This is a genomic window from Streptomyces sp. NPDC006691, assembly GCF_042869955.1.
GTDB lineage: Bacteria > Actinomycetota > Actinomycetes > Streptomycetales > Streptomycetaceae > Streptomyces.
On record NZ_JBIAGW010000017.1, the window covers coordinates 1 to 115,343 of the forward strand.

Below are 115,343 nucleotides of genomic sequence, written 5' to 3' on the forward strand. Positions count from 1 at the left end.
CGCGGACTTCTCGGTCAGCAGGCCCGGCTGGCCCGGCTGGAGGTATCCGCTGGGCAAGGGCGCGTCGAAGCCGTGTCCCGGCAGGTCGACGGCCGTGCTCGCGGCGCCGAGTCCGGCCAGTGCGCGCTGCGTCGCCGCCCACTGACCGGAGCTGTGCCAGGCCCCGTGCACGAAGACGAAGACGGTGCCTGGGGAGGAGGAATCAGTCATGACCGCATTCCACCGCGGCCCCACCCCGGTCATCCAGTGAAAGATCTGACACACTGGCTGACGATACCTGGGCGATATGGGCGGGAGGCTGACGTGGAGGCGCGGCACCTGAGGTACGCAGTGGCTCTCGCCGAGCACGGACACTTCGGCCGGGCGGCTGGTGCACTGGGCATCGCGCAGCCTCCGCTGTCGAAGCAGATCGCCGACCTCGAACGCGAGGTGGGGGCCCGCTTGTTCGATCGCACCCGCCAGGGAGTGTTTCCCACGGCTGCGGGCGCGGCCTTCCTCTCCCGGGCACGCACGGCACTCGACGAAATCGCGGCGGCCTCGATCGACGCGGCCCGGGCGGCACGCGGCGAGACGGGCCGACTGCGCCTGGGTTTCATCGCCTCGGCGCTGCTCGAACCCCTGCCGGACGTCCTCGGCCGGTTCGGCCGCGAACGGCCCGACGTGCGGCTGGAACTGCACGAGATGGCGACCAGCCCCAGCACGGCCGCGCTCCTCGCCGGCGAACTGGACGTGACGATCGGCCTGGGCCGGCCACGAGGCGTCGGGGCCGAACGGCTGGTATCGGTGCCGATCGGGCACGACCACCTGATCGCGGTCGTGAGCAGCACGCACCCGTATGCGGGCCGGTCGTCGGTGGACGTGGACCAGCTGCGGCACCAGCCCCTGATCGTCGCGTCCGCCGACGACGAGCCCGACATCGTCACCGGGCTGCGCACCCTCCTGGGCAAAGACTGCCCGGCCCTCACCGGCGCGACCGTCGCCAGGGACATCCACACCATCATCGGCCTCGCCGCCTGCGGGGTGGGCGTCGGCCTGGGCCCCTCCCGCATGCTGGCGGCCCCACGACAGGGCACATGGTTCTGTGAAGTGACCCCGCGCACGCCTCTGCCCGACCTGGTCCTGTCCTTCCATGCCCGCGACCGCTCCCCGGCACTGAACGCCTTCCTCGACGTCATCCGCACGAACTGCCCCGATGTCGGCGCCGCCCTCGACCACCGGCTCGGCCCACACGAACCACCAGCTCCTGTCTCCCCGATCACGGGGTCCCGCAGTGAATAGCAGGACGACATCAGGCAGTTCCTGCTGTTCCGCCGGACAAGATGCGGCCATGGTCGAAGGCGGGCGCCAACGCCCGGAGGTTGCCGGCGTCACCCCGCTCGCCCCTCTCAGAGCAGGTCAGACTGCAACCGTTGCATCCACAACGAGCTGATGTACTGGCCGTTCTTCACGGCGTACTCGCAAAAGGTCCCCACGTCAGAGAAGCCGAACCGGCGATGCAGAGCCACCGAGGCGTCGTTCGGCAGGGCGATGCCTGCGAGCACGGCATGTATCGGTTCGTCGGCCAGGAGGCCGAAGAGCGCTCGGTACAGCGAGGTTCCCAGTCCCTGTCCTCTGCTGCCCGTAGCCAGCCCGATGCTCACCTCGACCGTTTCTCGGAAAGCTTCCTGATCGCGGTAAATCTGGCTGCACGCATAACCGAGAACCTGGCTACCTCGGCGGGCGACAAGCATCCGGTACAGGCCCGACTCCGAGAACTGCGCGAACCACTCGCGCCGCTCCTCCATACCCAACGGCCTGGTGGCGAATCGGGCGTGTGAGGTCGCGGCTGTGTGATTCTGGATGGCGACGATCCCGGGCAGATCATGCGCGGTTGCCGGGGCGAGATCGACAGCCGTCTGGTGGAACTCGTACACGGAGAGGCTCCTCAGACCAAGTGGGGACGTCATACCCGCACGCTATGGACGCCACCGGCCCCAAGGAACCCCATGATTCAAAGCGGCTAGCGATAGGCTGCGCCTATGGCTCTGGAACTCGCAGACCTGCGTGTCTTCGTGACCGCGGCCTCCGCCGGCTCGCTTTCCGCCGCAGCACGCGAGCTGCGCGTCGCGCAGCCGTCCGTCAGCGAACGTCTGCGCCGGCTGGAACGGCTCATCGGCCGGCCGCTGCTCGACCGGTCGAGCCGAGGGGTGTCGCTGACCCCCGCAGGAGAACGGCTGCTGCCCCACGCACAGCGGTGCCTGAACATGGCGGACCGGGCCCTGGACATCGCCCGGGAGGACGACACCCAGGGCACCCTGCACCTGACCACCCACGCCACCTACGCGCCTCTGGCCGTTCCCTTCGTCGTCGGCGCCCTCCAACCACTCAAGTACGCCGTCGTCGTCGATGACCAGCACAGCCCCAGCGCCCTGCGACGAGTGGCCGCAGGCACGACGGACATCGCCATCACGCTGCCGCTGCCGCACGCTCCCGAGGTACGGCTGCACAAGTTCCGCAGTGAGCCGGTCATCGCGGTCTGCCACCCGGACCACCCGCTCGCGGCACGCCGCTGCGACACCGCCCGGCTGAGCGGTCACCCCCTCGCCGTGAACCTCTGGGGCAGCGGTGCGGACCTCTTCCACGAACAGCTTCTCGACGCGCCCACCCGCGCGCATCAGCTCTACCGCATCAGCTCCGCCGAAACCGCAGCAGATCTCGCGCGCTCCGGGCAGGCCATCGCCGTCCTCACTCGCGCCACCGTCGTACGCGACCTGGCCACCCGCAACCTGGTCGAACTCGACGTGAGCGACATGCCCGAGTGGCACGTTGACCTCATGGCAGCCCACCACCGCGAACGCGCCGACGAGCCGGCCATCGCCGCCGTGATCAACGCCCTGCGCCACCTCCAACTCTGACCCACCTCGCCCATGGACACCCGGGCGAGGAAAACGGGCCGTCCAGGCGCATCACCAGCCTCGTTCCCGCCACCTTCTCCTTTATGTGGTCATCGGGTACGTGGTCATCGGGCGCGGGGAGTCTGCATGGGGAGATGGCTGCCCCTCCTCCACGCTCCGCCATGTGTCTCACCAGCGGATACGCTGACCGGAACAGCCCGGGTGCACCAGGTAGCGCAACAGCTGGTGCAGCAAAGACCGCAACAGACGCGCAGCAGACGTTAGGACACAGACCGTGGCCAGGCTTCAGGCAGCCGCCGTAATCCGGCCCCGCCTCATCCGTTCCGACACCCGGGTGACGCGCCCGTATCCCTTGCACACGACCATCGTTCCCCAGGCATGAAGAAGATCATCTCTGTGGCTGCGCTCGCCGTCGCGGGCCTCGCCCTCGCCTCCCCCGCCCAGGCCGACAACGGTGACAACTTCGGTGGCGGTGTCAACGCCGCCAACAACTGGAACTTCACCGCCGACGCGGTGTGTCACCAGGAGCTCGCCGTCGTTCCCGTCGGCGGAGCCTGGAACGGCAACACCACCGGCCACTGCACCCACGGCAACGTCCTCAACCCCCAGCACTAGCCGACACAGGGCATCAGTCCGAACGTGGAGCCCACCCAGGAAAAGGGACCCGTCCTCGGCTTCGAGCCGGGGACGGGCTGTGCTGTCGGGGTACGGCGCATCTATGCCGTAGCAAGCCGCCAGCTCAGCTACGGAAAGCAGACGATCTGCCCTGCACGGACCCGGCCATCTGCAACGGCTGCCGCCACCTACCGGCCGCCGCTGCCCAGGGCCCGCCGCGGTATCGAGCCCGGTCGTGCAGACACCGACACAGGCCACATCACCCGCACTGATCAACGCCGGGTACACAGGCCCGGCTTCGGCGCTTCGACGCGTTGTGCGGTGGATGGGTCAGCCCGAGACCACTGAGCGCACCTGGAGGCGTTCCGATCCCCCGCTGACGCGCGGGCGGCGAATTGCCACACGGTCACGGCCTCAGGATCGATTCCCCCTCACCCAACTCGCAGGACAGCCGGCGTGCGGCCTCCGGCCTGCCCGAGGGCGTGCCCGTGCTTCCGATCACCGTGCTGGCCCTGGGGCCTTGGGCCACTCCCCCGGCGAACTGTGAACCTGGGCCGGGGCGCCGAGGGTTTCCGTCGGTGCCCCGCGAGCCTCAATCCGCGATACCGGCACGGCGCAGCATGAAAGTCGCTGATCAGCAGGTCTGTCGGAAGTTCGGGAGTCTGTCGGGAGTTGGCGCTGCGATCCCCACGATGTGGGTGATGGTTTCCCGCCGAGTAGCTACCTGTCTGGGCACCTTCACTGGCGCCAGCGTTCGAAGAGAAACCACTTGGCCTGTCCTGGGAGTTGGTGGCGCCAGAGCCACCAGGGCAGATCGCGGCGTGGGACGAAGTCCCACAGATCGTCGTCGGCTTCGTTGCCGCGTGGCTGGGTGCGCAGCAGGGCAAGGCATTCCCGGTCGACGGTGCGGTGCAGTCGCGCGACGTGCGCAAGCGCCACAGTGCCTTGATGTTGCCGCGTGGGGTCGGTGGCGCGGAGCGCCTGAGCGACGCGGGGCAGGATGGTCCCGGGATCGGGGTGGTGGAGGCCGAGCCCGATGACGGCGATGCCGACGTGTCGTTCACCGCGTTCGAAGGCCGCGTCGACGATGGCCGGTTCATGAGCGCCGATCAGGCCGGTCCCATGCTCCCCGTCGAGGACCAGGGGCTGGGTCCCGCGCCACCGCCGCGGGATCGGCGGTGCGGCAGCGCAGGATGGATTTCTCCACGAGGACGACGTACCGGTGGCCGCCCCCATAGAGCCATCTCTGAACCTCAAGCCTCCCCCTACTGATAGGCCTGGCCCAGTGCCCAGATCGCCCAGACGATCACGGCCAGCGGAATCACGATGGCCGTGGTGCCGAGCGCGACACCCGCCCGGGCCCGGAAACGATCGGTTCCCTCCCGGTCCCGCATCCTGCGCAGAGCGGCGATGCCTGAGACGACCGCCGCAATCCCCGCAGGAACGATGAAGTACACGGGAGGAAAGCGGACCCATGGCGGGAGTGAGGAAGGAAGCCAAGGACAGGCCATCAACGCGACGGCGACTGTACCTAGTACGAGCGACGTCGTACCCCGCTGCACCGGCTGCCGCGCCTCCGTCTCGTCATTCGATCCGGCCATTCGCTCAACGAAACTCATGCTCAGGATGCTAGGCAGCAAATGCCGCACTTGGCCTGGGCGTGCATACCTAGATCGTCCTGAGTAGTGCTGAAGGCATCCTGGCACTTCCACAGGTCGTCCGCGGGTACAGCCGCATCTGGATGCACCTCGCCACGCAGGTGGCGACCGATTTGCTGCGGTGGCCTTCGGTGGCGTTCAAGGCCATGCGGGACGACACCGCGCGTCACCAGGTCAGAAGCCGTGCCATAACCGGTGATGTGCGACCTTCCGCAACTGGTGGGCTGTAGTGCGGTCTTAGATGCTAGAAACGAAAGTTCACCCGTAATCTGGGAAGGGGGGCGGTGGTGAGAATCGGGTCCGCAAAGCTGCCTGAACTTGTTGCTGTCATCGGAGTGGGCGTCCTCGGGGCGAGCGTGGGCTGGAACCTCTCCCGGCACGGCGTCAAGGTGGCCTTCATTGACGCTGGACAGCCGGGTGAGGGCGTTACCAACTGGTCATTCTCATGGGCCAACGCCAGCAACAAGACCGCACGCAAGTCCTACTTCGACCTGAACGTCGCGGGCATGGCAACCTATCGTGAGCTCGCCCGAACCATCGGGCCAGGCTCATGGTGGCATCCCAGCGGCCATCTGCGCTGGGCAGACAATCCAGCGGATGAAGCGAAGCTACTGAAGACGGCCGACCTGCTGGCCAGCTGGGACTACCAGGCCGAGGTGTACACGGGGGCCGAGGTACGCCGCCTCCTCGAACCTGCTCTCACGGTGCCCGGCGACGTTCCAGTCGTCTTCTACCCCGACGAAGCCTGGGTGCACGGACGTCATCTCGTCCGCCACCTGGTCGGCCAGGCTGTCGCATCCGGCGCCGAGCTCCGGTGCGGCACCCCGGTCTGTGACATCGGAGCCGGTGCCGATGGGAGCATCCAGACACTTGTGCTGTCCGATGGGAGCCGACTCGACGTCAACGCCGTCGTGAACGCGGCAGGCCCCAGCGCCTCCCACGTCGCCGGGCTCGTTGCCAGGCACTTGCCGATGCGCCAAGAACCCGGCGTCCTCACCCGGCTCGGCTGCGCTCAGGTCCCGGTGCATCGGGCCATGCACGCCCCTCACATCGAGATCCGCCCTGACGGAGACGCGTCGGTGGTCCTCCACAGCCGCGAGGTCGACGCCCTTATCGATACCGGAGAAGATCCGGCGGAACTGGCACGGCGTCTGCACGAACTGGCGCGGCACGTCGTCCCCGAGCTCGGCACCTCCCACATCGCAGAGACACGAGTAGCCAACCGGCCCATCCCAGTCGACGGATTCCCCTCGGTGGGAGCGGTGCCATCTGTGCCGGGCTACTACGAAGCCGTTTCCCACAGCGGCATCACGCTCGGGCCGGTAATCGGCCGACTGCTCGCTTCGGAGATCCTCAGCGGTAAGAGAGATGAGATGCTCGCGGACTTCCGCCCGGAGCGGTTCCTCCTGTGACAGCCCAAGTGCCATTGCGATGGACATTCCTGTCCGCGATCAGCGCAAGGCAGCGAGGGCGAGTCGGATCGTCGGTGGCTGCATCCGGATGCGGATGGGTGTGGGTAGCGCAGGGCGTCGACGATCTCGCGCCGCGGATGGGTCTCCGGGCGGCCGCCACGCGGGGTTTGGCAGGCCGGCACCGGCAACAGCGGCTCGATGAGCCGCCATTCGAGATCGGTGGTGTCCGAGGGATACCGGCGCTGGTGCATGAGGTCCGCCTCCCTCGGTTCAGGCGATCAGGTCGAGGGTGGACTCGACGGAGTTGAGCTGGGCGACGATGCGGCGTATCCGCTTGTCGCCCGGATCCAAGGCGGCATGCGGGGCGATGGTCCCCGTGATAAGGCGACGGACTTCGGTGAGCAGCACATGCACCCGGGCCGTCTCGTAGGTCTCCAGTTCGTTGGGGTCGGCGGTGAATTGGTAGCCGTCCGCGCGGGAGTAGATCACCGGTGGCCACCCGTTTTCAGGGCGATGTCGCGCATCATCGCCAACCCGGACGCGGCCTGGCTGCGGGCGAGTTCGGTGGCCCGCATAAGGATCTGGTGTCCCTCCGCCACGGAAGGACTGCGTCTCGACTCGGCCTCACTCCATCGACGCGTTGCCCTCGATGGCTTCGACGACCTTCTTCGCGGTGGCCTTGGCCGATCGTGGATTCTGGCCGGTGACGAGGTTGCCATCGGTCACAACGTAGGGGACGAACGGCAGTGTCGCCTTCACGTAGAGCGCGCCGCGCTCTTTGGCCTTCTCCTCAGCGTTGTACGGGACGAGCTTGTCGACGCGGGCGAGAACCTCCTCGGTCCAGGCGAATCCCGTCATCCTGCGGCCGGCGATGAGATAGGAGTCGTCGGAGAGCCGGGTGTTGAGCAGGCCGCAGTAGCCATGGCAGACCGAGGAGACGACGCCACCGCGCTCGCAGATCTCGCGGGTGATGCGCTGCAGGCCCTCGCTGTCGGGGAAGTCGTACATCACCGCGTGTCCGCCGGTGAAATAGATGGCGTCGTACGCGGATGCGTCGATCTGGAGCGGGCTCGCCGTGTTCTACAGCAGCGCCATATTCTCGGGGTCGGCGCGCCATGCCTTGGCGGTCCTGTCATAGTTCGGGAACTTCAGGGCGCGCGGCTCCAGGGGCACCGCGCCGCCGGCCGGACTGACGAGAGTCTGCTCGTAGCCGTGCTCCTCGAAGACGCGCCAGGCATGCGTGAGCTCGGAGAGCCACAGGCCAGTGGTGTGGGAGGGGTCGTCGTAGTGGCCGACGTTGGTGACGACGTTGAGCACGCGCTTGGTCATGGCTGATCTTCCTTCATGCGGACCGGGATCACGATGTGACGGGACGTCGTAGCCGGTGGACTGTCAACGGATGCCCAGGGCACGCAGCGTCTTGAACGCGGGGGTCAGGATCCGCGCCCACTGCTCGCGCTCGACGCCGCCGGGCGGGGTGAAGTCCTGGGGGCGCTGGTGGACGTCGGTCTGGTGTACTTGAGCAGCCCATCGGCGCCGTGAGGGCGACCACGACCCGAGTCACCCATGGGGACGTCGATGCTTCGGGAGTCGTTCTTCAGCCCGGCGACCAGGTCGAGCAGGCCCAGCCCACCGTGCCGGGCCGGCTTCACGGCGATGCCGACCGCGGCGCCTCGGTGTAGAAGTCACTGCCGCACACCTCGCACCGCAAGGCCGTCACGGAGACGATCCCGAGGTCCGGGAATGCCCAGCCGGCCCAGTTCCCGGGGCAGGTGGGCCCGGATCTTGGGTCGCGCGGGCCTCGCGAGCCGGGTCGTGGAGATGCGGAAGCACAAGTTCGGCGTCAGCATGGGCCCGATCCGGCAGTCCACGCGGTTCTTCAGAATCCGGTGAAGAAGCCGAGGCTGCTGACCCGCAGGTCTCGCTCGACCTCGTCGAGGTCGGTGTCCTTGCGGAACCGGCCAAGAGGCCGCCTTCAGGGACGCTGCCGAGACGCCCTCCGAGATCGACCTCTACGGTCCGGTCGCGGTCGGTCGGCTTGGTGGTCGCTGCCAGGGACTGCCTCCTCCTATGTTACCGGCGCTCACATCGAGCATCGCACGGGATGTGAGCACCGTCAACAATGAAGGACGCGAGGTGCACAACGGGCGGGTGGCACACCTCAGGAGCCGACCGATGTGATGGCAAGGAAGGCGCCGCGCACCCGGTCGGCGACCTCTTCGGCCGACGCGGCCTGCAGCTTGCCGTCGAGGTGCAGGCAGGCCAGCCCGTGGGCCAGCCCCCAGCCGGCCGTGGCCAGGGCCGAGGAGTCCGCAGCAGGGAAGAGTCGATGGAGCGCGTCGGCCAGCAACTGGTGCAGGGCGTCGGCGGCCTTGATCCGCTCGTCGTCGGCGTCATCGCACGGCTTACCGAACATCACGCGGAACAGAGCCGGGCGCCGCAGCGCGAAAGCGACGTAGGAGACGGCGAACTCGGCCAGGTCCGGGAGTGAGGCCGGCAGGTCGCGCCCGCCGCCCAGGTCGGCCAGCAGGTCCCGGAAACCCTCGACGGCCAGCGCGGACTCCAGGGCGTCGCGATCCTTGAAGTGGCGATACGGCGCGGCCTGCGAGACGCCGGCCTGGCGCGCGACGGCGCGCAGCGAGAAGGGCTCACCACCCTCCAGCATCTCCATCGCGGTCGACAGCAGCGCCGCCCGCAGGTCGCCGTGGTGGTAACCGGCCTTCCCCGATGTTGACATTGCTTACTTCACCCTCCTATGCTTTGTTAGCACTGTAAACATAGTGTACGTCGGACGGACCAGAGCCCCTCGGGAATGGGCCCGCAGGGCGCTCAACGGCCGACCGGCGGATGCGATTCGACCAGCCGATCACGCACCGGCCCTCACCATCAGCCTGGGCGACGACATGCTGTCGTAGCCGGTCGGGGCAGTCGACGACCTCGCTCATCGCCTCTTGCCGTCCACCTCGGTGACACGCTGGCACCACACCGGCGACCAGGTGCCCGAGGGCCCGGCCAACGACCACATCGGCTGGTCCGTGCCCCGGCCGGGGCGGTCGACCGCATCCGTGATGGCACGACGCCGCCCATGGCCGGCCTGTCGTAGAAACCCGCACCATCCCATCTCAAGGAGGCCCCATGCAGACCGTTCTCGGCGCCGGCGGACCGATCGCCGACGAGCTCGTGAACGAGCTCCACCGCAACCACACCAAGGACATCCGGCTCGTCAGCCGCAAGCCGTCACGGGTGAACGACACCGACGAGCTCGTGGCCGCAGACCTCACCGACGCCAACGCCACCAGCCGTGCCGTCGCGGGCAGCGACATCGCCTACCTCACCGTCGGCCTGCCCCTGGACTCGGAGCTGTGGGAGCGACGGTTCCCCGTCATGATGCGCAACGTCATCGACGCCTGCGCCGAACACGGCACGAAGCTCGCCTTCTTCGACAACACCTACATGTATCCCGGAACATCGACGCCCCAGACCGAGACCACAGCATTCGCACCGGGCGGACGCAAGGGACGCGTCCGCGCACAGATCGCCACCACGCTGATCGAGGCCGTGCGGACCGGACGGGTCGAAGCCCTGATCGGACGGGCGCCCGAGTTCTACGGTCCCGGCCGGACGAAGAGCTACACGAACTCGTTGGTGTTCGACCGGATCAAGGCGGGCAAGCGGCCGTTCGTCCCGGTCGACGCCCATGCCAAGCGGTCCCTGATCTGGACCCCCGACGCCGGCCGCGCTCTCGCCCTGCTCGGCAACACGCCGGATGCCTACGGCCAGACGTGGCACCTGCCGGTCGACCCGGAGCGGCAGTCCTACGCCCAGCTCATCGAGATCGCCGGCGAGGTCACCGGCCGCAAGGTCGGCTACACGGTGCTGCCGATGCTCGCCTTTGCCCTCGGGCGCCGCTTCGTCAAGACCCTCGACGAGATGTACGAACTGCTCGTCCGCTACGGCGACGACAACATCTTCGACAGCTCGAAGTTCGCGGCCCGCTTTCCCGAATTCCAGGTCACGAGCTATCGCGAGGGAGTGGAGCGGATCCTCGCCGGTTGAACCGCCGACAGCTCCACCCGTCGGCCGGCTCGCGCCGCGATGCCGAACCGTCTCTGGAGGGTGGCGGATGGATGGCCTCGCTCTGCACTGGGTGCTCGACGCAGTGAGGCTCACGGAGGCAGGCGTGCAGCTGCGCCTGCACCCCCGGGGCACGGCCCACTCCGCGGAAGTCGCCGTCCTGTCACCGCGCTGGAGTCGGGACGGGAACTCCTGGTAGAGGGAGCAGCGTCGGCCGGTCGGCGAGGACGAAGCGTGCCGTGTGCAGCACGACGTGTGGTGGCGAACGGGCTGTGCTGCGTGCGCGGGGGCCGGCGGGTCCTGCCCGTTCGCCCCGGTCGCGCCGGACCCGGAGGCGGGCCGGCTCCGGTTCCGACGGCACGCCAGGAGACCGTCCCACGTCCCGGACGCTCCGCCACACCCCCGTCGTACGCGCCGTGGTCGAGGCCGCCGCAGGCCCGGTCCGCTGCGACGACCTGAACCGGGCAGTCGAAGCCCGGCTTCCCGGCGCACCCGACGGTGCCGTGGCCGGCCTCGTCGCCCAGTTGATCGTGGCGGAGGAACTGCTCACGGAGCTCCGTCCACCGCTCCCGTCCGCTGGCTCACGTGACGGCGCTGCTCCCGCCCGGCACACCTGCCACCGAATGGGTCGCCGGACTGCGTTGGTCCCGGGACGGCTACCGCCGCACCCCGCTCGGCGGGGGGAAGTTCCGCCTGGCGCAGGGCATTTGAGCGTGCGGCCTCGGACCCAGAGTCCGGGCCTGCCCCGGACGCCCGGGCCGCGGGCCGCGGGGCCCTACCGGCGGACGCCGTTCAGGTGGACCTGCGCCGGGAGGGCACCGCCGTGCTCTCGCAGGCGGTGGCCGAGGAACTGGAACGAGCGGGCGCTGCCCCGTGGCGCCTCTCACCCCCGGGGCCGGGCCGGTTGCCGGCATACCACCAGGACTTCGTGGAGCGATACGGGCTCGGCCGCCTCGTGCCCGTCAAGGAGGTCCTCGACCCCGACATCGGCCTCGGCCCGCGCCGGCCGGCTACCGGCTGCCGCCGAGTCACCGCCCGGACGCGGGCCCCACGCCCCTGAAGCCCGAGCGGCAGCGGTTGTTGCTGGGGCTCGCGCCCGAGGCCCAGGCCCGCGGGGCGCGCGAGGTCGTCCTGGACGAAGAGCGGCTGCGTCGATTCGAGTTGGCCGACCGGGACAGGACACCCCGCACCGTGCGGCCGCCGTCACCGGAACTCGTCGTGATGGTGGCCGCGGAGTCGGCCGGTTCGATGGTCCGGGGCGACTTCACCCTGGTGCTCGTCTACGCGGCCACCGCGTCCGGCGGCCAGATGGGACGGTTCGCCCATCTCTTCCCGCCCGCACAGGCCGAGGCGATCCGAGAGACGGTGCGTGCCGCGCGCGAGTCCACCGAGCGGCTGCCCGTGCAGGTCCTCCACAAGGCGTCGTACCACCGGCACGTCGACGTCGCCCAGGTTCCGACCTGGCTGGATACACGGCTCGTCGGCGGGACCCCCGGTCCCGCCCGCCCCCGGGGCCCCGACCTGGCGCTCGGCTCGATCGCCGTCAGCGCCGACTCCGAGGGGTTCCGGATCGTGTCCACGCAGCTGGGGCGGGAGCTGACTCCCTCGACGCTCCACGTGCTCAACCGGGAGCTGACCGCACCCAACGCGGTGCGGTTCCCCATCGAAGCCGCCGCGTTCGGCCGCGAGCAGTAGCGGATGTGGGAGTGGGGGCTGCGGGAGTGGGGGCCCGGAGGACCTGCCGTTGTACTACAGCGATGTCCTCCAGGACGTGGTCCGTCCGCCCGCTGTCCGACCTCTGCACTTCAGCCGCGCCGGGCCGTGCAACGGTCCGGGGCGGCCCTGATCCACGTCACGGGTCAGGACGGAGTACCCGGAAGAGAGAAAAAGGCATGTCCTCCTCTCTGTCCCGGCGGAATGCCTTGTTATCTCAGTTCGACGGAGTAGTTGCCGCCGTCGAATTCCCATCCGTCGGTGCCCTCGCCGATGTCCTCGACGATGACGTCGTCGATGAAGTGGTCTTCCAATGCGTCGTCGCTGAGCTCGTCGGCCATCCAGAGGTTTTCGATCGCTGTCCAGTGGCCGCGGCTCCCATCGATCCGCAGGGGAGCCGCGTCCGGTGTTCCGCGGTTGCGCCGGTCGGTGCCGGTGGTGACGTAGCCGCTGATCTCGTACTGGCCGTCCTTGACCTGCTGAGGGATTGGGTCGGCCGGGACGATGGCGACGTTCTTATAGGCGGTGTGGATGAGGTCGCGGTAGCCGCGGCGGACGTTGTACTCGGGATCGGACAGCCAGTTGATCAGGGTCTTGGCCGTCACCTCCAGTCCGGCTTCTTCCAGGGCCTGGTAGCCGCGGTGGGTTCCGGTGAGCTGGCTCAGCTGGGCGTGCCAGTGCTGGGCGTTGTAGGAGGAGAGGCGGTGGCGGGGGGGGGTGACGCGAGTGCGCAGGAGGTCGTTGAGGGCCGCGCCCAGGGAGGCGCCGCGGCCGGTGGGGCCGGCCATCAGTCGTCACCTTCGGGGATCATCTGGCCGGGCTGGATGAACTTGGCCTTGACCTCGCCGAAGCCGGTCCCGATCCGGTAGGTGTCAGGGGCGGTGCCGGGGGGTGTCCAGAAGACGGCCGCATCGACATTGCGCAGGGCGATGAGCCGGTGGCCTTCCTGGACCGCCTTGAAGGCGACGGTCCAGTGGCGTACGGAGGCTTCGGCGACCATGCTCATGCGCCAGTCCGGCCGCCAGAACGGGGACTTCTGCTCCTGACGTTTGGGCCACAGCAGACGCAGCGCGATCGACAGGCGGGTCTTGTAGGACTTGTAGGGCTCACCGCCCACCTGGATGAGATCGGCGCGGGCTGTGCGGGCCGCTTCGTAGAAGGGCTTGAACAGGGACTCATTCGCGTTGCCGGTCCAGGAGTCGTAGATGGCCGGCATCGCGGGAAGATGGCCGTCGCGCACCAGCCTGGCCAGTTGCTTGATGTGCGGGGTGGTCACCCACACGCGGCCCTCATCGTCGGGCCGGTCGATGATCCGTCCGAGCGGGTGGGGCATGTCCGTGCGGGTCCACTGCGGGATGTCAATCAGGTAGATGCCGGCCCCGCCCCTGTCAAACGCTTCGAGGGGGCCGGTGTGCAGCAGCTTGTTCGGGGCCAGCGGCACGGCCGAACAGGCCGAGGGGTAGCTGCCGTTGCGGTCGATCAGACACAGCACACCGTCGCCGAACATGTCCGGGACATCAAGCCGGTCACGTCGCACTCGCTTGCCGTTCGGCCGGTCGTAGGGGACGCGCGTGCTGGTGACGTCGGGGTGAACCCAGCGCGGTTCACCGTCCATGTGCTCACTGATCAGCGGCCACGGCCCGCTCTCCCGCTCCTCGCTGCGGATCACCTTGATCGGGTGCATCTTCGAGCGGCCAACCGCGTCCTTGAGAAGCTTCAACGCGGGGAACGGGGCGTCTTCCGGCTCGTCCCGCTCATCTCCCGGCTGAAGCTCCACCTCAGCCTCGACTTCAAGTTCAGGCTCTGCTTGCGTGTTGTCGGATGCTGCAGGCCGGCCGGCCTCGGCGGGCTGGGCTGCTGCGGGCCGGCCGGTGGACGTGGCGTAGGCATGCAGGGCGGCGGCGAGGCGGTGTCCCTCGGCGGTGTCCGGCAGTTTTGGCGGTGCGGCGGCCGCCTCGGTCAGGGACGCGGCGAGCTCGTCGAGGGCCGCCTGGTTGCCGGTGGCCAGCGTGCTGCGCAGCGCAAGCCAGTTCATGGGTGAGGAGAGACGGAAGTCCGTGCTGGGCGCCGGAGGTGTAGGGCGCCGTCCGGGCCGCCGTTGCCACCCAAATCCCGCTGCTGATACCGCTGTTGGCACATGAAGCCGTAAACGTCCGTCAGCTCACCGCCTGGACGCTCGGCCACACCCGCAATACCGAGGCCGCCCCGGTCGCCCTGAGAAGCCGGTGGACGGCCGAGGCCGATCCCGGGGTCCGGGCCGAACTTCTCATCGCCCTCGGCCGGGTCGACCTCTCCGGAGCCGCCGTCGAGACCCGCGCGCTGCTCGGTGCAGCCACGCCCGCGCCGCTGCGTCTGGCCGCGCTCCTCGTCGCTCTGGCCGCCGGGGAGCCTTGGACCGACACCCACCACGGTGCCGCGCTCGGCCTGCTGCCCGCCCGCGAAATCACCGTCGACCGGTACAGCATGCACTACCGGGAGCCGCTGCTCGCGATCGTCGACAGCCTGCTTCGCCGCGACACCAAGGCAGACCGCGAGGCTGCCTTCGCCCTGCTGGACGCCGCCCTGCGCGACGGCCGCCCCGAAGTGCGGGCCGAGGCGCTCTCCGCAGCCGACCACGCATGCCACCTCTCCCGCAGCGCTCCCCAACGACTCGTCCCGGCCATCGCCCCACTCGCCGCCGACTACCCGGCGTCAACCCTGCTCGGCAAGCTCGGCCCGGCCGCCGCCGAGGCCGCGCCCGCCCTCGCCGAACTCGCCGCCCAACCCGACGACGAGACGGCTGACCAGGCATTGGCCGTGCTTGTCCAGGTCGCGCCCCGACAGGCCGTCCCGCTACTGGCCCGGGACCTCGAACGACGCCCCCGCGCGCTCGACGCCGCAGGCGGCTTCCAGGCCCCCGCCTTCCCCTTCGATCCGGCCCTGCTCGCCGCCGTCCGCGCACGCCTGGCCGCAGACGGGCTCGGCAACAACGAGACCACCAACCTGGTTCACCTGCTGCGCCAGTGGGGCCCGCAGGCCGCTGCCGCCTTGCCCGAGTTGCACGCCGCGCTCCCCCGCTTCCAGTACGCGGCCAACGCCATCAGCGCCGTGGCAGCCGCCGGCCCGCCATCTGATCCCGAGGCCGGGGCGGAGAGGTAAGCAACCACCGCCCCACCCCACCCCGAATAGCGTGCTGCCGGACGGATCCTGCCGCTGACTTTGCCGCCATCCCCGGTCGCGAGCCGAGCTGACCCACATGCGACCTTCCACGGGGAGCCCTGGTACGGGTGTTACGGGCTCGAACGTCCGGCGTGATCCGCGCAAGGGTGATCCAACGGCTCTTGCGGGCGTCGTCCTCAGCCCGTGCAGCGAGGTACTCAGCCGAGTCGCGTCTGGCGTAGGCGTCCCAGCGGATCACGGTGTGGCCGTGCATGCCGGTCTGGTCGGCGGGGATCGGAGCCGCGAGCACTCAAAGGTGTCGTGGAGGGGCGTTACGGATCGCGGAACGACGGGCCCAAGCCGCGCAGGCCAGGACTACGATGCCGGACGTGGCGAACGCCCAGCTGTCCTGGACGCCCCGGATCCACCCCGCGGCGCCGGCCAGCGCCCACAGGGCCGCCAAGACACACAACGCGGTCCACGACTGCACCCACATGTGTTGACGTGCCGCAAGTCGCTGCGACGTCCCGCGCTCCATCGGTCCCAGGTCCTCGCCCGTGGTCGTGCTCTCGTGATCGGTCATGCAACTCCGTGTACCCCAAAACAGCACTCAACTTCCCCTGTCCGTCTCACCTTTGATGAGTTTTGGACCCTGCCTGTGTACGGCGTTGACCGCTCACGAGAGCTCCCACGGTCCCATGCAGACGAGGTCTGCGGCTTGGCAGCGGCCGGCCGGCCCCCGGTCGTGCAGCAACCCCCCGCAACATCGCGCACGTACGCTCCCCGCCCTCGCTGATCACCGCGTCGTCAGCGACAGCCCGGCCGCTTCACAAGAAAGGAGCCACCATCATGGCCGAGGTTCTCGACCCCGGCAGGTTCGAACATTTGGTGCAGATGGCCGCCGCGCAATCGCGCTCCAGCAAAGATGCACAGATCGCAGCAACCCGGATCGCCATCCTGCTGGCCAGCAAAGGCGGGCTCATCCAGGACATCACTGTCGGGGACTGCGTTGAGTTGTTCGACACCCAACGCCGGGTCCACGTCCGCGGTGGACAGCACAAGGTCGACTTCTAGCTGCGGCGGGGACATGGGCACCTTCCCCGACGACGCCCTGACAACGATCAGGGCGTGCGGACAGGCCCTCGGCCAGCTGAGCATCGAGGACCTCGTGGAGAGCTACCCGATCCGGTGCCACCCAAGCCGGGATCTGCTCGTGGACTACCCCTCCGCGAACGGCACCCCTCGCTGGTCTTCGCCAGTTTGGACGCGATCTCAAGGACGTTGGCAGGATTGTTCTGGACCCGGATCGAAGCGCCGTCACCGGGCATCGATTCGCTTCTGCTGCCGCCGGCGCTGGCCCGCGCATCGAAGGAAGACCTGAGCACGAGCTCGCGGCTCATTTTGTTAGCCATCGCCCAATGGATCATCGCTCGGGATCGTTGAGGCAGAGTCTCATAATCCCGCGCCAGGCGCCGATGCTGCATCAGCCACCCGAAGGCCCGCTCGATTACCCCCCTTTTCGGCAGCGGCTGGAAGCCTTTGGAGCTTGGCCGTTTGACGACCTCGACGTCGATGCCCAGGCCGGCACCATGCTGGAACACGGCCGTCTGGTAGCCGCCGTCGGCCCAGACCTTCGTCACGCCGGGATGCGTGACCGACAGTTCGCCGAGCAGTCGCTTCCCGCCGGTGGAGTCGTGGACCGAGGCGGCCGTGACGATGACGGCAAGGACCAGACCGAGGGTGTCAGTGATCAGGTGGCGCTTACGCCCTTTGATCTTCTTGCCCGCGTCGATGCCCTGGCTGGTCTCGGCCACGTTTGCCGAGGTCTTCGCGCTCTGGGCATCCACCACGGCAGCCGAGGGTTCCGCGGCGTGGCCATGGGCGCGGCGCGTCTTGTCCCGCAGCAAGCCATGGACCCGCCCGGTGGTGCCGTCCGCCTCCCACTTTGCGTAGTAGTCATAGACGGTCTTGCGTGGTGGGAAGTCGTGCGGCAGGTACTCCCACGGAATACCGGTGCGGTTGACATAGAGGATCGCGTTCACGATCTCCCGCAGGTCATGCACCCTCGCCGCCACACCGGGCCCCGCCCGACCGGACCGCCACGCCGTGAACACCGGCTCGATCAAAGCCCACCGGGCATCGGACACATCACTGCGATACGGACGACGAGTGCTCACCACTAGGCAACGACCCACCACCGCCAGCAGTCACAAGAACATCCCAAATCACCAACTACCTAGATCAAATACTCTCTAGCAGAGGGAGGATTCCTCTGATTCGGGGAGTTGCGGCCGCTGCACGGCCTCCGGATACTCCAACGGATCCGCGTCCTCCCCCGAATTGATCGTCACCGTCATCCAGTTCCCCACCGCCAGGTGGTCGACCGTCGCGGCGCGGAGGTGGGTGGTGGAGTCCCACTCCACCGCCTCGCCTTGCAGGTCGCGGTTGGCCGCGCTGTCACCAGGCAGGTGCCTGACCGGGACGGCGAGCCGGCGGGACGTCAGTGCCCCGCGGTGCCAGTCGAAAAGTCGACGCGTAGTGGCGCAGCAGGTCGGCTTGGAAAGCCTCGGCATGTTTTTCGACGAACGCGTCGATACTCAGTCTCCCCCAGCCCGACCTTGGTCTCCTTCTTCACCGCACGGATCTGCCTTCGGTGCCAGCTTCCCGTCCTGCCGGTGCTGACCGACACCGCCGGGGCCTCGCACAGATCCTTCGCGCCGAGGCCGCCGGACACCTGATCTGGGCCGAGGAGACCTCGCCTTGGCGACGGCGGAACCTCACCTACGAGGAGCTGAAACCATCTGTGCCTTCGCCACGATCGAGATCCTGCGCCCGACCGGAATCCGCAACGAGAAACTCGCGGAGCTGACCCACTACAGCATCACCGAATACCGGCTCCCCCGCACCGGCGAAGTCGTGCCCCTGCTGCAGGTCGCCCCCTCCAAGACCGACAGCGAACGGCTCCTGTTGGCCAGACCGAAACTGGCGGACATCCTTTCCGCCATCATGCGCCGCCTGCGAGAAAGCAGCCGCGCGATCCCGCTGGTGACCTCCTACGACGTCCACGAGCGGATCTGGAACCCACCGATGCCGCTGCTGTTCCAACGCGATCTCGGTATCGAACACCGCGCTTTCACTCGGACCGCGCTCCGCAAGCTTCTGATCAACACGTCGGCCACCACGGGCCTGACCGATGCCGACGGCGAACCGCTCGTCTTCTCCCCGCGCGACTTCCACAGAATCTTCGTGAACGAAGTCATCATGAACGGCCTGCCACCGCACATCGCACGAGTGCTCTGCGGGCATCGGAGTCTTGACACTACGACGGGTTACAAGGCGATCTACCCGGCCGAGACCATCGAAGGCTCACCGCGCCTTCTTCGCCCGTCGCAGAGCTGCCCAGCCCAGCGCAGATATCGGACCCCCACCGAGGAGGAACGGGACGCTTTCCTCGCGCACTTCGAGAAACGCATGGTCTCCACCGGCACCTGCGGCCGCGCCTTTTCAAGCCCTTGTGTTCATGAACACGCTTGCGTTCACTACTCGCTTCCCCGGCCGGACCCGGCCCTGCGCGGCCGGTCAGAGGAGATCCGCGCGAACCTCATCGTGCGCATCTCCGAGGCCGAGCGCGAAGACTGGCTCAGGGAGGTCGAAGGACTCCGGGTCAGGCCGGCTGGCGTTGAAGACAAGCTTGCTTTGCTGGACCGACGGGCTTCGGCAGCACAGCGATCAACCGTGGCATGCCGCGCAGGCCACCAGCTCGACCCATCCGGAAGGAGGGGAACGGCTTCGCTGAGAGAATCACATGATGACCAGCAACGAGATCCGGTTCGACTGCCGGCACCGGGGTAGCGGCGGCCCGCTTGAGATCGTCCCCCGCATCGACGGAGCACCGCTCACCGAGCTGATCGACGGGTTCGAGATCGCGGCCGGGATGCAGCCCGCAGGCAACGCCTACGGCGGTCTGATCCCGGAGTTCTTCCGGTTCGGTCCGATGGAAGAACATTTCCACGGACGATCCACCGGAGCCATGGGGCCGAAGACGCCCGTGCTCGGCTGCGAATGCGGCGAGTGGGGATGCTGGCCGCTGCTGGCCGGCATCATCGTGACTCCTGACTACGTGACCTGGAACTCCTTCGAGCAACCCCACCGCCAGACACGCGACTATTCAGGATTCGGCCCATTCTATTTCGACCGGTATCAATACGATGACGCCGTGAGTGCCCTGAGCGCTGCAGTCAGCTCCGAGATGATGTAAGTACAACCCATTATTGGCTCAGCACGGGAGGAAGCAGTCGTGTTTGACCACGTCATCGGTCCGAGCCCCGAGCAGGCCGCACGGTGAACCGCCTTGGTCGAGGAGCCCCGACCAGTCCTGCGGAGCGACGGAAGGGAAGTCGTTCAAACCCCCCTTGCCGAGCGCTGTACAAGCATCATCCAGGCGATCGCAATCACCCGGGCACTAGTGGGAAAATGCGGAAACACCACTCCGAGTCGCCAGGCAGATGTTGACGGCGAGTGGCTTGCCGAAGCCGGCGCCGCCGTGGATGCACATCATGGCCCGCGCGGCGACCGTTTCGCAGATGTTCCCCCCGGGCGATGAGCAGGGCGCGGGGGGGTGACCACGGACGCATCGACGGGCAGGTGGAGGTACTGGTAGGCGGCCACGGTGACGAGGCTCCTCCGACTTCGTCGGTGGTGGAAGGTGCGGCCCCCCCCACCCGGGCCGTCCGGGGCACAAGCGCCATAACGGCCGGACGAGTACGGGAGGGTGAGTGCGGGCCAGGCGTGGTCAGCGCGGCCGATCAGGGAGGCAGAGGTGCGCCAGTCGGCCGGGGGCGCGGCGGGCGGGGGGCCAGCATTGCGAGCTGCGCGAGGTCGGTGTCGGCCTGCACACCGGTCAGCGCGCCGAGCCGCTGAGGGGAGCCGGGCTGGTTCACGTCGGCGTAGCGCTCGCGCTGGGCGGCCTCCGGGTCCTTCTTCACATGGCGGGAGCGAGCGGCCCGCGCCCGCCGTCTGGCATCTGGCACTGGTCTGTTCGCCGGTGGCCTGATCGGCCAGGTCCGCAGGCCACGGGTAACGGCCCGTGGCCGCGTGGTGGACCTCGATCCGGTGCTCGTGGTTCGGCATGAAACGGACCGCTGGCCTCGGACTGAAACGGGCGGCGGCGGAAATCCGCCTGCGATGAAAGGCAGGCGGATCTGTTGTTCGGTTTCGTGGTTACAGTTTTATCTCCCATGGGCCAGGCGTTTCGATTTGGAGATATCCAGGTCCCGGTATCTTAAAAGTCCCGCGGATCACAGCTGGGTCAATTAATTCGGTGACTCTCCTCCCATCTTCGGAGAAGTGCAAGATATTGATGTCCTGGGTTGCTATTTTCGTAGAAAATTCACAGCGGGCGGAGCGGGCCGCAGCGGTGCAGCGAACGACGTCTGTCGCCACTCCGATTTCCGCAGAGGACAGGATGCGGGCGGAGCTGGCCGGCATGGCGCGAAGGCACCACCGCGCGATCCCTCCGCTACTTTTCGAGTCCGAAACCCGTTTTACGAATGCATGAGTAAATCTCGGCTCAAGCAGAAATCGGTAGGGCTTGCGGCCCCACGTGCTGATGGAGGCGGGTTCGTGCTCCTCGCGTCCAGCAGATTTCGCGATGCCACCGACAAGAAACGCGCTGAACCAGGCATTTCTTGCTTGAAACTCGACCAGGGTAGGCATGCCCGGATCGGGGCAGAGCTCGACCTCGCGGTTACGCCGACCCCGGTAGGAAACTTCCTTCAACGTGTGGCTCCTCACAGCATTCTATTTCCTAGCGGAAGCCCACAGTCTAGAGGAAGGTGAGACTCATAGAGGCTCGCTGTCAAGCGAAGAACCGGGCCAACTCTCCAGCACTGCGCGACGAGGTGGAGTCCGGCAGCTCGTCGAGGTCGGAGCCCCGGCGGTGCCGAGTCCCATACTGTTCGACCGCGACACTGCCGCCGGAAAGTCAAGCGAATCCGCGTCCTCACCGTTGCCACCGTCATTCAATTCGTTTCCGGCTATTTCCGTTTCATCCGGGGCACCCAGGCAACCTGTCGTGATGATAAAGTAGCTCCATTTGGCGCCGAACTGGAGACTGCCGAGTGACGACTATTTCCCTTTCCGTACTTCTTTCCCCGAGTAGCTGGTGGATTTTTCTGGGAGGTGTCCCCTGGATCTTCTGTGCGGTGGGGCTTGCCGTGGCGGACTGCTGCGCCTATCGCAGAAGAGTCACTACGTCCGCCCGGTGCATCCATGTCGAGATCGAGGCGGACGGAATGGCCCGGCACACTCTGGAAAGGGTCCCAGTCGGCAGCGAGAGGAAACTGGTCACGTTGCGCACAAAAAGGGAGGTCGTCCATCCGCAGGGGGTGCTGAAAATCTCGTACGACCCCAAGAATGCGCATGAGGTTTTCGTAGCGAGTGAACATCCTCGCATATACCGGCTGCGCGGCGAGATATTCATCGCAGGGATAGGGTTCGCGCAGATTCTTTACGTTGTCATCGGACGGGGAATCTCCTGACGGCTTTCTCATCAGCACCCCGCCTCGTCCGCCACGACCAGCTCCGCCATGACCATCGAGGAACTCCTCCGCCATGTGTCCGTCGAGGCGCGACAACGCGGCGTGTGCTCACCATGCCCGGGGCGATCCAGCGGGTACCGCCCGTCCTGTCGGCCGAGCGTGTCTCGGTGCTGCGCCGGCCGGTGTTCCGGATACGCCACAGCAGCTCATTCTGGGCGCGCGGCGCAGATGCCGCCAAGGCCTTGTCGTCACCGCCGCCCTTCTTGATCGCTTGACGACGGCTACGGGCCCCGCACGCTCGCGGCTTTGCGAACCCCCCTATAGCGCTCGGCGGCCGCGTACGAGTCGCAACCCCTGGATCAGGCTGATCGATCGGAGGCGTACCGGGCGAGCATGGTCTCCACCGCCTGCTCGACGGCGTAGCGGGTGTCAGACGCCGAGGGATCCCAGTCGGTCAGCAGCATGCGGGGCCACAGGACGTAGTTGGCGATCATCCCGAGGAACTGGTTGGCGGCGCTCTCGGTGTCCGGGACATCGGCGTTGCCGGCCTCGTGCTCCGACTCCAAGTAGTGCTGGACCGAGGTGAAGTAGGGCAGCTTGCCGAGTTGGAACTGCATCTGCCCCAGTTCGGGGAAGCGGGGCAGCTCAGCAATGACGATGCGGAACAGAGCCGTCATACCGGGCCGGCCGATCAGGTCGGCGTAGCGGTGGCCGATGGAGGTCAGGCCGGAACGGAGGTCTCCGGCCTGAGGTCGCGGGACGGCACCTGCGGCGTCACGCTGCCAGGACTCGGTGACGATGGCCTCGAAGAGGGCTGCCTTGGTGGGGAACTGCTTGAACAGGGTGGACTTCGAGACGGCCGCCCCTTCGGCAATGCGGGCAAGGGAAGTGCCGTCGTAGCCGCGGTTCAGGAAGAGGTCGGTGGCCGCGGAGATGATCGCCTCCCGCTTCTGCTGGGCGAGACGGCGGTGGTGCGCGGAGAGCTCTGCTGCCATGGATGCAGTATGCCCCAGATCCGAGGCGAGTCACTTGACTCGCCTCTTTTGCCGTGCCTACGCTGCGATGGACATGCGAGTCAACCGACTCGCCTCAGCTGGCGGTGCCCGATGTCTCTCTGGTGCCGTGCGATGAGGGAGTAACTGATGACAGTCGACAGGATCGCTTTGGTGACGGGTGCGAACCGCGGCCTGGGCCGGAGCACGGCTCTCGCGCTGGCGGCGCGCGGGGTGCGGGTCGTGGTCACTCATCGCGGTGATGGGGCCGGGGTCGAGGAGACTGCACGGCAAGTGCACGCCGCGGGTGGGACAGCCGCTGTGATGCGTCTCGATATCAGCGATATCTCCTCCTTCGGAGCCTTCACTTCCGAGCTGAGCGGGCTGCTTGAGTGCTGGGGGGCTTCGCGGCTCGACATCGTGGTCAACAACGCGGGAGTTGGTGTCTTCGGTCCGTTGGAAGCTGTCACGGCCGACGACTTCGACACGGTGTTCGGCACGAACGTGCGGGGCACGTTCTTCCTCATCCAGTCACTTGTGCCGCTCCTGGCGCAGGGTGCCCGGGTCATCAACGTCTCGTCGTCGTTGACTCGCCACACCAGTCCCGCGACGTCCGTCTACTCCGCTTCGAAGGCCGCCGTCGAGGCGCTGAGCCGCACTTTGGCCGCAGAGCTTGGCCCCCGGGGTATCCGGGTCAACTCCATTGCCCCGGGGCCGACCGCCACTGACTTCAACGGTGGCGCCATGCGGGATGACGTCGGTATGCGCCAGGGTCTGGCCGGGCAGACCGCGCTCGGCCGGGTCGGCGAACCCGAGGAGATCGGCGACGCCATCGCCGCGCTGGCGTCGGAGGACTTGCGCTGGATGACGGCCCAGCGCATCGAAGTCTCCGGCGGCATCCTCCTCTGATCGTCCGTGCGGGCCTGTCCCGGGCCCCGACCAACCCGGTGATCCGGCCCCGGGCCCCGAGCAACCCGGCGGGCCTCGCAGGGCGGCGCCGGATTCATTCTGCGCCGGTCTCGCCCGCGTCCAGCTCTCGGGGATCCGAGTCGCGCAACAGGCAGAGGGCGCCGCCGGCGGCTGGGGTCGCGGCGGTGGAGCAACTGCCGCCGAGCAGGTTCAGGTTGCGGTGCTTGAGCGGAGGGAGCCGGACGATGTCCTCGTCCCGGATCTCGTGGCCGTCATCCCAGATCTCTTGGCCCTCGGCGCGAAGCCGGGCGACGGCGGCGTCAATGGAGCGGGTCTGTCCCGAGCGCGACTCCGGCGTCTTCAGCACCGCCACCAGGTCCCCGAGCAGCGCCGGGTCCGCGCGGCGGGCCCGCGACCGCGGCGTGCCGCCGCTTCCCCGCGACTTGCCGCGCCTCCGACACCTGCCGAGCCTGCACGGCACCACAGGCAGCAGGACCGGCGATGGCGCATCTGCCCGCTGAGCAAGGATGCCCAAACCTCGGCGCCACCCTGCCGTGCGCAGCAGCTTCGCATCGATATCGAGGCAGCCGGACTTCCGTACCTCCGCCGGTTCCTGGAACCGGCCCCAGCCATCCACTGGCTGCCAAAGCTGCCACGCGTGGCTTCGAGTTGGAGGCGGCGGTAGGAGGCAGGGCACCGGGGCAGGCTGAACGAGTCCGGCCGCGATGAGGACCACCTGCATCAGATCCGCTATCGCCCTAACCAGTAACTCGACCAGTAAGGGGCCTTGCCATGCCTGCCGAGCCATTCGAGGTCAGCATCACCGAAGCCGAGATCGCGGACCTGCGTGAACGGTTGCGCCGGACACGGTGGCCCGAGCGCGAGCCGGTGGACGACTGGTCACAGGGTTTGCCGCTGGCGTACGCGCAGGAGCTCTGCCGCAGCTGGGCCGAGGAGTACGACTTCGGGTTCGCCGAGCGGCTGAACGCGTTCCCGCAGTACCGCGACACGATCGACGGACTGGGCATCCACTTCCTGCACGTCCGCTCGCCGGAGCCGGACGCGTTCCCGCTCGTGCTCACGCACGGGTGGCCGGGCTCGGTGCTGGAGTTCCTGGAGGTCCTCGGCCCGCTCACCGACCCGCGCGCGCACGGCGGCGACCCGGCGGACGCGTTCCACGTGGTCGCGCCGTCGCTGCCCGGGTACGGCTGGAGCGACAAGCCCTCGACGACCGGGTGGGGCGTCACTCGCACCGCGCGCGCCTGGGACACGCTGATGGTCTCGCTGGGCTACGAACGGTATGGCGCGCAGGGCGGCGACTGGGGCTCGGCGGTGTCCGGGGCGCTGGGCGAGGTGGCGCCCGAACGTGTCGCCGGCGTCCACCTCAACCTGGGATCCGTGGCGGCAGGCACGTTCGACGACCCGACCCCCGCGGAACTGGCGAATCTCGCGGCCGAGAAGGAGATGCGGCGCACGGGCCGGGGCTACTCGGCGATCCAGGCGACCCGGCCGCAGACACTCGGGTACGCCCTCACCGACTCCCCGGCGGGCCAGGCCGCCTGGATCGCCGAGAAGTACTGGGCGTGGACGGACAACGACGGCCATCCCGAGGACGCGCTGTCGCGGCAAACCATCCTCGACGAGATCTCCGTCTACTGGTTCACCGCGTCGGCCACCTCGTCGGCGCGCCTGTACTGGGAGAGCTTCGCCAACTTCCGGAACACGGTGACCGCACCATCGGGGCTGTCCATCTACCCGCGTGACATAACCCGCCCGTCGAGGCGGGAGGCCGAACTGCGCTTCACCGACCTGCGCTGGTTCGAGGAGCTGCCGCACGGCGGCCACTTCGCCGCCCTGGAGCAGCCGGACTCACTGGTCGAGCAAGTCCGCGGCTTCTTCCGCCTGTTCCGCTGACTGTCCGTGCCGCCCCCCGGGAAGCCCGCGCCCAGGGGGTGGCCCAGTCTGCACCCGGCGATCGGCGCATCCGTACCTCTCCCCCGCTGACGGCGTTCCGGCAGCCCCTAGGCCGTCGGTCACGAAGCCGCCTCCCGGCAACATGACTGCGGCCCCGGGGATCAATCGAACCGTGGTTGGCGCTGAAATTGATCATGCTCCCGTCGTAGCCGGGAGGGCGTTGACACGGTTCGCGTACTCTCGGCGGGCCTTGCGCTGTGCCGGGACCACGGTGGTCCCCGGGGCGCCGTCGAGGGGTTGGCAGATGTCGAGGAGTCGGCGGTGGACCGCGGGCACGGCGGTGACGCGCAGGGTGTAGCCCTGACCGCGCCGTACGATGACGCCCCGGTCGAGCGCGGCCCGCTCGACGTCGTCCAGCTCGGCCGCACGAAGGAAGTCGGCGACCTTGCCCGGCACATCGAGGACGACCGGCAATTCCAGGGCCGGAGCGCCCGGGTCGGCGGCCGTGTGCTCGGGCAGAAGGTCCGCCACGGCCGTGCGGATGGCGCCGCGGCTGACGCCGTGGTCGCGGGCGAGGGCGGCGATGGAGCGGCCCTCCAGGTACGCGTTGCGCACGGCGTCCGTCTTGTCGGCCGGGACGGCGGGGCGGCGACCGCCCTTGTTCCCCTTGGCCTCGGCGGCGCGCAATCCGTCGTAGGTAGCTCGCGCTGGAGGTCGCGTTGGAGTTCGCCGGCGGCGGCGAGGTCTGCACCATGAACTTCACGGTGGACAGCAGCTCGCCGGTGCGCGGGTGACGGGCGGTGAGATCCATCGCGGAGAACGCGCCGTCGTGGATGCGCAGGGCGAGACGGTCGCGGTGCAGGACGTCGAGCACGTCGAGGATGTGCCCGGTGCCGCGCACAAGGCGGAACATCTCGGAGATGTGCACCGTGTCGCCCGGCCGCGCGTACACGAGCAGTTCGCCGAACTTCGGTCGCTCAAGCGGGTGGAGGCGGCTGGAGGTGCCGGCGTCCTCCTCGAAGACAACCGGGTCCTCGATCCCGGCCTCGGCGAGGACGAGGTTCTGACGGTCGGTCGACTGCTGGTCGGTCGACACCCGTTTACAGACCAGGTTGGCCATGCCACTCCCCGTTGTGGTGGTCGCATTCGACCCTAGCTGTCAGCAAACCCTGTCATCAGCCGCCATCGGATCTGATTGGATCGGCGCCGCCTTCGAGCCCCGGAAAGTCTGGGTTCATTGGACGCATACGACGCCTGTCGTCCTTCGTTCGTTTGCCGACAGGGAGGCCCGTGATCACGAGCCTCCGACGGGATCGCTGCACTCCGCGCCCCAGTTATTAGCAACTCGGGTTGACTATCTTCGTTAGTCAACTACAGTTGCTTGCATGTCCGTCGGCGAGAATTCCCTTCCCCCTGAGCCCGCTGACGCCCTGGCGGCTGTCGTGGCGTTGCGGCGCCTTGCCGATCAACTGGAGGACGCCGCTGTCGAGCAGGCCATGCGGGCGGGCTGGAGCTGGCCGCAGGTCTCCGAGGCACTCGGTGTCACCCGCCAAGCCGTCCACAAGAAGCACGCCAAGCGGCTCATCGCCGCCGGAGTCAAGCTGAGGAGGCGCGGCGATGAGCGCGTTTGACAAGTACCTGCATGCGGTCATCGTGCGGGCGATGGACGAAGCTCAGAATGATGGGTCGGCGACGATCGACGCGCACCATCTTCTGTTGTCGCTCGCCGCCGATCAGGGGTCTACCGCTCAGCAGGCCCTGGCCTCGGTCGGGCTCGATCGCGCTGCTGTCCGCGAGGCACTGGATCGAGAATTCGAGCACAGCCTCAGCATGGTGGGAGTGTCTCCGGCCGTCTATGACCTTCCCGGGCCGAGCCGCGCTTCCCAGCAGCCCAAGATGGGTGCGTCCGCCAGACTCGCACTGGATCGGAGCTTCTCCTCCGCTCACAAGAAGGACCTGCGGTCAGCGCATCTGCTGCTCGGGATCTTGCAGGCTCAAATCGGCACCGTGCCACGTGCTCTCGCCTTGGCCGGTATCGATCAGGCCGGGCTGGCGGACCGAGTACGGCAGACGCTCAACAGCCAGGATCAGTGACCACCGGAATCAGTTCACACGGTCAGTTCACCCGCAGCCGTGCCCCTTGCCGTGATGTGCAGTGGGTCCGGTAGGCGTGCGCGATGCGTCGCGCGCTGCGCTGGGCGCTAGCCCCCTGCTTAGAGCCGGTGGGCCGGTGATTCAGGTCGTGGAGAGGGACCGGGCGGTCATCCATGGGTCACGCACGACAAGGAGGACAACATGCACCAGCACACCGCTCATACAGACAACGGCCGGCCGGGCGCCGAACCGGCCAAAGCAGGGGGCGCGCCATCTGAGTCCGCGTCGGCCTCAGGGGCCGAGGGCTACGAGGCGGTCCAGCACTTACTTCAGCAAGCCGTGACTCAAGGAGGCCTCCCCGGCATTCTCGCTGAGGTTTGCGACGGCGACCGGCAGTGGTTCGGGACCGCAGGAGTGGCCGACACCCGAACCGGCCGTAAGCGTTCACAGCAGGACCGGTTCCGCATCGGCAGCATCAGCAAGACGTTCGTGGCCACCGTCGTGCTGCAACTGGCTGCGGAAGGCAGGCTGAGCCTGGACGACACCGCGGAACAGTGGCTGCCCGGCGCGGTCCATGGCCATCACCACGACGGTGCCAGAGCGAACATCAGGATGCTGCTCAACCACACCAGCGGGATCTTCAACTACACCGATGACCAGGAAGCACTGAACCGTCACGAGACACACCCGCCCGAGTCACTGGTGCAGATCGCCATGTCCCATTCGCCCACCTTCACACCGGGCTCGGGCTGGGCCTATTCCAACACCAACTACGTCCTCGCAGGCATGATCATCGAACGCGCCACCGGCCGCGCGCTTGCCGAAGAGATCACCGAGCGGATCTCCCGCCCATTCGGCCTGACTGGTACGTACCTGCCGCACGGCAGCGACCCGACGATCCACGGGCCACACTCCCGGCACTACACGAAGCTGTTCCAGACCGACCTCGGCGCGCCGGTCCACGACGCGACCGAGCTCGATTCATCCATGTTCTGGGCAGCCGACGGCATGATCTCCACCGCCGGGGACCTCAACCGGTTCTTCGGCGCCCTGCTTGGGGGCGGGATACTGCCACCGGACCAACAACGCGACATGTTCACCACCGTGCCCACCCGCGACTGGATTCCCAACGCCGCCTACGGCCTCGGCGTTTCCTCAGTGAGACTGCCCTGCGGGGAAACGGTCTGGGGCATGGGGGGTGCGCTCTTCGGATCGTGGTCTTACGCCTACGGCTCTCGCGATGGCGAACAGATGGTTACCACCAACGTCAACGGCGACTGGAGCAACGGCGGTTGGGACGACCCCATCGGTATCTTCACCGATCTACTTCAGGCGAAGTTCTGCTGCCAGAGCGATACCTGAACACCGGTCACGGGTCGGGCCTGCTCCGCCCTTGACACTTAATCCTGCCCACCGTCGTCATCCTCGTCCAGCTCCGGCGCACCCGGGTCGCGCAGCGGGCGCAAGCCACCGTCGACCGGGGTGGAGGAGCGGAAGCTGTAGCGACCGAGCACGTTGAGGTGCGCGTGCTTGAGCGGGGAGACGCGGGCGACGTCCTCGTCCAGGACGTCGTGCTCACGCTCCTCGGCCGACAGCGCCCGCAACTCCTCGACGGCAGCGTCCAGATAGCGAGTGCCGGCGAGGACACCGGGATGTGCGGCTCCGCGATGGGCTGGCCGGTGGCGGTCATGTGCAGTCGGAGCCGCTCGGTGAACCTGTCGTAGGGGTTGACCGCCGTCAGCGGCTGCGGTCCGACAGCGGATGTCCGGCACATGTACCGGGCCACCGTCAACGGCCTCACACAGCGACCGCTGTCGCCGCCCTCGCGCTCAACGGCTGCGACAGCAAACCGCTCCCCAGTGTCCCGGCAGTGGGCCGGCACCGCGTCCGCCCCAGTCCGCAGACCGGCGGCGATCTCGTCCCGCCCGGCGCCCAACCTTGCCTCTTGACGGGATCGAGCGCGCCCTTCAGTCCGATCACCGGCACCCGGTCGCCATCCACTTTCCCGCAGGAAACCCACCGGAGAATCGGTACACCTGAGACGAGGCGCTCAAGCAGACCCAAGACCGCCCCGGCCAAGGCACCCGCCATCCGCCCCAAGACCAAATCGGCCACTCGGTCGCGGCGCTGATCCGTCACGCACCAGACCACCCGGCTCGGGCCGCGAGACGGCGCGCCGCTCGCGTCCCGGCGCCGGTCGGCGGTCCGAACGGGGTGGGGGCAACCCGGTGGTCGGGCTCTACTACACCGCGACTGCGGGCGGGACGGCTCAGTGCAGCTCGGCGGCGAAGAGTTCTTCCACGAGCCGCCAGGAATCCTCGGCGGCCTCCTTGTCGTACGAAGCGGGGCCGGGGAAGAAGAACGCGTGCTGAGCACCGGGATAGACGGACATCTCATGCCGCACACCGGCCGACACCAGTGCTTCCGCGATCTGCTCTCGCTGGTGTGCGTCGATGATGTGGTCCTCTTCCGCGAAGAACAGCCGCACCCTGGTGCCGTGTTCGGCGATGTCGGTGGTCGACGCGAGCAGCGGCTCGGGCCGGCTCAGTGCGGTACCGGCCTCGGTCAGCCAGCCCGGGAAGTAGATCGCGGCGGCGGCCAGGCCGAGACGGGTGGCCGCGAAATAGGTGACGTGGCCGCCGAGGCTGAAACCCAGCATTCCCGTCTTTGCGGCATTACCCGCGTGGGTGCGGGCGTAGGAGACGGCCGCGCGGAGATCCGACTCGACCTCGTCCCGGGTGAGGCGTTCGATGAACGCGAAGCCTCGTTGCCGGTTGACGTCGTTCTGCGGCATGCCGGTAGCGGTCGCGGGCCCGGCCCGGTGGTAGAGGTTGGGGGCGATGGCCACGTAACCGAGTTCGGCCACCCGCCGGGCGATGGCCCGAACGTCGTCGGTCACGCCCCAGAGTTCGGAACCGATGAGAACCACCGGATAGTCGCCCGCCACGGCCGGACGGGCGACAAAGGCACCCATGGACGAAGCCTCGCCCTCCCCGCTGCCGCCCCGGTCTGCGGACACCTCGATGTCGACCTGCTCGGCGATAATCACCTGTGCCATTCCGTACCCCCGCTGTCTCGCGTACACCTGTTGCTCGTGCTCAGCCGAAACCATGTCACGATCGTTCCGAAGCCGTGGCATTTTTCCGAACAGCAGTCTGGGGTTGAGCCGACGGAGGAATGCTGCTGGGGCGGTGCTGAAGGGCGTGTCGGTGATCGGCGGGCGACGAATCACCTCCGCTCGCCCCGGCCGCCGCCACTGCGCGTACGCCATGGTCCAGCGCGCGTACACCTCACTCTCGATCCTCGTACGGGATCGGCAAAACGGTATATGCGTGTATTGGCGGCCGGTCGCCGCTTTCCCGAAGGCCCGACGCACTGTCCGCCAGCAGAGCTCGAAGTCGGTCCGGTCGCCAGCAGATAGCGCACCCGCACCACATGGGCGAACGGGCACCCCGCCCGATCAGCGCGGCTTCGATATTGTGCCCAGGTACTGTCCGGCCGGCTTTGCCACCTCGTCCTGGATCGCCACGCCTGCCCACACCACTCGGTCAGCAGGGCCAGAGGTGTCGGCGGGCGAGAGCCATCCATTTCTCATCCCCCCGGGCCCGGCACTCGACGCACTCGCCGTCACCTCGCGGCGCAGCCGTCGTTGGCGCATCCGCGGATCAGGTGGCGCCCTCCCTGTCACTGACCTGGAAGGTGATGACGTCGACTTCGTCGGTCCCGGACAGATCTGGGTAGTGGCCCTTGAGGGTTTCCCGGAGTTCGGCCGCGGTCGTGAGTCCCTCAGCTTGGGCGTCCTGGTCGGTGAGGTCACTGGCCAGGCAGTGCCTGATGCCAGTCACCTCTGCCGACAGGACGACTTCAGGGTCGCTCTCGAACACCAGTCGTGCCCGGCCGAGCTGCGCCGGGTCCCGGAAACGGGTGGTCTTGGTCTTCGCGCCGGAGCGGACGGCTTCGAGATAGCGGGGGTGGAACCGAACGATGGGAGGACCGGCCGTCTCGGGGTCTAGGTGGAGTGATGGGTCGAATCTGTTCATACCCGCCTCCGGGGTCCATCGCTGTGCCAGCGGCATCAGGTCGACGGCGAGCACGGACCTGAGCCCCGCCGGGGTGGGGACGATGACGCGCATCGCCGGGTAGTAGTCCACGAAGATCTGCCGATCGCGCCCGCACGGACCGATGACCCCGCGCCTGTGGTTTCCCACGGCCACGATGCAGCGCATCTGGCGGGCGCCCTGGGCCCGTGCAGCTGCCAGGGCCACGAGTTCGGCGCAGGGTCCGCCGGTGAAGTGGTAGAGGTTCACACCGGCGAACATCCGGTAATCGGCGGCCATGACCGCGGCGCCCACCGTGTGGGTCCCGTCTTCATCGGGCCCGGCGTCGGTATGCGCTTCTATGGTGCGGCGTGCCAGCTCCACGAGTTCACGCTCTCCGTCATGGAGAGCTCGTGCCGATGACGGGACGTACACCTCTCTACCCTTCCTTCAGCAGACGCCCAGAAGCATTCCACGCCACGCGGGCGGGCTCCACAGGGTTTCGGCCCCAGGGTGTCCGCATGGTCGCGTCCGTGCGACGCAGGTGCTTGACGCGCTGGGGACGGCGGAGACGCCTATGCGGTCGACGGAGCTGTCGGTGCTGATCTTGGCCATCAGCTCCCGCCGGGCCAGGATCGCGTTCAAGGCGACCTTGCCGCCCCAGGAGGCGGCGACGCGCACGCCCTCCCAGGGACACCCGGGGGTCTCCACGCGCGGCAGTCAGTCGAATCGATGTCCGAGAGGGGGACCCTTCCCTCGTCGCAGCAACGCGTTCGCTCAGTTTGCGCGCATGGCGTCGCAGAAGATGACGCATTCGTTCACGTCCGAGCCATCGACTCGGACGGCATCAAAAACATGTTCCGTAGTCGTCGGGTTGGAGATGCAGCTTTGGGCCGTCATCCACCGCCTGCGCGGGAGATGATGGCCGGATGCTGGTCAAAGTGGAGGCGGTGCAGCCCGACCCGTCGAAGCCCAGGTCCGTCCGAATTCGCTCGGCAGTGGGCACTGCTGTGGCGCTCTGGCAGGGGGCTCCCGAGGCAGTCGGGCAAGAACACCATGTCGAGTGGACTGTGGACGAGGGCATCGAGTGGATGGGAAATTCATGGCCAAGTCCCGTTTCCTCCTCTGAGCTGCGAGAAGAGGGTGACCGCATCATCTTTCGTGGGCGACTGAGCCTCACCGGAGATGGCGGGCCTGTCCTACAAGTGGATGGCGCTCTGATCTTGTTCGACATTCCCCAACCACCGCTGCCTCAGGATGTCGACGGGTCATGGGTCGAGGTCCAGGTAGCAAAGGAGCACGTCACTGTCTGGCCGTACGAGCTCTGACTGCTGGCGGAGGGTCAGGTGTCACGCCATTGCGGAGTGGACTGGGTGAGTCTGCTCGTGAGGTCGCCCGTTGCAAGCTCGATCGTGGCTCGGAGCGGTGTGGGTGGAATCCGCAGTCGCGGGCGAGGCATCGATGACGCACGAGCCGGCCGTAGGCCCACTCGACAAACCGGCACCGCTGAACCACCTCGATCTGCGCGCAGCGCCGGGTCGGTTTCCTCGGCAACCGCCAGAACGGTCAAAGCCTTGCACAAGGTCCCCACCATCAGGAGCCACAGCCCTGGAGACCGACCCGCACCGATCGCTTGATGGTGGGACCTGCTCGCCTCACTTGGTGGTGGTACCTGCTCACCGCTGGGCAGGCATACGTCCGTTCCTGACGGTCGGCCACTGGCCACTGATGGATGACCCATCCGGGGTGCTGTGGCGGGAAAGGTAGCGCTGCCCTTCGTAGGTTCCGCGGACCGGGTGCCAGTTGATCCGTGTACCGGGCGAGTGTGTCCGAGCAGGCCTGGAGCTTGTCGCGTGTGGCGAGGAAGAACTCCATCGCGTCTTCCAGCAGTGCGTACGAAGGCTCGACGGCGTCCTCCGGGGCGTGGCGTGCGGGAGCGCTGAGCGCGGGCGGATGGGGGGGGTGAACGTCATGACCGGCATACGGGAACGCGGCCGGCAGAGCAGCGGTCCCCTCGTGGAGACGCCGGCAGAGCAGCGGTCCCCTCGTGGAGACGCCGGCCGACCAGCTCGGAGTCGGTGGCAATCATGGCGGAGGGAGACTTCCGCGCCGATCGTCGGTAGCGAGGACTCAGGTGAGCAGATAGCGGGTGTCGGTGAGCTGCAATAGGCGGCCGACGCTGCGGCTCGCCGCAGTGATCCGCAGCCGGCGGCCTGCGCGCAGGGCCGCGAGGCGGGCGGCCAGCAGTACTTCGAGCCCTGAGGCGTCGCAAGCAGTGACCCGTTCCAGGTTGAGCAGGAGGGTACTGCGGTGGGAGGTGAGGGCGGTCAGCAGGGTCTCGCGCAGGAAACCGGCGCTCTCAGAAACGATCTCCCCGCTCACACAGACCTCGACCGTCGCCGGTTGTGGACCGGGGCCTACGCCCACCGACAGTGAGCCGGCGGCAGCCGGATCAGGTCCCTCGGCACAGAAGAGCGCGGCCATCGGCTGCCTCCCTCTTGTCCGTGCTTGTGCGGATATGCGCCCGCGTTCACCAACATCGTCGGCAGATTCTTGTCATACGTCAAGAAATACGCGCACCATTAGGTATCGCCCGCGCTCTCCGGAGAACGCCCAGGTGCGCAGGGCGTCACCACCCGTGCTCAGGCCGTTGCCGCGGCCCGGGTCCGGCCCGGCGACGAACCGTCGAGCGAGATCGAGATGTCAGCGAAGATTCGAGTCATAGAAGATTCGCGTCATAACAGGGCCGCCCTGATCCCCCGCCCGAACTCACTCCTCTCCCGAGAAACACGTCAGGTACTCGACCCTCGACCCACCGGTGGCCCAGGGAGCTGGGCCCCTTGGCCCACCGGTGGCGACTTGGCGACCCAGGCGCGTCCGGCCTGGCTGTCAGTGCCTCGCGGGCACGGGCTGAGGAGCGGCAGGACTGGCCGGCGCGGTCAGCCGGTCCGCGCCGGCCGGTACCGGGACGGCGGCGAACACCTCGTCCTGCTGCGCCTGGAGTTCCTTCTTCCGCGCGGGTCCGGTCGACGGCAGACGCTGCTCCTCGTACAGCAAGTGGGTCACCTCCTGGGCGTGCTTGCTCGTGGGGGTGTGGAACTGAACCTCGAAGAGCTGGCTCGAACCCGACGCGCGCCAGCCCGTGTTGAGACCGTTGTAACCTGCCGTGCGCCCCCAGGTGTTGGACCACTTCGTGGTGTCGTTGCCCCACGCGGCCAGAAGGGCCGAAGCGGTCGTCACTCCGTGGGTATACGTCTCGTCCGGCCATTGCAGGGTGTAGCGGACAGCGTCGCTCAGGCGGGCGAGGACAGTGTCGATGTCCTGCTGGGGCTGCTCCTTGAGCGAGGTGGCGACCTTGCGCTTGAGGGAGTCGGGGGATTTCAGGCGGTGGTCAAAGCCGATGAGCTCCGCCCCCGTGGCCAGCGCGGCGGTGCGCACGTCCACACTGATCGACCGCTCGGCCTCCCGTGCCCCGTTCAGGTAGTTGTCGACCCTGGCGTTGTCCGCCGCGTCCAGGGTCAGGCCACCCTCCCCCTTCCAGCCTCCGTCATCCGGCGCGGCCGCGGCCGCGGGCTGCGCCCCGACCGTGAGCGCCGTGACGGCCGCCGTGGTCAGCAGCCCGCGGATCAGGGTGGATGCGGTCATCGTGTTCGTCCTCATGCACGTCGCCTTCGTCAGGGGATGGATTGGACCTGTGGAAGTCACAACGGAAGGAAGGCACCACGGTCACGAGCGACTGAGGGAAATGGGGGGCTACAAGCGCGGGTTCCGCCCTGGCCGTTCATGCGAACCGCCTCTTGCCCGACGGCCTCGATTGCGTGTCAGCCGCCAGCCTCGCGGCGTCTTCATTGCAGGCCGCCCCAGTCGGCCGGCTCCGAGCGCGAGGCCTTCACAACGGCCTGCGCCACTACGGGCGACCCGCCACGGCCTTCCGGCCATTTTCGGCGGGAGCCGGTGCACGCAGTCCGGGCCATTGCCGGACAGACCAGGCAATAAAGCAGCGGCGATGCGGACAAACAGCACTTCGGGCGAAGGCTTGATCTTGTGAGGTCATGGCTGAAGCCACCATCGAACTCCCCCCGCCCTTCCAAGTGCCCGAGGTCTTCCGGGACATCGACTTCACCGTCTCGGCGGAGGAGAACACCAACAAGCTCCTGGACGAGCTGACGGCGATCGACCCGCGACCCAGCGACGAGGAGATCGCCCACGCCGTCCTCGCCCAGCAGACGATTTACGAAATGCTGGCCGCCGCCGGTGCCGTGACGCGGGCATCCTGCTCGCCGGGCCCGGCAAGGGCAAAGCCGGCGCCAAGCTCACCTCGCTGATGCTCGCGGTCACCGCACGGCCCAGCGAGCTGTCCAACGATCAGACAGTGCACCGCCTCGCCCGGACCATGGGTGCCATCTATCCGGAGGCCGAGGTCGGAGTCGTCCGGATGCACACCGGGCCCGCCGTCCTTCTCACCGAGGAGACCAAGGTGCCCCGGCCGGTCAATCTCCTCGACAACGACGACAGCCCCAGCGTCGTGCGCCAGAGGCACGTCTTCGTCCCCATCCCCGGCCGTCTCGCCATGGCCGACTTCTCCATCGCCACCGAGAACACCGCCGAGTGGGACGACTACGTCGCCATCCTGGGCCAGGTCTGCAAGACGATCCGGTTCGCCGACTGAACTCCGCCGAAGGGAATCGACACCATGATGCAGAGCCCCTACTCCGAGTCCAAGGGCAGCGGCAAGAACCCGATGCCGCACCTCGGTTGCGACCCCGGCACTCACCTTGATCCTTAAGTTCGCGCCCGGTCGCGTTCGTAGAGGGCGCTGGGTCGTTTGATGGTTTTGCCCACTCCCTGGTGGGTGGCGGGGTGGCGGTTCTTGGAGCCGGGTGGGCGTCCGGGGCCGGGCCGGCTGGGTTTGGGCACCCGGGCCGGGCAGGGCAGGGCAAGTGGGCTCGCAGGTGCCGGAACCCGCGTCTCACCCGGGTCGGCGTGAGGACCGTGCCGGGGCGGGTGATCTTGTCCCAAGGCTTACGCATTGTCGGTGATCAGGGGTGCGGCGAGGCGGAGTTGGTTGGGTGGGCGCGATGACGATCAGCCAGGTCCAGCGGTCCGCCGCCTGCGGGTCACGCATCCGAGGCCGGGCCCAGCCCAGTGACTGCTTGAACAGGCGGAAGGTGTGCTCCACGTCGAATCTGCGCATATAGCTCGACCACATGAAGTCGACGTCGTCCGGTGTGGCGCCGGTGGCGGAGGACCACAGCCAGACTGGGGGTGCCGCACGCTTGCGCGGCAGGTGATCAACCTCCAGGCGGATCAATGTTCCGTCGATGACAGGGAGTTCACCGTCGTGATCGATCCAGGCTGATCGCTGTTGGCGCCGGGGATGGAGGCGGTCCCACGCCTGCGCTTCGGCCTTCCCGTAGCGCGGGGTTTCGTTCTCTGTAACGACCTCGGGCTCGGGCCAGGTCTATGGGTCCGCGAGGCGGAACTCCCTGCCGTGCCTCGGTGGCCGCCCGCCCCTGGGGTCGTGGACACGCGGCGGCTTCGGCAGCCGCAGGCTGCGGTCGGAGCGCATGCGGCCGACCAGCTCGACGGGCAAGTCACGCAGCAGCCAGGCCAGCCGTATCACGTCGTAACCCGCCTCCATCACGATCAGCACATTGCGGTCGCCCGGCTGCCACTGGCCGGCCGAGATGAGGCGCTCGGTCACCTTGCGGAGCTGGGCGGCCGTAACGGCTGCGGCGTCGTCCGCGGGGCCGAGCCGGACCATGTCCAGGACCTGGGTCCAGGAGGTGCGGTCCGGGGTGAGCGTGGCGACGAAGGAGTACGGCCAGCCAGGGATGATCTGCGGGGCTGCTTTGGAACGGCCGTGGACGTGGCAGAAGAGCCGTTCCGGCGCGCAGGCTGCGTCAGAGCGCAGCCACGGGGAGACGTCCACGGTGAGCACGAGACGCCCGTCGAAACGCGGCAGCGGCAGCGAAGCCAGCAGATCCCGCAGCCGGTCGGTGTCCAGGCGGCCGTGGTTGAGCGCGCCGTACAGCGAGCCGTATCCGTGGCGGTGTTCAGCCGTCAGCGACAGCTCCACCGGTGTCCGCACGGGCCCGTCCGCGCACAACAACGCGTAGGTGAGCTCGAAGAACGCATCCGCCCGCGCGGACAGACACCCGTAGAAAGCGGTCCGGAAGCGCGACAGTTCGGCGAACCCCATCCGCTCGCGGATCGGCCCCGTCATGCTCATCCCACGGCCCCCTCGGATTCCTGAACTCTGTGAGCTATCAGCACAGTTCAGGGACGCGAGAGGGACCGTCTCCACGCCCGGGGGTCACCCCATTGAGTGACCGTCCCGACGAGCTATAAGGATCAAGCTAAGTGCTTGTGCTCGGACTTCGATGTGCCTTCTCCCTTGTGCACCTTGCCCAAGCACGCAGGCGGAGGCAATCAGCGGGTCAGAAGGTGTTGAAGATGACGGAGCGGAACTTCACGTCGGGGGGGCTTGTGAGCCCCTTCTTGATGACTGTGGCGGTGCCGAGGCACTCAAGGTCGGTGTAGACGGTGGCGACGTTGTCGGTGGCGTTCCTTCCGCTCCAGGCGCCGCTGTGGTCCTCGGGCTTGTCCACACCGAGGAGGTCGATGCACTTGTGGCTTGCCGGGTTGTTCTCGGTGTCGGTCACCGTCTTCCCCTGTTCGTCGGTGAACGTGTAACTGAACTTGCCGGTGGCGGCGTCGGCCGAGGTGGGCAGGGTGACGATGAGGGCCAGAGCACCGAGGGCGGCACCGACCGTGTAACGAAGACGCATGTGTACTCCTACAGGTACTGAAGGCAATGGGGAACGTGAGCGCCGGGGTCTGGGGCCTCCCCCTCAGACTCACCTGACCAGCACCAAAAACCTCTCACCGCCTGGCAGAAGTCACCCATAGGACGGGCGAAGAACCGATACCCCTAACCGCCATGCGAGGGACACCCAAACCATCCGCCCCACCGCCGGCCCGGGAGCAGCACTGCCCCTCCCTCACGCAGCGACGGCAGTGGGGGCAGGAGGCGACACTGTTAAGGAGCAAGCTCACGACCTGGTCGTGGCGGAGGTGCACGACACCCTGCACCGCTTCCTCACCGACGAGTCGAAGGCGATCAACCTGTGGGGCTGGGACTCCAAGTCCTCCAAGGACCAGGACCGTTACCGCGCCGAGCAACTACTGCGGTCCTTCCTCTACCAGGAGGACCGCATCCTCGCCGCCCTGCGCAGGCTGGACGAGGAGGCCAAGGCGATCGACACGGCCGACCGCGGCGCGACCCCCGCGCCGGAGGAACCGGATGACGAATACGCCGCGTACCACACGGAAGGGCCCTGGTTCGCCGATGCCGGCCGCCTGAAAAAGCTTGCGCAAACCCTCAACACCCGCGCCGCGACACGCACCGTGCAGCAGGTTGTCGCACAACTACCCAAACCGCTTCCGGACGCCGCCATCTTCGACGCCGCCGGACGCGCCACCCTCGTCGACCAAACCCTGGAGGCGTGGGAGGGCGGCCCTCGCAGCGCCGCCGCCACCCCTGCCGAAAGCAGTCGGGACCCCGAGAGCATGGACCTCTTTCTCGGACCGCGGAAGACGGGGCGGCCGGGCGGTTCGGCGTCCCGGTCGGGCCTGAACATCGTCGAGAACCTGGTGCACGACTACGTCCGTGAGCACGACGCCCAGTTGGACGAGGCCGCCCGGCGGGCCTTCCAGAGCTTCATGATGAACCGCAGGAGCAACTACATCGTCACCAGCGACGGCACATCGGACCGCGGTGTGATCCCCTGGGCCCTGATCGACTTCCTCGACCCGGACGTCGCCCGCAACATCGGCAAAGGTCAGGACGCGCTGCCGGGCAGCGATCTGTACGCCTGGGCGCCGATCTGGCGGTTCACGGACAGCTCGTACGGCGCCGATGTCGTTCCCGATCCCGAACTGCGGGAACTGATCGACCTGTTGCTCGCGGTGCAGGCCGAGTATCAGCTCCAGTGCTTCCTCATCAACCGTGAACTGACCCGGATCGTTGACGCCAGCGGCCAGGAATACGAGTTCCTCCAGGCGGCCGCCGCCGCCAAGGCCGCCCAGGAGGCGAAGAGCACGCTCTGGGGCATCCTGGGCGACGTCTTCGGCGTCATCTCGGCCGTGGCGGGTGTGCTGGCCCTGATTCCCGTACTCACCCCGCTCGCCGGACCGATCGCGGTGGTCACCGCCACCGCTTCGCTCGGCTTCCACGTCGCCGATGCGGCGATCAGGGGCGACTGGGACGCGGAAACCATCGCGGGTCTGGCCGCCGACGCCCTCGGAGCGCTGCCGGTCGTCGGCGCGCTCGGCAAGGCCGCGAAGGCCGGGAAGCTCGCGATGCGGTCCGTCGGGAAGGTGGGAGTGGCCGCCCGTGCGAGCGGACGGGCCTTCCTCGCCGCGACGGGAGGGGCCAAGGCCGCAAAGGCAGGCCGCCTCTCCACCTATGTCGGCACCCGCGGTGCCGAGGCCATCGGCGCCACCGCCAAACAGGGGAAGATCGCCGCGAAGGTGATCCAGGGCTCGGTCGAGCTCGCCACGCAGGTCCCGACCGTGCTCGAACTGACCGGCGCGGACACCGGAGCGGCCGCACCCACCGCCACCGCCGTCGAGCTCGGCCAAGGCACGATCAAGCACACCGGCGACTGGGTCGAGATGGGTTCGGCCCTCACCAGGAAGGGCGGCCAGGTGTCGCTCGCCCAATTCGCCAGGACCTGGGCCTGAACCGAAGCGCCAGCGGCCGGCGCCCTACTCCCCCGTGGCCCGCCGAGCGGAATGCTCACCTGGAGGAGCTGGGCTCCACAGACGTCCTGCCCGCCCTTGTGAGGGCGGGCAGGACACACTGGTCGGCTTCGATCGAAGCGTACACATCGGCACGATGTGCCCCTCGCGCGATGGCGCGTTCCATGGCTGAACTTTGGCAGGGACCGTGTCTGCCGAGACAGGTCACTGCACAGGCGGAGCAGTAGGAGCGGCGGTCCGGGAGAGCCACGTCCCCCACTGCGCAGCCCCTGAGCCCCTCCGTACACCTCAGGAACCCCGCATCGAGCAGTCCACGTCGCGCCCTCACCCCGGCCGGGACAGGCGCAGGAAACCTGCACACCGGCTGCAAGTTGGTCCTGGTCGGCGGCCGCCCCGGTTTCCATCCCCTGGGTAACAACGGCTTGAGCGGGGCCCACTGTCTGTCCGTCATATCACCACGTGCCATTCGGTGATCACTCCAGACCGTGATCTACTTCTGGGCTTAGTACCGATCAACGAGAAGCCGAGGTCATGACCAGCCACTGCTGCCAAGCGATGAACAGCCGCGTGAACGTGCGCTGCGACCAACACGCCGACCCCTTCGCCTGCCCGGACGCGTTGATCACCTTCAGCCCCAAGTTCCAGGAGTACGGGCTGATCATCCATGACGGCGGCACATCGAAGATCACGATCGGCTTCTGTCCCTGGTGCGGACAGCGCCTCCCCGAGTCACAGCGGGACCGATGGTTCGACGAACTGGAACGCCGCGGGATCGATCCGTGGGAGGACGAGGTCCCTGCCGCATTTCAGGACGACCGCTGGCTCGCTGAACCGTCGCGAGACTGACGAACCAGCAGCCTCTGAGGCCACTTCGGATACGCGCCCCAAGTCTCTCGCCCGCGCCTCCCAGTCCCTCTACCGTGAAGGCACCCGGGGTCGAGCGACCGTGGGCAGGTCCCGGAGCCGAGGAGGGAGGCGCGGTCATGGGCATCAGTCCGAGTCGCGCCGACTCTGTGGCCACGACCTCACTCAACGCCTTTCCTCCGCTCCCTGCCTGCTGCTTGCCCGCGACTTCCGAACAGATCGGTGTGGTGTTCCCTACGCGGGACGAGCCGACCGCGAGGATGTCACCGCACAGGGAGCCGAGCACGAGCCTCACGGTATGACGGCGCCTCAATCGACGCGCGAAGCATGGTCCGCCTCGGCCAGGCGCGGGGCGAACTGCGCCTGGTGCGCTTCGAGTTCGTGGATCTGGACCCGTAAGAGCAGGTCACCCACATCCGCACGACTGGCCTCGGCCTCCCGCCGCAGATCCGCACAGCTCCGGCAGTCCTGATCACTGAGCACTGGATCTCCTTCACCGCTCGCCCGACCCCCGCACCGCACCCGTTACCCCGCGCACGGCCAGTGACGCACGCCTCGGGCTCGTTCCCCCTAACGAGACTCCCCCAGCACGCACGGCCGGGGCAGACCCGTCGGACGGGGTGTGCGTACAGGCCGACGCGCGGACAGGAGGGAGGCGCCGGACCTAGCAGGAGCAGACCGGGAACGTCTCCCTGACGCACCCGGTCCCGACAAAGTGCGGAAAATCCCCTGGCGGCCGCCTCACCCCCGCGCATACAGCAGATTGCGCGGCACTCAGCCGACCAGCTCGGCAGCCGGTCCGCGCGGGGAGGCGGGGCCGACATCCGTGCGGCACGGGGCCCGAGGAGGGCGGTACGGGTGGCACGGGGGCCTGCCGTACTCGGCCGCGGCAGCAGGCCCTTCCGGGGGTTTCAGCTGTAGGAGACGCCGTCAAGGACGGCCTTGATCGTCTTGCCGCTTGCGTCGACCTCGACGGCGACCGTGCGTGCGAGGTTCTCCACCATCAGCCAGCCGAAGCCGCCGGGCACTGCGGGGTCACGTGGCAGCCGCCTGGGCCGAGCACGGCTGCGGTCGCTGACATGGATGACCAACACGTCGTCGTGCACGCAGGCGCTGAAACGGGTAATGCCACCGCCGTGACGCAGGGCGTTGGCGACCAACTCGCTGGCCACCAACAGCGCATCCTCGTACAGGCGTCGAGCCTGGTGGTCCGGGAGGCCCTCGCACAGTGGCATCACCGCCACCCCCGCCTCCGCCCGGGCCTGAGCGCAGGTGAAAGACAAAGATGAGGAGGCCACATCGTCCGGCAGCGAACTCTCATCGACGGACATGACGCGGCTCCCTTCCCTGCATACGTGTCTCATCCATCTCGGAACTCGTCTGCCCGAGGCTACCGGCCCCATTCCCCAGGCATACACAGCAGCACGCGGGCGGCGATGCAAACGGCCGTCCGCCCTCCGGTCTGAGGCACCAAAGATCCTACGAATGTGGACAGGCGAGGTGTCGAGACGCGGTCACGGTGGGGCGCTTGGCTTCAGACCCTTTGACCGACCTCTGAGGAGATGGAGGAAAATGGGCGCATGACCTACCACCATCTACCGGAAGAGCAACCCGATGTGATCGGACGCAACAGTGTGGACGGACGCCTATGGGTGATCGCTCTCCAGGGTGACGTCGATCCGGAGACCATCGCCGGGGTCGAGGAAGCGGTCGATCTCGCGATGACAGCCTCTGGGGCGGCACTGCTCACCTTCGATCTCAGTGGCCTGCACTACTGCGACTCCAGTCTGCTGAACCTTCTTCTCCGGGCTGCCCGTTCGCAGGAGGTGGTGCTGGTCGGCGAGAACACGTTCATGCGACGCGTGCTGGAAGTGACCGGTACGGGAAACCAGTTCGCCCGTGTCACAACGCTTGAGGAAGCTCACAACTTGGTCGGACGATAGTGCGCGCGTGCACTCCCCCTGTGCCCGGCTTCCTGTCCGTGGGCAGATCTCCCGGGGCGTTCGCGCCACGCGTCGACCCGATCACGGGAACACCCGTTCCGCAACGCCAGCGCGAGCCACCGCCGGGTTGCCGGGACGGTCACCAGTGCGCAATAGTTGCCTCTCGACAACATTCTCGACCGAGTTGATGAGGTGAGGGATTCGTGCAGCGGGTCCTCGACGGTTGGCTTCCACCCAGCACACACAGGCGTGGGGTCGGCAAGGGACTTCCCCTGGGGCAGTGCCCCTCCGGTCCTGGTAGCTGACTCCCGCGGCGCGCTCGTGCAGCGCAACCGCGTCGCCGCCGCACTTCTGCCCCAGGCATTGCCGGGATCCCTCCTCCGAGACACGGTTCCAGGCTGGCTCGCAACCGCCCACCGCACACAGTCACTCCCCGCTCGACGCCGGGGAGTGAGCGACCAAGAGGCGCAGCCTCCCACGGGCATGATCGAAGGCCGTCGGTTCGAAGCACACCCCAGTGTTCATACCGATGGCACAGTAGCCTGGTGGCTGGTCGACGACACCGACCACCAGTTGACACGCGAGGCCCTGCACATGGAGCAGGAGCGCACCGCGTTTCTCACGAAGGCGTCCAACACGCTCCTCTCCTCTCTGAATCTGGGGAGGTGCATGGATGTGACGGCACAGCTGGCCGCCGAAAGCCTCGCCGACGCCGCCCTGGTCATCGCGCCTGCACGCGGCCGGCACCTGCCGGTGGTGCGCTGCGTACGCGGCAGCTCCCCCGCAGCAGGCCAGGAGAGCGTGGACCCGAGCGCCGTGCCAGGACTCGGGGAAGCCCTGCGGGGATTCCCCCCGGTGCCCTCCCGGTGGATCGATCCAGCCGCGGCTCCGGACTGGATGGTGCCTGACGGCTTCGGCCCGGTGACTTCGATAGTGATCACCCCGCTGCCCGGACATGGTGTCCCGGCGGGCGCGTTGGTCCTGCTCCGCAAGGCCGAGACCGCTGCCTTCAGTCAAGAAGAGGAGGTCTTCGCTCGGCTCTTCGCGGCCCGCGCCGGTGCCGCGATGTCGGCGGCCCGTCTGTACGCAGAGCAGTCCGCGATCACGGAAGTGCTCATGCGGGAGCTGCTGCCTCCGACTCTGCATCAGATTTCCGGAGTCGACTTCGCCGGCCGGTACCGGCCTTCAGCGGACGATGAGCGGATCGGCGGCGACTTCTACGACGTCCACCCCGCCTCCGTCGAGGGTGAGGCCTCCCTGGTGACGCTGGGGGACGTGTGCGGCAAGGGTCTGGAGGCCGCCGTGCTCACGGGCAAGATCCGCAATACCCTGCACGCGTTGCTGCCCCTTGCCAACGACCACCAGCGGGTACTGGACCTGCTGAACACCGCCATGCTGAGTTCGCATCACACGCGGTACGCGACGCTGGTCCTGGCCTCGGCGGTACGACAGGGAAACACGGTGGCCCTGAAGGTCACCAGCGCGGGGCACCCTCCCCCGCTGATCGTCCGCGCGGACGGCACGGTGGAGGTCACGGACACCCGCGGCACCCTGGTGGGGGCTGTCCCCCGCATCAGTTCCTGCACGGCCGCGGTCACCCTGGCTGTAGGCGAGGCCTGCGTTCTCTATACGGACGGGATCACCGAGGCCAAGGGCGGACCTCTCGGTGACACCCTGTTCGGTGAGGAACGTCTGAAGCGGGCTCTTTCGAAGTGTGCGGGCATGCCCGCAGAGGGCATCGCCGAGCACATTCAGATGCTCGCCTCCCAGTGGCTGGGCAGCCGCCGTCACGACGACATGGCAGTCGTGGTGATCTCCGCACCACGCACGCGTCATCTGAGCGCGTTGCCCGGGCACACGCGAGGCGGGTTCACCAGATGACCACGAACCACTCAGCGTCGCCGTTCCGGCGCCGTGGCCGCGTATCCGGGCCAACTCGGCGGGCGGCTGCGGAACACCATCCCGGCCGGCGATGGATACGTTGCCGTCCATGTCGCCCTGCGCGCCTTGGACCAGGGTGCCCGCGCCATACCGGTCCTCCGGGCACGGCAAGTGCCAACCCGGGCACTGGCTCTGGCCCGCATGGCCCCGGTTCTCGAATCGAAGGAGTGCCCGCGGGTCATCCGTATCCTCCACCACGGCACCCATGCCCCCCACCAACACGCACCATTGATCGCACCGCTGCCCGGGACCCCGCATGACGACCAAGCCAATGTCCTCCGACCACCTGAGCCTTACCACCGTCGACACCAAGGACAGGGTTCGCATAGAGGTCCACGGCGACCTCGACCGCGACACCGCCGACCTGCTCCTTGAGGAAGTCACCCTCCGGCTCAGACCGCAGCCGGGCATCCAGCACCTCCACCTGCACTGCGCCGAACTCGGCACCATCGACTCGATCGGGATGTCCACCCTGCTGATGGTGCAGCGTCTGACCACCGCCGCGGGGGTGCGTCTCCACCTGGACGAGCGGCCCGCAAACCTCAACCGCATGCTCCGTATCACCGGCACACTCGACCACTTCTGCGTGTCGCAGCCTGCCGAAGGCTTCCCCGAAGGCCTGCCCCACGACGATCACGCTGACGTCCGCTCCACTGAGGCGGACGGCACCTGACGCCCGTTCCGGCCCTACTACGCAGTTCCAGTGATGGGCGCAAGCTCAGAAGATGTTCAAGATCATTGCGATCGCTACGGGGGCGCTGATTCGATCTTTCCGCGCCCCCGATACGGAGCAGACCTTCCTTGGCATGGCGGGGGCTGCCAACTGCCCGCCACCGGCGGGCCCCGCAAGTGGGGGAAACACCTTGACGTTCAACAGAATCACCATGCTGACCGCTGCCATCGCCACCACGGCCATATTCAGCGCAGGCCTCGGCGGGATCGCGTCCGCCTCCGACCACACTCGGTCCACCACCGCCTCAACTGCCGCCGCCGTAACGGACGCTGTCTCCACCGGCGCCCCGGCAGAGGAACAGGGGCTCATCGACGCGCTGAGCGTTGTCGAGGCGATGCCGGACGCTGTCGTGGCCGAGGGCGATCACGCCGTCCAGACATACCTGGCTCAGCATCTGCCCAAGCCCGGGAGCGTGCGGGCGTTTGGATGGTGGCAGACGACCAAATGCGTCGCCGCGATCACTGTGGCAGTGGCCGGCGCCGCCGTCCCGGCCTCGAAGATCCTCAAGCTCAAGGCGTTCATCAAGAAGGCGGGCAGTGTGAAGGAGGCCGCCTACCTGCTCATCCGCGTGGCCAAGGGTGAGGAGAAGATCAGCGAGTTGGGCGCCACGCTCGGCGGACTCGCGGGAGCCATCCTGGGCATCGACAGCATCAAGAAGCAGTGCAGGTAAGGCCGAAGGAAACTCCCGATGAACCCCAGCAAGCAGGAGATCACCGCACTCATCACTCCCGTGCCCGCGGAGGTCCGGGACGAAGCCCTGGCCCTCGCCTCCGAAGGCCGTGAGCCGAAGGCACTGTCCCGGTTGCGCAAAGCGTCCGGGCTCGGACTCCTTGAGGCGCGGGCGGCTCTCGCCCTGCTCCACTCGGGCCGCTCACTGCCGGAGGACTACGCGCAGGCGGCAGAAAACCTGCGCTCACTCGCCCCCGACCTGGCCGCCGAGATGACCGCGCTGCTAGCAGCGGACGACCAGACGGCCGCCATCAAACTGCTGCGGGAGCGGACCGACATCGACCTCGTCGGCGGATACCGCCTGGCCCAGGAACTAGCCGCAGGCCAGGCGTAGCCGAAGGCTGCAGCCCCGCCCCGCCCGGCGAATGCGGGACGGGGCTGCCAGCCGCCCAGTTCGGGCAGGACCTACCGCGCCCAGGGCCTGAGCAGGCCGCGGAGCTGATGGCCCCGACGTTCCCGCCGCTCGCCCTCCCTCGGCCGAGCTGCGCACCCAGCCGGTGAGCTGCTGCTCGACGCTGCGCCGGCCTGACCTTCGTACGCTGGTCGTCACACACCAAGGAATAGCCCGAGCATCCGACCTCTCAAAAGAACGTCGCAAACCGCGACCGTCGCCAAGCCGCAGTTGCTGTTCATGCGCACCGTCGGTCAACAGGCCACCCAGGAGTGCAACATGAGCCGGGCCATGAAGCCGATCGGGAAGAACGTTGTCCCCCGGAGTCGTCCTGTGAGTCCCCCAGCGCAACGAGAGACGTCCCTGACTGTAGGCCGACGGCGTCTCCCTGCGTTCCAGAGCTCGTTCCAGAGCGCACGCAGGCGCTCTACGACGTCTCCTGGGGGGCCTCGGCCAGTGCGGTTTCGATCGCCTTGACGGTGTGGACCTTCAGTTCTCCCGGCAGATGGCCCTCCACCGCCCCGCGCACGTCCGCTGCATGGATCGTCTTCTTGGAATCCTTCTGAGCGACTTCGTCCGCCCGGCCTGTCAGGTCCGCCGTGATCTCGGCGGCGATCGTCGCCAGCGTGTCCATAGCGGCGGTGGCCAGAGCGCAGTCCTTCTCACGAGCGATTCGTTTGATGCTTGAGCGGAACTGGTGCGACGTGACGTCGACGCTCCGCTTGCGGGTGCCCGCCGCCTTCACGGCTGATGGCTGCGCCTCGCTTCCCGGCTTGCGGACTTCGGCGGGGTTGCGCAGCAGCCAGTGGGCGCTCAGCGCCCGCAGTTCGGGGTCCGTCGAAACGGCCCGTTGGACGTGCTTGGGGAGGGCCTTCTTCTTCAGGTCGATCTCGGCAGCCGACTTGGTGCCGTCAACGATCTCACGCAGCAGGTAGGTCAGTGCGCCCTGAACTGCGACCACGGCCCGCTTGGATACCCTCAGCCTCGTCTGGGACTTCATCGCCCGGCCCACGAGCACGGCCTTCACCGGCGCCCCCGCCACCACTTCCTCCGTTGCCGTCTTTTGCGTATCCGCCACAGCCGGCTCCTCGCCTCGTTGGCCTCTGCCGGACGCAGATGACCTTGGTGCAAGCAGGGTTCTCCGTCGGTCGGCCCGCTATTCCCCCTCCTGTTTGACCTGGCTGATACTCGCCCACGGCGGGCTGCCGTTCCGGTGAAGCACCGATCGTCGAACGACCGCAGACAGACCGTCACATGCCGCTCCGTCAGGTAGGTGAGCGGAGTGTGACGTGCGTGGGGTGCGGCTCACTGGTTCGGCTGGTCTGCGAGCTGGCTCCAGATGCGGCAGCATTCGGAGGGCAGTACTCCGATCGGCTGTGCCCGGGAGCCGGTTTCGTGTGGACGGCGCACCGTGCGGGGCGCGCAGTATGAGCGAGAGGTCTGACGGCACGCCAGGGACGGACGGGGCGGCGGACGGCACAGCGGACGCGGGCGAGCGGTTGCGTCAGTACGCGGACGAGCTGATGGCCGCCTTCGGCCCCCGGAGCCGGACTCGGAGAACGGCGACCGCTGCAAGGTTCTGGAGGCCGCGCTCGACAAGCATTGCGGCGAATCCCGGCCCAGCCCGCAATACCCTCGTATGCGCTCTCACCTGCCGGCGCCGCCTGTCACAACAGACCCGCACCCACGCTCTCCTACAGAAGCCACGGCATTCCCTGGACTGATCGGCCAGCCGTTTCGGGCGGCGCTTCCGTGCGGGAGCCGTGGCTTCTGGCATCGGGTTCGGACTACTGGTCAGCGGTCGAGGAGAGCGATGCGGACGGCTCGTTCGACGTGGGCGGCCGTGTTGGCGTGGCCCTGGGCGTTGGGGTGGACCAGGGTGACGCGCTTGTGGATGAGAGCGCAGTTCAGCAGGGTGCCTTGGAGCTTGGCGGGCCAGTAGTCCGCGGCGTCGCCGCAGATACCCTCGATCCACTTCGTGCCCGCGGGCTGGCAGGCGTCGTGGCCCACGCTGGAGGAGTAGACGTCGACATAGCGGTCGCCGAAGAATGACGTCACCTGTTGGATGGTGCTGTTCAGCGGCTTGAGGACGTTGTCGCGGAGCCAATCGATGTCGGCGTGCTTGATCCCGCCGAGCTCCGTGAGGGAAAGGCGGTTACAGGCGCTGCCCTCTTGAGGCAGAACGGCCGGATAGCCGACGGTGATCACCTTGGCGTCAGGTGCGGCCTGGTGCACCTTGGCCAGCATCTCGATGTACTCGTCCTGGACCCGGGCGAGCTTGTCCTTGATGCCCTCCTCCCCCTCGGGAGGATTGGTGTAATGCTCGTGACAGGACTTGCCCAGCGTCGCGCCCAGTTCGAGGCACTTGAGGAGCATGCCGCCGAAGGGCAGGCTGTTGCCGCCGACCCCGATGGTGACCACGTCGGTCTTGTCGTTGAGCTTGGCTCGCTGGATCTGCGTGTCCACTGCGGGCCAGCCTGCGGAGGGGGTCTGGACCGGGCTGATCGGCGTCTGCCTGGTGTCGGCGATGTTGGCGATGGTGGCGTTGCCGCAACTGACGTTGGTCAGGTGGACGGGCTTGCCAGGGGGGAACTCGGCGAGCTCCCGGTCGACAACGTCGGGGTAGGCGTTGGTGGTTCGGTCACAGCCGTCCCGCGATGCATCACCCAACGCGGGCTGCGGATCCCCGACGAACCCTCCGGCGGTGTACGAGTCGCCCAGCGCGGCCCACTCGTACTGGTCGGCCGCAGCGGCGGAGCCCGACGGAAGAAGCGCGGCCGCGGACAGCACGAGCCCCACGGCCAGTGCGCGCATGCGCGGACGGTTGGGGGTGTGACGCAGGGATCTTCCAGGACAGGCCGGCTGAAGGGCCGTCGAGGCGCGGGCCGCCAACCTGCCCATGGGCATCGGACGCATATCAATTCCCCTTTCACTCAACGTAGTTGTGCGACTACGCATGGAAAGGTACGGCAGGGCGTACGGACAACCTGCGGGCACGCCAGGTAAACCACCCGCGTGTATTGCGCTGAGGCTCTGGCCGCTTCGAGTGCGCCGGGTGGCCAACCCCGACAGCACAGAGACGTGATGCAACAGCTGACGGCACCGACCGGCACGCTGCCGGGCCTGACACATCGATCAGCTGTGTAGATCAGGCTCTGCGGTCGGCTTGTGCAGCCAACCACCTATCGGCTCAGCTTGTTCGTGCCCGACCCGGCGTACGACACCTCCCGGGGCCACCCCGATCATTGAACTCGTGCTGGGACGAAGGGAGTTGTGAGCGGCAGCGTGGGAGCGGATAGCTCCGCTGTTGCCCCGTATTGATGCCCGCGGGCGGCCATGGCGGGACCAACCGCAGGTGGTCAACGGCGTGCTGTAGCGGTGGCGGACCGGCGCACCCTGGCGTGACCTGCCCGATCGGTATGGCCCGTGGTGGACCGGTCCGATAACTGCTGGGGCTCCGGCAGGCACCGCGGCCAGGCCGGCGCCGAGCAGGTTCGGCCCCCGCCTCTTGGCCGAGGGCGTACGGCCTGTATCCGCTCCCATCCGGATACTGCTCTCGTTGAACGACCGCGTAGCGACGACACCGGGGTCCTGGCCCGACGAGCCGGTGGTTTCGCCACGATGGCCGAATGCAGGCCTACCGCTTCCATAGCCCCCGGCGGCGGATCGGCCGGTCTATCGGGGAGCGCAGATCGATATCTGTAGAGCGACACGACGTCAACACCACATGGAGGTAACCGTGGAGCAGTCCGCAAAGGCGATCAGTGGTCTGCTGAACGCAGCGTTCGACGTTCCGAAGGAAACCGTCATCAAGCTGTTGGGCGACCCACAGAGGGTGAAGCTTGGGGAGGCGGTCCAACTCACCCATCAGATGCGGTTGCCTGACGAAGGACCCACCGAGTACAGGGGCAGGATCGAAGGGAAAGACGAAGGGAGCGGTGCAGCCGGGAGCTGACGAGGCGCAACAGCACCGCCGGTCACGGCAGGCGCCGATGAGTGGCTGTGACCTCCCTGGAAACAGGAGCCTGGGCGCCTTCCTCGGCCAGCGACTTGATGCCGCGAAGGGTGGCTTCCATCCCGGCACGCAGTTCCTTCAGCCGGAAGGCAATGATCTCCTCCTCCCGATCAGGCCAGCGTTCGATGGCCAGGGTGACGCCACTGCGGCCGGGCCCGATGAGGGCCGACTGCCGCAACCGGGTTCCCCCGCCCTCGGCCTGAAGCTCGTAGCGCCAGGACGCCATGGATCTGGCCGGATCCAGCGTCGGTTCCCCGTACCGGCCATCCGCATCCGTGACGGCCCAGGCGAAAGCCTGTTGCTCATCCAGCTCGACTACATGCGAGACGGTCCGCCACTCGCCGAGTTGCTGGTGATGGTTGTAGCCCTCGAAGCACGCACCCACTACGGGCTCGTCCGCCCCGTCCAGCCATTCGACACGCTGCAACTCCGGGCTGAGACGGGCAGGAAGACGGATATCGGTCACCAGCTCCCAGACCCGCTGCACGACTGCCTCGACATGCACATCACAGTGAACGCTCGGACCATCGGCAAATCGCACCTCGTCCCCCTTGGGCGTCGGATCCCCTGATCATCCAGGGCCTTGATCCACTTCCGCAACAGGGCTTGGCTTGATCTTTAACCTGTGCCGCGGGGGCGTCGGGTATGTGATGTCTTTGGTTGTTCCCGGGGCCGGCGTCAGTCGGCTGCGGGTGGCCGGGCGAGGCGGAGGGAGCAATACCAGGTTGGTGCGTCCTAACCACCGTCCGCCGCGAGGAGGACGTCCGGGTCACCTGTGGACCACGGGGCGTCGGCGACCAAGCGCAGCCGCGGATCGCACATCTGCTTCGCGGTGAAGATGGCAGCGTCGTCCCCCGAGCAGACAGGGTGCCCAAGGCAGCGGTCCGGGAGTGCGGCCCGGCTCGCGAGCGCAGACGACCGAGTAGGGCCAGCAAGGGACGGAGACGGGCCGGTCTTTGCCTCGGCCGTAGGTGTGACACAGGATCCGTTCAGGCGAGGGTGTGCGTCGGACCGCAGCCGGCGGGTGATGGCTGCGGCCAGGACCAGTTGTCCGTCCGCGGTGCGTGGCAGTGGTCCTGCTGCCGGCGGCCTCAACAGCCGGCCGATATCGCTGCGCCCACGGCTCAGCGCGGCATGCAACCCGCCGTGGCCTCGACGATGTGCACCCAGCATGGACAGCGCGGCGGGCGACTTCACCAGCCGTCACCCCGCGGAAGGGCATCGATCAGCTCGAACGATGCGCCCGAACGCGCGGTGAGGAGGAGTAGAACTCGCTCCCGGAGCATGAGACATCAGCCAACGGCTCTCGCCGGTAACGGGCGATGGGCACCGCAGAGGGGCACCGGCTCCACCTGACGGACTGGTTCAGCACGTGCCCGCCCGAGCCTCATCAGCGCATCTCCGACGACCTGGTTACCGACCCGCGCGATGTTCGCGTGTTCACCCCCCTCGTCCCCCATCGACCGGCGAGTTCGGCGCGAAGATGGGCGGGCCCCGGTTGCCGGGCCGGCTCGGCAAACCGCCGACAGGTTCGCGCTGCACATGACCGACCGCACCTTCGAGCCCGCGGTACAACAGCTGCGCGAACGTCTGCACCTTCCGCCGCTGACAGCGACGGCCATGCGCCGACGCCAGACCCAGGCCAACTGGCCCATCCTGCACGGCTTCAGCACCGCGCTACTGCCGCGTCATCGCACGGGCCGCTCCACCCATACCGCCCCCTATATCCTCCAGAGTCAGCCCGAAACCGCACCGCGCCGCCGTGGGGCGCTGGAGGCGACGGCCTCGCGAGCCACTCGTCACAGGGTGCGCACTCAGCCGGCCTCGGGCGCTCCAAGAATCGTCTCCTGGGTGATGAAGTCGGTCAGAGCGGTCATGTCCGCGCCTCGTGTCAAGGCTTGACGTTGCTGGTCGGCTCCGGTGCCTTCGCGCAGAAGACGGCTGATGAGGGGTTCGACGTGGCGCGTGTCACCGTGCTCCTCCAGCGCGGGAGCGATGTGTTCGACGAGTTGACACAGCACGTCACCCGCCGACCCGGGGCGGCCATGGGCATCCAGGAGTGTGGAGGAGAGGCCGTGGCGTGCTGCGTGCCACATGGCCGCCTGCAGGAGTTCGGGACGAACCTTCGGCACGCAGACGTCGTTCTTGTGGTCACGCAGCGCTGTAGCGGCCAGAGCGCGGACAATTCCCGCCAGCATGGCCGCGTCGTCGACCCGGAGCTGGACGTCCATGCAGCGGACCTCCACGGTGGGATAGCGCTCGGACAGTCGGGCGTGCCAGTACAACTGGCCTGTGTCGCTGATGACAGAGGAGGCGATCAGTGCGTCGATGCTCTCCTCGTAGTCCGTGAGGCCGTCGAAGTGCGGGGGAACACCGCCGACCGGCCAGCGGCTGAAGACAAGGGTGCGCCAGCTCGCGAAGGAAGTGTCGCGGCCCTCCCAGAACGGAGAGTTCGCCGACATCGCAAGCAGCGTGGGCAACCACACCCGGATCCGGTTGAGGACAGCCACCCCCGTTTCCCGGTCCGGCATGCCGACATGCACATGCATCCCGTTGACCAGTAGTTCTTCTGCCATCCGGCCGCCCTTGTCGTACAGCCGCCCGTAGCGGCGCCCGCTGGTGACCGGCACTTGGCCCTCCCCCACCAGCGGGGCCGACGCGGTCGCGGCCAGACGACACCCGGAGCGCTCCGCTGCCGAGCTCAGCGCATGGCGCAGGCGCAGCAGGTGCCCGGCAACCTCTGTCAGTTCCTGGCACACGGGAGTGGCGACCTCCACCTGGGCCTGCAAAAGCTCCGGCTGGACTTCACTCTCCTCCGCGACGTCGTCGAGACCCGCAGCCCTGCGCACCTCCTCCGACCTGGCGGCCGGCTGCCCGGTCGCGGGGTCGAGCAGCAGGTACTCCTCTTCAACTCCAACGGTGATCACGAATCCGTGGTACCCCGTCTGCACCTTTCCTACCGGCATCCATCCAGCTGAAGCTCGATGTTTCGACGTCCGGCCGTTCGCTCCCCTCCCCGAGGGTTCGGCGGCAGGGGGCTGCTTCCGCCGAGCCGTCAGAGGACGGGAGTGACTGCGTCCTTCCCTTGGGCCGCTCCGCGCAGTCTCGGTGGGAGTGGTGGCAGAAGAAGGGATTCAATCCGGCTGTCGGCGTTCTGCGCGACGGCCCCTCACTGACCAGACGCGCTCAGAGCCGCTTGTGCACCGCCTCCTGCCGCCTCGTCCGCGAGGGGCCACAAGCGCTGGCCGAGAGCGAAGGCGGACTGCTCCATGTGGTTCCGAGCCACGGGGGCATCGGGCCCTCCCCCAGGAGCCGGGAGTTGCGCGCATTCATTGCCGTACTCCTCTCGTCACCAAGTCTTCTTGATCTTCCCTGAGTGTCCCGGCTTGGCGGCGTGGCGCCGTACTCCGTACTGGACCGGCGCCCGCCGCAGGCCGGCGCGGCATTCGCCGGGGAACAGTGGAGGCTCGCGGAGTAGTCCACTTCACTCATTCGACCTGCTGATGCGTCGTTGGCGATCCATCAGCCCGCTGAATGCAGCGACACATCCGGCCTCGAAGGTCCCAAACTCAGCTTATGAGTTCATAGGTCGATGCAAGGTAGTGGAAAATTGGACAACTGCGAAGGATGGGTGGCTACATCTCATAGCGAAAGATTTGGTTCTCTCTTGAAGCGCATACGTATGGCAGTCCTGGCCGCCGTCTCGATGGCCACACCAACACTCCTGGCTGCTACTCCCGCGGCGGCGGCAGAGGCCGGCCCGCCGGCCCTCTCCGTGCCGGAGGCCGTCCCGGAACACGGGAACCCGGAGACCCCGACAGGGCAGCGAGAGCCGTCAGGCGGCAATCTGGCCGGCACCGGTGCCGCGGTATCGCAGCAGGCCCCCGCGGCACCCGAGGCGACAACCAGCCCGGCGCCCTTGGCCGCAGTTCCTGCCGAGCCGACGCCGGGCGCTACCGGCCCGGCGTCGGCCGACGCCCCCACCACGCAGCCCGAAGCCCCCGGCACCGTGGGCACGGCCCCGGCACAGGAGGCCAGCGGAACCCGGCCGCCCTCCCCTGCCACGGCCCCGGACAGCACCGTCGAGCCGCCCAGTTCTGCCGAGTCCGTCACCCCGGTCCAGCCTGGCGCCGGACAGACCCGGGAATCCGAAGAAGACCCGGCCGACGCCGAGGAGTCGGAGGAAACGGCACTGAGCACCACGCTGCACGGTCTGCCCAGCAAGGTCGTGCCCGGCTCCGGCTGGCAGAACCTCACCTTCCGCGCCGCCAATTCCTCTGACAAGGCGATCAAGTCGGTCGAGGTCTATACCCTGCTGGCGGCCATCGACCACCAAGGTCGCGACCGGTGGCAACTGCTGACCCTCCAGTGGTACGACGAGGACGCAGGCGTCTGGAACACGGTCGAACCCGACATCGGCTACCTCACCACCCTCGCCGAGATCGCGCCCGGTGAGCACACCGACATCGCATTGCGGATGAAGGTCGACGCCGACATGCCGGTAGGCGTGGGCGATGCCTCGGCACTCGGCATATATCTCTACGACGACGACACCTACGGCCAGTCGGAGTCGCCCTACAGCTTCGACATCGTGCTCAACGAGAGCGAGCCGCCGGCCACGAGCCAACCCGGCAGCAAGCCGCAGGCTCCCGGCGACAAGCCCGCCCCGCCCGCCGACTTGACGGAGCCTTCGGCCACCAGCGACGCCGCTGCCAGCGGCACCCCGAGCGTCGCCGCCGGCCCCTTCACCGACCGGCCCGACGCAGACGAAAGCCCTATCGGCCGGGCCGACTCGGGTGCCGCCCTGGCCGAGACCGGCAGTGACTCGGCCTCCGGCTGGATGCTCGGGGCCGGCGCTGCCTCGATCGCCCTGGGCACGGCGCTCGCCGGCGCCGCCCACAGCCGCCGCCGTCGCACCTCCTGAGCAGCAACTGACGTGAATCACCGGGAGGGGGCGGCCGACGGCCGAGCCCTCCCGGTGGCAAGCCAGCGACGGCCCTCGCTGCCGGGCGGTCGGCGAAGCCTGTGGTGAAGACGACCGGGTTGCTGGACGGGGTGCCACAGGAGACGTTCTCGCCCTTCAGCATTCGCAACCAACTGCGCCCCGTACCAGGGCACATGAAGCCCTCGGGGCACGGAGCGCAGCCAGGGATGCTCTGCGTCATCCCTCTGCCGTCAGGACCGCGGATCACCTAGCAGTCCAGCCCGTACGCCCCCACGGCGCCAGGCGGACGGCCCGTCCGTGGGATAGCAGTACCCGAGGCCGGCGTTGGCAGGCGGCTTCCGGCCGAGCAGCTTTCGCGGTTACACGGTTCGGGTCAGGTGGTCGGTGAGCAGCCGGGTGAAGCGGGCCGGGTCCGGCAGGTCGCCGCCTTCGGCGAGCAGCGCGGTGCCGTAGATCAGTTCGGCGGTCTCCGCCAGCGCGGAGTCATCGGCGCCCGTGTGGTGCGCGGTGCGAAGAGCGGTGATCAGCGGGTGCGCGGGGTTGAGTTCCAGGATCCTTTTGACGTTGGGTATCGGCTGGCCCATGGCCCGGTACATCTTTTCCAGGGCGGGTGTCACGTCGTGATTGTCGCCGACGATGCATGCGGCCGAGGTGGTCAGGCGGGAGGACAGGCGTACTTGCTTGACGTGGTCGGACAGGGTGGTGGTCAGCCAAGGCAGTAGGTCGGCGAAGTCCTGCTCGCGCTGGGCCTTGTCGGCATCGGTTTCCTTCTCACCCTCAGCGTCGCCCGACCCGTCGAGGTCGACCTGGCCCTTGGCGATGGACTGCAGTCGATGGCCGTCGAAGGCGGGGACCTGGTCGACCCACACTTCGTCGACGGGGTCGGTGAGGATGAGCACCTCGTAGCCCTTGGCGGCGAAGGCTTCCATGTGCGGGGAGTTCTCCACCATGGTGCGATTCTCGCCGGTCAGGTAGTAGATGGTGTCCTGGCCGTCCTTCATGCGCTCGACGTACTCGCGAAGCGTGGTCGTCTTCTCCGGGTCGTGGGTGGAGGCGGCCGACACCAGCTCCAGCAGGGCCTCGGTGTTGTCCGTGTCTTCGAGCAGGCCCTCCTTCAGTGCCCGGCCGAACTGAGCCCAGACCTTCGCGTAGCGCTCGGCGTCCTTGGACTGCATGTCCTTGATCGCGCCGAGTACCTTCTTGATCAGGCGTCGGCGTACACCCTGGATCTGGCGGTCGTGCTGGAGGAGTTCGCGGGAGACGTTCAGCGACAGGTCGTGGGCGTCCACGACGCCCTTCACGAAGCGCAGGTAGTTGGGCATGAGCGCTTCGCAGTCGTCCATGATGAAGACCCGCTTGACGTAGAGCTGTACGCCGGACTTGGACTCGCGGGAGTGCAGGTCGAAGGGAGCCTGGGAGGGGATGAACAGCAGCGCCTCGTATTCGAAGGTGCCTTCGGCGCGCATGTGGATCGTCTCGGCCGGGGGCAGCCAGTCGTGGCTGATCTGCTGGTAGAACTCGTTGTACTCGTCCTCGGTCACCTCGCTGCGCGGCCGGGCCCACAACGCCTTCATCGAGTTGAGGGTGGCGAGTTCGGAGGTGGTACCGCCGTCGGTGCCGGTTCCGGCGGTGGCCATGCGGATCGGCCAGCGAATGAAGTCCGAGTAGCGCTTGACGATCTGCCGGATCTTCGATTCGGAGAGGTAGTCGGCGAGACCGTCCTCGCTGTCGGCGGGCTTGAGGTGCAGGGTGACCGAGGTACCGACGGGGACGTCGTCGGCGGCCTGGATGGTGTAGGACCCTTCGCCGTCGGACTCCCACTGGCTACCGGAGTCGGTCCCGGCCCGGCGGGTGCGCACGGTGACGGTGTCGGCGACCATGAACGCGGAGTAGAAGCCGACGCCGAACTGCCCGATCAGGCTCTCCGTAGTGGCGGCGTCCTTGGACTCCTTGATCTTTTCCAGCAGTCCGGCGGTGCCGGACTTGGCTATGGTGCCGATCAGCTCCACCAGATCGTCGCGGGTCATGCCGATGCCGTTGTCGCGGACGGTCAAGGTGCGGGCGTCCTTGTCGACCTCCAGCGCGATGTGCAGGTCCGCGGTGCCGTTCTCGGTGAGGTCGGCGTCGGTCAGTGATGCCAGCCGCAGCTTGTCCAGGGCATCGGAAGCGTTGGAGATCAGCTCGCGCAGGAAGATGTCCTTGTTCGAGTAGATCGAGTGGATCACCAGCCGGAGCAACTGGCGGGTCTCGGCCTGGAATTCCAGCGTCTCAACACTGCTTCCCATGGGGGCCTCTTTCTGTGCAACGTCATAGGCGGACAGGGCCTCGCGCGAAGACGGATCGTTGCCGCCGTCGGCGTGGTTCGGGGAAAAGGGCGGATCAGCAGGCACACGCCGAGACTGCCCGCGGCAGGAATCAGCCACCGTCGGCCGTCGCTCGCCGGTCTTCGACGGCATCCAGGGACTCGACGAGGACTGCGTGGCGGGCGTCGAGGTAGGGACGCATACCGGCGAGGGGCGCGATGAGTTCGGCGGCGTCGGCGGCGCCGAGAGCTGCGTGCAGGGCAGCCTGGGCCGGACGGGCTTCGGGCGTGAGGTCGGCAAGCGCGGTGATCTGTCCGGCGACGCGGCGCAGGTCTGCCGCGTTGACCCGGGCCCAGGTGGCGGCATCGCGGTCGGCGGCGCGGCGTATGCGGGTGGCCTGCACGCGTTGCTCGCCGGTGGTTCCTGCGGGACCGGGCCGGCCCCGCAGGTAGCGGCGTTCGGCGGCTTGGCGGCTGGCGACACCGAGAGGGTGGGCCAGCTCGGCCCAGCTGGCGCCCGCGTCGCGGGCGGCTTCGATCAGCCCGGTCTCCCAGCCTGCGAGCTGCTCGCGCACCTGCCGCAGCAGCATCAGTGAGGCCAGAGCCTGCTCTGGGCTGGGCCCGGCGGCGTCAGAGGTTCCGTACTGGGCCGTGCGCAAAGCATCGCCTATTGCGACCAGGGCTGTTTTGGCGGCGAGGAAGGACGTCGGGCCAAGGGACACGCTACTGATCATGGACGGCTGATCGTGTGCTGTCACGAGTACCTCCCCCGAAGTGTCAACGAAGCGATGACTGCATCGTTGTCATCGATCGGATGACATGATACAGCAGGGCCAGTGCAGCAGCGCATGGGCGCCTTCGCCCGCCAGATCATGCTCGCCGACACCCTCGACACCGGACGCATCAAGTCGCAGCTCACCGTGCTGTTGCGCCGAGCAGTGTCCGATCGCGGAGGGGCGGGGGTGCGGCCCCCGCCCCTCCTTGATGCCGCCTGGCGGCGGTCACGCGTCCCCGCGGGGCAGCGTCAGTTGCCGGCTGTCAGCTCCTGCTCCTCGGGCGTCTCGTTGTACGCGATGTCGCGATCAACCAATGGGCCGTGCTCGTGTCAAGCGGAGGTCCCCAGCGAGGTCCCGGGCCATACATGCGCCGGAGGCGCGTAACCAGGTTGGGCGTGGGGATCGCCGGTGTGCTGGGCACCCCCGCTGTCGGGCCGATGGCGTCGTCGGTGGCAACGGCTTCGGGTGGCAAGCCGTGCCGGATCAACACCGACGCGGGCGTCATCCGCCAGACATCCTCAACGTCGGCGGTACATGCGGAGATCGCCTACCGCGACCAGACGTGCCGCTTCCACGGTTGGCATGTCCCTCGCGCTCGCTCGCAGTCCAGTGACCCGCGCCGGAGTCCCAGGCTTCAGCGAGAGGAACGCGGTGATCGATGTTGAGGGCGTTGAGATCGCCGAGGTACAGGAAGTCGACGGCGTGCACTTGTCGTAGGCCCATCGGTGCAACCCACCGGCCCATCGGTCCAGCCCAGCGTGCAGACAATCCCTGGGGCCACCCTGTCCGTCCCGATTGCGCGGCACTTGTATGTCACCGGTAGATGGTGTGCCTGAGCGTTCCAGCTGGTGGATGTGCTTCTCACTGACGGGGCTGCGCACGGAAGATGGCGAACGCCCCGGCACGAGCCATTGCTGACACGGTGTATCGGCTGAGTGCTCAGCGGGCGGCCTGCTCCTTCAGCGGAGCGGCCTGGTCTCGCGGGTGCAGGGTTCAGCGTCGCCGCTCCGGGAGACGGTGGATGAAGTCCAGTAGCAGGGTGCAGAACGCAGACGGCTGTTCCAGCGGCGCGAGGTGCCCTGCGGCCGGGATGACCACGGTCCGGCCCGCATCAAGATCGCGGGCCAGCCCCTCGCCGCCCTCGAAGAAATCGGGCATGTCGTGTTCACCGACGCCGATCAGGGCGGGAGTGGTCAGTGTGCGCAGCGCTGCCGTTCCTTCGCCGAGCGGGTCCGCGGCCAGTGGCGGTTCGCCGTGGGCGAGTTGTCCGGTGAGCTGGTCGCGGAGCATACGGGCCGCGTGAGCACGTACTTCGGTGGACGCACTCGCCGAGGTCCAGGCCTCCACACCGGCTGTCACCGCTGCGTCCAAGTCGCCAGAGGCGAGCGCCACCCTTTCGGCGTCCCAGGCGGCTTGCAGACGTGGGGAGGCCTGCTGGTCGTGGGGTCGGTACCCGATGAGCACCAGTCCCTCGACCCGCTCCGGTGCCGTGACCGCGGTCTGGAGCGCTACCAAGGCGCCGAGGGAGTTCCCGGCCAGGACGAAGCGGTCGGCCCCGAGGTGGTCGAGCGTGTCGAGTACATCCGTCCAGGGCGCCACTTCACGGTCTTCAGGTACGGCCGCGTCGCCGTGGCCGGGCAGGTCCAGGGCGATCGCCCGCACACCGGCGGTAGCGAGCCGGGAAAGGTGGGCGCCCCACATGGTGCGGTCGGTGGGGCGGGCGTGCAGCAGGACGACGGGGCGGCCTCGACCTGCCTCGTCGGAGGGCAGCAGCATGGCAGGCATCCTTCTTCGGTGGGAACTGGGGAGGGACTCGGAGACGGAGACAGAGACGGACGGAGACGGGAAGGCTGCTGGCTCACGCCGCGAAGAGCGGGCGACCTGTCTTCCTGGGGCGGAAATCATGCCGCGGCGGTCAGTTCGTCAATTTCCGCGGCGCTCAGCCGCAGGGCCGCGGCCGCCAGATTCTCCTCAAGGTGCGCGACCTTGGAGGTGCCGGGAATGGGCAGGACGACCTCGGAGCGGGCCAGCAGCCAGGCCAGCGCCACCTGCGACGGGCCGGTGTGGTGGGCGGTCGCGATCCGGTCGACCGGACCACCGGGACGGGGCGGCTCACCGGCGGCCACCGGCGCCCACGGTATGAAGCCGATGCCGTGGCGGGTGCAGTACTCCAGGACGTCGGTGGAGCTGCGGTCGGTGAGGTTGTAGCGGTTCTGGACGGTGGCGATCTCCACGATGGCGCGGGCCTGCTCGATCTGGCCGACCGTGACCTGGGAGAGTCCGATCGAGACGATCTTGCCCTCGTCCTGGAGCCTCTTCAGCTCGCCGACCTGGTCCTCCAACGGGACCTTCGGATCGACGCGGTGCAACTGGAACAGGTCGATCTGATCCACGCCCAGCCGGCGCAGACTCATCAGGGCCTGCTGGCGCAGGTACTCCGGGCGCCCGACCGGCGGCCACGCCGCCGGACCGAGGCGCACCAGTCCCTCGGCGGTGCCGATCACGTCGGGCCCGTTACGGGTCAACCCGGCCTTGGTCGCGATCAGTACGTCGTCGCCGTAGGGGTGGATCGCCTCCCGGATGATCTCCTCGCTCACATACGGGCCGTAGGAGTCCGCGGTGTCGATCAGCTGCACGCCGAGTTCGACTGCGCGGCGTACCACACGGACGCACTCCTGGCGGTCGTCGGGTTCACCCCACACGCCGAGTCCGGTCAGGCGCATGGCGCCGAAACCGAGACGGGTGACCTTCCTGCCGGCCATCTCGAAGGTGCCGGCCGCGTCGGACAGAGACGCCGTCATGATCGGAACACTCCTTCTCCCGCGGGACTGGTCTGGTCCGTCGAGGCCATCTCCTGCTCGGACAGCCGGCCGAGCAGGACCAGAGCGTCGGCGGTGGCACTGCCGGGTTCAGCGCTGTAGAAGGACAGGTGCTGTCCGGGGGCACTGGTGACGGCGAGGGCCTCGAAGTGCAGGCGGAGTTCACCCACCTGCGGGTGCCGGAAGTGCTTGTCCTCGTGCGTACGAGGGCGGACCTCGTAGCGCGCCCACAGCCCCGCGAACGCCGGGCTGCGCACGCTCAGTTCGCCGACGACCCGCTCGATCCTCCCGTCCTGCGGGAACTGCGCCGAGGACGCCCGCAGGTTGCCCACCGCGATCCGCGCCGCCCGGTCCCAGTCGCCGTAGAAATCACGCGCGAAGGGATCCAGGAAGATCATCCGCAGCAGGTTGTCATACCTGGCGAAACCGCTGTACAACTCACGCGCCAGCGCGTTGGCCGCCAACACGTCCTGCGCCGCCCCGACCACGAAGGCCGGCACATCACGCATGCCGTCCATCAGCCGCAGCAACTCCGGGGCAACGGTCGCCGCGGCAGCCGCCGTGCCGACGACGGGCAGCCCCAGCCGGAAGAGATGGGCCGTCGCCGCGTCGTCCAGCCTCAGTGTCCCGGCGATCGCCCGCAGCACCTGCTCGGACGGATGCCGCTCGCGGCCCTGCTCAAGCCGGATGTAGTAGTCCGTGCTCATCCCGGCCAGCAGTGCCACTTCGTCACGCCGCAGCCCCGGCACCCGCCGAGGCCCCCCGTCGGGCAGGCCGATATCGGCCGGTGTGACCGCCGCACGGCGGGCGCGCAGGTAGTCACCGAGTTCGTTCTCGCTTTCCATGACAGCCACGCTAATCGCCAACGGACGCCGGGGCGTGGGTGCGCTGCACCCACCCCGGCAAGGGCCACTTCGACGCGGACCGGCTCCGTGACCTGCCTGCCTCTGTCGCACTTCGAGATGCGGATCGTGCCGGCCGCACTCCCCCATGGCCGCCCCCTGTCGCCGGGCGGACCGAGATGGGCAGGGGCGCCGAACGCTCTCCGACCGGGGCCGGCCGACGACGCCGTCGTGAGCCCCAACCGCTGCGACTCGACGAACCCCGGTCCTGGCTTGGACCTTGTCGTACATGGCCAGTTTGAGGAACCGCTTGGAGCAGCAGAGAGCGGATGCCGGTCCAAGTGCCGGGTGGTTGCCTGGTTGCCGCTCATAACGGCGGTTGAGTTGCCGCTAGCCGGTCAGCCGCGGCATCGTTCGCTCGATCACCCACCTTCGGCTTTGCCCCATAACCGGACGTCGGCGCAGCCGCCACGAACCCTGAGGGTCTCCAGCGCAACGGAGGCGGCCGAGGGAACCGACTCCGCCTCTGCCGGGGGGAGTGAAGGGGACGCGGGTCGTCCGTGGGAGGGACCGTTCAGACTCGCGGTGGGGGTGAGCCTGGATCGGCGGAGGCGTGTTCGACGCGGGCGATGCGGGAGAGGTCGTGGAGCAGCGCGTTCAGCCAGGACACGGTGGCGTAGTACAGCCGGGGCGCGTCCGGTGGTTCCGTGGCGAGCTCGGTGAGCGCCGGGTCGAAAGGGCGCAGCGTGGCGGTCGGGGTGTCGTCCCCCGGATCCAGGGCGGCCGAGACCAGCAGCATCCGCCCGGCCACCCGCTCTCCCAAGGCATCGACGGACGCGGCCGCCACCCGTCCCATCCGCTGCCGTGGCGGCTCGGCCAGGCGCTCCGAACCCCACAGGACATGGTGTCCGGCGATCAGACTCGCCTGCCAGTCGACTTGGCGCGGGGCCGCCCTACGGCCCTTGCCCCCGAACGGCGTCGGTTCGCTCTGGTACTGGGCGTAGGCGGATTCCGCGAGGACGACGGCGTGCTGGAGGGAGCGGTGGCTCGGGACCACGGGTGGGCGTGCGGGCACGGAGTCGTCGGCCGGCGTTCCCCCGGCGACGGTGGCGCTGGTGGCCACCACGATCTCCGCCGCCCTGCGCAGAAGGTCGGCCACGGTACGGCGCAGTTCGTCGTGGGCCCCACGCGGCCACGCCAGCAGACCGAGGACGGCTCCGATGGCGCTGCCGATGAGCACGTCCAGCATTCTGACCTCGGCCAAGTGCCATGTAGGTGGCGCGAGTTGGGCAAAGACCAAAGCCACGAGCACGGTGAAAAGACCTTGCGCCCAGCCGATTCCCTTGACCGGCCCCACGGTGAAGGCGAACAGCATCCACAACGGCAGCGCCACCGCGTACCACACGGTGTCCGCACCCACGAGGATCAACACCGCGGCAGTCACCAGGGCTCCGGCGAACGTGCCGGTGAGTGCGGTGCGAATGGTGCTCCAGGTCTCGTCCATCGTGGTGCGGGTCAGGGTGAGGGTGGCCAGCATCGCCCAGAAACCGTGCGGCAGCGCGTCCACTCCCGCAACCAGCCGGGCGGCGGTGAGGGCCAGCGCCAGGCGAACCGCGTTCTGGAAGAGGACCGATCCCTGTCCGGCGTGGCCGCGGATCCGGTGCCACCACAGGGACGGGCTCCTGAGTGACGCGTACCAGAAACGTCCGGGCGCCGCCGTCACCGCGGCGCGCCGCCCGTGCGTCGCCAAGGCCGCGGCCGGTCCCATGGTGAGGGCGGCATCGGCGATCTCCAGTATGGCGGCGTACCGACGCAGCAGCGTGGCGAAGGATTCCCGGGTGGCCGTCGAGGCCGGGTGACCGTCGTCCGCCGACGCGCTGGAATCGGCGGACAGGGCCGAGAGGCGGGCACGTGCGGCGGCGAGATCTGCGTACGACGTTGTCGGTGACGGGCCACCACACAGGCAGGCGGCGGTGGCTGTGGCCAGTCCCGTCACCGCTGTCAGCACCGAGACCATCTCGGGCCCGGGAGGTGGCTGCGACGGCGCGGGCAGCAGTGCCAGTCGGTTGAGCAGGGTGCGGATGACGAGGCCGGTGTCGGTGAGTGCACGGTCGCGGACTGCGGGTCCCGCAGGGCGTTCGGCCTCCGGCACGGTCAGCGGCCGCAACTCCTCGCCGCTCTGCTGGGCCGCTCGCAGGTCGTCGGCCGTCAGGGCGTACGGGGGCGCACTGAGCCGAGTGGACGTGCTGGCAGCGGTCCGGGCGGCAGCGGCGGCCCGTTCCCGGTACGACGGAGGCGACGGTTCCGCCAGGACCAGCGTTTCGACGAGAACGAACAGTACGAGACCCGTCGTCGTCCCGATCAGCCGCTCGGGAAGCGAACCGGGATCGTACGGGGGAAAGGACGGCAGAATGTAGAGCAGTTGCAGCCCCGGCGCCGCACCGGCCGGGCGCGGTCCACCGACGGCTGCGAAGGCCAGGGCGAAGCCGATCAGCAGCATGCCGACCACGGCGCACCAGGTTCGTACGGACAGGTAGGTGCCGATGACCACGAGCAGCCAGCAGATCGGCAGGGCTCGGGCCACTGTGGCCGCGCGCTGTCGCCCGGAGCCGGGAATGTGCGAGAGGCCGCCCACGGCCACGGCGGAGAACAGGGCGTAGGTCGCCGCGACCGGTTGGCCGAGGCCGTAACGGAACAGGTAGAACCCGGCTGCGGCGGCCAGCGTCACGCGGACGGCCCGCCGCCCCGGGGCGGCGTAGTCCTCCGGCATCCGGAGGGCTCGGAAACCCCTCACCCCTCCAGAATCCCCCGCCGTGGGACATCGGGCATGTCGTCACCGGTCCGGCCGCCTCCGAGGTCGGCCGGGCTTTGGGCGGGGCGACGCGTGGACGGTACCGCCGTCCGAGCCGTACCGTGCGCACCCCTGCGCCGCGCCGGAGTCGACGGTCGGCCGTGCCCGGCGTGAGCTCGTCGGGCGAGCGCGCCTCGTCGTCCCGGCTGGGGACCGCAGGAGCAGTTCCACGGGCCGCCGCAGGGTGCGGGCCAGGCCGAGGCCGAGCGGGACCTGGAGGAACTGCTGGATCACCGGAGGCCCGGGCTTGTCCCCCCGCCTGAGCGGGGCCCTGCCCCGCGGGTCGACGGTCACCGTGTCGGCCCGGTGATGCACGCCTCCCAAGGTATGGATTGTTCAACGATCCTTCAATAGGCTGATCGGGCATCAAGTCGGCTGCTACGCAGACGCGTTCGGCAACCAACCGGAGGGGTAACGGACATGAGCCGGCACCAGTTCGACCAGATCGACGACCTCGGGAAGACCCTGTTCTGCGACGACCCCGCGTTGCGGCTTGAGCACGTGCTGATGAATCTGGAGACCGCAGGGGGCACGGTCACCCTCGGTCACGCAGGTCACATGCCCGCTGCCCTTTTCGAGTTCAGGCGTGCCCTGGGCGTGGGCCACTTCGGGTACGTCCCGCCGAAAGGCGCCTCGCCCGACGGGATACCCGAGGAACCACAGATCGAAGGCGCCGTCCTGTTCGGCATGCGGCGCCTGCCGCCCGATCTCTGCGACCTGTACTCGATCCCCGGATGGGAGCTGCACGAGATCCCCGATGAACAGCCAAAACTGGAGCGGCACTTCGGATACACCTACTCCCGGCTGGAACTGCGGACGCCCGACGGTGAGATCTACTCCCGGACCTGGGTCCCGCACGACCCCGAGTGGACGGCCGCCGCCCGGCATGACGGCTACGTGGCGTGCCTGTGCGGCGTGGAACTGGGGATCCGCGCGCCGTATGCGATGACCGATGGGCAGCACACCCCGCGTATGCGCCACGCATCATTCCGCCGCGGATGCGCATGGGTGCTCAGCATCGGCGGACTCGTCGCGTACGCCGACCACCGCTGACGCGCACCTCCCATGCGGCAAGCGACGCGCACCTCCCATGCGGCAAGCATCGACTACGAGCGGGTCCGCCCGCCCCCTCCAGCCGGGGGTCACGTCGATGCTCCGACGGCGGCTTGAGGAGCGCTTGGTTGCCCCGGAGATGACGTCAGACGCAAGCGCCGGTGCGCATCACCGGCGGTGGGTTGTTCCCGGCAAAGTACACCCGCGTCGGACGCGAGCGGAACTTCCCGCACGCGCTCGGCCGCTCACGTCCCCGTATCGGTGGCCGGAGCGGCAGACCGGCACGGCCTGGTCGAGGCCTTCAGTTCGACAGTCACGAGCCGTGCAGGCCCGGGGGGACACGGACAGGTATGCGGACCCGCGCGACGGGGCCGGTCCCGGGGCCCTCGGCCTCGATGAGCGGGAACCAACTCGTCCCGTTCGTACCCGGCTTCGCTGCCAGAGCCAGGACCAACCGCCGCCCGCTGTTCGGCCGACTGGCGGCGGCAATCATGGCACTGCCCACCGCCCCGGCGCCCTCACCGGTCGGAGTCGGGACGGTGTCGCCGTCGGGCGAGCCGGCCGCTCGTTCCCGAGGCAACCGCCGCGGAGTTCGGGTGGTGGGCAGCATCGGCGGCTGCCGCGCCGCGTTGCGTTGCGTTGCGTTGCGTTGAGGCAGGTCACCTTCCCTTGCGCTTCTTCACGGCGAATATCACGAAAGCCACCACCACGATTCCGAACTGAAGCCACGTAGGCACATGGCCCAGCCCTTTGTAGGCCAGTACCGCCGAGTTGTTGTCCGGCTCCACAGGTACTCCTTCTCTGCTGAGATTGCTGGGGCGGGAGGCAGCTGGTGGCGTCGTCATAGGCACTCTTCACCGCCTCACCGACCGCCATTTCACCAACGGCGCAGGGAACGGCGCCGGCACGAGCACCGGAGACCCGCCGGCGTCCGGCTCACCGCCGTGGCTCCGGTCCTCGGCTCCGTTGGCTCGCCACGTGCTTTGTCAGCCGATGACCCCGCACGCGTACAGCAGGCCGGCCAGCGCGACCAGCCCGCCGATGACGCGGAAGGCCACCGCGTTGGACCGGGCGAAGACGCGGCCCGCGCGGGTGCCGACACTGTCGGCCATAGTGGGTGCGAACACCGCGAAGGCGAGGCCGAAGGCCAGCAGGACGATTCCTACGAGTATGTGCATCGGCACACCGTTCCATGGTCGGGGCGGGGGCGCGGGGATGGGCGGCCCCTGCGTCGGGGCCGCCCATCACTTGGCTAGCGGCGTTTGTTCATGAGGCGGACGACGAGGAAGATTCCGACGAGTATCGCCACCGCCACGAAGACGTAGGGCAGCCAGGACGGCCCATCAGGCCGGTTCTGAGCCAGCGTCACCAAGTCGTTCATCGTGTCACTCTCCTGTTCAGAACGTGTACTTGGCGCTCGCCGAGCACTTGCCGCTGCTCCCGCCGGTGCCCACGCCCTCCGAGCCGTCCGTGGCGACGGAGAGCTCCGCGGAGCCGAACCCGCAGGCGACCTCCCCGGTGAGGCCGCTGTCCGCACTGCCCGACGCGAGACTGGCGTCGGCGCTCACGCCGGGCGTTCCGCCGCCCACCGAGATGTAGGGATGGACACTGCCGTCCTCGTTGATGCTGACTCCGCCACCCAGGCACAGCAGGTCGCAGGCCTCGATGCCGAGGTCCAAGGAGAGCAGCCCGCGCGGGTCGATCCGGTTGACGGGGTCGCCCTCCGCGTAGAGGTAGGGGTTCTTCTCCTGGCCGGAGGGGTCGGGCTGGGTGAAGCGGCCGGTGTTGGGGTCGTAGTAGCGGGCGCCCAGGTGGTACAGGCCGGTCGGGTCCTGGTGGCCGCCGGCGAACCGGTAGGGCTGCGGCACGGCCTGGGTGGTGCTGCGGGAGACGCCGCGGGGGCTGTAGGTGTAGGTGTTGACCTTGGTGCCGGTCTCGTCGGCGAGGCCGATCACCGAACCGAGTGCGTCGGTCAGGTAGTAGTAGGCCTTGCCCCCGGTCGTCATGGAGTTCAGGGTGCCCCCGGGCTCACGGTTGAATCCGGTGTCGACGGCGCCTGTTGTCTCCGCGGAGAGGCCCAACGGGCCGTTGTGGAAGGTGGTTTGACCCAGCTTGGTGCGCTCGGACTGGTCGGTGGAGGCGTACTGTCCGGCATAGGTGGTGCCGCCCACGGCGAGCGAGGTCAGCTGGGAGTAGTCGGACCACTTCTCGGCGGTGCGGGTGCCCTCGGGGGTGGAGGCGCCGGCGGTCTCGTTGCCGGCCCTGTCGTAGGACCAGTTGGCGGTGGAGCCGTTCTTGCCGGTGATCTGCTGCGCGTCGTTCACCGTGTAGGTGGTGCCGCGCGGGCAGCCGGGGTCGACGCCCTGCGAGGTGAGGTTGCCCGCGAGGTCGTAGCAGTACTGCCAGGAGGAGTTGAGGGTGCTGCCCTTCTCCTCCTTGGCGTAGGAGAAGCGGCCCGCGACGTCGTAGGTGTACGACGTCTTCAGCCCGGCGAGCACATCGGTCGCGGTGCGGATCTTCGTGCCGTCGGTCGCGCCGCCGGTCCCGTATCCGTAGGTGTAGGTCAGATGGGTGAGCGTGCCCTTGGGCGAGGTGGTCTTGATGGTGGTGGGACGGTTCGACTTGTCGACGTCCACGCTCTGCACCGTGTTGCCCGGGTAGGTGGTGCTGGTGCGGGTGTCGTTGTTGTTGTAGCCGTAGACCGTCTTGCGGCCCGACTGGTCCTTGAGCTCGGTGAGCCGGTTGGCCTTGTCCCAGGTGTAGTCGATGACGCCCGAGGGGTCGGTGTAGGTGTCGACGTTGCCATTGGCCGTGTACGCCAGGACCGTCTGCGAACCGTCCTGAAGAGTGCGGATCGTCTCACGGGACAGCGGGTCGAACTGGTAGGTCTGCGTGCCGGTCCGGTCCGTACGGGAGGTCAGGTTGCCGTCACCGTCGTAGACGTAGGTGACGGTGTCGTAGCTTCCGGTGTCGACCTTGGTGATGCGGTCCCGCTTGTCGTACGTGTAGAGCGTGGTGACCCCGCGGCCGTCCTTGGAGTCGGTGACCCGGCCCACCGCGTCATAGTGGTAGCTCACCTTGCCGATCTGGGTGGGCGGTGTCACCGAGTCCAGATTGCCCCGGGTGTCGTAGTGGAACGACGTCACCGAGTTCTGCGTGCCGCTCAACTTCGTTGTGGCCTTGCACCGTTGGCCCTGGAACCCGCCGCAGGTAGCGGTCGCCGGGTTGTAGTCGATGGTCGCGGATCCCCCACCGGTGCCGCTCTGCGCCACGGAGACCGTGTTCCCCGCCGTGTCATACCCGTAGTCCGTCTTGTCGCCGTCGGCCGAGGTGGCCGAGGCGGGCACATCACGGCCGGCCTTCGTCGACCAGCCCGCCACAGACGAGGTGGCGCCCGTGGGCAGCTTGGCGGAGGTCGGGTTTCCCCGGGTGTCCCAGCCGTAGGTGGTCACATTGCCGCTGCCGGTGCCCACCCCCATCGCATCGGTGGCGGTCTGCGTCAGGTGCGCCTTGTACGACTTCGACCGCTCATGCCCCAGTGCGTCGGTGACCTTGGTGACCTCGCTGTCCGCGTTGTGCTCGTACTTCGTCGCGTTCAGGAGCGGGTCGGTGACCGTGGTGGTGCCGGCGTTCCAGGGGGAGGCGGCGTCGTAGGAGTACGTGTATGTGGGGGCGTCGCCGCCCGCTCCCCCGAGTTCGGTGGAGCGGCGCATCGAGGTGACGCGGTTCTCCGAGTCGTAGGTGAACTCCGTCGTACGGGACTCGGGCGTCGTCACCTTCGTCAGGCGTCCGTCCTCGTCGTAGCCGTACGATGTCGCCTTGCCCGTGGTGTCCCAGGACCGCACGAGATGACCTGCGGAGTCGATGTCGTACGTGACGCTGCGGCCGCTGTTGTCCGTGGCGGTCCACAGAGTGGCGCTCGCCTTGACGAGATCGATGGTGCGCCCGGAACGGTCCTCGGTGAGCTTGTAGCCGGCCGTCCAGCCGTCGGCGTCCTTGTGGGCAGTGATCGAGATCGTGCCGTTGTTGCGGTCGGTGACCTTGGTCAGGTCACCTTGAGCCCCGTAGGTGTCCTTGGAGCCGGACTTGCGGTCGGTGAGGGTGTAGGTACCGTCACTGTTCTTCTTGAGGTCCTTGCCGTAACCGTCCGGCGTCTTGAACGTGCCGTCGGCGTTCTTCTCGAAGCTGATCGTCGCCCCGGAGGAGTCGTACCAGACCACCTCGTTGGTGAACATCAGCTCCAGGTTGCGCTCGTACCCGGTCCACCACGGGGCGGAGACACCTCCGAAGGGAGCGTCGAAGGAGTTGTAGGTCCGGGTGAGCTGGAGTGAGTCGCCGACACCGACGATGTCGAAGTCGGTGGCGGCCAGCATCATGTTGCCGGACGAGTAGTCGATCCGCCCCACCATCGAGTCGGTGATGCGGAAGTCGGATATCTGGTGCCACGGCACATCGCCCTGCCCGCGGGGCACGTACACCTTTACCGACGGCCCGGCAGCGACATCCGACTTCTGGCCTGCGGGGCGAGACTTCTGCCCCGCCTCCCACTGGCGCCGCTCCGCGCTCGGCGCCGCCTTGCGCTGGTTCCGGGGCGGCTTGTTCTGACCCACCTTCACCGCGGGCATCACTGCCCGGGCCTTGCCCTGGCCCCACACCGAACCCTGCACGGGAGCCGGTCCCGCCGCGAACGCCGGCAGAGCGGACGCGCCCAGGCCCAGCACCACGACCGAGGCGATCAGAGAGTTTCTCGCTGTGAAACGCGCATGCCGAAACGGCATGCCGAACGTACGCGAACGCACAGTCTTCCCCCCGTTAGGAAGTCAAAGCCCAGCAGCCCCAACGGCCACCGGAGTCGCACACGTTCGCACAGGATCCACACAAGGACCCGGCCGCTTCCCCGAAAACCGATCCACATTCCCTCAGGAACCAGCCCCTCCCCTTCCCGGGAACCGCCGTCAGCGAAACGGACACGAGACGCCATTTCCTCACCTGTCGCGCCCGTTTCCACCGCGCCCTTCACCACACAGTCCAGTCATGTTGGCTGAAACGCACCCCCGCCGATCGAAGCGGCCTGCCCGTCACTGTCGCCATCTCGCGGCAACCACCACCCATGACGGCGAGGCCTGCAACCGCTGTCGTGAGGGCCCCACCGGTCCGCAGCCCGCGTGGGCCACGGCGCCGATCCGCAAGCTCCACGGCGACAAGGGCTCCGACCACCCCTACCTGAGCCGATGGCTCCGTGCTCTGCTCCGTGACTGGAAAGGGGCGCTGCGGATTCCTCGGGAGCCGTCGGATCGAGATCGTGCACCGGTCGCCGGCGCGTCGGAGCCGAGGTGACGTGCCGTCAGTCGAAGTACACGACAAGCCTGACGCCGTCGTCGCCGAAACGGCCGGCCAGCGCCGCCATGACGGCGAACACGTGCTCCCAGCCGGTGCCCGGTCCGATCGCGTTCCCGAGGGTGAACCCGCTGTACGTCACCTGGGTGGTGCCCACCGACCATTCGCCGAAGGGCAGGTCCGCGGGACATAGGCCGCCGACCTGGGGCCCCATCCTCCGCAGCAACTCCTCCGAGTCCCACTGCTCGCCGATCCAGAATCGGCTCTCCGTGTACGCGCCCCGGCCAGTCCGGTCACGCAGCAGGACCACTCCTCGCAAGCCCGCAGGCGACGCCGCCAGGTCGGCCCGTGCCAGTTCCGCCCAGCTCACCCACGTCGGGCTGTGCGTAGCCGCATCCGTGCGCTGGGCCCCCTCGAAGTCCGCCCGCATCGCCGCCGAGACATCGGCCGGCAGTCCGCGCTGCCCGGCGAGCGGCTCCCACCCCCGATAGTTGCGCACCCCGAACAGCAGGGCGAACGCCGCGTAGTCGCGCTCGCCGTAAAGCGGCGACAGGTCCATGCACCGCTGCCACGGCTCCCACTCGAACCAGTCCTCGTCGGCGTTCGGATCGCGGATCTCGATACAGCCGTAGATGTCGGTGCCCATGGCCCCGAGGCTAGGTCGCGACCTGGCGTGATGGCCAGCCGGTCGCTCCCCGCGCAGGCCTGCGCGTCTCCGACAGGAGATGCACGGAAATGACAGGCGGGTGGTCATGAACTCGTCCGTCCAGAGCGTCTTGGCCACCAGGTCGTCATCGACGCCGGCACTCGCCTGATCGTCGTGGCCGGCGGCCGCCCCCGCCAGGCAACCGCAACGACTCCAAGGCATGGGAGCCGGAGCGAAGGCAGCCGTGGGCACGGCCCCTCACGATGCACGACCCTTCACGATGACCGACGGCGGCTATCTGGACACCGGACTCCTCATGCCCCGCCGCCGCAGCCCGACGCGGAGTTGCTCGACTGGAAGCAGCGGCGCAACCGCTCGTACAGACTCCCGTGAACAGGTCCATGCCCGCGTCGATCATGTCTTCGCCCGTCTCGCCGCCGTCGTCATCCGACTCCGGACACGAACCGGGAACAGTCCCTAGCCCTGGCCCGGCTCTCGGGCCGGCTCCGGCTCGCGGCCCCGGTCTTGACCCTCGTCCTTGTCCAAGGCGTCGAGCCAGGCGACGAGCTCGGCGGTCTCGGGGGCGGTCAGCTCGCTGTGGATCGTGATTGCTCGCTTGGCGTGGTCGCGGGCGGCATCGGGGTCGTCCTCGGCGAGAGCGTGGGCGAGGCCTTGGTGAGCACGGACGATCTGCGGAGTGTTGTCGATGGCACGGGCGATGCTCAGCGCCCGCTGATGGCGACGGCAGGCGGCATCGTGACGGCCCGTGGCCTGGTACGTGACACCGAGGTCGTTGAGGAACTCGCTCTCGGCCCGTCGGTCCCCTGTCCTGCGGCTCAGGGAGACCGCTCGTGCCTGGTGGCGGACGGCCTCACCGAACTCTCCCAATTGCCGGTAACCGGTGCCGATGTTCGTGAGGGTCAAGGCTTCGCCCCACGGATCACCGATGCCACGGTAGCGATCGAGGGCCCGGCGGTGGTGGTCGAGCGCCTCGGCAGTCCGCCCGAGTCGGGCGAACACGGCGCCGAGGCTCGTCAGGCTCAGGGCCTCGCCCCAGGGAGCGTCGAGGTCGGCATAGAGGGACAAGGCCTGCTGGTGAAGGTCGATGGCCTCCTTGTCCTCCCCCATCGCACCTTGCGCGATGCCGAAGTTGGTGAGGAGGACGGCCTCGCCCCACGCGTCGCCGATCTCGCGGCACAGGGCCAGGGCCTCCAGACCCCGGCTGAAGGCGTCCTCCTGCCTCCCGGCGTACCAGCAGGCGATGGCGAGACTGGTGAGGATCTCGGCGTGGGCCAGGCGGTTGTCGAGCTTCTCGGCGGCGGCCAGGGCGAGTTCATGGGTATCGACCCAGTCCAGGGTGCGGCCTCGGATGTCGAAGAAGTGCTGGAGGACGTGGGCATATCGCCAGACGTGCTCATCTCGGCCCCGGGTGGCGGCGCTGGTGGTCAGCGCGACGAGATTCGCGTGCTCGGCCTCGTACCAGCCCAGGGCGGACTCGCGGCCGCTCACATCCGGCGCGTCGACGGGCGGCCGGTCGATCTCGAACGCGACCAGCCGCTGGCCCGGTGCCACCACGCGGCGGGCGTTGAGCGCGGTGAAGAGGTAGTGGTCGAGGAGCCGAAGCTCCGCCTCCTCCTGCCGCGCGGGCGGCTCGGTCTCGCGCAGCACCTCCAGTGTGTGCCGACGGACGAGGTCGTGCAGTTGGTAGCGGTGGGGTACGTACTGTTCCAGCAGGTGCACGTCGACCAGTTCCTCCAGCCCCTGCCGCGCCGTCGCCTCATCCGTGCCCGCCAGCGCGGCGGCCGCGTACGCGTCGAAATCGGCACCGGGATGCAGCCCGAGGAGCCGGAGCAGCCTTTGGAGGTCGGGGCTCAGGCGCGCGTAGGAGAGGCCGAAGGCCGTCCTGACCGCGTGCCCGTGACCGCTGTCGCCGGACAGGCCGGAGCCCGCGCGGAGCTCGGAGACGAGGTCGTTCGCCGTCCATGCGGGCCGGTGGGCAAGCCGGGCCGCGGCCATCCGGATGGCCAACGGCAGATATCCGCACAGCTTGGCGATCTCGGCAACCGCCTCGGGCGCATCACCGACCCGGCCGCGACCTGCGATCCGGACCACCAGCGCGCACGCGTCCGCCTCGTTCAGCACAGTGAGCGACAGTGGGACAGCACCCTCCAGGGCGAGGAGGCGACGCCGCGAGGTCACCAGCACCGCGCAGGAGGCGGAACCCGGCATCAGCTGCCGGACCTGCTCGGCGTCGGCGGCGTTGTCCAACACCACCAGCGCTCGCCGGCCCGACAACGTCGTACGCCACAGGGCCGACCGCTCCTGAAGGGAGTGCGGGATACGCGCGCCGTCGACGCCGGCCATGCGCAGCAATGCCTCCAGAGCCACTGCTGGTGCCGTCGGCGCGTGCCCGGGGGTGAAGCCGTGCAGGTCGCAGTAGTACTGCCCGTCCGGAAACCTGTCGGCCATGAGATGGGCCGCGTGCACCGCCAGCGAGGTCTTGCCCACGCCCGCCATGCCGTCGATCGCCGACACCACCACCGCGTTCGTACCGGCACCGAGCAGGTCCGAGAGCCGAGTCACTTCGTCGGTGCGCCCGATGAAGTCCGGCATGTCGTACGGCAGATATCGTCGACGCTCCAGGGCGGCGTCGGGATCTACTGCCCCCTCCCGCTCGTCGGGCGAGGCCGTGGCGAGGAGGCGCTGCCGGTCATCCGTTCCCAGCCCGAGCGCCTTCGCGACCTCCCGCACGGAGGCGACGCGGGGCACCCGGTTCTGCCCGCGCTCCAGCGCACGGATGGTCCGGGCCGACAAGCCGGCCCGGTCCGCCAACTCCTCCTGGGTCAGGCCGGCTCGCCGCCTGAAGTCACGCAGCACCGTATCGAACCGCTCCCGCATGTCCTCCCCCTCTTCCCGAAAGACCTGGACCGTGCGGCCTTGCGCCACCCGGCTCTCTTCCTTGGGGACTGTGGCTGACCCGGCACAACGTCCGCTGAACGTCCGCTGGACGTCCTGTCGGTGACAGGCGCCGGACGGCAGCATCGTATGCGTCCCACCGAGCAGGACGCGCACCGTCAACCCCCAGTTCCACAAGGGCTGTTGACGCTGGGCTCGGCCGCGGCGCGGCCGGGGACGACCACCGCACATCTCATCGTCGACCGGGAGGCCAGCATGATCAAAGGTCGGATCGCACGGACCGTAGCCACGACGGCGCTCGTTCTGGGAGGAGCGCTTTCCATCACGCCTGACGCACTGGCAGACAGCGGCTCGTCGGCCGCCGGCGCCGCCCTTTCCGGCAACTCCGCACAGGCATCGTGCTGGGGGCAGCGCGTGTTCGGCAGTGCCGGTCATCACGGGAACAAGACCTGGTGCAACTCGGGCCGGTATCGCGAAGTGATCACGTGCGAGACCCTCGGGGGCTACAAGTACATCCACTACGGCCCCTGGGTGTGGGCAAGCGCGGAGAGCACCGCCTGGTGCAACCTCGGGGACGAGATCATCGGGGACTACACGCAGGTGGGTTGAGCAGCAAGCTCCCCCGTCCATGAGGGCCGGCCTCAGCCAGACTTCCCACTGGGGCCGCCCGCCCGGATGCCGTGGACCGCCCCACGTCAGCAGCACCTCAACCGATCCCGGTCGCGGCCGCCGCGGGCCGAGCGGGCCCACCTCATTCGTCACAGCACGGGATCCAGGTGCAAAGGCTCCCGAGGCTGAAGCATGCCTGCGTCTTGTGGGACGGCGTCAGGGTTCAGCGCTGGAAGGGCGGCCCGCCTGTGCGACCGTGACGTCGCTGCGAGGCTGCCCAGGGCCCACTCGTCGCCCGCGTGGCGCCGGTGGGGCATCACCAACCCGGTACCCGGGCAGTGACCTGCTCGGGAGCCGGCCACTTCGATGGTGGGTGGACAGCTCGTTGAGGACTTGTCCGTCCCTGCCGACTACTGGCGCCTCTACGCGCCGGGGCCGTTGTGGTCCCCATCTGTGCAGGTGGGAGGACATCCTGGTCCACGTCAGCGTGGCGGCGGGGAGCAACGGGCCGGCCCCCGGTGAGGGGTGGGCGCGTCGCTGGACGGGCTTACGCGCCTGTTGATGAGATTGCGGACCTCGGGGCTACCAAGAGCGGTGTCGCACGCGGCTTCGCCGGGCCCGTGGCAGCCATCCGACGCCAGTGGCGACCGCGGGATCGAGCATCTCCCGACAGGCTCTCACCCACCTGTCCATGCACTCGACAAACACGGTCTGAACTGGTGTTTCCCAGGGATTCGCTGAGGCTGAGGAGTTCTGATGGAGAGCATCGGAGGGGACGTCATGACCGAGGAAGCCAGCAAGTACGACGCCAGCCAGATCCAGGCGCTGGAGGGGTGGGAAGCTATCTGGAAGCGGCCCGGGATGTACATCGGCTCGACCGGTGAACGCGGCCTGCGCCAACTGGTGTTCGAGCTCGCCGATCGCTCTGTGAACGAGGTCCTGGCCGGCCACGCCAACTGCGTCGACATCACTCTCACATCCGACAGCGGCGTGTGTGTTGCCGACGATGGACGGGGCATCCGCATCGACGAAGCGGGGCACACCGGCATCTCCGGCCTCGAAGCCCTGCTGACCCGCATGCAGGCCGGGGCGGGGCCCAGTGGCCGCCACGATGTGACGCTAGGCCTCTGCGGGATGGGACCCTTCGTCGTCAATGCCCTGTCGAGCCGGATGACTGCCGAGGTACGGCGTGGGGGAGCCCGCTGCGTTCAGGAGTACGAGCGCGGCGTGGCCACCACACCGCTCACCGAGGCGGGCACGTCGACCGGTAGCGGGACCACCATCACCTTCTGGCCCGACGCTGACATCTTCGGAACCGCGGAGTACTCGTTCGACGGGTGGGCCGAGCGTTTCCGGGAACTGGCCTTGCTGAACCGGGGCTTGGAGATCTCTCTGACCGATCAGCGCCGACCGGGCGACCCCCGGTCGGCGCGGTTCCGGTACCCCGACGGCGCGCGGGACTTCGTGGCCATCCTTGATGAGCAGAAGGATGAACCCGTTCATCCGCACATCATCGGCTTCGAGCGGGAGGAACCGCGGATGGCGGGGACGGTGGAGGTGGCGCTGCGTTGGCGTGCCTCCCGTGACGAGCGGGTCCGTAGCTTCGCCAACAGCCGGCCCACTGACGGCGGCACACACGAGCGCGGCTTCCGCGACGGGGTGGCGACCGCAGTCACCGCATACGCACGGGAACGGCGGCTGCTGACCGCGTCGGATCCCGATCTTGAGGCCGATCGGATCGGCGAAGGTTTGACAGCGGTCGTGTCGGTGAAGCTGGACAATCCCACGTTCGAGGGCTCCACGCGCGGCTGGCTGGGTAACGCCGCCGTGCGCGCCTGCGTCGAAGAGTCCGTCCGGGAACACCTCGGCAGGTGGCTGGCAGGACATCCGGAACAGGCCACAGCCTTGATCGACCGGATCGTCCAGGGCGCGGCCGGGACTGGCCAGGGAGGGGCCGACCGGGGTTGATCTCGTTACAGAGCCGACGATGGTTCCAACTCTCGTGGCCAGGTTCCAACTACCGCGTCACGGCTCAACGTCGCGCATCAGTGGAGCTGTAGGTGGACGACAGATCCGGTGCTGATCCGACAGTTGGCTTGACGTTCAACGTTTGGCGTCGACGCGGCTCGTACTTGATCAGTGCTTCGCGGTTCAGCGGATGTGCAGGCGGCCTTCGCCTGATCCTGTGCTCCGTCATAGAGGAACGGGACCAACGCGAAGGCTGTAGGCATGAGTTTGGTGGACCAGGTGTCCTGCGGGATGCGTTCGCGGAAGTGTCACGCTTCCGGTCAGACCGGACCGCTCGTTCCGCCACACATTCGGCCGGGGCGAGGTCAAGCACCAGATAGTGCCGGACTGGTCGTACTCCGTCGTGGCCGCCCTGGAGACCGGCCGAAGTTCGTCCTGCCGTGCGTCGGCCTCAAGCTCATCGCCATCCTCGTCTCCACGGTTCCGGGTCTCGGCCGACTTCGTCGGCGGCTGCCGCGACCGACCCGCATCAGAGCATCGTCAAAGACGTCCAGCCCCTCTTGAGCACCCCCTCGCAAGGCAGTTGTATGGGAGTCGTGAACAGCAGTCCGCGCCATGACGACCGGCCACCTCATCAGGTGTAGCCCGGTAGCGCCCGCTGTTCCCGCGCCGGCTCTCTGAGCCGTGCCTCCCTGCGCCCCACGTCGCCGCGCCCACGCAGGCGGCGTACGTGCGCTTTCACCCCTCACGCCAGGCCGCCCCCGGGCACAGCCTCGTCGTGCCGTCAGTCGGGAATCCACCATGTCTTCCACCTTGCTCACCGGTACCACCGTTCTGGTGACCGGAGCCACCGCAGGAATCGGTTTCGAAGCCGCACGGCAGCTGGCCCAGCGCGGAGCCACCGTCCTCGTCCACGGCCGCACGGCCGACAACGCGCAGGCGGCGGTCGACGCGCTCATCGCGACGACTCCCACCGTCGACGCGCGCCAACTCTGCCCCGTCTCAGCCGACTTCATCCACTTGGAGGAAGTCGAGGCCATGGCCCGCAGGGTCATCGAGACCCACCCCCATCTCGACGTCCTCGTCAACAACGCGGGGATGGCGGCCCCCGAGCGACACACCGTCACCGCCGACGGCAACGAGATCGCCTTCCAGGTCAACTTCCTCGCCCACTACCTGCTGACCTGCCTCCTGGAACAGGCGCTGACCAGCACCCCCGGCGGACGCGTCGTCAACGTGTCCTCCTCGCTGCACCGCACCGGCAGCATCCAGTGGAGCGACCCCAACCGCTCACGGCGCTATTCCCGGCTCGCCGCCTACGCCCAGGCGCAGCTCGCGCTGACCGTATTCGCGTCCGACCCGCGCGTGGCCGCCGTCTCCGTCCACCCCGGCATCTGTGACACGGCACTGCTCCCGCTGTACGCACACGAGGGGGCCACGCCCGCCGAAGGCGCGACACACGTGGTACGCCTCTGCGACCCCGCAGTCGAGATCGTCAACGGCGCCTACTACGACCGTGACCAGCGGGTCGACCCGGCGCCGGCCGCGACGGAGAACCGTTCGGTACAACGCCTCAACAAGCTGGCAGCCCTGCTCGTAGGCCACACCGCCTGACTCGTCCACTACCTAGGTTACGGAGAGCACCCTCATGTCCAAGCGTGCCCGCAAGAAGAAGGCCCGGCGAAAGAGGAACGCCAATCACGGCAGCAGAGCCGGCAGCTAGCTCTGCCACGACCTCCGAGGGGGCGGACCGGCCCGGCGGACAGTCCGCCCCCTCACTCGTTCCACCACTTCGCATCAGAGGATTTGCCACGATCGAGCCTACGCTGCCGCAACTGCCTTCATTCCTGGGCTGGTTCCCGTGCGCATCGGTCGGGCGGACCGCGCTCGTCGAGCACGTCATGAGGCCAAGCTCGACCTCCCCCGCCCGCAATCATCCGCCCTGCCCTATCGTGCACGGCCGGTATTGCTCCCGGTCCCCGGCAAAGAGGCGGGGGCACGGAGCGCAGCGCGTCGTGCGGCGGCCTCGCGGGCTGCCTGGCGTGGGTGCCGACGCCGCCAGTAGGGGTTGTCGTGCGGGAGCCGACTGGTGACACGCCCGTACATGCCGAACGTGAGGATGACCAGTCCCATGAGGAAGCTGAACACCACATTGGTCATGCCGAAGCCAAGGAAGTTGGCTGGCTTGTCGAGGATGAAGACGTGAGCGAATCCGCTGAGCAGGAAGAGAGCTCCGACGCTCATATTGACGGTCGAGGCCACATTTCCTCCCACGATCGCACCCGCGATGAGGACCAGGCCGAAGATGACGGAGAGGAGGCTCAGGACGCCATTGGTGCTCATCCCGGCGATGTGGCTGCCGTGGGTATTGAAGGGACTGAGCTGATCGGCGAATCCCAGGCACCCGAACAGCAGGAGTACCAGGCCGCAGAGGGCAGCGCCCCAGCGATAGACCTGCGCGAGCTTGTGATCCGTCGGGAACTCGTCGTGAAGTTTCATGACGTGATGCCTCTCTGAGCCGAATTCCTCCTGCGCACTTACTGGCTCTTCATGGGGAGCGGCGTATTCGGTTGCACTCACAAAGCAATTCACCGAATTGGCCCTGCGCCGCTTGGCCGGCCACATCACACCCCCAGCACCCGCTGCCTGCGGGCATGCCGCGCGTCGGCCTTCAGCCAGCAACCCCGTATTGGGTCTATCTGCCGTGCGGGCCGCGTAGGGCGGTAAGTGGCTGGTGGCTGTCAGTGGCTGGCCGTAGCGCCTTCGGACTCGGGGCGCTTCCGGTGCATCCGGTGCAGCACTCCTGGCGGACGGATCAAAGGTAAGGACCGCTCGGCGGGCGGCCGGAAGCCGATTCGGGAGCGACTGATGGGATCTGGTGCGACAGCGGGTGTCACCTGCCTGGTGACCGGGGCGACCGGCTATATCGGGGGTCGACTGGTGCCGGAGCTGCTCGCGGCCGGCCACCGGGTGCGCTGTCTGGCGCGAGCGCCGGAAAAGCTCCGGGACTACCCGTGGGTCGGTGACGTGGATGTGGTGCGGGGCGACGTGAAGGACGCCGCCTCGGTAGCCGCAGCGCTCCAGGACGTAGATGTGGCCTACTACCTGGTGCACGGCCTGGGAACGGGCCGCGATTTCGAGGACACGGACCGCGACTGTGCGCAGACGTTCGCCGATGCCGCGGAGGCCGCCGGCACGGGCCGGATCGTCTACCTGGGCGGTTTGACGCCGAACGGTGTGCGGCCGGAGGACTTGTCGCCGCATCTGCGGTCGCGGGCAGAGGTCGGGGAGATCTTTCTGCGTTCGTCCGTGCCCGCAGTGGTGCTGCGGGCCGCTGTCGTCATCGGCTCGGGTTCGGCCTCCTTCGAGATGCTGCGGTATCTGACCGAGCGGCTTCCGGTGATGGTCACCCCGAGCTGGGTCGGCACGCGCATCCAGCCCATCGGTGTACGCGACGTCCTGCGCTATCTGACGGGCAGCGCCTCGGTCCCTGAGGGCCTGAACCGTGCTTTCGACATCGGCGGCCCGGACGTCATGACGTACGAGGAGATGATGCGCCGGTACGCCGAAGTCGCGGGACTGCCGCGGCGGCTGATCGTGCGCGTCCCCATGCTCACGCCGCGCCTGTCCAGCCACTGGATCGGCCTCATCACCCCCGTCCCGCGTGCTCTGGCCCGACCGCTGGCCGAGTCCTTGCGGCACGAGGTCGTCTGCGACGAGCACGACATCGCCCAGTACGTGCCTGATCCGCCGGGCTCCCCGCTGCCCTTCGACCGGGCCTTGGAGCTGGCCTTGCGGCGCGTTCGTGACGCCCAGGTCACGACTCGCTGGTCGTCCGCCACGCTGCCCGGTGCGCCCAGTGATCCCCTGCCCACCGACCCCAACTGGGCGGGCGGCAGCCTGTACTCCGACAAGAGGCAGCTGACGGTCGACTGCTCTCCGGCGGCCTTGTGGCGAGTGATCGAAGGCATCGGCGGTGAGAACGGCTGGTACTCCTTCCCGCTGGCCTGGGCCGTGCGCGGCTGGCTCGACAGGCTGGTGGGCGGGGTTGGCCTGCGCCGCGGCCGGCGGGACGCCGAACGGCTGCGGGTGGGTGACTCGCTGGATTTCTGGCGGGTGGAGGAGATCGAGGCGGGGCGACTGCTGCGGCTGCGTGCCGAGATGCGGCTGCCCGGGCTTGCCTGGCTGGAGCTGCGCGCCGACCGGGGCCCCGGCGGACGGGCCCGGTACCGTCAGCGCGCCCTGTTCCACCCGCGCGGTCTGCTGGGCCACCTCTACTGGTGGAGCGTCTCCCCCTTCCACTCCTTCGTCTTCGGCGGAATGGCCCGAAACATCGCCCGTGCGGCCTCGGGAACACCGCCCGCGCGGCGACGGCGCGGCCGCGGCCGCAGGGCCTGACCTCGCACGCCGCGGCGTTCAGGCCGCATCCGTCGCGCGGTCCAGCGCGGAAGTAGCGGAAGTATCAGCCGCACATCCGGGTGCGGCCGGATCTCCGGATCATCAAGCGCCCTTTTCCACTGCTCTCAAGGGGTCGGTATGAGCGTCTCCGTCGTCCTGTTCACCTCCGACCTGCGAGTGCACGATCACCCGCCCCTGCGGGCCGCACTGGCCTCAGCCGATGAAGTCGTTCCGCTGTTCGTCCTCGACGACGCCGTGGCCCGGGCCGGTTTCGCCGTCCCCAATCGCCGGGCCTTCCTCGCGGACTGCCTCACCGATCTGGATGCCGCGCTGCGCGAGCGAGGAGGGCGTCTCGTGGTGCGGTCCGGCGATGTGTACGCCGCGGTACGGCAAGTGGTGTTGGAGTCCGATGCCGACGAAGTGCACATGTCGGCCGGCGTCAGCGGCTACGCCGGCCGGCGTGAGGAGAGGCTGCGGCGCATGCTGGGGGCCGAGGGCAGACGCCTCTACGCACATGACGGTGTCGTCACCGCGGTGGCGCCGGGCGCGCTCGCGCCGGCCGGCGCGGACTCGTTCGCCGTGTTCACCCCCTACTGGCGCCAGTGGGACCAGGTGCGGCAGCGCACGCCGCTGGCCGCGCCCCGGGCCGTGCCCGTCCCCGATGGCCTCTCCTGCGATCCGCTTCCCCGGCGACATGAGATCGTCGGGATCTCCCCCGCGCTGGCGACGGGTGGCGAGAGTGAGGGACGGCGCCTGCTCGCGTCCTGGTTGAGCACCGGCATCGACACCTACGAAGAGGGTCACGACGATCTCGCGGGCGACGCCACCTCCCGGCTGTCGCCTCATGTGCACTTCGGGACGCTGTCCCCCGTGGAGGCGGTCCACCGAGCCCGCCTGGCCGGCGGCGCGGGGGCCAGGGCCTTTGTGCGGCAGCTGTGCTGGCGGGACTTCCACCACCAGGTGCTGTCGGCACGACCGGACACCGCTCATCTCGACTACCGTCCGCGCGACGACCACTGGCGCAACGAGGCCGACGCGGGTGAGGAGATCGAGGCGTGGAAGCGAGGACTGACGGGATATCCGATGGTCGACGCGGGCATGCGTCAGCTCTCCCAGGAAGGCTGGATGCACAACCGCGCCCGCCTGGTGACCGCGAGTTTCCTCACCAAGACGCTCTACGTCGACTGGCGCATCGGCGCCCGCCATTTCCTGGATCTCCTGGTGGACGGAGACATCGCCAACAATCAGCTGAACTGGCAGTGGATGGCGGGCACCGGCACCGACACCCGCCCCAACCGGGTCCTCAACCCCGTGCTCCAGGGCAAGCGTTACGACCCCGACGGCGAGTACGTACGCCGCTGGGTCCCCGAACTGGCCGATCTGCCCGGAGCGGCGGTGCACGAGCCGTGGAAACTCCAGGGACTGGACCGGGCCCGCTTCGAGTATCCCGATCCGCTCGTCGACCTCGCCGACGCACGCGCCCGCTTCCAGCAGGCCCGCACCCCCTGAGCCTTCCAGCAGGCCCGCACCCCCTGAGCAGGGAGCAGGGAGCTACGCCGAGAGGTGCGTCTCGATGGTGTACAGGGCGGCACGTAGGCCGGTCAGCCTCCCCCACCCCGGTGCGAGCGGCGCCCCGGCCCAGCCGGGCCCGGCCAGCAGCAGCTGGGGGTGCTGGCGTGCGCCCTTCATGCCCCATCCGATCCCGGCGACCTGACGGGCCAGCTCCGGCAAGGCCGTCGCCCGGCTCTGGGACCACAGGACCACCAGGGCCGGGCCGATGCGGCGCACCGCGTCGGCCAGGGCGCCGGCCGGCAGGGCAGGACCGAACATCCGCACCGGCAGGGCCCGTTGGGCCAAGCCGGCTGCGAGAGCTTCCAGCGGCAGGCTGTGCTGCTCCTGGGGCGTGCAGGCCAGCAGCACGGGGGCCGGACCCGCACCCTCGGCAGTCGTCTGCGGCAACCTCTGCAGGGCGCATGACACCTGCCACGACAGCAGGTGCTCCACCTCTACGTACCGTTCCCCGGCGGTCGCCCATTTGCGGCCCACCGCGTGGAGGGTGGGCATGATGATCTCTTCCCACGCGGTGACCAGGCCGTGTTCTTCCAGTGCGTCGGTCAGTCGCTGGGCGACGGCCGGGGCGTCGAGGCGGACCGCCGCACGAGCCAGGCCCCGGCATTCCTGGCGTACGTCGCCCAGCGGCAGCGCGTCGCGCCCGCCCGGGGTCCGCCCTGCGACGGAATGCGCGACAGGAGCGGATGTCACGGCATCGGCCGAGCCCTTGACCCGCAGCTTGAGCGCCGTGCGAGCGGCCTCGGCCGGCGGAACGCCGAGTGCGGCCAGCCGGCACATTTCCTGGATCGTCGCCACGTCCTGCGGCATCCACCGCCGGTGACGGCCGTCTTCGCGCTCGGCCGGGCCGATGCCGTAACGGCGCTCCCAGGACCGCACCGTGGCTGGTGAGACTCCGAGGCTGCGGGCGACCGCTCCAGTGGTCAGCGGGGAGTGCTCGCCCGGAGCCTCGACGGCGGGGGTGCGGGCTACGGGACTGGTCATGCTCCCACTCTACGGATGAAAGCCCTGCCTACAACGCTGCAAGACGGAGTGCCCTAGGACGGCGTGTGCCGAAGGTTCGGTGTGGCACTAGCCCATGGCATGCCGCTCTCCGGCGTGAAGCGTTGCAACTGGCCCGCGTCGCCGCCGACGGAAGAAACGATGCACAAACGCTGCGTATTGGCTCGCCGGTGAGATCGCGAACAGGATGCAGGTGTCCGAGGTCCGCCGAGCCGATGGCTTGCGGGCCGCACTGCCGCGCTACGCGAAGCCAGGGAGCTCTGCATGAACACCACAAGCCTGCGGCCGTGCGCGCACGATCGGCCCGCACCGGCGCGTGACCGGGAAGAGGCCGAGAACGATCTGGGAGCACGTCTGCTGAACGGGGACCTCTCCTCGTTCGCCGAGCTCTACCATCGCTCGGCCGGCACCGTCCACGGGCTGGCCGTCCGCAAACTGGGCGACCGCGAGGAGGCGCAGGATGTCACTCAGCAGGTATTCCTGGCAGCCTGGCACGGTCGCCGCACCTACGATCCGTCCCGCGGGCCCGTCTCGGCATGGCTTGTCGGCATCACCAGGAAAAAGATCGCCGACGCCCTCGCCGCGCGAACCCGCCGCACTCTCCTCACCACGACCCTTGCCGCGCGCAACGGCCCTGCCGGCACGGGCGAGTACGAGGTGGCCGTAGTACACCGCGCGCTGCTGTCCTCGTCACTGCGCAGTCTTCCCCCCGCACAGAGCCGCATGGTGGCCCTTGCCTACTACCGCGACCTGACGCATGCCCAGATCGCGCAACTGACGGGAGTGCCTCTGGGTACCGTCAAGAGTCATATCCGGCGCGGCCTGCTCGCCCTGCGCCACCAGCTCGGCGACTCCTGTGTGGCCGCCGCATAGCCGCGTAGGCCGCGCGACCCCGCGCCGGTCCCGGCCGGCGCGGCGTTCACGGCGGCTCTGTTCGGCGGCCCCTTACCGGGGCGGTGGTTGGCTGCGCAGGTGCCAGCGCCGCTCGGCGTAGGCCAGATCGTCGCTCCACAGCCGGGCGGCGACGGTCCGCATCAGTGGGCGGAGCAGCGGGGCCGCGCGTCGCGCGATCGTGAAGCCGGGGCGGTGAGATGTGGCGATCACTGCTTCGACGACGGCTGTGCGTGGGCTGCGGTGCCCGTGCGGTGTCAGTGGCGTGGCATGGGTTTCGACCACCGAGCTCTGCCCCTCCCCGTCTGTGATGCGCATGACGACTGTGCGGGGATCGGGCGCGGTGAAAACAGCCCTGACCGGTACGACGAGGCGCGAAGTGAGCCGGAAGGAGACGTCGACCACGAAGGCGTCGTCATCGGGGTGGGGGCCCGCCTCGGGGCCGTCCGTGACACGGAGGTCGACGAAGGAGTACGGGTGGAACCAGGCACCGTGCCAGGGGTCGAGGCGGTTGGCCACGATGTCTGCGGGTTCGCACCGGCCGACTCCGGTGTAGACGGCATTGACAGACCGTGCCGGACTCGGCCGTACGGGGATCACGGGGCTCTGCAGAGGCTGCTCCTTGCCGGCCCCGTCCAGCCGGACCCAGACGAGGACGCCGTCGTCGTGGACGGGCAGCGGCTGCCAGCCCGCGACTCCCTCCCTGGTCAGCGCCATGCCGTGCCAGTGGCACACGAGAACGCCGCAGCGCACGGTGCTGTCTTTCAGGGGTGCACCGAGGTGGGGGCACGCTCCCGGCGCCGCGACCACCTCGCCGTCCGGGTCGCGCCACAGGACGATTTCCCGCCCGGCGATGGTGCGGCCCAGGGGGGCGTTCGGTGATACCGCGTCGCTCGCGCCGATGACGTACCAGTTGCCTGAAGGACGGTTCTGCGCTCTTTCGAGCGCTGCTTCGATGACAGCGGGGCGAGCCTCGCGCCAGGTGGGAGGCTGACGGTCCCAGGACACCGGGTCCCTGCGGAAGGTGAGCGGGATGCGGCGGCCGCCTCGTCCCCGCCTCATCACGCCATCTCCTGGCACACGTCCGACGGGCGGATCGCCGGCATCCGCTCGGTGCCCGGATGAAGGTCCTCGCCCCACGGTTGGCGGCCGGTCCGTCGGTAGCGGATTCGCGCGCGGACGACGCGGACAAGGCCGTCGACGGCGACGGTGATCCTCCGGCTTCGGGGAACCACTGCCCGCCGGTGCAGCACGGCGTAACCGTCGGCGGCGATCGCATCAAGAATGCCTGCGTACAAAATGAAGGCGGTGCGGATACAGGGACGTGACACCTCCGCGAGCATGGCGATGCCGGGCGCGGCCTCGCGGTAGACGCCGCGCGTCATCGACTCGAAGGCCCGCAGGGCGTGGGTGATGCGCACATCGCGGCGGCCGGTGTCGCGGCTCCACCGCAGGCGTTGCCGGTCGACACCGTGCGCCTGCAACAGGTCCGCGGGCAGGTACACGCGCCCGCGGTCCAGGTCCTCTCCGACATCCCGCAGGAAGTTGGTGAGCTGGAAGGCGACGCCGAGGGCGGCCGCGTGGGGCTCCGCTTCGGCTCTGGGCACCACGGTGCCCAGTACGGGGAGCATTTGGAGCCCGATGACGGCCGCCGAGCCGTGCATGTAGCGCCGCAGGTCCGTGTAGGTGGCGTAGTCGGTGACCGACAGATCGTCGTGCATCGCTTTCATGAAGTCCGCGAAGTGCTGGTGGTCGATGGCGTAACGGCGTGCGGTGTCCGCGAGGGCGTGGACGACGGGTTGGTCTCCGTGGCCTGCGCGCAGGCCCGCTCTCAACTGCGCGGCGAGGTGCTGGAGGGCCGCCGCCCGGCCGGCGACGGACTGCCCGGGGTCCGTGGAGTCGACGATGTCGTCCGCCCAGCGTGCGAATCCGTACAGCGCGTGAACGGCGCTGCGCCGATCGGCGGGAAGAAGTCGGGTGGCGAGGAAGTATGTCTTGCCGTGGCGTGCGTTGAGCCGTCGGCAGTGGGTGTACGCCTCGCGCAGGGCCGGGTCGGTGATGGCTGCGGCGTCGAGTTCTCTGGCGGTCAAGACGACGCTCCCTTGCTGTAGTCGCGTGCCGTCGGTGCTGGACGGGTGGGGGCCGGGCCGCCGGTGATCCGTGCGGCGGCGAGTTTTCCGGACAGCAGCACGGTCGGCACCCCGACGCCGGGCGTCGTTCCGCAGCCCGCGAGCACGACATTGTCCGTTCCACGTACCAGGTTGCGCGGCCTGAAAGGGCCTGTCTGGGTGAAGGTGTGGGCGGCCGAGAAGGGTGAACCCGCACCGTGTCCCTGAGCGGTCCAGTCGGCAGGAGTGACCAGGCACTGTTCCTCAATGGATGCGCCGATGCCTTCCAGGCCCCGTCGCTCCAGTACATCGAGGATGTCTGCTCGGTACTGAGGGCCGAGGTCGCGCCACTGCGCGGGGTTCGGCCCGGTGTCGGTGTTGGGGCAGGGCGCGAGGATGTAGTGCAGATGCTTTCCGGGTGGTGCGAGCGACGGGTCTGTGGCGGTGGGACGGGTGACGAGCAGCGAAGGATCGGCCATCAGCCTGCCGCGCCGCGTGATGTCGTCGAACGTCTCATGCCAGGCAGCACCGAACGAGATCGTGTGGTGGGCCAACTGGGGCCACGTGCGGTCCGTCCCGGCGTGAATGATCACGGCGGAAGGCGCGCGTCGCAGCGGCGCGGATCGGCGTGGAGTCCGGCCCAGCAGCCGATAGGCCGCGGGCAGGTCCGCAGTGAGAACGACGGCGTCACAGGGGATGCGCCCGTGTTCGGTGATCGCGGCTGTGACGCGGTGCCCCTTTCTCTCAAGCCGGGTCACAGCGTGCTCGTACCGAAACTCGGCACCCGCCGCTTCGGCTGCGTCGGCCATGGCTTGAGGCAGGGCGTGCATGCCTCCGCGGGGGAAGTAGACGCCGGCGATGGTGTCCATGTAGGCGATGACGGCGTAGGCGGCGAGGGCGCGGGCCGGGGGCACTCCCGCGTACAGCGACTGGAAGGAGAAGACCCTGCGCAGCCGCTCGTCCTTGATGAACCGGCCGATCTGTGTGTCGAGGCGGCCGAAGCCGCCCAGGGCCGCGAGCCGGGCGAGGTCGGGGGTCAGGAGCTGGAGGGGCGAATCGAAATTGGTGTCGATGAAATGCTTCATCTGCGCCTGGTAGAGGCGGTGCAGCCAGCGGCGCAGTCGCTGGTATCCCGCGGCCGCGTCGGGGCCTGCGAAGGTCTCGACCGCTTGCGTCATGGCGTCGGCATCCGTGTGGACATCGAGTGCGGTGCCGTCGGCGAAGGATGCCCGGTAGGCGGGGTGCAGAGGGATCAGCTCGACCCGGTCATGGAGGCTTTCCCCGACTGCGCGGAAAGCCTCGTCAGCCAGCTCCGGCATCGTCAGCACGGTCGGGCCGGTGTCGATGTGGTAGCCGCCGAGCGTGCGGCGCCCTGCCCGTCCGCCGGGAAGCGCGTCGCGTTCGACCACGGTCACCTGTCGGCCGCTGCCCAGGAGGTGCAGCGCCGCCGACAGGCCGGAAAGACCCGCGCCCACCACGACGACGTGGTCGGTTCGTCCGCCCACAGTTTTCACGAGGAGGCCACCTCGTCCGCGCCGGTCCGGGCCGGGCCCGTCTTCCGTGCGGGTTCTCGTGGGATGTCGGGTGTGTGCTTCCCGGCGGCGGCGTCCATCAGCCGCGTCAGCCGGTCCGCGGCCACGGGGTCGATGTCCACGCTGGTCAGATGGCGGATGCTCTGGGCGTGCAGTCGACCGATCTTGTCGAGGACGAGCTGATGGGCCCCGCTGCGCTCGATGACCTGGCGGACCTCGTTCAGGCCCGTGTCGTCGAGGTCCGGCCGGCCGACGTTGTTGCGCAGAACGGCCAGGGCACGGTGGTCACCATCCGCTTCCGCGCGGGCCTGGGCGAGGGCGATGAGGTAGGTGGGTTTGCCCGAACGCACGTCGGCCCCGGGGGGATTGGTCGCACCCTGGGGGTGTCCGAAGACGTCGATGAGGTCATTGCGCAGTTGGAAGGCGAGTCCGATGTTCCGGCCGCCGGCGCGCAGGCCACGCGCCGCGGGCTCCCGCACGCAGGCGATCAGGGCGCCCAGCTGGAGGGGCCGCTCCACGGTGTACAGGGCGGTCTTCAGGTAAGCGGCGCGCAGGCTCCGTGTCAGGGATCTGTTGCACGTCACTTCGCCCTGGACGTCCAGGTACTGGCCGGCCACCATCTCCATGCGCATCTGGGCCCACACGGCTCGCACGCTGATGGTCCGCGCCGCCGGCAGATCGAGCGCGGCGAGTTCGTCATCCGCCCAGGCGAGTGCGAGGTCGCCGGCGAGGACCGCGGCCGATTCACCGAAATGAGTGGCTGCCGCGCCCGGTCTCGCGCCGTATTGCGCGGCAAGATCCACGTGGACCGACGGTTGTCCGCGGCGAGACGGGGAGCCGTCCATGACGTCGTCGTGGATCAAGGCGCACGTCTGGATGAGTTCGAGGGCGGATCCCAGGCGGAGTGCGGCGACGAGCTCCTCGAACGTGGGCAGCCCCGCGGCTCGCATGCCCCACCACAGGAACTGCGGCCGGATGCGGCGGCCACTGCCCAAGGCGAACCGGGCAACGCGGTCGGCGATGTCCCGCCCGAACGTCTCGTGGGCGTCGTGGGCCTCCTTCACCCGCTCGGCCAAAAGCCCTTCGAGCCGGCCCTGGACAGCCCTGGGTACGTCGAGGTCGATCTCCCGTACCAGCGTGGCCAGCCGCTCGTCGGCCGAGCCCAGCGGCTGTCCGCCCGCCGGTCCGGCAGCGCGCAGCCGCGGCGGGCGCCACGCGGAGCGATCCGTGGTGGCACGCGCTGCCTCGTCGGGGCGCATGGTTGCTCCTCTGGGTGGGATCGGCTGGGCATGTTGTGAAGTGCTTCCCCCCGCAGGACGTGTTCGGATGCGCCAAAGCGTCAATCGGAGTAGGCACTGGCCGCGCGAGACCCGAGGACGCCGGTGCCGCCCGCCGGCCTCACAACCCGCGCGCGTGGCGCGCATCCAGGAACCCCGCGCGGGTGGAAGGGTCTCCAGGAGCCGGCGGCGAACTCGGGAGGCAGTGGTGGAACGTGTGGGGGTGGCCATCATCGGCGCGGGCGCGGCAGGGCTGTCCCTGGCCGACCGCCTCTGCGCGACAGGCCCGCGCTCGCTCACTGTGCGATTGATCGACGCTCCCCCGGGCCCGCTGCGTCCACCGCGGCGCACCTGGTGCTTCTGGGAAGCGGGCGTCGGACGGTACGACGCGGCAGTCACCAGGTCCTGGTCCATGCTCCGTGTGCACAGTCCGCGGGGAGCCGCCTTCGACGACTGCATCGACCCGCTCCGGTACAAGATGATCCGCTCCGACGACTTCGAGCGCCTGATCTCGCGTCGCCTCTCGGAACGTCCCGGATTCACGCAGCGCGAAGGCACCGTCGAGAGGATCGACGATGCGGCCGACGGGGCCCGCGTCCACTTGCGGACCCCGAACGGCACGCGGGAATCCCTCTCAGCACGCTGGGTGTTCGACTCCCGTCCGCTGAAAGGCCTCCCTCCCGCGCGCACAACGCTGCTCCAGCATTTCCACGGCTGGTTCATCCGCACGGAACAGCCGGCCTTCGACCCCGCGCGCGTGGAGCTGATGGACTTCCGCACCCCGCAGCCGCAGCGCGGTCTGGCGTTCTTCTACGCGCTGCCTACCAGCCGCCACACGGCACTCGTCGAATACACCCAGTTCTCCCGTGCGGTACTGCCGCACCGGGAATACGGTCGCGCACTGCAGACCTACGTCCGGCAAATCCTCGGCGTGGGCACCTTCGCCATCGACGGGACGGAGAGCGGTGTGATCCCCATGACGGACGCCCGTTTCGCCCGTCGCAGCGCTCCCTCGGTCTTCCGGATCGGCGCGGCCGGCGGTGCCACCCGGCCGTCCACGGGATACACCTTCGCCACCATCCAACGGCAGACCGACGCGATGGCGCGGGCTCTCACCCAGGGGCGTGCTCCGGCACCACCACGACCGCATGCACGACGGTCGCAGGCAATGGACGCCGTATTTCTCCACGGTCTGGCGAACGGACGCCTGGACGGCAGCGAGTTCTTCACCCGTCTGTTCTCGCGCGTTCGCATGGCGCACCTGCTGCGCTTCCTCGACGGGGACACCACACTGCTCCAGGACATCGCCATCGGCCTGCACACCCCTGTCGGATCGATGCTCCGCAGCACCATGGAACTGCCGACCCGCAGAAGGCGCCCCTCGCCAGGACCGTAGACAGGTGTGCCGGGCGCTCCACGCCCAAGAACCCCGCGCACCCCCGGGCCACGTCACGAAACGCCACGTCCACCCACTGCACCGGCCGACTCAACAGGCGATGGCAAGGGCCACGACTTTGCCGAGCCGGGCACACCGATCGCCACCACCGGAGGCTTGCCGATGAGGAACTTGACTGGCCGGAGCGAACACCGCGACACCTCTCCCGGGACCCCCGGGGAGCTCAGGGACGAGGAGACGCCCGCGTGAGGCGCGCTCCTGATGTGGCTCCCGGGGCGAGGGACCGGCGGGCACACCGCGTCCCCGCCGGGCCAGGGTCACCGAAAGTCGTTGGGGAGCCTCCTGCCGTGGCCGTGGTCGGGGGCGGAATCGCCGGCCTGGCAGCGGCTACGGCACTGGCCGAACGAGGGGTCCGCGTCACGCTGTTCGAACGCGATCGCATGCTGGGCGGCCGCTTGGCCGGCTGGTCCACGACGCTCCAGGACGGCTCCACCGTCACCATGAGCCGTGGATTCCACGCCTTCTTCCGCCAGTACTACAACCTGCGGTCCCTCCTGCGACGCACAGACCCACAACTCACCCGCCTCACGCGCCTTCCCGACTATCCGCTCTGGCACGCTGAGGGACCCAGGGACAGCTTCCGCCGCGTTCCCCGGACTCCCCCCTGGAGCGCGATGGCGTTCGCTGTCACCAGTCCCACGTTCCGCCTGCGCGACCTTCCCCGCATGAACGCGGCGGCCGCCCTGCCCCTCATGGACGTCCGCGTGCCGGACGTCTACGACCGCCTGGATACGACGAGCGCCCACGACTTCCTCTCCTCCATCCGCTTTCCCGAAGCAGCCCACCACCTCGCGTTCGAAGTGTTCTCGCGGAGCTTCTTCGCCGACCCACGCACCCTGTCCGCGGCCGAGATGGCCCTGATGTTCCACATCTACTTTCTCGGCTCCTCGGAGGGCCTCCTCTTCGACGTTCCCAACGACCCGTTCCCCACCGCCCTGTGGAACCCCCTGGGCAGCTACCTGGAGCGACTCGGTGTCGACGTACGCTGCTCCACTCCCGTCGAACACATCGGCCCTCGCAGCGACGGCTTCCGCATCAGCGCAGGCGGCCGCGACCAGCGATTCGACGCGTGCGTCCTGGCCCTCGACACCGACGGACTTCGGGCCGTTGCCGGGAGCAGTCCAGCCATCGCCGACGCCTCATGGCACCAGCGCGTCGCCAGACTGCGTACAGCTCCCCCTTTTCTCGTCTCCCGGCTGTGGCTGGACCGCCCCGTACGCTCCGACCGTCCGGGGTTCCTGGGGACCAGCGGCTACGGCGGCCTGGACAACGTCAGCGTTCTGGAGCGTTGGGAGCGGGAAGCCCTCCAGTGGTCACGGCGTACCGGAGGATCGGTCATCGAATTGCACGCCTACGCCGTGGACGAGGGCGCCGACCAGGCCGCGGAACAGCAACGTCTCATCCGGCAGCTGCGAACGGTCTATCCGGAGACCCGCCGCGCTCGGATCATCGACGAACGTCACGAGTGGCGTGCCGACTGCCCGCTGTTTTCAGTGGGCGGATACACCGATCGTCCGACGGTTCGTACGAGCCATCCGCAACTCGTGGTGGCAGGCGACCTCGTGCGGACCGGACTGCCAGTGGCTCTGATGGAGCGGGCCGCAACCAGCGGCATACTCGCCGCCAACGCCCTCCTCGGCCAGTGGAAAACCGAGGGCCACACGCTGTGGACCGTCCCCGTCCGAGGCCGCAACCCCGTCCTGCGGCGCCTGGCCGAAGCCCACAGGCGCCGGCCTTGACCCGGACACCCAGTGCACGGAGCAGCCCCGGTACATGGAGCCGCCGGACCGATCCGCCGTGACGCGGGCCGGACGGCGCACACCGCCCTTCAAGGACGCGCGCTCTTCCCCAACCGAGGTCTGCACGCGTGTTACGGCTGCGGCACACGCACGGCGCGGCTCAATGCGGGCGGCCTGCTGCTTTGGCGAACGAGGGAGCCGTTGAGCGCCGTGGCGAACATGCACCAAGCCGCGTAGGGAAGCAGAATCCTGGCCGCGGTGCGGTCGGATCGGGCGGTACGACGAATCAACTCCGCATTGCTGAGGTCGAGCAGTACCGTGCCCGCGAGGCCGGCACGCGGACTTCGCATACGGAAGAACAGCCAATTCCACCCGGCGTTCAGTGAGAGGTTGACGGCCATGCTCGCCGCAAGGCGCCTGCGTTCCGCCCCCGTGGGCGCAGCCCCCGACGCACGTCCGCCAGCGTAGGCAATCGTGGCGTACAGCGGTGTCCAGACCACGCCAAAGGCCCACGAAGGCGGTTGCCAGGACGGCTTGGGCAGAGTCCGGTACCAGACGCTGTCCGCATCGACGGCTCTTCCTCCGGCGAATGCGGCGCCGGCCACCGCTACGGCACTGGCACCGAAACGCAGCCATGCTGGGGGCACCGCCGCCCGTTCGTCGCGCTCACTGATCAGCTTCACACCCCTACGTCTTCCCCGATCGACGGACCCCTATCGCGGACGCACAACGATGCCCCGCCGCTTGCCCCGACCCGTTCCGTGCGCGAACCGCGCCGGCCGCAGACCGGACTTCCTGCTGCTGATCGACAAGGACGCGCGCGTTGTTCGCCGCGGAACGATCCACCGCCCTCTCGCACGCACACCCGGTCCGGCGGACCCTGGTTTCCCACCACTGCCGCCGCGGGAAATCCTCCCGCGGCTGCGGCCCCAGGTCGGTCCCGCCACCCGGCCCAGTCGATCTGGTGGGACTCGAACCGGACGGGCAGAATCGGCCGTATGTCTTCCGGCCGGCGACTCGACCACACCCCTGACGGGCACTTCGTCGTCATCGGCGGGCGGAAGTGGCGAGCGACCGACCCCATGCTCCCGGAAGACATCGCGGCCCGGCTGCGCAAGCACCTCATGGCGGCCCGGCGTGCGGTGCGCTCGGCCCTCTCCGAGGAGGACGAAGCAGCGGTACGGGCCGCCCGCGCGCGCGTGCAGCGTGCGAAGGTGGCTCTTGGGGAACGCGGCACTCCCTGGTGGGAACAGAGCGCGGCGCAGCGGCGCCGTCGCTGGGAGGACGGCTTGACCGCACTCGACGAATGACGCCTGTGGGGGCGTGCGCCAGACACCCGCCTGCCCTCATACATGCGGCTCCGCTGTCCTGTCGGGGAGGCCTCCGGCGGATGTCGCGCGATCGAGTGCCGGCGGCGCCGATGCTGGTGCCCTCCTCGTGGAAGGCATGGACGGCCCGACCGCACCGGCTCGCCGCGGGCCGGGATATGGCAATGCGCCGCCCGGCCGGGCATGAAAGCATCCGGCTGTGCCGAACGTCGATGTGTCTCCCCAGCTGTCCCTCGCGTACGAGAGTTTCGGCGACCCCGCCGATCCCGCTGTCCTGCTGGTGATGGGCTTCGGGACGCAGATGCTCGGCTGGCACGAGGACTTCTGCCGGGCACTGGCGGACCGGGGCCGATACGTGATCCGCTACGACAACCGGGACTGCGGACTGTCCACCAGGTTCCACGATCACCCCGTCGACATGGGCGAGTTCATCAGCGCCGTGAGCTCGGGCGACATCCCTGCCGCCCTCGCGATGGTTCCCTACCGGCTCGGCGACATGGCCGACGACGGTCTTGGTCTGCTCACCGCGCTCGGCATCGAACGCGCCCACGTGGTCGGCGCCTCGATGGGAGGCATGATCGCCCAGGCGATGGCCATTCGCTCTCCCGACCGGGTCCTGACCCTGACATCCATGATGTCCTCAACCGGTGAGAGTGAGTACGGCCGGTCCAGCCCGGAGGCTCAAGCGGTGCTCTTCAGCCCGAAGCCATCGGACCGCGCCGGATATGTCGCAGCGGCGGAGAGGGAGCTCATCTGGGCCTCCAAGCGATACGGTGACGCCGCCGCGCTGCGTGAGCTGGCCGCCGCCGGCTACGACCGCGCCTACTACCCGGCGGGGATCGGCCGACAGCTGGGGGCGATGGTCCTCGGCGGTTCACGTGCGGACGCCCTCCGCGAACTCCGGGTGCCGACGCTGGTGATCCACGGCCTGGACGACACGCTGATCGACCCCAGCGGCGGAAGGCGCACAGCTGAACTGGTGCCCGGGGCCGTACTCCGGCTGATTCCGGACATGGGCCACGACCGCCCGCGCGCACTCTGGCCCGACCTTCTCGACGCGGTGGCAGCACACACCGCCTGACCGGTGCGCGGGCGCCCGCCTCTGCCGCATCGCCCGCGGCCGTGCCGTCATGGAGCCCCGCACCTACGGGACGGGCAACGCTGTCGCCGCCTTGAACAGCCGACCTCGGCAAAACTCGGACCTGCCACCCAGCGGGCCCGGGAGGCCGCCCGCTCCTGACAAGGTGGCTCGGCCCGCTCCGGTCCGTGAGCGCCTGTGCCGCCCTCCCGCGTCGCGATGTCCTCGGCCGCGAAGGACTGGGCGGTCGACTCGGCCGCACAGGCGCCGAGGTTGAGGACGACCGGGGAGCACAACCGCGCCAACTCCCCCTCCGCGAGGGCGACTTCACGTAGCCCGCGCCGACGACCACCACGGTGGCTGCCGCGAAGTCGCGTCCTTCCTCGACCCAGCGCCGCAACTCCCGCGCCAGGTCGAGCAAGGGAGCCGGCCCCGGAAGTCGCCTCCTCGGCCGCTCGTGCGCCCCGCGAACTCCGGCGGTCGCTCGTAAAACATGGCCCAAACTGATTTAACGTTCAACCTGATTCGGCGGCATGCTGTTCACCACGTCGCCAACCAGCCCCAGCGCCGGCGCCGGCGCCGGCGACCGACCCAACACCCCAACCGGACAACGGAGATGACTCGACATGATGCAGACGCAGACACAGGCCCGGCCCCAGCAGCAGGCCCACACCCTGCCCCTGCGACTCCATCACCACGCCTGGATCACCGATGACCAGGAAGCCAACCGGCGCTTCTACGAGGACGTGATCGGCCTGCCCCTGGTGGCCACATGGACCGAGCGCGAGGAGTTGGCCGGCGTCGAGCGCGCCTACAGTCATGCCCTCTACGGCCTGGCCGACGGCAGTGCGCTCGCCTTCTTCCAGTTCGCCGACCCCCGGGACCAGGCGGAATTCAGGACCGACATCAACACAACTCCCTTGCGCCACATAGCCTTCAAGGTCGATGCCGACACGCAGCAAGCCATCCGCGAGCGCATCCACGCGGCCGGCCTCCAGGAAGCGAACCCCCACGTGCTCGACCACGGCTTCTGCGTCTCCCTGTATGTGACGGATCCCAACGGGCTGATCCTGGAGTTCGCCGTCGACCACGCCGACGTGGAGAGGATCGACGCCGAGCAGCGCGCCACCGCACACACCGACCTCGCCCGCTGGCTCGCCGGCGACCACACCAGCAACAACCGCTGGCGCTGACCGCCACCCCACGGGGGCTGCGCCCGGCCTCGCTCACGTGGCCGGCCGGGCAGGGGGTCCGGGCGACGGAACTGTCGCCAGTGAAACCAGTGCTGTCAGGGCCACCACGCCGACGAACAACCATGCTGCGGCTTTGCGCGCACCTACGCGCCTTTTACCGAACCGCGTCCGCACGCGCAGGTGGCCCGACGTCCTTCAGTTCCGGTGGAGGGGCCGGGCACAGGTGAAGTCCGGCGGGCCCTGAGATCGGGGCAAGACCGTCCGAAGAACGGCGGTGTTCGAGGTCAGTTGGCCGGAATAGGGCCGGTCACCTTCTCCAAGCGGAGCAGATCGTGCGGGTTGAGGCCGGACAGCTCGCAGATCGCTTCCACGGCACCTCCGCGACGGAGGGCCGCCACAGCTTCGAGTTCGGTATCGGCCCGAGCGGCGTCGAGCGCCTCCTGGGCATCACGCAGGCGGTTGGAGGCCAGTTCGAGCGAGACGAGTTCCATGCCCCGAGGATCCCATGCCGGCCGACATCAACGGGAGCTGACAGGCCCAGCACCTCTTCGCCGCGCGACAGCTCGACGGGGCAGCCGGCGGGAGCCGGTCCGAGATCAGTCCAGCGACATCCGTCTCTGCTCTCCCTCGGGCTGTCTCTCCGATGTGCCGGCCGTGGGGATCCTCAGCATCTTGGTCACCGATCCGTCGTCACCGACCACATCGCGGACGTATTGAAAGCCCAGCCGCTCGCACATCGCGAGGCTGGCGGTGTTGTCCGCACCGACCATGCCCCAGGCCTCGGTCAGGCCAAGGTCATCGGCCGCGTGTCCCAGGAGTCCCCTGACCGCCTCTCCGCCCAGACCCCGGCCCCAGTACGCGGGCAGGAGCGCGGCCACCAATTCGTGGCCGGGTACGTTGCCGGTCTTCTTGACCTCTGCGTGACCGACGTACACGCCGTCCTGCCACACACCCCAGACGTCGAAGCGCCGCCGTGGATACACCTCGGTGAGGATCGCCGTGAACAACGCGCGGAGTTCGGGTTCGGGCACGAGGTCCTGGCCCATCCACCGGCACACGTCCTCGTCGCGCAGCAGGGACACGAAGTGCTCCTCGTCCTCTGCCCGGTAAGGGAGGAAGTGCAGGCGGTCGGTGTGGAATTCGGGGGTCATGTCGGGTTCCTCGGTGTCGGCGCGGCAGGGAATGCGGGGGTCCCGGCCCCTGGGGAAGCGCGGGCGGGTTGCCTGGGCAGTCGCGGAGGAGCGGGGCGCCGGACCGGTCGGTCCGGTCCGGCGCAGCCCGCTGGGCCGGGCCTCAGGCTCCGGTGTTCTCCATGCGTTCGCGCAGGCTGCGGGGACGCATGTCGGTCCAGACCTCGTCGACGTACGCGGTGCACTCGGACTCGGTCCCCTCCTTGCCGACGGGCTGCCAGCCGGCGGGCACCTCGATGTCGACCGGCCAGAGGGAGTACTGCTCTTCGTCGTTGCGCAGCACCTGGTAGTGGGTGTTCTCGTCCATGATTCGATCCTTCGTGATGAGGGGGCGACTGGTCGGGCGGGTGGTCGGAGGTATTGGCCGGGTCGGGGCGCGCGGGTGGCGGGGGCTGTGTCCCCGGGGCCTCCGGTGGGGACCTCGGCGCCGGGGCGGTTCGGTCACCGGCCTCCTCGGGCGTGACGGGCGATGTGGCGCAGGGCCTCGGCGAATTCCCCGGCCACCCGGCGAACCGTCTCCGTGTCGTGCAGGTCGGGGCGGTGGTGCCAGGTGAAGGCGAGTCGGCCGTGCTCGACGGAACCGACGATCTCCAGTGCGTGGGAGCCGCCGTCGCGGGGGTCGTGGTCCTGGCCGAGGGGGCCGTGCTGCGCACGGATCAGGCCGTCCCCGGCCGCTTCGGGGCGTGCGTCCCACTGGCCCAGGTAGTTGAACACCAGCCGGCTGTGCGCGCCTGTGCCCAGGTGTTCGCGTTGTTCCGGAGTGCCGTACGTGCGCAGGGCTCCGAAGCCGACTCCCTTGCCGGGTACGGCCCGCAGTTGGCGTCGTACCGACTTCACCAGGGCCCGCCAGTCGCGGTCCGGACCGAGCCGGCCCGGGTCGTCGACCTGGAGGGCGATGGGGTGGACGCTGGTGAACCAGCCGACGGTGCGGGTCAGGTCGACGCCGTCGATCAGGTCCTCGCGGCCGTGGCCCTCCAGGTCGAGACGGACGCGTTCCTGGCCGGACCAGCGCGCCAGGGCGAGGGCAAGGGCTGCGAGCAGTACGTCGTTGATGCGGGTGCGGTAGGCCGTGGGCGCGGCGCGCAGCAGGGTTTCGGTGTCCTGCTCGTCGAGTTCGATGCCGATCACGGCGGCCGGCGCGGTGTGGACGGAGTCGGGCCCGTGGTCGGGGGCGGGTGCCGCACCGACGATTTCGCGCCAGTGGGGCAGCTCGGCGTCGAGGCCGCCCGCGCGGACGTGCGCGGCGATCTGGCGGGCCCAGTCCCGGAAGCTGGTACTGCGCTCCCCCAGGTCGACGGGGGCACCCTGAACCGCCTGCTGGTAGGCCGTCTCCAGGTCGTCGCCGAGGATGCGCCAGGAGACGGCGTCCACGACCAGGTGGTGGGCGATGAGGAGCAGATGGGCGGGGCGGCCGGGGCCACCCGTGAACAGGGCCGCCCGCAGGTGCGGGCCGTGGGCGAGGTCGAAGCCGGCGTGCAGTTCGTCGGCGGTCTTCTCCATGACCGCGTCCGCGTCTTCGCAGGACAGGCCCGACAGGTCGTACTGGATGAGGAAGCCGGGGTCGTCCCGGCGGGCGGCGGCGGGCGGTGGGTTGAACTGGTGCCAGCCGTCGGCGTCCCGCGTGAAGCGCATGCGCAGCGCGTCGTGGTGTTCGAGGAGGGCGAGCAGTGCGGTGTTGAGGGCGTCCGGGTCCGGGATCCCGTCGAGTTCGAGCAGCGTCGACTGATTGAAGTGGTGGTGGGCGGCGCGGGGTGTGGTGAGGAACCAGTCCTGGATGGGGGTGAGCGGCACTTCGCCGGTCGCCGGGCCCTGGGCGGTCTGCTGGGGGGCGGCGCGGACGACGGAGGCCAGCGCGCCGAGGGTCTGGTGGGTGAACAGGTCCCGGGTCACCAGGTGGAGCCCATCACGGCGTAGCCGGGAGACGACCTGCATGCTCAGGATGGAGTCGCCACCGAGGGCGAAGAAGTTGTCGTCGATGCCGATGTCCGTGACGCCCAGGACGTCGGACCAGATGCGGGCGACCCGCCGCTCGGTGTCGGTGCGCGGTTCGCGGTACGGCCTGCCGGTGCTCCGGGCCGGGCCGGGGGCCGGCAGGGCCCGCCGGTCGAGCTTGCCGTTCGGGGTGAGCGGCAGCCGCTCCAGTGGCACGAAGAGCGAGGGCACCATGTGCGGCGGCAGCATTTCACCGAGGTGCTCGCGCAGGTCGTCGACGGGGAGCGGGAGGGGTCCGGTCGCCTCGTCGGCCGCCGGCCGGGCCGGTACGACGTAGGCGACGAGCCGGGCGGGCCCGGAGTTGGCCGCGGGCTGCCCGTCGTCGCTCGCGGGACGGGACGCGTCGGTGCGGACGACGACCACGGCGTCCCGGACCAGGGGGCTGCGGCGCAGCGCAGTTTCTATCTCTCCCGGTTCGATGCGGAAGCCGCGCAGCTTGACCTGGTCGTCTGCGCGTCCCGCGTAGACGAGTTCGCCGTCCGCGCCCCAGCGGGCCAGGTCCCCGGTGCGGTACATGCGCTCCCCCGGCAGCCCGAACGGGTCCGGAAGGAACCGCTGTGCGGTCAGGCCGGGGCGGCCGAGGTAGCCGCGGGCCAGGCCGGGGCCCGCCACGTACAACTCGCCCGTGACACCGGGCGGGACGGGACGAAGCGCGGTGTCGAGGACGTACAGGCAGGTGCTGCCCGAGGGGCGGCCGATGGACGGGGTGCCGGCGCCGGGGGCGAGCGGGCCGGTCCAGCTGGCGACGACGGTGGCTTCGGTCGGCCCATAGGAGTTGATCATGCGGCGGCCGGGGGCCCAGGTGGTGACCAGGTGCGCGGGGCAGGCCTCGGCGCCGACGATCAGGGTGCGCAGGGCGGGGAGTTCGGCGGCCTTCTCCTCGGACACGGTGGCGAGGGCGGCCGGGGGGATGAGGGTGTGGCTGATGCGTCGGACGGCCAGCACCTCTGCCAGCCGGTCGCCGACCAGCGGGCCTTCCTCCCCGGTGACCAGGGTGGCGCCGCTGAGCAGCGAGGTGCACAGCTCAAGGACGGAGGCGTCGAAGCTCGGGGAGGCGAACTGGAGCACCCGGTCACCGGGGCCGGCCGCGTAGCGCTCGGCCGCCGCGGCGGCGAAGGAGGCGAGGCCCCGGTGGGTCACCACCACGCCCTTGGGCGTACCGGTGGATCCCGAGGTGTAGATGACGTAGGCGGGGTGTCCGGGCCGCAGGGGGTCCGTACGGTCGGCGTCGGTGGGCGCGGTGTCCGGGCCGGCCGCCCTCAGGACCTCCGCCGGGTCCGTCACGACGTGGTGGGCGCCCGCGTCGCGGATCATGAACTCCCGGCGGGCCGCCGGGTAGTCGGGATCGACGGGCAGGAAGGCACCGCCCGCCTTGGCGACGGCTAGCTGGGCCACCACCATGGCGGTCGAGCGGGGCAGGGCGAGGGCGACCACCCGCTCCGGTCCGACGCCGTCGTGGATCAGGCGGTGCGCGAACCGGTTGGCGGCCCGGTCGAGTTCCTCGTAGGTCAGTTCCCGGTCGCCGTCGCACAGTGCGGTCGCGCCGGGCGTGCGCGTAGCCTGCCGCTGGAACAGGTCGGGCAGCGGCGACTCCGGTACGGCGGCGGTGCCCCGGCCTTGGGCGAGGAGGTCGCGCTCCTCCTGTCCCGAGGTCAGCGGCAGGGCTCCGAGCGGCCGGCTGGGGTCGGTGGCGACCGCGTCCAGGAGAATGCCCAGGTGCGCGGCGAGGCGGTCCGCGGTGGCCGCGTCGAACAGGTCGCTGTTGTAGGAGAGCAGCCCGTGCAGTGTTCCGTCCGGTGCCTCGGCGAATTCGAGGGTGAGGTCGAAGGCTGCCTGGTGTGTGTCGGTCTCGACGTCGCTGACGCGGAGGCCGGGGAGGTCGAGCTCGGCGGCGGGGGTGTTCTGCAGGACGACCATGACCTGGAAGAGCGGCGTACGGCTGGTGTCCCGGACCGGCTGGACCTCGTCCACGACGCGCTCGAAGGGCACGTCCTGGTGCGCGAAGGCGTCGAGGACCGTCTGGCGGACCGTGCCGAGGAAGTCGGTGAACGGCCGGCCGGTGTCGACCTGGGAGCGCAGGACGAGGGTGTTCACGAAGAACCCGACGACGTGCTCGGTCTCGGTCCGGTCGCGTCCGGAGGTCACGGTGCCGACGGCGATGTCGCTCTGTCCGGAAAGCCGCGCCAAGTAGGCCTGTGCGGCGGCCACCAGGGTGGTGAACAGGGTGGTGCCGTTCTCCCTGGCGATTCGGGTCAGCCGGCCGGTCGTGTCGGCCGGCACGACCAGGCGGGTGGTGGCGCCGTTGCTGGTGCGGACGGCGGGGCGCGGCCGGTCGGTGGGCAGGTCCAGTGCTGCCGTATCGGCCAAATGCGCTGTCCAGTACGCGAGTTGACCGTCGACTGCGGCGGCTCCTGTGGTGCGCTGCCAGGCCGCGTAGTCGGCGTACTGGATCGGCAGGGGCGGCAACGCGGCTTCCTGGTGGCCGAGTTGAGCGCGGTAGGAGTGGGCCAGGTCACCGAGGAGGACGGAGGTGGACCAGCCGTCGGTGACGATGTGATGCATGGCGAGGGCCAGGACGTGGTCGTCGTCGTCGAGCCGGACCAGGCTGGTGCGCAGCAGTGGCCCTTGGCGCAGGTCGAAGGGGTGCTCGCGTTCCTTGGTGAGCAGGGTGCGCAGGGCCGGCTCCCGGTCCGCCGGGGGCAGCGGGGACAGGTCGTGCAGGGGCAGCGGCACCGGGTGCGGCGGGTGGACGATCTGCACGCCGTGGCCGTCCGCGCTGTCGAAGGTGGTGCGCAGTGATGCGTGGCGGGCGACCAGCGAGGTGACGGCGGCTGTCAGCGCTCCGGCGTCCAGGTGGCCGCGCAGGCGCAGGGCCAGCGCGGTCACGTACTCGCTGCCGCCGGGCGCGAACTCCTCCAGGAACCACAGGCGTTGCTGGGCGTACGACATCGGGAGGGCCGCGTCGCGGGCGGCCGGTGTGATGGCGGGGCGGGCGTACCGGGACTCCTCGGTGAGGAGCGCGGCGAGTGCGGCCGGGGTGGGGCGGGTGAAGACGTCCCGGGGCGTGAGATCGGTCGCGAAGGCCTCGGAGAGGCGGCCGGCGAGCCGGATGCTGAGGATGGAGTCACCGCCCAGGGCGAAGAAGTCGTCGTCGACGCCGGGCGGTTCGGTCCCGAGTACCTGGCCGAACACCTCGGCCGCGCGGCGCTCGGCCTCGGTGCGGGGCTCGGTGCGCTCCGCGCGCGGGGTGGCCTCGGGTGCGGGCAGGGCGGCGCGGTCGACCTTGCCGTTGGCGCTCAGGGGCAGTGCGTCCAGCGGGACGATGTCGGTGGGCACCAGGTAGTCGGGCAGGGTGCGGCCCGCGAAGTCCCGCAGGGCCGCCGGGTTCCGGCCGGCCGGGCCCACGACGTAGGCGATCAGCCGTTTGGCGCCGGACCGGCCGGTACCGGCGAGCACCGCCACGTCCGCCACCTCGGGGTGCCCGGCGAGGACGGCCTCGACCTCGCCCGGCTCGACCCGGAAGCCGCGGATCTTGACCTGGTCGTCCGCGCGTCCCAGGAACTCCACCGTGCCGTCCGGGCGGCGGCGTGCCAGGTCGCCGGTGCGGTACATGCGGGCGCCGGACGGGCCCTGGGGGTCGGCGAGGAAGCGGGCTGCGGTGTCGCCGGGGCGGCCGAGGTAGCCGCGGGCCACCCCCTCACCGGCGAGGTACAGCTCACCGGCGCTGCCCGGCGGCACGGGGCGTAGCCGTCCGTCGAGGACGTGGACGCGCATGTCGTCCAGGGGCCGGCCGATCGGGACGGTGTCCGGCACGTCGGACGCGTCGGCGAGTTCGTGGGACGTCGCGAAGGTCGTGGCCTCGGTGGGGCCGTAGCCGTCGACGACGCTCAGCCCGGGGCAGGCGGTCAGGACGCGACGCACAGCCGCGGCGGGCACCACGTCACCGCCGGTCCACACCTGCCGCAGGCCGGCGAAGCAGTCCGGCGCGTCCTGGGCGAGGAGGCGGAAGACACCGGCCGTCAGCCACAGCGCGGTCAGCCCTCCCGCGCCGGCCAGGCGCCGGATCAGGGTGCCGTCGACGGCGCCTTCGGGGGCGACGACCACGCGGCCGCCATGGAGCAGGGGCGCCCACACCTCGAAGGTGGCCGCGTCGAACGCCACCGGGGAGTGCAGCAGCACCCGGTCGCTGATGCCGTCGGCGAACCGGCTGTCGGTGGCCAGCGCCGCCACGTCCCGGTGACGCACCGCCACCGGCTTGGGCCGGCCGGTCGAGCCGGAGGTGAACATGATGTACGCCAGCCGGTCGGGATCGCCGGGCGGCAGCGATCCGTCGCCGTCGTCCGCGCGGGCGGCGGCGACGTCGGCGGCGGTGAGCTCGGCCGTGACGCCGGCCGCGTCGAGCAGGGTCCGGCGGCGTTCCTCGGGGGCCCGGGTGTCGACCGGTACGTAGGCTCCTCCTGCGGCGAGGACCGCGAGCTGGGCGACGACAAGATCGGCGGACCGGTCCATCAACAGCGCGACCCGGCCCTCGGGAGCAAGCCCGTCGGCCAGCAGACGCGCTGCCAACTGTGCTGCGGTCAGCGAGAGTTGACTGTAGGTCAGCTCGCGTTCGCCGTCCTGTACGGCGACGGCTTCCGGGGTTCGCCGGGCCTGCTCGGCGAACAGGTCGACGGGGCTGCGCGGTTGCGTCGCACGCGCCGGGAGGTTCCAGGAGGCCAGCAGCCGCCGGTCGTCGGGAGTGAGCGCGTCCAGGTCCGCGAGATCGCCGTCCAGGCCCTCGGCGAGGGCGGTGAGCAGGACCGTGAGGCGCTCCACGGCCCGCTCGACGGTCGCCGGGTCGAAGAGGGCGGGGTCGTAGGCCAGGTCGAAACCGAGCCGTTCGGAGAGGTGGGCCCGCAGGCACCACGGGAAGGTGGGCGCGTCATCGGCCCGCACCTCGGCCACCCGGACGCCGGTGCGGGCGGTGGCCGCCTCGTCCACGGGATAGTTCTCGAAGACGACCATGCTGTCGAACAGGGCTTCACCGGACGGCACTTCGCTGCCCGCCTGGATGCGGGGCAGGGCGAGGAAGTCGAAGCGGCGGGCCTCCGTCTGCGCTTCCTGAAGGTCACGCAGCCAGGGCAGGACCGCGCCGCCGGACAGCCGGACCCGGGTGGGCACGGTGTTGATGAACATGCCGATCATGCCCTCCACACCGGGCAGTTCGGCCGGGCGGCCCGAGACGGTGGTGCCGAACACCACGTCGTCGCGGCCGCCGCAGCGGGCGAGGAGCAGCGCCCAGGCGCCCTGCACCACGGTGTTGACGGTCAGTCCGGCACGCGCGGCTCCCGCGCTCAGCCGCGCCGAGACGTGTTCGTCCAGTTCGTGCCGGACCTGGGCGGTGGCGCGGGCCCGGTGCGCCTCGTCCGGGGTGCGGTCGTACGGGAGCGGAGTGCGGGTGGTGAACCCGGTGAGCGCGTCGCTCCAGTGGCGTTCTGCGGCCGACAGGTCCTGTTCGCCGAGCCAGTGCAGGAAGTCCGCGAAGGGCCGCCGCACCGGGAGCTCCGGGTCCGGACCGCCGGTGAGCGCGGCGTAGCGCTCGCACACTTCGGTGAGGAGCTGGCCGGTGCTCCAGCCGTCCAGGGCGATGTGGTGGGTGGACCACAGCAGCAGCACCTCGTCGTCGGGGAGCGCGGCGACGGTGAGCCGGGTGAGCGGAGCGGCGTTCAGGTCCATGGCCACGGCGCGGTCCTCTTCGAGCAACTGCTCGGTGCGCTCGGCACGTTCGGCTGTGCCAAGGTCGCGCCAGTCGAGGTGGCGTACGGGCAGCTCGACCCGCCGGTGCACGACCTGGACCGGCTGCGGCAGGCCCCGCCAGTGCACGCTGGTGCGCAGCGCCGGGGTGCGGTCGGCGACGCGCTGCCAGGCCGTGGCGAAGGCCTGCGGGTCGGCCACCCCGGACAGGCGGACCGCGATGCGGTCGAAGTAGGCGCCGTCGGTGTCCACCAGGCCGTGGAACAGCATCCCCGCCTGGAGCGGGGTGAGCGGCAGGACGTCCTCGATGTGCCGGCCGTCGCCGACGAGCCGGTCCAGGCCGTCCTGGGACAGCCCGGCGAGGGGGAAGTCGGAGGGGGTGCGACCGCCCGCGTCCGGGCTCGCGCAGTGCGCCACGATGTCCCGCAGCGCGGCGGTCATCCGCTCGGCCAGGGCACGGACGGTGTCTTCGTCGTGGACGGCCGCCGGGTAGTTCCAGCCCAGTTCGAGCCGTCCCTCCTGGACGATGCCGGTGATGTCGAGGACGTACGGGCGTGGGGCGTCCGGGTCGGTGTCTCGGCCGGTCGGGGGCAGGGCGGCACGCAGCAGGCCGTCGGCGGTGCCGCTGCCCGCGTCCCACTGGCCGTGGTAGTTGAAGCCGACCTGCGGCGCGGGAGCGCCGGCGAGGGGGCTGTCCGGCAGTAGGTGGCGCAGCGCGCCATGGCTCAGGCCGTGCAGGGGCACGGCGCGGAGCTGTTCCTTCACCGAGCGGAGCGTGTCGTGCCATCCGGCACCGGGATCGACGCGCAGCGCGAGCGGGAACTCCGCGGTGAACCAGCCGACCGTGCGCGACAGGTCGACATCGGCGAAGAGGTCCTCGCGGCCGTGGCCCTCCACGCCGATCAGGACCGTGTCCCGCCGGCACCACTGCGCGAGCGTGTGGCCGAGTGCGCTGAGCAGGACGTCGTTGACCTGGGTGCGGTAGGTCTCGGGAACCTTGCGCAGCAGGGCGTCGGTGGTCTCCTCGTCCAGTGTGACGGTGACGGTGGCCGAGGCGCCGTAGGTGTTGGGGCCCGGTCGGCCCGCGGGCAGTTCGGCCGGTGCTTCGGCCGCCTGCCGCCAGTGCTCCAGGTCGGCGGCGAACGCGCCGGAGCGGGCGTGTTCGGCCAGTCGGGCCGCCCAGTGGCCGTAGGCGGTGCCGGCGGACGCGAGGTCCACGGGGCGTCCGGCCGCGGCCTGCTGGTAGGCGGTGGCGATGTCGGCCGGCAGGATGCGCCAGGAGACGCCGTCGACGGCCAGGTGGTGGACGGTGATCACGAGGTGGCCCGCCAGGTGGGGGCCGCGGTCCAGGAAGAGGAAGCGCACGACGCGGCCCTCGACGGGGTCGAGTCCCGTCTGCGCGCGGTCGGTGAGGCGGTGCGCCTCCGCCTCGACCGCGGTGTCGTCGAGTCCGGCGAGATCGTGCCGGCTGAACACGGAGCCGGGTGCGGCGGGGAGCGCCTCCTGGTGCCAGCCGGCCGCGCTGTGCGTGAACCGGGTGCGCAGGGCGGCGTGCCGTGCGACGACGGCCTGGGCGGCCCGGCTGAGCGCCTCGCCGTCCGTGCCGGGCGCCAGCTCGAAGCGCTGGGTCATGGTGAACCGCATGCGGTCGCCGGGCCGCAGACCGTCCAGGTACCAGTGCTGGATCGGGGTGAGCGGTGCGGGACCGGTGGGGCTCGTCGTGTCCGTCACTGGGGTCAACTTGCCCGCGCGCAGCGCGAGTTCGGCCACGGTCTGGTGCCGGAAGACGTCCTTGGTGCTGAGGGCGAGTCCGGCGCGGCGTGCGCGGGAGACGATCTGGATGCTGAGGATGGAGTCGCCGCCGAGCGCGAAGAAGTTGTCGCGCGCGCCCACCCGGGGCACGCCCAGCACCTCGGCCCAGATGGCGGCCAGCCGCTCCTCGGTGCCGGGCCGCGGTGCGACGTACGGGTCGTCGCTCTCGGGCTGGACGGGCGGGTCCGGCAGGGCGCGGCGGTCGGTCTTGCCGCCGGCGGTGCGGGGCACGCGGTCGAGCGGAACGAACGCGGCGGGCACCATGTGGTCGGGCAGGGTGCCGCGCAGCCGCATCCGCAGTTCGTCGGCCGACGCCTGCTGCCCGTCCCCGGTCACCACGTAGGCGACCAGCATGGGGCGCCCGGCGTGTTCGCGTGCGGTGACCGCGGCATCGGTGACCTCCGGCAGCGCGAGCAGCGCCGCCTCGATCTCGCCGGGCTCGATGCGGTAGCCCCGGATCTTGAGCTGTTCGTCGGCGCGGCCGAGGAACTCCAGCAGGCCGGACGTGTCCCAGCGGGCGCGGTCGCCGGTGCGGTACATCCGCTCCCCCGGCTCCCCGAACGGGTCGGCCAGGAAGCGGCTCGCGGTCTGGCCGGGCCGGTTCAGATAACCGCGGGCCACCTGGGCGCCGGCGAGGTACAGCTCACCGGGCGTGCCGACGGGCACCGGGCGCAGGGTCCCGTCCAGGACGTAGGCGCGCAGTCCACCGCCGGGGCGGCCGATGACGGGACGTTCCGGACGGTCGGTGACGGGTCCGTAGACGGAGTCGACGGTGCACTCGGTGGGGCCGTACATGTTGACGGCGGTGACGCCGGCTTCCTCGTGGGCCGCGACCAGGTCCCGCCAGGTGGCGGCGGAGACGGCCTCGCCGCCTACGAGCAGGAGCTTCGGGTGGTGGCGCCCGGGGGCGAGCAGTCCGGCGGCCAGCAGTTCGCGCAGGAAGGTGGGGGTGACGTTGACCAGGTCGAGGCGGTCGGCGCCGACCTGGGCGCAGAAGGCCTCGGGGTCGAGGCGGGTGTCGTCGTCGATGAGGTGGACCTGCTGGCCGAGGGCGAGCAGCAGAGGTCCTTCCCAGGAGGTGTCGAAGGCGAAGGAGGCGCTGAGGGCGGCGCGCAAACGGGTGCCACCCGCGGTGTGCGGGGCGAGGAGGTTCGCGCGGTGGTCGTGGCAGAGGTTGACCAGGTGACGGTGTTCGACGGCGACGCCCTTGGGGCGGCCGGTGGAGCCGGAGGTGTAGACGATGTATGCCGTGTTCTCGGGGCGCAGCGGGTGGACGCGGTCGGCGTCGGTGGGGTTGTGGTCGGGCAGGTCGGCCGCGTCCGCGGCGCGCAGGGTCTCCTCGGTGAGCACGGTGTGCGGGCGGGCGTCGTCCTGAAGGACGCGGACGCGTTCGTCGGGCAGGCGCGGGTCGAGGAAGAGCAGCGCGGCGCCCGCCTTGGCGACCGCGAGCAGGGCGACCAGGAGCACCGAGGTGCGCGGGAGGCGGACGGCGACCACGGTCTCGGGGCCCGCGCCCCGGCGGATGAGGTGATGGGCGAGCCGGTTGGCGCGCTCGTTGAGGGTGGCGAAGTCGAGGGTGGCGTCGGGCGCGACCAGCGCGGTGAGGTGCGGGGTGCGGGCGGCCCGCGCCTCGAACAGGGCGGGGAAGGTCGTGTCGGGCCCGGGCAGCGGCATGCCCCGGCCGAGGTCCAGCACGCGCTGTCGCTCGGTGCCGGTCATGAGGGGCAGGGCGCCGACGGCGCGGCCCGGGTCGTCTGCGGCGGCCTCCAGCAGGATGCGCAGCCGCTCGGCCAGGAGTTCCGCGGTGGCCGGGTCGAAAAGGCCGGTGTTGTATTCGAGATGGCCGGTGACGACTCCGTCGGTTTCGACGAAGTCGAAGGCCAGGTCGAAGGTGGCGTGCCGGACCGGCGGGGCAACCGGCTGCACGGTGAGTCCGGGCAGGGTGGGGGCCTCGGCACCGAGGTTGTGCAGCGCGACCATGACCTGGAACAGCGGGGTGCGGCTGGTGTCGCGCTCCGGCTGAACCGCGTCCACCACCCGCTCGAAGGGCACGTCCTGGTGCGAGACGGCCTCAAGGACGGTGCCGCGCACCTCGGCGAGCAGGTCACGGAACGACACCTCGGGACGGACCCGGGCCCGCAGTACCAGCGTGTTGACGAACATGCCGACCACGTCGTGCAGTTCGGGGCGCTCACGGCCGGCCGTGACCGTGCCGACGGCGATGTCCCGCTGGTCGGACCAGCGGGACAGAAGTATCTGACATGCCGTCAGCAACGTCATGAAGAGCGTGGCATCGGCCTCCCGGCCCCGGGCGCGCAACCGGTCGGTGAGCCCGGTGGGCAGGGTGAAGGTGACCAGCGCGCCGTCCCGGGTACGGACGGCGGGCCGCGGCCGGTCGGTGGGCAGCTCCAGCGGCGTCACACCGTCCAGGGCCCGGCGCCAGTGGTCGAGGTCGGCCTCGGCCTGCTCGGTGCGCGCGCGCTGCCAGGCGGCGTGGTCGGTGTACCGCACGGCGGGGGTGGGCAGTTCGGGCCGGCGCCCGTCGAGGGCGGCCGCGTACAGCTCGCCGAGGTCCCGGCCGAGAATGCCCATGGACCAGCCGTCGGTGACGATGTGGTGCACGGCGAGGACGAGGACGTGCTCCTCGGTGTCCGCGCCGGTGAGACGGGCGAGGCGGGCCCGCAGCAGCGGACCGGTGGCGAGGTCGAACGGCCGGGCGGCCTCGCTCTCCACGAGGGCGTCGAGGGCGGCGGAGTCCGCGCAGTCCTGCGTGCGCAGGTCCACGGGGGCGGGCGGCTGGATGATCTGCCGCGCCTGGCCGTCGTGTTCGGCGAAGGTGGTGCGCAGGGACTCGTGCCGCGCGACCAGCCCGTCGAGGGCCGTGTTCAGGGCGGCGCGGTCGAGCGGGCCGGTGAGGCGCAGCACGGACAGGATGGTGTGCTCGGTGCTGCCCGGTTCGAAGCGGTCGAGGAACCAGAGCCGCTGCTGGGCGTACGACAGCGGTGCCGGAGCGCCCGGGGTAGCGACCGGGATGACGTCGGCCGGGGTGCCGGCCCCGTCGGCCGGATCGCCGAGGGCGGTCGCGAGGGCGGACAGCGTCGGATGGTTGAACAGCAGCCGGGGTGAAACGTCCGTGCCGTACGCGGCGCGCAGCACGGAGACGACCCGGACGGCGAGGATCGAGTCACCGCCGAGGGCGAAGAAGTCGTCGTCGGCGCCGACCTCGTCGGTGTTCAGGACCTGCTTCCAGGCGTCGGCCACGAGACGCTCGGCGGGCGTGCCCGGCTCCCTGCGCTCGCCGCCGGTCGCGAAGCCCTCGGGTCCGGGCGCCGGCAGCGCGCGCCGGTCGAGCTTGCCGTTGGGGGTCAGCGGCAGGGCCGCCATCGGCACATAGGCGGCGGGCACCATGTGCGCGGGCAGCGACTGCTTGAGGTGGTCGCGCAGTTCGGCGGCCGACGGCGGGACGCTGCCGGTGCCGACCACGTGGGCCACCAGGCGCCGCGTCCCCGTGGCGTCCTCGTAGACACCGACGGCGGCGCCGGCGACGCGCGGGTGGCGGTGCAGCGCCGCCTCGATCTCGCCGGGCTCGATGCGGTAGCCGCGGATCTTCACCTGCTGGTCGGCGCGGCCCAGGTACTCCAGGCTGCCGTCGGCCCGCCGCCGGGCGCGGTCGCCGGTGCGGTACATGCGGGTGCCGGGCCGGCCGAACGGGTCGGCGAGGAAGCGGGTCGCGGTCAGGCCGGGCCGGTTGAGATAGCCGCGGGCCAGACCCTCCCCCGCGACGTACAGTTCGCCGATCGCTCCGGGCGGCGCCAGGTTCAGCGTCTCGTCGAGGACGTAGGTCCGCAGGTCGGGTATGCCGGTGCCGATGGGGCTCGCGGGGCCGGCATCCGCCGTCGCCCGGTCCAGGGGGGCGTAGGTGACGTGCACGGTGGTCTCGGTGATGCCGTACATGTTCACCAGGCGCGGCGCGCTGTCCGGATGGCGCTCGTACCAGCCGGCCAGCCGGGTCACGTCGAGCGCCTCACCGCCGAAGACGACCGTGCGCAGCGCCAGCCGGGCGCTGTCCTCGGGGTGTTCCGCGTCGGCGCGGATCAGCGGATAGAAGGCGGACGGCGTCTGGTTGAGGACGGTGACCCGCTCGTCCGCGAGCAGGCGCAGGAAGTCCTCCGGGGAGCGGGCGGTGTCGTCGGGGACCACGACGAGCCGACCGCCGTGCAGCAAGGGTCCCCACAGCTCCCAGACGGAGAAGTCGAAGGCGTAGGAGTGGAACAGCGTCCACACGTCGGTGGAGTCGAACCGGAACCAATGGTGGGTGCGGCTGAAGAGGCGGACCACGTTGGCGTGCGGGATCACCACGCCCTTGGGACGGCCGGTGGAGCCGGAGGTGTAGATGGCGTAGGCCGGACTGTCGGGCAGCGGGCGGCGCGCCCGGTCCACCGGGGCGGCAGGCCGTCGGCCGAGGTCGGCGCGCACCTCGGGGTCGTCCAGGCGCAGTACGGGAACCTCGTCGTAGCCGGTCGTCGCCGTGGTGGTCACGAGGGCCACCGGGGCCGCGTCGTCCAGGATGCCGGTGACGCGTTCGGCGGGCAGCGCAGGGTCGATGGGCAGGTAGGCGGCGCCCGTCTTGAGGACGGCGAGGACGGCGACGACCAGGTCGGTGGAGCGTGGCAGGGCGAGGGCGACGTACCGCTCGGGGCGGGCGCCGAGTTCGACGAGACGATGGGCGAGGCGGCCCGCGCGCGCGTCCAGTTCGGCGTAGTCGAGCCGTTCGGTGCCGTGGCTGACGGCTTCGGCGTGCGGGGTGCGGGCTGCCTGTGCCTCGAAGAGGTCCACCAGCGTCTCGGCGGGCCTGCCCTCTGCGGTGCCGCTGCCGGCCGTGAGGAGATGCTGCCGCTCCTCGGGGGTGGTCCGGGCGAGGGCGGCGAGGGGACGTTCGGGGTCCTCGGCCAGTTCGGTGAGCAGCAGGCACAGCCGCCCGGCGAGGGCGGCGGCGGTGGCCGCGTCGAACAGTTCCGGGTCGTAGGCGAGGTCGAAGCCGAAGCGTTCGCCGTGGTAAGCGCGGAGCACCAGCGGGTAGTTGGTGGCGTCGCGCGAGGAGACGTCGATGATCCGCACGCCGGAGCCGGCCGAACTCGCGTCGTCGAACGGGTAGTTCTCGAAGGCCACCATGCTGTCGAACAGAGAGCTGCCGGACGGCACGTCGCTCAGGGCGGTCAGTTCCGCCAGGGACACCGCGGCGAAGCGCCGTGCGTCCGCCTGCGCCTCCTGGAGGTCGCGCAGCCAGGAGACGGCCGTGCCTTGGCCGGCCACTCGCACACGCGTGGGCAGGGTGTTGATGAACATGCCGACCATGTCCTCGGCGCCCGGCAGTTCGTCGGGACGGCCGGAGACGGTGGTGCCGAACAGTACGTCCGGCTCGGCCGCGTAGCGGGACAGCAGCAGCGCCCAGGCGCCCTGCACGACGGTGCCGAGGGTCAGTCCGGCGGCGCGGACGGTGCGGGCCAGGAGGGCCGAGGCCTCGTCGGACAGCGCGGCGGTGTGCACGGCCGCCGAGCGCGACTCGTGGCCTGCCGGGCGGGCGCGGTCGACGGGCAGCGGTGTCGGGGTGGCGAAACCGTCGAGGACCCCCCGCCAGTGCGCACGGACGGCTTCGCCGTCCTGGTCGCAGAACCAGCGCACATAGTCCCCGAACGGCCGTCGCACGGCCGGCGCCGGTTCGGTGCCGGCGGTGAGGGCCGCGTACTCGGCGAACACGTCGGTGAGGACCTGGGCCAGGCTCCAGCCGTCCAGGATCAGGTGGTGGGAGGTCCACAGCAGGTGCAGTCGGGCGTCGGGCAGCCGGACCAGGGTGAGCCGCATCAGGGGGGCGGCGCCCAGGTCGAGGCCGCGGGCCAGGTCCTCGGCGCGCAGCCGCTCCAGGCGGGCGGCCCGCTCCCCCGCGTCCAGTGCGCGCCAGTCCAGGGTCTCGATCGGCACCCGCACCTCGTGGTGCACGCGCTGGAGCGGAACGGGTACGCCCTCCCACACGACCGAGGTACGCAGGGCCGCGGTGCGGTCGGTGACGCGCTGCCAGGCGGCGGCGAACGCCTCGCAGTCGGCCACTCCCTCCAGGAGCAGGGCGGCCTGGTCGAGGTAGACGTCGTCCGTGCCGCCGACCAGCCGGTGGAAGAGCATGCCCTCCTGGAGCGGGGTGAGCGGCAGCAGGTCCGCCACGGACCTGCCGTCCCCGACGAGACGGTCCACCGCTGCCTGGTCGAGCCGGGCCAGCGGGAAGTCGGAGGGGGTGCGGCCGCCCGCGTCGGGGCGGGCGCAGTGCTCGGTCACCTCGGTGAGGGCCCGCAGCATGCCGTCGGCGAGCGCCCGGACGGTGCGCTCGTGGTGCACCTGGTCGCTGTAGTGCCAGGTGATCTCCAGCGCGCCGTCCCGCACGACGGCCGACACGTCGAGCAGGTGGTCCAGCGGTTCCGCCGCGCCCATGTCGCCGGGCGGCACGTCGGCGGCGGGCGCGAAGTCGCCGCCCGCGCCGGACTCCCACTGGCCGTGGTAGGTGAAACACACCTGGGGCAGCGGCAGTTCACGCAGCGCGCCGGCCTCCGGCGCCGGCGAG

General features: G+C 69.3%; 89 protein-coding genes and 11 pseudogenes (1 of these 100 running past the window's edge). 44 read left to right on the plus strand and 56 right to left on the minus strand.

Features of this window, described 5'->3' with window-relative positions; genetic code table 11:
- A partial coding sequence (locus tag ACFYNP_RS29250) for an alpha/beta fold hydrolase (RefSeq protein WP_388789543.1) occupies positions 1–210 on the minus strand: 210 nt, incomplete at its 3' end.
- A gap of 93 nt (positions 211–303) precedes the next feature.
- Between ACFYNP_RS29250 and ACFYNP_RS29255 the strand changes: the two genes are divergently transcribed.
- Positions 304–1,278, plus strand: coding sequence for a LysR family transcriptional regulator (locus ACFYNP_RS29255; protein WP_388418475.1), 975 nt, complete (start codon positions 304–306; stop codon positions 1,276–1,278).
- A gap of 107 nt (positions 1,279–1,385) precedes the next feature.
- Here ACFYNP_RS29255 and ACFYNP_RS29260 read toward each other — a convergent pair whose 3' ends face one another.
- Positions 1,386–1,913 (minus strand): GNAT family N-acetyltransferase, encoded by a 528-nt coding sequence (locus tag ACFYNP_RS29260; protein ID WP_388789546.1) that lies wholly within the window; start codon positions 1,911–1,913, stop codon positions 1,386–1,388.
- Positions 1,914–2,018: 105 nt separating this feature from the next.
- On the opposite strand from ACFYNP_RS29260, the gene ACFYNP_RS29265 reads away from it, so the two are divergent.
- Both ACFYNP_RS29265 and ACFYNP_RS29270 read left to right on the plus strand, forming a co-directional pair.
- On the plus strand, positions 2,019–2,894 hold the full coding sequence (locus ACFYNP_RS29265) for a LysR family transcriptional regulator (RefSeq protein ID WP_388789549.1): 876 nt from the start codon (positions 2,019–2,021) through the stop codon (positions 2,892–2,894).
- A gap of 378 nt (positions 2,895–3,272) precedes the next feature.
- Positions 3,273–3,509, plus strand: a complete 237-nt coding sequence (locus ACFYNP_RS29270) for a hypothetical protein (RefSeq protein ID WP_388789552.1) — start codon at positions 3,273–3,275, stop codon at positions 3,507–3,509.
- A 738-nt stretch (positions 3,510–4,247) separates the two neighbouring features.
- Here ACFYNP_RS29270 and ACFYNP_RS29275 read toward each other — a convergent pair.
- Both ACFYNP_RS29275 and ACFYNP_RS29280 read right to left on the minus strand, forming a co-directional pair.
- On the minus strand, positions 4,248–4,745 hold the full coding sequence (locus tag ACFYNP_RS29275) for a hypothetical protein (RefSeq protein WP_388789555.1): 498 nt from the start codon (positions 4,743–4,745) through the stop codon (positions 4,248–4,250).
- 29 nt (positions 4,746–4,774) lie between these two features.
- A complete protein-coding gene (locus ACFYNP_RS29280; RefSeq protein WP_388789558.1) occupies positions 4,775–5,128 on the minus strand; it encodes a hypothetical protein in 354 nt (117 codons plus the stop codon).
- A 122-nt stretch (positions 5,129–5,250) separates the two neighbouring features.
- On the opposite strand from ACFYNP_RS29280, the gene ACFYNP_RS29285 reads away from it, so the two are divergent.
- Positions 5,251–5,397 (plus strand): DUF6192 family protein, encoded by a 147-nt coding sequence (locus ACFYNP_RS29285; RefSeq protein WP_388789561.1) that lies wholly within the window; start codon positions 5,251–5,253, stop codon positions 5,395–5,397.
- 57 nt (positions 5,398–5,454) lie between these two features.
- On the plus strand, positions 5,455–6,579 hold the full coding sequence (locus tag ACFYNP_RS29290; RefSeq protein WP_388789564.1) for an NAD(P)/FAD-dependent oxidoreductase: 1,125 nt from the start codon (positions 5,455–5,457) through the stop codon (positions 6,577–6,579).
- 104 nt (positions 6,580–6,683) lie between these two features.
- On the opposite strand, the pseudogene ACFYNP_RS29295 reads toward ACFYNP_RS29290, so the two are convergent.
- From ACFYNP_RS29295 to ACFYNP_RS29315, 5 genes and pseudogenes are all read right to left on the minus strand, one after another.
- Positions 6,684–6,830, minus strand: a pseudogene (locus ACFYNP_RS29295) (transposase); the annotation flags it as partial.
- A 19-nt stretch (positions 6,831–6,849) separates the two neighbouring features.
- Positions 6,850–7,068, minus strand: a complete 219-nt coding sequence (locus ACFYNP_RS29300) for a hypothetical protein (RefSeq protein ID WP_388789567.1) — start codon at positions 7,066–7,068, stop codon at positions 6,850–6,852.
- 135 nt (positions 7,069–7,203) lie between these two features.
- On the minus strand, positions 7,204–7,587 hold the full coding sequence (locus ACFYNP_RS29305) for a type 1 glutamine amidotransferase domain-containing protein (protein WP_388789570.1): 384 nt from the start codon (positions 7,585–7,587) through the stop codon (positions 7,204–7,206).
- A gap of 72 nt (positions 7,588–7,659) precedes the next feature.
- Positions 7,660–7,908, minus strand: coding sequence for a hypothetical protein (locus ACFYNP_RS29310; protein WP_388789573.1), 249 nt, complete (start codon positions 7,906–7,908; stop codon positions 7,660–7,662).
- 832 nt (positions 7,909–8,740) lie between these two features.
- Positions 8,741–9,316, minus strand: coding sequence for a TetR/AcrR family transcriptional regulator (locus tag ACFYNP_RS29315; protein ID WP_388789576.1), 576 nt, complete (start codon positions 9,314–9,316; stop codon positions 8,741–8,743).
- Positions 9,317–9,714: 398 nt separating this feature from the next.
- Between ACFYNP_RS29315 and ACFYNP_RS29320 the strand changes: the two genes are divergently transcribed.
- The 5 genes and pseudogenes from ACFYNP_RS29320 to ACFYNP_RS29340 all read left to right on the plus strand — a co-directional run bounded on the left by ACFYNP_RS29320 (position 9,715) and on the right by ACFYNP_RS29340 (position 12,348).
- Positions 9,715–10,635: an NAD-dependent epimerase/dehydratase family protein gene (locus ACFYNP_RS29320; protein WP_388418436.1), complete on the plus strand. Its 921-nt coding sequence runs from the start codon at positions 9,715–9,717 to the stop codon at positions 10,633–10,635.
- A 290-nt stretch (positions 10,636–10,925) separates the two neighbouring features.
- Positions 10,926–11,210, plus strand: a pseudogene (locus ACFYNP_RS29325) (lantibiotic dehydratase); the annotation flags it as partial.
- 28 nt (positions 11,211–11,238) lie between these two features.
- On the plus strand, positions 11,239–11,364 hold the full coding sequence (locus ACFYNP_RS29330) for a hypothetical protein (protein ID WP_388789580.1): 126 nt from the start codon (positions 11,239–11,241) through the stop codon (positions 11,362–11,364).
- Positions 11,365–11,446: 82 nt separating this feature from the next.
- Positions 11,447–11,713 (plus strand): annotated as a pseudogene (locus ACFYNP_RS29335) (lantibiotic dehydratase); the annotation flags it as partial.
- Positions 11,710–12,348, plus strand: coding sequence for a lantibiotic dehydratase (locus tag ACFYNP_RS29340; RefSeq protein ID WP_388789797.1), 639 nt, complete (start codon positions 11,710–11,712; stop codon positions 12,346–12,348). The pseudogene ACFYNP_RS29335 and the gene ACFYNP_RS29340, both read left to right, overlap by 4 nt.
- A 230-nt stretch (positions 12,349–12,578) precedes the next feature.
- Here ACFYNP_RS29340 and ACFYNP_RS29345 read toward each other — a convergent pair whose 3' ends face one another.
- Both ACFYNP_RS29345 and ACFYNP_RS29350 read right to left on the minus strand, forming a co-directional pair.
- The gene (locus ACFYNP_RS29345) at positions 12,579–13,154 is read right to left on the minus strand and encodes a hypothetical protein (RefSeq protein ID WP_388789582.1); all 576 of its coding nucleotides are present in this window, start codon (positions 13,152–13,154) and stop codon (positions 12,579–12,581) included.
- Positions 13,154–14,401 carry a hypothetical protein gene (locus ACFYNP_RS29350; protein WP_388789585.1) on the minus strand — a complete coding sequence of 416 codons (1,248 nt, stop codon included), beginning with the start codon at positions 14,399–14,401 and terminating at the stop codon, positions 13,154–13,156. Before ACFYNP_RS29350 ends, ACFYNP_RS29345 begins: the two co-directional genes overlap by 1 nt.
- A 95-nt stretch (positions 14,402–14,496) precedes the next feature.
- On the opposite strand from ACFYNP_RS29350, the gene ACFYNP_RS29355 reads away from it, so the two are divergent.
- Both ACFYNP_RS29355 and ACFYNP_RS29360 read left to right on the plus strand, forming a co-directional pair.
- On the plus strand, positions 14,497–15,504 hold the full coding sequence (locus ACFYNP_RS29355; protein ID WP_388789588.1) for a hypothetical protein: 1,008 nt from the start codon (positions 14,497–14,499) through the stop codon (positions 15,502–15,504).
- Between the two features lie 849 nt (positions 15,505–16,353).
- Entirely contained in the window at positions 16,354–16,578 is a 225-nt protein-coding gene (locus tag ACFYNP_RS29360) for a hypothetical protein (protein WP_388789591.1), read from the plus strand.
- 311 nt (positions 16,579–16,889) lie between these two features.
- Here the strand turns inward: ACFYNP_RS29360 and ACFYNP_RS29365 are convergent.
- Positions 16,890–17,681, minus strand: a pseudogene (locus ACFYNP_RS29365) (IS5 family transposase); the annotation flags it as partial.
- Positions 17,682–17,756: 75 nt separating this feature from the next.
- Positions 17,757–18,077 carry a hypothetical protein gene (locus ACFYNP_RS29370; protein ID WP_388789593.1) on the minus strand — a complete coding sequence of 107 codons (321 nt, stop codon included), beginning with the start codon at positions 18,075–18,077 and terminating at the stop codon, positions 17,757–17,759.
- A 187-nt stretch (positions 18,078–18,264) separates the two neighbouring features.
- Here ACFYNP_RS29370 and ACFYNP_RS29375 point away from each other — a divergent pair, with 187 nt between their 5' ends.
- Together ACFYNP_RS29375 and ACFYNP_RS29380 are read left to right on the plus strand one after the other, a co-directional pair.
- Positions 18,265–19,356, plus strand: a complete 1,092-nt coding sequence (locus tag ACFYNP_RS29375; RefSeq protein WP_388789596.1) for a site-specific integrase — start codon at positions 18,265–18,267, stop codon at positions 19,354–19,356.
- Positions 19,313–19,762: a hypothetical protein gene (locus ACFYNP_RS29380; protein WP_388789598.1), complete on the plus strand. Its 450-nt coding sequence runs from the start codon at positions 19,313–19,315 to the stop codon at positions 19,760–19,762. Before ACFYNP_RS29375 ends, ACFYNP_RS29380 begins: the two co-directional genes overlap by 44 nt.
- A 547-nt stretch (positions 19,763–20,309) precedes the next feature.
- Here the strand turns inward: ACFYNP_RS29380 and ACFYNP_RS29385 are convergent.
- Complete coding sequence (locus ACFYNP_RS29385; RefSeq protein WP_388789600.1) at positions 20,310–20,489, minus strand: hypothetical protein; 180 nt, start codon at positions 20,487–20,489, stop codon at positions 20,310–20,312.
- Between the two features lie 1,134 nt (positions 20,490–21,623).
- Between ACFYNP_RS29385 and ACFYNP_RS29390 the strand changes: the two genes are divergently transcribed.
- On the plus strand, positions 21,624–22,043 hold the full coding sequence (locus tag ACFYNP_RS29390) for a hypothetical protein (RefSeq protein WP_388789603.1): 420 nt from the start codon (positions 21,624–21,626) through the stop codon (positions 22,041–22,043).
- Positions 22,044–22,402: 359 nt separating this feature from the next.
- On the opposite strand, the gene ACFYNP_RS29395 is transcribed toward ACFYNP_RS29390, so the two are convergent.
- The gene (locus ACFYNP_RS29395; protein WP_388418346.1) at positions 22,403–23,038 is read right to left on the minus strand and encodes a TetR/AcrR family transcriptional regulator; all 636 of its coding nucleotides are present in this window, start codon (positions 23,036–23,038) and stop codon (positions 22,403–22,405) included.
- Between the two features lie 147 nt (positions 23,039–23,185).
- On the opposite strand from ACFYNP_RS29395, the gene ACFYNP_RS29400 reads away from it, so the two are divergent.
- Positions 23,186–23,944 carry an SDR family NAD(P)-dependent oxidoreductase gene (locus tag ACFYNP_RS29400; protein WP_388789606.1) on the plus strand — a complete coding sequence of 253 codons (759 nt, stop codon included), beginning with the start codon at positions 23,186–23,188 and terminating at the stop codon, positions 23,942–23,944.
- Positions 23,945–24,038: 94 nt separating this feature from the next.
- On the opposite strand, the pseudogene ACFYNP_RS29405 reads toward ACFYNP_RS29400, so the two are convergent.
- Positions 24,039–24,278 (minus strand): annotated as a pseudogene (locus tag ACFYNP_RS29405) (hypothetical protein); the annotation flags it as partial.
- A gap of 458 nt (positions 24,279–24,736) precedes the next feature.
- Between ACFYNP_RS29405 and ACFYNP_RS29410 the strand changes: the two are divergent.
- On the plus strand, positions 24,737–25,858 hold the full coding sequence (locus ACFYNP_RS29410; protein WP_388789609.1) for an epoxide hydrolase family protein: 1,122 nt from the start codon (positions 24,737–24,739) through the stop codon (positions 25,856–25,858).
- A 192-nt stretch (positions 25,859–26,050) separates the two neighbouring features.
- Here the strand turns inward: ACFYNP_RS29410 and ACFYNP_RS29415 are convergent, their stop codons facing one another.
- Both ACFYNP_RS29415 and ACFYNP_RS29420 read right to left on the minus strand, forming a co-directional pair.
- Positions 26,051–26,545, minus strand: a complete 495-nt coding sequence (locus ACFYNP_RS29415; protein ID WP_388789612.1) for a resolvase — start codon at positions 26,543–26,545, stop codon at positions 26,051–26,053.
- A gap of 175 nt (positions 26,546–26,720) precedes the next feature.
- Positions 26,721–26,978: pseudogene (locus ACFYNP_RS29420) on the minus strand (recombinase family protein); the annotation flags it as partial.
- Between the two features lie 265 nt (positions 26,979–27,243).
- On the opposite strand from ACFYNP_RS29420, the gene ACFYNP_RS29425 reads away from it, so the two are divergent.
- The 3 genes from ACFYNP_RS29425 (at position 27,244) to ACFYNP_RS29435 (ending at position 29,314) form a co-directional block, all read left to right on the plus strand.
- Positions 27,244–27,489, plus strand: a complete 246-nt coding sequence (locus ACFYNP_RS29425; RefSeq protein WP_064456845.1) for a hypothetical protein — start codon at positions 27,244–27,246, stop codon at positions 27,487–27,489.
- The gene (locus ACFYNP_RS29430) at positions 27,476–27,952 is read left to right on the plus strand and encodes a Clp protease N-terminal domain-containing protein (RefSeq protein ID WP_388789616.1); all 477 of its coding nucleotides are present in this window, start codon (positions 27,476–27,478) and stop codon (positions 27,950–27,952) included. The genes ACFYNP_RS29425 and ACFYNP_RS29430 overlap by 14 nt, the downstream gene beginning before the upstream one ends.
- Positions 27,953–28,153: 201 nt before the next feature.
- Complete coding sequence (locus ACFYNP_RS29435) at positions 28,154–29,314, plus strand: serine hydrolase domain-containing protein (RefSeq protein ID WP_388789619.1); 1,161 nt, start codon at positions 28,154–28,156, stop codon at positions 29,312–29,314.
- Positions 29,315–29,352: 38 nt separating this feature from the next.
- Here the strand turns inward: ACFYNP_RS29435 and ACFYNP_RS29440 are convergent.
- From ACFYNP_RS29440 to ACFYNP_RS29465, 6 genes and pseudogenes are all read right to left on the minus strand, one after another.
- Positions 29,353–29,598, minus strand: a pseudogene (locus tag ACFYNP_RS29440) (hypothetical protein); the annotation flags it as partial.
- A 623-nt stretch (positions 29,599–30,221) separates the two neighbouring features.
- Positions 30,222–31,010 carry a dienelactone hydrolase family protein gene (locus tag ACFYNP_RS29445; protein ID WP_388789622.1) on the minus strand — a complete coding sequence of 263 codons (789 nt, stop codon included), beginning with the start codon at positions 31,008–31,010 and terminating at the stop codon, positions 30,222–30,224.
- A gap of 607 nt (positions 31,011–31,617) precedes the next feature.
- The gene (locus ACFYNP_RS29450; RefSeq protein WP_388789626.1) at positions 31,618–32,373 is read right to left on the minus strand and encodes an ASCH domain-containing protein; all 756 of its coding nucleotides are present in this window, start codon (positions 32,371–32,373) and stop codon (positions 31,618–31,620) included.
- Between the two features lie 1,746 nt (positions 32,374–34,119).
- Positions 34,120–34,473, minus strand: a complete 354-nt coding sequence (locus ACFYNP_RS29455) for an STAS domain-containing protein (protein ID WP_388789629.1) — start codon at positions 34,471–34,473, stop codon at positions 34,120–34,122.
- A 114-nt stretch (positions 34,474–34,587) separates the two neighbouring features.
- A pseudogene (locus ACFYNP_RS29460) lies at positions 34,588–34,712 on the minus strand (dihydrofolate reductase); the annotation flags it as partial.
- Between the two features lie 166 nt (positions 34,713–34,878).
- Positions 34,879–35,634 (minus strand): ATP nucleotide 3'-pyrophosphokinase, encoded by a 756-nt coding sequence (locus ACFYNP_RS29465; RefSeq protein ID WP_388789632.1) that lies wholly within the window; start codon positions 35,632–35,634, stop codon positions 34,879–34,881.
- Positions 35,635–36,041: 407 nt separating this feature from the next.
- On the opposite strand from ACFYNP_RS29465, the gene ACFYNP_RS29470 reads away from it, so the two are divergent.
- Both ACFYNP_RS29470 and ACFYNP_RS29475 read left to right on the plus strand, forming a co-directional pair.
- Entirely contained in the window at positions 36,042–36,314 is a 273-nt protein-coding gene (locus ACFYNP_RS29470) for a hypothetical protein (RefSeq protein ID WP_388789635.1), read from the plus strand.
- The gene (locus ACFYNP_RS29475; RefSeq protein ID WP_388789638.1) at positions 36,314–36,658 is read left to right on the plus strand and encodes a hypothetical protein; all 345 of its coding nucleotides are present in this window, start codon (positions 36,314–36,316) and stop codon (positions 36,656–36,658) included. Before ACFYNP_RS29470 ends, ACFYNP_RS29475 begins: the two co-directional genes overlap by 1 nt.
- 113 nt (positions 36,659–36,771) lie before the next feature.
- Here the strand turns inward: ACFYNP_RS29475 and ACFYNP_RS29480 are convergent.
- Positions 36,772–38,221, minus strand: a pseudogene (locus ACFYNP_RS29480) (NF041680 family putative transposase).
- Between the two features lie 208 nt (positions 38,222–38,429).
- Positions 38,430–38,780 (minus strand): hypothetical protein, encoded by a 351-nt coding sequence (locus ACFYNP_RS29485; protein ID WP_388418320.1) that lies wholly within the window; start codon positions 38,778–38,780, stop codon positions 38,430–38,432.
- 277 nt (positions 38,781–39,057) lie between these two features.
- Between ACFYNP_RS29485 and ACFYNP_RS29490 the strand changes: the two genes are divergently transcribed.
- The gene (locus ACFYNP_RS29490; protein WP_388789641.1) at positions 39,058–40,737 is read left to right on the plus strand and encodes a hypothetical protein; all 1,680 of its coding nucleotides are present in this window, start codon (positions 39,058–39,060) and stop codon (positions 40,735–40,737) included.
- A 549-nt stretch (positions 40,738–41,286) separates the two neighbouring features.
- On the plus strand, positions 41,287–41,601 hold the full coding sequence (locus tag ACFYNP_RS29495) for a DUF6980 family protein (protein ID WP_388789643.1): 315 nt from the start codon (positions 41,287–41,289) through the stop codon (positions 41,599–41,601).
- Positions 41,602–41,928: 327 nt separating this feature from the next.
- Here the strand turns inward: ACFYNP_RS29495 and ACFYNP_RS29500 are convergent, their stop codons facing one another.
- Together ACFYNP_RS29500 and ACFYNP_RS29505 are read right to left on the minus strand one after the other, a co-directional pair.
- Positions 41,929–42,102, minus strand: coding sequence for a hypothetical protein (locus ACFYNP_RS29500; protein WP_388418312.1), 174 nt, complete (start codon positions 42,100–42,102; stop codon positions 41,929–41,931).
- 428 nt (positions 42,103–42,530) lie between these two features.
- On the minus strand, positions 42,531–42,950 hold the full coding sequence (locus ACFYNP_RS29505) for an ATP-binding protein (protein WP_388789646.1): 420 nt from the start codon (positions 42,948–42,950) through the stop codon (positions 42,531–42,533).
- Between the two features lie 249 nt (positions 42,951–43,199).
- Between ACFYNP_RS29505 and ACFYNP_RS29510 the strand changes: the two genes are divergently transcribed.
- The 5 genes from ACFYNP_RS29510 (at position 43,200) to ACFYNP_RS29530 (ending at position 47,299) form a co-directional block, all read left to right on the plus strand.
- Positions 43,200–43,562 (plus strand): STAS domain-containing protein, encoded by a 363-nt coding sequence (locus tag ACFYNP_RS29510; RefSeq protein WP_388789648.1) that lies wholly within the window; start codon positions 43,200–43,202, stop codon positions 43,560–43,562.
- 249 nt (positions 43,563–43,811) lie between these two features.
- Entirely contained in the window at positions 43,812–45,443 is a 1,632-nt protein-coding gene (locus ACFYNP_RS29515; RefSeq protein ID WP_388789650.1) for a PP2C family protein-serine/threonine phosphatase, read from the plus strand.
- 316 nt (positions 45,444–45,759) lie between these two features.
- Positions 45,760–46,176 carry an STAS domain-containing protein gene (locus tag ACFYNP_RS29520; protein WP_388418303.1) on the plus strand — a complete coding sequence of 139 codons (417 nt, stop codon included), beginning with the start codon at positions 45,760–45,762 and terminating at the stop codon, positions 46,174–46,176.
- Positions 46,177–46,228: 52 nt separating this feature from the next.
- On the plus strand, positions 46,229–46,906 hold the full coding sequence (locus tag ACFYNP_RS29525) for a hypothetical protein (RefSeq protein ID WP_388418301.1): 678 nt from the start codon (positions 46,229–46,231) through the stop codon (positions 46,904–46,906).
- An 18-nt stretch (positions 46,907–46,924) separates the two neighbouring features.
- A complete protein-coding gene (locus tag ACFYNP_RS29530) occupies positions 46,925–47,299 on the plus strand; it encodes a hypothetical protein (RefSeq protein WP_388418298.1) in 375 nt (124 codons plus the stop codon).
- A gap of 484 nt (positions 47,300–47,783) precedes the next feature.
- On the opposite strand, the gene ACFYNP_RS29535 is transcribed toward ACFYNP_RS29530, so the two are convergent.
- Both ACFYNP_RS29535 and ACFYNP_RS29540 read right to left on the minus strand, forming a co-directional pair.
- On the minus strand, positions 47,784–48,434 hold the full coding sequence (locus tag ACFYNP_RS29535; RefSeq protein ID WP_388789653.1) for a histone-like protein: 651 nt from the start codon (positions 48,432–48,434) through the stop codon (positions 47,784–47,786).
- A 716-nt stretch (positions 48,435–49,150) separates the two neighbouring features.
- Positions 49,151–50,170 (minus strand): SGNH/GDSL hydrolase family protein, encoded by a 1,020-nt coding sequence (locus ACFYNP_RS29540; protein WP_388789656.1) that lies wholly within the window; start codon positions 50,168–50,170, stop codon positions 49,151–49,153.
- Between the two features lie 481 nt (positions 50,171–50,651).
- On the opposite strand from ACFYNP_RS29540, the pseudogene ACFYNP_RS29545 reads away from it, so the two are divergent.
- Both ACFYNP_RS29545 and ACFYNP_RS29550 read left to right on the plus strand, forming a co-directional pair.
- Positions 50,652–50,792, plus strand: a pseudogene (locus ACFYNP_RS29545) (transposase); the annotation flags it as partial.
- 303 nt (positions 50,793–51,095) lie between these two features.
- Entirely contained in the window at positions 51,096–51,311 is a 216-nt protein-coding gene (locus ACFYNP_RS29550; protein WP_388789659.1) for a hypothetical protein, read from the plus strand.
- A gap of 22 nt (positions 51,312–51,333) precedes the next feature.
- On the opposite strand, the gene ACFYNP_RS29555 is transcribed toward ACFYNP_RS29550, so the two are convergent.
- Both ACFYNP_RS29555 and ACFYNP_RS29560 read right to left on the minus strand, forming a co-directional pair.
- A complete protein-coding gene (locus ACFYNP_RS29555) occupies positions 51,334–51,912 on the minus strand; it encodes an SRPBCC family protein (RefSeq protein ID WP_388789662.1) in 579 nt (192 codons plus the stop codon).
- Between the two features lie 1,273 nt (positions 51,913–53,185).
- Positions 53,186–54,298, minus strand: a complete 1,113-nt coding sequence (locus tag ACFYNP_RS29560; RefSeq protein ID WP_388789665.1) for a glutamate--cysteine ligase — start codon at positions 54,296–54,298, stop codon at positions 53,186–53,188.
- A 992-nt stretch (positions 54,299–55,290) separates the two neighbouring features.
- Here ACFYNP_RS29560 and ACFYNP_RS29565 point away from each other — a divergent pair.
- Positions 55,291–56,295: a hypothetical protein gene (locus ACFYNP_RS29565; protein ID WP_388789668.1), complete on the plus strand. Its 1,005-nt coding sequence runs from the start codon at positions 55,291–55,293 to the stop codon at positions 56,293–56,295.
- A gap of 380 nt (positions 56,296–56,675) precedes the next feature.
- Here the strand turns inward: ACFYNP_RS29565 and htpG are convergent, their stop codons facing one another.
- From htpG to ACFYNP_RS29600, 7 genes and pseudogenes are all read right to left on the minus strand, one after another.
- Positions 56,676–58,601: a molecular chaperone HtpG gene (gene htpG / locus ACFYNP_RS29570; protein ID WP_388789671.1), complete on the minus strand. Its 1,926-nt coding sequence runs from the start codon at positions 58,599–58,601 to the stop codon at positions 56,676–56,678.
- 130 nt (positions 58,602–58,731) lie between these two features.
- Positions 58,732–59,376, minus strand: a complete 645-nt coding sequence (locus ACFYNP_RS29575) for a type III effector protein (protein ID WP_388789674.1) — start codon at positions 59,374–59,376, stop codon at positions 58,732–58,734.
- Between the two features lie 594 nt (positions 59,377–59,970).
- Positions 59,971–60,060: pseudogene (locus ACFYNP_RS29580) on the minus strand (HNH endonuclease); the annotation flags it as partial.
- A gap of 327 nt (positions 60,061–60,387) precedes the next feature.
- Positions 60,388–61,170 (minus strand): alpha/beta fold hydrolase, encoded by a 783-nt coding sequence (locus ACFYNP_RS29585; RefSeq protein ID WP_388789677.1) that lies wholly within the window; start codon positions 61,168–61,170, stop codon positions 60,388–60,390.
- A 125-nt stretch (positions 61,171–61,295) separates the two neighbouring features.
- Entirely contained in the window at positions 61,296–62,195 is a 900-nt protein-coding gene (locus ACFYNP_RS29590) for an aldo/keto reductase (protein ID WP_388789679.1), read from the minus strand.
- Positions 62,192–63,058 (minus strand): helix-turn-helix transcriptional regulator, encoded by an 867-nt coding sequence (locus tag ACFYNP_RS29595; RefSeq protein ID WP_388789681.1) that lies wholly within the window; start codon positions 63,056–63,058, stop codon positions 62,192–62,194. The genes ACFYNP_RS29590 and ACFYNP_RS29595 overlap by 4 nt, the downstream gene beginning before the upstream one ends.
- Positions 63,059–63,629: 571 nt before the next feature.
- Positions 63,630–65,849, minus strand: a complete 2,220-nt coding sequence (locus tag ACFYNP_RS29600; RefSeq protein WP_388789684.1) for an FUSC family protein — start codon at positions 65,847–65,849, stop codon at positions 63,630–63,632.
- Positions 65,850–66,326: 477 nt separating this feature from the next.
- On the opposite strand from ACFYNP_RS29600, the gene ACFYNP_RS29605 reads away from it, so the two are divergent.
- Positions 66,327–66,959, plus strand: a complete 633-nt coding sequence (locus tag ACFYNP_RS29605) for a hypothetical protein (protein ID WP_388789687.1) — start codon at positions 66,327–66,329, stop codon at positions 66,957–66,959.
- A gap of 659 nt (positions 66,960–67,618) precedes the next feature.
- Here the strand turns inward: ACFYNP_RS29605 and ACFYNP_RS29610 are convergent.
- The 6 genes from ACFYNP_RS29610 to ACFYNP_RS29635 form a co-directional block, all read right to left on the minus strand.
- Complete coding sequence (locus ACFYNP_RS29610; protein WP_388789690.1) at positions 67,619–67,747, minus strand: hypothetical protein; 129 nt, start codon at positions 67,745–67,747, stop codon at positions 67,619–67,621.
- 198 nt (positions 67,748–67,945) lie between these two features.
- Complete coding sequence (locus ACFYNP_RS29615; RefSeq protein ID WP_388789692.1) at positions 67,946–68,137, minus strand: hypothetical protein; 192 nt, start codon at positions 68,135–68,137, stop codon at positions 67,946–67,948.
- Between the two features lie 74 nt (positions 68,138–68,211).
- Entirely contained in the window at positions 68,212–68,340 is a 129-nt protein-coding gene (locus ACFYNP_RS29620) for a hypothetical protein (RefSeq protein WP_388418253.1), read from the minus strand.
- 16 nt (positions 68,341–68,356) lie between these two features.
- Complete coding sequence (locus tag ACFYNP_RS29625) at positions 68,357–71,584, minus strand: RHS repeat-associated core domain-containing protein (RefSeq protein ID WP_388789800.1); 3,228 nt, start codon at positions 71,582–71,584, stop codon at positions 68,357–68,359.
- A 719-nt stretch (positions 71,585–72,303) separates the two neighbouring features.
- A complete protein-coding gene (locus ACFYNP_RS29630) occupies positions 72,304–72,942 on the minus strand; it encodes a hypothetical protein (protein WP_388789694.1) in 639 nt (212 codons plus the stop codon).
- A gap of 477 nt (positions 72,943–73,419) precedes the next feature.
- On the minus strand, positions 73,420–75,840 hold the full coding sequence (locus tag ACFYNP_RS29635) for an ATP-binding protein (protein ID WP_388789697.1): 2,421 nt from the start codon (positions 75,838–75,840) through the stop codon (positions 73,420–73,422).
- Between the two features lie 147 nt (positions 75,841–75,987).
- Here ACFYNP_RS29635 and ACFYNP_RS29640 point away from each other — a divergent pair, with 147 nt between their 5' ends.
- The 3 genes from ACFYNP_RS29640 to ACFYNP_RS29650 all read left to right on the plus strand — a co-directional run bounded on the left by ACFYNP_RS29640 (position 75,988) and on the right by ACFYNP_RS29650 (position 80,049).
- Entirely contained in the window at positions 75,988–76,467 is a 480-nt protein-coding gene (locus tag ACFYNP_RS29640) for a hypothetical protein (protein ID WP_388418244.1), read from the plus strand.
- A 756-nt stretch (positions 76,468–77,223) separates the two neighbouring features.
- Entirely contained in the window at positions 77,224–78,435 is a 1,212-nt protein-coding gene (locus tag ACFYNP_RS29645; RefSeq protein ID WP_388789700.1) for an ATP-binding protein, read from the plus strand.
- A gap of 801 nt (positions 78,436–79,236) precedes the next feature.
- Positions 79,237–80,049: an SDR family NAD(P)-dependent oxidoreductase gene (locus ACFYNP_RS29650; RefSeq protein WP_388789702.1), complete on the plus strand. Its 813-nt coding sequence runs from the start codon at positions 79,237–79,239 to the stop codon at positions 80,047–80,049.
- Between the two features lie 333 nt (positions 80,050–80,382).
- On the opposite strand, the gene ACFYNP_RS29655 is transcribed toward ACFYNP_RS29650, so the two are convergent.
- The gene (locus tag ACFYNP_RS29655; RefSeq protein WP_388789705.1) at positions 80,383–80,934 is read right to left on the minus strand and encodes a DUF4383 domain-containing protein; all 552 of its coding nucleotides are present in this window, start codon (positions 80,932–80,934) and stop codon (positions 80,383–80,385) included.
- A 369-nt stretch (positions 80,935–81,303) separates the two neighbouring features.
- Here ACFYNP_RS29655 and ACFYNP_RS29660 point away from each other — a divergent pair, with 369 nt between their 5' ends.
- Both ACFYNP_RS29660 and ACFYNP_RS29665 read left to right on the plus strand, forming a co-directional pair.
- Positions 81,304–82,833, plus strand: coding sequence for an SDR family oxidoreductase (locus ACFYNP_RS29660; RefSeq protein WP_388418230.1), 1,530 nt, complete (start codon positions 81,304–81,306; stop codon positions 82,831–82,833).
- Between the two features lie 138 nt (positions 82,834–82,971).
- Positions 82,972–84,342 carry a cryptochrome/photolyase family protein gene (locus tag ACFYNP_RS29665; protein WP_388789708.1) on the plus strand — a complete coding sequence of 457 codons (1,371 nt, stop codon included), beginning with the start codon at positions 82,972–82,974 and terminating at the stop codon, positions 84,340–84,342.
- A 42-nt stretch (positions 84,343–84,384) separates the two neighbouring features.
- Here the strand turns inward: ACFYNP_RS29665 and ACFYNP_RS29670 are convergent, their stop codons facing one another.
- Positions 84,385–85,386 (minus strand): MerR family transcriptional regulator, encoded by a 1,002-nt coding sequence (locus ACFYNP_RS29670; RefSeq protein ID WP_388789711.1) that lies wholly within the window; start codon positions 85,384–85,386, stop codon positions 84,385–84,387.
- A gap of 282 nt (positions 85,387–85,668) precedes the next feature.
- On the opposite strand from ACFYNP_RS29670, the gene ACFYNP_RS29675 reads away from it, so the two are divergent.
- Entirely contained in the window at positions 85,669–86,277 is a 609-nt protein-coding gene (locus ACFYNP_RS29675; protein ID WP_388789713.1) for a sigma-70 family RNA polymerase sigma factor, read from the plus strand.
- A 72-nt stretch (positions 86,278–86,349) separates the two neighbouring features.
- On the opposite strand, the gene ACFYNP_RS29680 is transcribed toward ACFYNP_RS29675, so the two are convergent.
- From ACFYNP_RS29680 to ACFYNP_RS29695, 4 genes are read right to left on the minus strand one after another with little or no spacing between them, the layout of a single operon-like run.
- A complete protein-coding gene (locus ACFYNP_RS29680; RefSeq protein ID WP_388789716.1) occupies positions 86,350–87,357 on the minus strand; it encodes a DUF5914 domain-containing protein in 1,008 nt (335 codons plus the stop codon).
- The gene (locus ACFYNP_RS29685) at positions 87,357–88,385 is read right to left on the minus strand and encodes a phytoene/squalene synthase family protein (protein WP_388789718.1); all 1,029 of its coding nucleotides are present in this window, start codon (positions 88,383–88,385) and stop codon (positions 87,357–87,359) included. Before ACFYNP_RS29685 ends, ACFYNP_RS29680 begins: the two co-directional genes overlap by 1 nt.
- Positions 88,382–89,917 carry a phytoene desaturase gene (locus tag ACFYNP_RS29690; RefSeq protein WP_388789721.1) on the minus strand — a complete coding sequence of 512 codons (1,536 nt, stop codon included), beginning with the start codon at positions 89,915–89,917 and terminating at the stop codon, positions 88,382–88,384. The genes ACFYNP_RS29685 and ACFYNP_RS29690 overlap by 4 nt, the downstream gene beginning before the upstream one ends.
- The gene (locus ACFYNP_RS29695) at positions 89,914–91,194 is read right to left on the minus strand and encodes a polyprenyl synthetase family protein (protein ID WP_388789724.1); all 1,281 of its coding nucleotides are present in this window, start codon (positions 91,192–91,194) and stop codon (positions 89,914–89,916) included. Before ACFYNP_RS29695 ends, ACFYNP_RS29690 begins: the two co-directional genes overlap by 4 nt.
- 226 nt (positions 91,195–91,420) lie before the next feature.
- Here ACFYNP_RS29695 and ACFYNP_RS29700 point away from each other — a divergent pair, with 226 nt between their 5' ends.
- Positions 91,421–92,608: a lycopene cyclase family protein gene (locus ACFYNP_RS29700; RefSeq protein WP_388789727.1), complete on the plus strand. Its 1,188-nt coding sequence runs from the start codon at positions 91,421–91,423 to the stop codon at positions 92,606–92,608.
- Positions 92,609–92,853: 245 nt separating this feature from the next.
- Positions 92,854–94,407 carry an FAD-dependent oxidoreductase gene (locus ACFYNP_RS29705; protein ID WP_388789730.1) on the plus strand — a complete coding sequence of 518 codons (1,554 nt, stop codon included), beginning with the start codon at positions 92,854–92,856 and terminating at the stop codon, positions 94,405–94,407.
- A 131-nt stretch (positions 94,408–94,538) separates the two neighbouring features.
- Here ACFYNP_RS29705 and ACFYNP_RS29710 read toward each other — a convergent pair whose 3' ends face one another.
- Entirely contained in the window at positions 94,539–95,090 is a 552-nt protein-coding gene (locus ACFYNP_RS29710) for a TspO/MBR family protein (protein ID WP_388418199.1), read from the minus strand.
- 315 nt (positions 95,091–95,405) lie between these two features.
- Here ACFYNP_RS29710 and ACFYNP_RS29715 point away from each other — a divergent pair, with 315 nt between their 5' ends.
- From ACFYNP_RS29715 to ACFYNP_RS29725, 3 genes are all read left to right on the plus strand, one after another.
- On the plus strand, positions 95,406–95,717 hold the full coding sequence (locus ACFYNP_RS29715; protein WP_388418196.1) for a hypothetical protein: 312 nt from the start codon (positions 95,406–95,408) through the stop codon (positions 95,715–95,717).
- Positions 95,718–95,934: 217 nt separating this feature from the next.
- Complete coding sequence (locus ACFYNP_RS29720; RefSeq protein ID WP_388789733.1) at positions 95,935–96,816, plus strand: alpha/beta fold hydrolase; 882 nt, start codon at positions 95,935–95,937, stop codon at positions 96,814–96,816.
- Positions 96,817–97,439: 623 nt separating this feature from the next.
- Positions 97,440–98,006, plus strand: coding sequence for a VOC family protein (locus tag ACFYNP_RS29725; protein WP_388789736.1), 567 nt, complete (start codon positions 97,440–97,442; stop codon positions 98,004–98,006).
- 284 nt (positions 98,007–98,290) lie between these two features.
- Here the strand turns inward: ACFYNP_RS29725 and ACFYNP_RS29730 are convergent, their stop codons facing one another.
- The 4 genes from ACFYNP_RS29730 to ACFYNP_RS29745 form a co-directional block, all read right to left on the minus strand.
- Positions 98,291–98,497: a hypothetical protein gene (locus ACFYNP_RS29730; protein ID WP_388420196.1), complete on the minus strand. Its 207-nt coding sequence runs from the start codon at positions 98,495–98,497 to the stop codon at positions 98,291–98,293.
- 105 nt (positions 98,498–98,602) lie between these two features.
- Positions 98,603–99,157, minus strand: coding sequence for a GNAT family N-acetyltransferase (locus ACFYNP_RS29735; RefSeq protein WP_388420197.1), 555 nt, complete (start codon positions 99,155–99,157; stop codon positions 98,603–98,605).
- 142 nt (positions 99,158–99,299) lie between these two features.
- Positions 99,300–99,503, minus strand: a complete 204-nt coding sequence (locus ACFYNP_RS29740) for an MbtH family protein (protein WP_388789738.1) — start codon at positions 99,501–99,503, stop codon at positions 99,300–99,302.
- Between the two features lie 134 nt (positions 99,504–99,637).
- On the minus strand, positions 99,638–115,343 hold the 3' portion of the coding sequence (locus tag ACFYNP_RS29745) for a non-ribosomal peptide synthase/polyketide synthase (protein ID WP_388789740.1). 4,241 nt of this gene lie beyond the right edge of the window; only the last 15,706 of its 19,947 coding nucleotides appear in the window; its start codon lies beyond the right edge, outside the window; it ends in the stop codon at positions 99,638–99,640.

Bases quoted from the DNA above. Each gene is read 5' to 3' on its own strand.
- ACFYNP_RS29265 (WP_388789549.1), top strand. From the start codon at position 2,019: ATGGCTCTGGAACTCGCAGACCTGCGTGTCTTCGTGACCGCGGCCTCC.
- ACFYNP_RS29270 (WP_388789552.1), top strand. From the start codon at position 3,273: ATGAAGAAGATCATCTCTGTGGCTGCGCTCGCCGTCGCGGGCCTCGCC.
- ACFYNP_RS29275 (WP_388789555.1), bottom strand. From the start codon at position 4,745: ATGGGGGCGGCCACCGGTACGTCGTCCTCGTGGAGAAATCCATCCTGC.
- ACFYNP_RS29280 (WP_388789558.1), bottom strand. From the start codon at position 5,128: ATGAGTTTCGTTGAGCGAATGGCCGGATCGAATGACGAGACGGAGGCG.
- ACFYNP_RS29285 (WP_388789561.1), top strand. From the start codon at position 5,251: ATGCACCTCGCCACGCAGGTGGCGACCGATTTGCTGCGGTGGCCTTCG.
- ACFYNP_RS29305 (WP_388789570.1), bottom strand. From the start codon at position 7,587: ATGTACGACTTCCCCGACAGCGAGGGCCTGCAGCGCATCACCCGCGAG.
- ACFYNP_RS29310 (WP_388789573.1), bottom strand. From the start codon at position 7,908: ATGACCAAGCGCGTGCTCAACGTCGTCACCAACGTCGGCCACTACGAC.
- ACFYNP_RS29315 (WP_388789576.1), bottom strand. From the start codon at position 9,316: ATGTCAACATCGGGGAAGGCCGGTTACCACCACGGCGACCTGCGGGCG.
- ACFYNP_RS29320 (WP_388418436.1), top strand. From the start codon at position 9,715: ATGCAGACCGTTCTCGGCGCCGGCGGACCGATCGCCGACGAGCTCGTG.
- ACFYNP_RS29345 (WP_388789582.1), bottom strand. From the start codon at position 13,154: ATGGCCGGCCCCACCGGCCGCGGCGCCTCCCTGGGCGCGGCCCTCAAC.
- ACFYNP_RS29350 (WP_388789585.1), bottom strand. From the start codon at position 14,401: ATGAACTGGCTTGCGCTGCGCAGCACGCTGGCCACCGGCAACCAGGCG.
- ACFYNP_RS29360 (WP_388789591.1), top strand. From the start codon at position 16,354: ATGGCCGAGGTTCTCGACCCCGGCAGGTTCGAACATTTGGTGCAGATG.
- ACFYNP_RS29370 (WP_388789593.1), bottom strand. From the start codon at position 18,077: ATGCCGAGGCTTTCCAAGCCGACCTGCTGCGCCACTACGCGTCGACTT.
- ACFYNP_RS29380 (WP_388789598.1), top strand. From the start codon at position 19,313: ATGACCAGCAACGAGATCCGGTTCGACTGCCGGCACCGGGGTAGCGGC.
- ACFYNP_RS29395 (WP_388418346.1), bottom strand. From the start codon at position 23,038: ATGGCAGCAGAGCTCTCCGCGCACCACCGCCGTCTCGCCCAGCAGAAG.
- ACFYNP_RS29400 (WP_388789606.1), top strand. From the start codon at position 23,186: ATGACAGTCGACAGGATCGCTTTGGTGACGGGTGCGAACCGCGGCCTG.
- ACFYNP_RS29410 (WP_388789609.1), top strand. From the start codon at position 24,737: ATGCCTGCCGAGCCATTCGAGGTCAGCATCACCGAAGCCGAGATCGCG.
- ACFYNP_RS29425 (WP_064456845.1), top strand. From the start codon at position 27,244: ATGTCCGTCGGCGAGAATTCCCTTCCCCCTGAGCCCGCTGACGCCCTG.
- ACFYNP_RS29430 (WP_388789616.1), top strand. From the start codon at position 27,476: ATGAGCGCGTTTGACAAGTACCTGCATGCGGTCATCGTGCGGGCGATG.
- ACFYNP_RS29435 (WP_388789619.1), top strand. From the start codon at position 28,154: ATGCACCAGCACACCGCTCATACAGACAACGGCCGGCCGGGCGCCGAA.
- ACFYNP_RS29445 (WP_388789622.1), bottom strand. From the start codon at position 31,010: ATGGCACAGGTGATTATCGCCGAGCAGGTCGACATCGAGGTGTCCGCA.
- ACFYNP_RS29455 (WP_388789629.1), bottom strand. From the start codon at position 34,473: ATGGCCGCGCTCTTCTGTGCCGAGGGACCTGATCCGGCTGCCGCCGGC.
- ACFYNP_RS29465 (WP_388789632.1), bottom strand. From the start codon at position 35,634: ATGACCGCATCCACCCTGATCCGCGGGCTGCTGACCACGGCGGCCGTC.
- ACFYNP_RS29470 (WP_388789635.1), top strand. From the start codon at position 36,042: ATGGCTGAAGCCACCATCGAACTCCCCCCGCCCTTCCAAGTGCCCGAG.
- ACFYNP_RS29475 (WP_388789638.1), top strand. From the start codon at position 36,314: ATGCTCGCGGTCACCGCACGGCCCAGCGAGCTGTCCAACGATCAGACA.
- ACFYNP_RS29485 (WP_388418320.1), bottom strand. From the start codon at position 38,780: ATGCGTCTTCGTTACACGGTCGGTGCCGCCCTCGGTGCTCTGGCCCTC.
- ACFYNP_RS29495 (WP_388789643.1), top strand. From the start codon at position 41,287: ATGACCAGCCACTGCTGCCAAGCGATGAACAGCCGCGTGAACGTGCGC.
- ACFYNP_RS29505 (WP_388789646.1), bottom strand. From the start codon at position 42,950: ATGTCCGTCGATGAGAGTTCGCTGCCGGACGATGTGGCCTCCTCATCT.
- ACFYNP_RS29510 (WP_388789648.1), top strand. From the start codon at position 43,200: ATGACCTACCACCATCTACCGGAAGAGCAACCCGATGTGATCGGACGC.
- ACFYNP_RS29520 (WP_388418303.1), top strand. From the start codon at position 45,760: ATGACGACCAAGCCAATGTCCTCCGACCACCTGAGCCTTACCACCGTC.
- ACFYNP_RS29525 (WP_388418301.1), top strand. From the start codon at position 46,229: ATGTTCAAGATCATTGCGATCGCTACGGGGGCGCTGATTCGATCTTTC.
- ACFYNP_RS29530 (WP_388418298.1), top strand. From the start codon at position 46,925: ATGAACCCCAGCAAGCAGGAGATCACCGCACTCATCACTCCCGTGCCC.
- ACFYNP_RS29540 (WP_388789656.1), bottom strand. From the start codon at position 50,170: ATGCGCGCACTGGCCGTGGGGCTCGTGCTGTCCGCGGCCGCGCTTCTT.
- htpG (WP_388789671.1), bottom strand. From the start codon at position 58,601: ATGGGAAGCAGTGTTGAGACGCTGGAATTCCAGGCCGAGACCCGCCAG.
- ACFYNP_RS29585 (WP_388789677.1), bottom strand. From the start codon at position 61,170: ATGCTGCTGCCCTCCGACGAGGCAGGTCGAGGCCGCCCCGTCGTCCTG.
- ACFYNP_RS29590 (WP_388789679.1), bottom strand. From the start codon at position 62,195: ATGACGGCGTCTCTGTCCGACGCGGCCGGCACCTTCGAGATGGCCGGC.
- ACFYNP_RS29595 (WP_388789681.1), bottom strand. From the start codon at position 63,058: ATGGAAAGCGAGAACGAACTCGGTGACTACCTGCGCGCCCGCCGTGCG.
- ACFYNP_RS29605 (WP_388789687.1), top strand. From the start codon at position 66,327: ATGAGCCGGCACCAGTTCGACCAGATCGACGACCTCGGGAAGACCCTG.
- ACFYNP_RS29615 (WP_388789692.1), bottom strand. From the start codon at position 68,137: ATGCACATACTCGTAGGAATCGTCCTGCTGGCCTTCGGCCTCGCCTTC.
- ACFYNP_RS29620 (WP_388418253.1), bottom strand. From the start codon at position 68,340: ATGAACGACTTGGTGACGCTGGCTCAGAACCGGCCTGATGGGCCGTCC.
- ACFYNP_RS29625 (WP_388789800.1), bottom strand. From the start codon at position 71,584: ATGCCCGCGGTGAAGGTGGGTCAGAACAAGCCGCCCCGGAACCAGCGC.
- ACFYNP_RS29630 (WP_388789694.1), bottom strand. From the start codon at position 72,942: ATGGGCACCGACATCTACGGCTGTATCGAGATCCGCGATCCGAACGCC.
- ACFYNP_RS29635 (WP_388789697.1), bottom strand. From the start codon at position 75,840: ATGCGGGAGCGGTTCGATACGGTGCTGCGTGACTTCAGGCGGCGAGCC.
- ACFYNP_RS29640 (WP_388418244.1), top strand. From the start codon at position 75,988: ATGCGTCCCACCGAGCAGGACGCGCACCGTCAACCCCCAGTTCCACAA.
- ACFYNP_RS29645 (WP_388789700.1), top strand. From the start codon at position 77,224: ATGGAGAGCATCGGAGGGGACGTCATGACCGAGGAAGCCAGCAAGTAC.
- ACFYNP_RS29650 (WP_388789702.1), top strand. From the start codon at position 79,237: ATGTCTTCCACCTTGCTCACCGGTACCACCGTTCTGGTGACCGGAGCC.
- ACFYNP_RS29655 (WP_388789705.1), bottom strand. From the start codon at position 80,934: ATGAAACTTCACGACGAGTTCCCGACGGATCACAAGCTCGCGCAGGTC.
- ACFYNP_RS29660 (WP_388418230.1), top strand. From the start codon at position 81,304: ATGGGATCTGGTGCGACAGCGGGTGTCACCTGCCTGGTGACCGGGGCG.
- ACFYNP_RS29665 (WP_388789708.1), top strand. From the start codon at position 82,972: ATGAGCGTCTCCGTCGTCCTGTTCACCTCCGACCTGCGAGTGCACGAT.
- ACFYNP_RS29670 (WP_388789711.1), bottom strand. From the start codon at position 85,386: ATGACCAGTCCCGTAGCCCGCACCCCCGCCGTCGAGGCTCCGGGCGAG.
- ACFYNP_RS29675 (WP_388789713.1), top strand. From the start codon at position 85,669: ATGAACACCACAAGCCTGCGGCCGTGCGCGCACGATCGGCCCGCACCG.
- ACFYNP_RS29680 (WP_388789716.1), bottom strand. From the start codon at position 87,357: ATGAGGCGGGGACGAGGCGGCCGCCGCATCCCGCTCACCTTCCGCAGG.
- ACFYNP_RS29695 (WP_388789724.1), bottom strand. From the start codon at position 91,194: ATGCGCCCCGACGAGGCAGCGCGTGCCACCACGGATCGCTCCGCGTGG.
- ACFYNP_RS29715 (WP_388418196.1), top strand. From the start codon at position 95,406: ATGTCTTCCGGCCGGCGACTCGACCACACCCCTGACGGGCACTTCGTC.
- ACFYNP_RS29725 (WP_388789736.1), top strand. From the start codon at position 97,440: ATGATGCAGACGCAGACACAGGCCCGGCCCCAGCAGCAGGCCCACACC.
- ACFYNP_RS29730 (WP_388420196.1), bottom strand. From the start codon at position 98,497: ATGGAACTCGTCTCGCTCGAACTGGCCTCCAACCGCCTGCGTGATGCC.
- ACFYNP_RS29735 (WP_388420197.1), bottom strand. From the start codon at position 99,157: ATGACCCCCGAATTCCACACCGACCGCCTGCACTTCCTCCCTTACCGG.
- ACFYNP_RS29740 (WP_388789738.1), bottom strand. From the start codon at position 99,503: ATGGACGAGAACACCCACTACCAGGTGCTGCGCAACGACGAAGAGCAG.